Annotated in this window: 102 protein-coding genes and 1 tRNA gene (1 of these 103 running past the window's edge); 47 read left to right on the top strand and 56 right to left on the bottom strand. The window is 65.2% G+C overall.

Features of this window, described 5'->3' with window-relative positions; all coding sequences use genetic code 11:
* Positions 1 to 385 carry the 3' portion of a porin family protein gene (locus tag QUG03_RS02920; protein ID WP_227105341.1) on the top strand. Its footprint begins 206 nt before the window's first position, so the window shows 385 of its 591 coding nt (coding positions 207-591); the start codon falls outside the window, past its left edge; the stop codon is at positions 383 to 385.
* A 65-nt stretch (positions 386 to 450) separates the two neighbouring features.
* On the opposite strand, the gene QUG03_RS02915 is transcribed toward QUG03_RS02920, so the two are convergent.
* Entirely contained in the window at positions 451 to 1071 is a 621-nt protein-coding gene (locus QUG03_RS02915) for a glutathione S-transferase family protein (protein WP_500819311.1), read from the bottom strand.
* Positions 1072 to 1168: 97 nt separating this feature from the next.
* On the opposite strand from QUG03_RS02915, the gene hemF reads away from it, so the two are divergent.
* The 8 genes from hemF (at position 1169) to QUG03_RS02875 (ending at position 9479) form a co-directional block, all read left to right on the top strand.
* The gene (gene hemF / locus QUG03_RS02910) at positions 1169 to 2080 is read left to right on the top strand and encodes an oxygen-dependent coproporphyrinogen oxidase (protein WP_500819310.1); all 912 of its coding nucleotides are present in this window, start codon (positions 1169 to 1171) and stop codon (positions 2078 to 2080) included.
* Positions 2081 to 2207: 127 nt separating this feature from the next.
* Positions 2208 to 3878 carry a phospholipid carrier-dependent glycosyltransferase gene (locus QUG03_RS02905; RefSeq protein WP_500819309.1) on the top strand — a complete coding sequence of 557 codons (1671 nt, stop codon included), beginning with the start codon at positions 2208 to 2210 and terminating at the stop codon, positions 3876 to 3878.
* A gap of 28 nt (positions 3879 to 3906) precedes the next feature.
* Positions 3907 to 4278, top strand: a complete 372-nt coding sequence (locus tag QUG03_RS02900; RefSeq protein ID WP_107800792.1) for an SMR family transporter — start codon at positions 3907 to 3909, stop codon at positions 4276 to 4278.
* Between the two features lie 152 nt (positions 4279 to 4430).
* A complete protein-coding gene (locus tag QUG03_RS02895) occupies positions 4431 to 5558 on the top strand; it encodes a DegT/DnrJ/EryC1/StrS family aminotransferase (protein ID WP_227105349.1) in 1128 nt (375 codons plus the stop codon).
* A 6-nt stretch (positions 5559 to 5564) separates the two neighbouring features.
* Positions 5565 to 6512 (top strand): glycosyltransferase, encoded by a 948-nt coding sequence (locus tag QUG03_RS02890; RefSeq protein ID WP_107800794.1) that lies wholly within the window; start codon positions 5565 to 5567, stop codon positions 6510 to 6512.
* Complete coding sequence (locus QUG03_RS02885) at positions 6509 to 7411, top strand: formyltransferase (RefSeq protein ID WP_500819308.1); 903 nt, start codon at positions 6509 to 6511, stop codon at positions 7409 to 7411. The genes QUG03_RS02890 and QUG03_RS02885 overlap by 4 nt, the downstream gene beginning before the upstream one ends.
* A gap of 68 nt (positions 7412 to 7479) precedes the next feature.
* Complete coding sequence (locus tag QUG03_RS02880) at positions 7480 to 8523, top strand: bifunctional UDP-4-keto-pentose/UDP-xylose synthase (protein ID WP_107800796.1); 1044 nt, start codon at positions 7480 to 7482, stop codon at positions 8521 to 8523.
* Between the two features lie 56 nt (positions 8524 to 8579).
* The gene (locus QUG03_RS02875) at positions 8580 to 9479 is read left to right on the top strand and encodes a 4-deoxy-4-formamido-L-arabinose-phosphoundecaprenol deformylase (protein ID WP_500819307.1); all 900 of its coding nucleotides are present in this window, start codon (positions 8580 to 8582) and stop codon (positions 9477 to 9479) included.
* A 58-nt stretch (positions 9480 to 9537) separates the two neighbouring features.
* Here the strand turns inward: QUG03_RS02875 and QUG03_RS02870 are convergent, their stop codons facing one another.
* From QUG03_RS02870 to QUG03_RS02850, 5 genes are all read right to left on the bottom strand, one after another.
* On the bottom strand, positions 9538 to 11919 hold the full coding sequence (locus QUG03_RS02870; RefSeq protein ID WP_500819306.1) for an ATP-binding protein: 2382 nt from the start codon (positions 11917 to 11919) through the stop codon (positions 9538 to 9540).
* Positions 11920 to 11921: 2 nt separating this feature from the next.
* On the bottom strand, positions 11922 to 12578 hold the full coding sequence (locus QUG03_RS02865; protein WP_146176722.1) for a response regulator transcription factor: 657 nt from the start codon (positions 12576 to 12578) through the stop codon (positions 11922 to 11924).
* Between the two features lie 74 nt (positions 12579 to 12652).
* Positions 12653 to 13906, bottom strand: coding sequence for an EAL domain-containing response regulator (locus QUG03_RS02860; protein WP_227105357.1), 1254 nt, complete (start codon positions 13904 to 13906; stop codon positions 12653 to 12655).
* 885 nt (positions 13907 to 14791) lie between these two features.
* Entirely contained in the window at positions 14792 to 15802 is a 1011-nt protein-coding gene (locus tag QUG03_RS02855; protein WP_227105359.1) for a nucleoid-associated protein, read from the bottom strand.
* 77 nt (positions 15803 to 15879) lie between these two features.
* Positions 15880 to 16773 (bottom strand): LysR substrate-binding domain-containing protein, encoded by an 894-nt coding sequence (locus tag QUG03_RS02850; RefSeq protein WP_235086081.1) that lies wholly within the window; start codon positions 16771 to 16773, stop codon positions 15880 to 15882.
* Positions 16774 to 16901: 128 nt separating this feature from the next.
* Between QUG03_RS02850 and QUG03_RS02845 the strand changes: the two genes are divergently transcribed.
* On the top strand, positions 16902 to 18026 hold the full coding sequence (locus QUG03_RS02845) for an S-(hydroxymethyl)glutathione dehydrogenase/class III alcohol dehydrogenase (RefSeq protein WP_107800802.1): 1125 nt from the start codon (positions 16902 to 16904) through the stop codon (positions 18024 to 18026).
* A gap of 19 nt (positions 18027 to 18045) precedes the next feature.
* A complete protein-coding gene (fghA, locus tag QUG03_RS02840; protein ID WP_199226038.1) occupies positions 18046 to 18879 on the top strand; it encodes an S-formylglutathione hydrolase in 834 nt (277 codons plus the stop codon).
* A 50-nt stretch (positions 18880 to 18929) separates the two neighbouring features.
* Here fghA and QUG03_RS02835 read toward each other — a convergent pair.
* A tRNA-Tyr gene (locus QUG03_RS02835) sits at positions 18930 to 19014 on the bottom strand.
* Positions 19015 to 19209: 195 nt separating this feature from the next.
* Between QUG03_RS02835 and QUG03_RS02830 the strand changes: the two genes are divergently transcribed.
* A complete protein-coding gene (locus QUG03_RS02830) occupies positions 19210 to 21459 on the top strand; it encodes a M9 family metallopeptidase (protein ID WP_500819305.1) in 2250 nt (749 codons plus the stop codon).
* A 350-nt stretch (positions 21460 to 21809) separates the two neighbouring features.
* Positions 21810 to 22595, top strand: a complete 786-nt coding sequence (locus QUG03_RS02825; RefSeq protein ID WP_253314160.1) for an AraC family transcriptional regulator — start codon at positions 21810 to 21812, stop codon at positions 22593 to 22595.
* 183 nt (positions 22596 to 22778) lie between these two features.
* On the opposite strand, the gene QUG03_RS02820 is transcribed toward QUG03_RS02825, so the two are convergent.
* On the bottom strand, positions 22779 to 23396 hold the full coding sequence (locus QUG03_RS02820) for a TetR family transcriptional regulator (protein WP_107800805.1): 618 nt from the start codon (positions 23394 to 23396) through the stop codon (positions 22779 to 22781).
* Between the two features lie 153 nt (positions 23397 to 23549).
* On the opposite strand from QUG03_RS02820, the gene QUG03_RS02815 reads away from it, so the two are divergent.
* Both QUG03_RS02815 and QUG03_RS02810 read left to right on the top strand, forming a co-directional pair.
* Positions 23550 to 24926 (top strand): MATE family efflux transporter, encoded by a 1377-nt coding sequence (locus QUG03_RS02815; RefSeq protein WP_227105367.1) that lies wholly within the window; start codon positions 23550 to 23552, stop codon positions 24924 to 24926.
* A gap of 444 nt (positions 24927 to 25370) precedes the next feature.
* Positions 25371 to 26450, top strand: a complete 1080-nt coding sequence (locus QUG03_RS02810; RefSeq protein ID WP_107800807.1) for a calcium:cation antiporter — start codon at positions 25371 to 25373, stop codon at positions 26448 to 26450.
* A gap of 219 nt (positions 26451 to 26669) precedes the next feature.
* On the opposite strand, the gene QUG03_RS02805 is transcribed toward QUG03_RS02810, so the two are convergent.
* The 3 genes from QUG03_RS02805 to QUG03_RS02795 form a co-directional block, all read right to left on the bottom strand.
* Entirely contained in the window at positions 26670 to 27092 is a 423-nt protein-coding gene (locus tag QUG03_RS02805; protein WP_227105369.1) for a nuclear transport factor 2 family protein, read from the bottom strand.
* 39 nt (positions 27093 to 27131) lie between these two features.
* Complete coding sequence (locus QUG03_RS02800; protein WP_500819304.1) at positions 27132 to 27836, bottom strand: DsbA family protein; 705 nt, start codon at positions 27834 to 27836, stop codon at positions 27132 to 27134.
* A gap of 182 nt (positions 27837 to 28018) precedes the next feature.
* Positions 28019 to 28900 (bottom strand): MBL fold metallo-hydrolase, encoded by an 882-nt coding sequence (locus QUG03_RS02795; RefSeq protein WP_107802004.1) that lies wholly within the window; start codon positions 28898 to 28900, stop codon positions 28019 to 28021.
* A 128-nt stretch (positions 28901 to 29028) separates the two neighbouring features.
* Here QUG03_RS02795 and QUG03_RS02790 point away from each other — a divergent pair, with 128 nt between their 5' ends.
* A complete protein-coding gene (locus QUG03_RS02790; protein WP_107800809.1) occupies positions 29029 to 29943 on the top strand; it encodes a LysR family transcriptional regulator in 915 nt (304 codons plus the stop codon).
* Positions 29944 to 30909: 966 nt separating this feature from the next.
* A complete protein-coding gene (locus QUG03_RS02785) occupies positions 30910 to 31359 on the top strand; it encodes a hypothetical protein (RefSeq protein WP_500819303.1) in 450 nt (149 codons plus the stop codon).
* A gap of 383 nt (positions 31360 to 31742) precedes the next feature.
* On the opposite strand, the gene QUG03_RS02780 is transcribed toward QUG03_RS02785, so the two are convergent.
* Positions 31743 to 32648 (bottom strand): LysR family transcriptional regulator, encoded by a 906-nt coding sequence (locus QUG03_RS02780; protein WP_107801872.1) that lies wholly within the window; start codon positions 32646 to 32648, stop codon positions 31743 to 31745.
* 267 nt (positions 32649 to 32915) lie between these two features.
* On the opposite strand from QUG03_RS02780, the gene QUG03_RS02775 reads away from it, so the two are divergent.
* The 3 genes from QUG03_RS02775 to QUG03_RS02765 all read left to right on the top strand — a co-directional run bounded on the left by QUG03_RS02775 (position 32916) and on the right by QUG03_RS02765 (position 37564).
* Positions 32916 to 33929: a zinc-binding alcohol dehydrogenase family protein gene (locus tag QUG03_RS02775; protein ID WP_500819302.1), complete on the top strand. Its 1014-nt coding sequence runs from the start codon at positions 32916 to 32918 to the stop codon at positions 33927 to 33929.
* A 577-nt stretch (positions 33930 to 34506) separates the two neighbouring features.
* Positions 34507 to 35199, top strand: a complete 693-nt coding sequence (locus QUG03_RS02770; protein ID WP_227105374.1) for a response regulator — start codon at positions 34507 to 34509, stop codon at positions 35197 to 35199.
* A gap of 4 nt (positions 35200 to 35203) precedes the next feature.
* Positions 35204 to 37564 (top strand): ATP-binding protein, encoded by a 2361-nt coding sequence (locus QUG03_RS02765; protein ID WP_500819301.1) that lies wholly within the window; start codon positions 35204 to 35206, stop codon positions 37562 to 37564.
* Here the strand turns inward: QUG03_RS02765 and QUG03_RS02760 are convergent.
* From QUG03_RS02760 to invF, 19 genes are all read right to left on the bottom strand, one after another.
* Complete coding sequence (locus tag QUG03_RS02760) at positions 37516 to 37812, bottom strand: acyl carrier protein (RefSeq protein WP_227105378.1); 297 nt, start codon at positions 37810 to 37812, stop codon at positions 37516 to 37518. The genes QUG03_RS02765 and QUG03_RS02760 overlap by 49 nt on opposite strands.
* Positions 37796 to 40948, bottom strand: coding sequence for a hypothetical protein (locus QUG03_RS02755; protein WP_500819300.1), 3153 nt, complete (start codon positions 40946 to 40948; stop codon positions 37796 to 37798). Before QUG03_RS02755 ends, QUG03_RS02760 begins: the two co-directional genes overlap by 17 nt.
* Positions 40949 to 41077: 129 nt before the next feature.
* Entirely contained in the window at positions 41078 to 42265 is a 1188-nt protein-coding gene (sctA, locus tag QUG03_RS02750; RefSeq protein ID WP_500819299.1) for a type III secretion system needle tip protein SctA, read from the bottom strand.
* Between the two features lie 140 nt (positions 42266 to 42405).
* Entirely contained in the window at positions 42406 to 43665 is a 1260-nt protein-coding gene (locus QUG03_RS02745; RefSeq protein ID WP_486636019.1) for an IpaC/SipC family type III secretion system effector, read from the bottom strand.
* Between the two features lie 16 nt (positions 43666 to 43681).
* Positions 43682 to 45427 carry a type III secretion system needle tip complex protein gene (locus QUG03_RS02740; protein ID WP_500819298.1) on the bottom strand — a complete coding sequence of 582 codons (1746 nt, stop codon included), beginning with the start codon at positions 45425 to 45427 and terminating at the stop codon, positions 43682 to 43684.
* Positions 45424 to 45927, bottom strand: coding sequence for a type III secretion system translocator chaperone SicA (gene sicA / locus QUG03_RS02735; RefSeq protein ID WP_019103389.1), 504 nt, complete (start codon positions 45925 to 45927; stop codon positions 45424 to 45426). Before sicA ends, QUG03_RS02740 begins: the two co-directional genes overlap by 4 nt.
* A gap of 266 nt (positions 45928 to 46193) precedes the next feature.
* Positions 46194 to 47363: an EscU/YscU/HrcU family type III secretion system export apparatus switch protein gene (locus tag QUG03_RS02730; RefSeq protein WP_500819297.1), complete on the bottom strand. Its 1170-nt coding sequence runs from the start codon at positions 47361 to 47363 to the stop codon at positions 46194 to 46196.
* Position 47364: 1 nt separating this feature from the next.
* Positions 47365 to 48141 (bottom strand): type III secretion system export apparatus subunit SctT, encoded by a 777-nt coding sequence (sctT, locus tag QUG03_RS02725; protein ID WP_235086041.1) that lies wholly within the window; start codon positions 48139 to 48141, stop codon positions 47365 to 47367.
* Positions 48142 to 48146: 5 nt separating this feature from the next.
* The gene (locus QUG03_RS02720) at positions 48147 to 48407 is read right to left on the bottom strand and encodes an EscS/YscS/HrcS family type III secretion system export apparatus protein (protein WP_019104573.1); all 261 of its coding nucleotides are present in this window, start codon (positions 48405 to 48407) and stop codon (positions 48147 to 48149) included.
* Positions 48408 to 48545: 138 nt separating this feature from the next.
* Positions 48546 to 49205, bottom strand: a complete 660-nt coding sequence (locus QUG03_RS02715) for an EscR/YscR/HrcR family type III secretion system export apparatus protein (RefSeq protein WP_107798946.1) — start codon at positions 49203 to 49205, stop codon at positions 48546 to 48548.
* Positions 49195 to 50088, bottom strand: a complete 894-nt coding sequence (locus tag QUG03_RS02710) for a YscQ/HrcQ family type III secretion apparatus protein (protein ID WP_500819296.1) — start codon at positions 50086 to 50088, stop codon at positions 49195 to 49197. The genes QUG03_RS02715 and QUG03_RS02710 overlap by 11 nt, the downstream gene beginning before the upstream one ends.
* Positions 50088 to 51125: a SpaN/EivJ family type III secretion system needle length determinant gene (locus tag QUG03_RS02705; protein WP_500819295.1), complete on the bottom strand. Its 1038-nt coding sequence runs from the start codon at positions 51123 to 51125 to the stop codon at positions 50088 to 50090. The genes QUG03_RS02710 and QUG03_RS02705 overlap by 1 nt, the downstream gene beginning before the upstream one ends.
* Positions 51113 to 51565: a SpaM family type III secretion system protein gene (locus QUG03_RS02700; RefSeq protein WP_019103510.1), complete on the bottom strand. Its 453-nt coding sequence runs from the start codon at positions 51563 to 51565 to the stop codon at positions 51113 to 51115. The genes QUG03_RS02705 and QUG03_RS02700 overlap by 13 nt, the downstream gene beginning before the upstream one ends.
* Positions 51549 to 52838, bottom strand: a complete 1290-nt coding sequence (gene sctN / locus QUG03_RS02695; protein ID WP_227105388.1) for a type III secretion system ATPase SctN — start codon at positions 52836 to 52838, stop codon at positions 51549 to 51551. Before sctN ends, QUG03_RS02700 begins: the two co-directional genes overlap by 17 nt.
* A complete protein-coding gene (gene spaK, locus QUG03_RS02690; protein WP_107800828.1) occupies positions 52835 to 53242 on the bottom strand; it encodes an SPI-1 type III secretion system chaperone SpaK in 408 nt (135 codons plus the stop codon). The genes sctN and spaK overlap by 4 nt, the downstream gene beginning before the upstream one ends.
* Positions 53243 to 53257: 15 nt before the next feature.
* On the bottom strand, positions 53258 to 55318 hold the full coding sequence (locus QUG03_RS02685; RefSeq protein WP_107800829.1) for an EscV/YscV/HrcV family type III secretion system export apparatus protein: 2061 nt from the start codon (positions 55316 to 55318) through the stop codon (positions 53258 to 53260).
* 106 nt (positions 55319 to 55424) lie between these two features.
* Entirely contained in the window at positions 55425 to 56558 is a 1134-nt protein-coding gene (locus QUG03_RS02680; protein WP_304502826.1) for a YopN/LcrE/InvE/MxiC type III secretion system gatekeeper, read from the bottom strand.
* A complete protein-coding gene (gene sctC / locus QUG03_RS02675; protein WP_305883571.1) occupies positions 56548 to 58284 on the bottom strand; it encodes a type III secretion system outer membrane ring subunit SctC in 1737 nt (578 codons plus the stop codon). The genes QUG03_RS02680 and sctC overlap by 11 nt, the downstream gene beginning before the upstream one ends.
* Positions 58281 to 59060, bottom strand: a complete 780-nt coding sequence (gene invF / locus QUG03_RS02670; RefSeq protein WP_500819294.1) for an AraC family transcriptional regulator InvF — start codon at positions 59058 to 59060, stop codon at positions 58281 to 58283. Before invF ends, sctC begins: the two co-directional genes overlap by 4 nt.
* Positions 59061 to 59467: 407 nt before the next feature.
* Here invF and QUG03_RS02665 point away from each other — a divergent pair, with 407 nt between their 5' ends.
* The 3 genes from QUG03_RS02665 to QUG03_RS02655 all read left to right on the top strand — a co-directional run bounded on the left by QUG03_RS02665 (position 59468) and on the right by QUG03_RS02655 (position 66581).
* Positions 59468 to 61918 carry a hypothetical protein gene (locus QUG03_RS02665; protein ID WP_500819293.1) on the top strand — a complete coding sequence of 817 codons (2451 nt, stop codon included), beginning with the start codon at positions 59468 to 59470 and terminating at the stop codon, positions 61916 to 61918.
* A gap of 9 nt (positions 61919 to 61927) precedes the next feature.
* Entirely contained in the window at positions 61928 to 63805 is a 1878-nt protein-coding gene (locus QUG03_RS02660; RefSeq protein ID WP_500819292.1) for a GMC family oxidoreductase, read from the top strand.
* A gap of 139 nt (positions 63806 to 63944) precedes the next feature.
* A complete protein-coding gene (locus QUG03_RS02655; protein WP_500819291.1) occupies positions 63945 to 66581 on the top strand; it encodes a hypothetical protein in 2637 nt (878 codons plus the stop codon).
* Between the two features lie 324 nt (positions 66582 to 66905).
* Here QUG03_RS02655 and QUG03_RS02650 read toward each other — a convergent pair whose 3' ends face one another.
* From QUG03_RS02650 to QUG03_RS02615, 8 genes are all read right to left on the bottom strand, one after another.
* Positions 66906 to 68108 (bottom strand): hypothetical protein, encoded by a 1203-nt coding sequence (locus QUG03_RS02650; RefSeq protein ID WP_500819290.1) that lies wholly within the window; start codon positions 68106 to 68108, stop codon positions 66906 to 66908.
* A 108-nt stretch (positions 68109 to 68216) separates the two neighbouring features.
* Positions 68217 to 69350 (bottom strand): hypothetical protein, encoded by a 1134-nt coding sequence (locus tag QUG03_RS02645; RefSeq protein WP_500819289.1) that lies wholly within the window; start codon positions 69348 to 69350, stop codon positions 68217 to 68219.
* A 60-nt stretch (positions 69351 to 69410) separates the two neighbouring features.
* Positions 69411 to 70235 carry an IQM protein middle domain-containing protein gene (locus QUG03_RS02640; RefSeq protein ID WP_500819288.1) on the bottom strand — a complete coding sequence of 275 codons (825 nt, stop codon included), beginning with the start codon at positions 70233 to 70235 and terminating at the stop codon, positions 69411 to 69413.
* 13 nt (positions 70236 to 70248) lie between these two features.
* Positions 70249 to 70728 (bottom strand): InvB/SpaK family type III secretion system chaperone, encoded by a 480-nt coding sequence (locus QUG03_RS02635; protein WP_500819287.1) that lies wholly within the window; start codon positions 70726 to 70728, stop codon positions 70249 to 70251.
* Positions 70725 to 71147, bottom strand: coding sequence for a TcdA/TcdB catalytic glycosyltransferase domain-containing protein (locus QUG03_RS02630; protein WP_500819286.1), 423 nt, complete (start codon positions 71145 to 71147; stop codon positions 70725 to 70727). Before QUG03_RS02630 ends, QUG03_RS02635 begins: the two co-directional genes overlap by 4 nt.
* 168 nt (positions 71148 to 71315) lie before the next feature.
* Complete coding sequence (locus QUG03_RS02625) at positions 71316 to 72158, bottom strand: IQM protein middle domain-containing protein (RefSeq protein ID WP_500819285.1); 843 nt, start codon at positions 72156 to 72158, stop codon at positions 71316 to 71318.
* Positions 72159 to 72209: 51 nt separating this feature from the next.
* Positions 72210 to 74813: a hypothetical protein gene (locus QUG03_RS02620; RefSeq protein ID WP_500819284.1), complete on the bottom strand. Its 2604-nt coding sequence runs from the start codon at positions 74811 to 74813 to the stop codon at positions 72210 to 72212.
* Between the two features lie 58 nt (positions 74814 to 74871).
* Entirely contained in the window at positions 74872 to 75273 is a 402-nt protein-coding gene (locus QUG03_RS02615; protein ID WP_500819283.1) for a hypothetical protein, read from the bottom strand.
* Positions 75274 to 75886: 613 nt separating this feature from the next.
* Here QUG03_RS02615 and QUG03_RS02610 point away from each other — a divergent pair.
* The 10 genes from QUG03_RS02610 to QUG03_RS02565 all read left to right on the top strand — a co-directional run bounded on the left by QUG03_RS02610 (position 75887) and on the right by QUG03_RS02565 (position 83314).
* Positions 75887 to 77581, top strand: coding sequence for a HilA/EilA family virulence transcriptional regulator (locus QUG03_RS02610; protein ID WP_227105410.1), 1695 nt, complete (start codon positions 75887 to 75889; stop codon positions 77579 to 77581).
* Entirely contained in the window at positions 77578 to 78042 is a 465-nt protein-coding gene (gene iagB, locus QUG03_RS02605) for a type III secretion system invasion protein IagB (RefSeq protein WP_304502823.1), read from the top strand. The genes QUG03_RS02610 and iagB overlap by 4 nt, the downstream gene beginning before the upstream one ends.
* Positions 78039 to 78821 carry a hypothetical protein gene (locus QUG03_RS02600; protein ID WP_500819282.1) on the top strand — a complete coding sequence of 261 codons (783 nt, stop codon included), beginning with the start codon at positions 78039 to 78041 and terminating at the stop codon, positions 78819 to 78821. Before iagB ends, QUG03_RS02600 begins: the two co-directional genes overlap by 4 nt.
* A 192-nt stretch (positions 78822 to 79013) precedes the next feature.
* Entirely contained in the window at positions 79014 to 80195 is a 1182-nt protein-coding gene (locus QUG03_RS02595; RefSeq protein ID WP_107800843.1) for a PrgH/EprH family type III secretion inner membrane ring protein, read from the top strand.
* A 17-nt stretch (positions 80196 to 80212) separates the two neighbouring features.
* On the top strand, positions 80213 to 80464 hold the full coding sequence (locus tag QUG03_RS02590) for a type III secretion system needle complex protein (RefSeq protein WP_500819281.1): 252 nt from the start codon (positions 80213 to 80215) through the stop codon (positions 80462 to 80464).
* A gap of 42 nt (positions 80465 to 80506) precedes the next feature.
* Positions 80507 to 80812 carry a type III secretion system inner rod subunit SctI gene (gene sctI / locus QUG03_RS02585; RefSeq protein WP_500819280.1) on the top strand — a complete coding sequence of 102 codons (306 nt, stop codon included), beginning with the start codon at positions 80507 to 80509 and terminating at the stop codon, positions 80810 to 80812.
* Positions 80809 to 81564 carry an EscJ/YscJ/HrcJ family type III secretion inner membrane ring protein gene (locus QUG03_RS02580; protein ID WP_500819279.1) on the top strand — a complete coding sequence of 252 codons (756 nt, stop codon included), beginning with the start codon at positions 80809 to 80811 and terminating at the stop codon, positions 81562 to 81564. The genes sctI and QUG03_RS02580 overlap by 4 nt, the downstream gene beginning before the upstream one ends.
* Entirely contained in the window at positions 81557 to 82144 is a 588-nt protein-coding gene (locus QUG03_RS02575) for a type III secretion apparatus protein OrgA/MxiK (protein ID WP_500819278.1), read from the top strand. The genes QUG03_RS02580 and QUG03_RS02575 overlap by 8 nt, the downstream gene beginning before the upstream one ends.
* Positions 82101 to 82796, top strand: coding sequence for an oxygen-regulated invasion protein OrgB (locus QUG03_RS02570; RefSeq protein ID WP_146176733.1), 696 nt, complete (start codon positions 82101 to 82103; stop codon positions 82794 to 82796). Before QUG03_RS02575 ends, QUG03_RS02570 begins: the two co-directional genes overlap by 44 nt.
* On the top strand, positions 82793 to 83314 hold the full coding sequence (locus QUG03_RS02565; protein WP_107800848.1) for a hypothetical protein: 522 nt from the start codon (positions 82793 to 82795) through the stop codon (positions 83312 to 83314). The genes QUG03_RS02570 and QUG03_RS02565 overlap by 4 nt, the downstream gene beginning before the upstream one ends.
* A gap of 1 nt (position 83315) precedes the next feature.
* Here QUG03_RS02565 and QUG03_RS02560 read toward each other — a convergent pair whose 3' ends face one another.
* On the bottom strand, positions 83316 to 84326 hold the full coding sequence (locus QUG03_RS02560) for a questin oxidase family protein (protein ID WP_253315162.1): 1011 nt from the start codon (positions 84324 to 84326) through the stop codon (positions 83316 to 83318).
* Positions 84327 to 84398: 72 nt separating this feature from the next.
* On the opposite strand from QUG03_RS02560, the gene soxR reads away from it, so the two are divergent.
* The 3 genes from soxR to QUG03_RS02545 all read left to right on the top strand — a co-directional run bounded on the left by soxR (position 84399) and on the right by QUG03_RS02545 (position 86500).
* Positions 84399 to 84893 carry a redox-sensitive transcriptional activator SoxR gene (soxR, locus tag QUG03_RS02555; protein ID WP_227105420.1) on the top strand — a complete coding sequence of 165 codons (495 nt, stop codon included), beginning with the start codon at positions 84399 to 84401 and terminating at the stop codon, positions 84891 to 84893.
* Positions 84894 to 85108: 215 nt separating this feature from the next.
* A complete protein-coding gene (locus QUG03_RS02550; RefSeq protein ID WP_500819277.1) occupies positions 85109 to 86002 on the top strand; it encodes a hypothetical protein in 894 nt (297 codons plus the stop codon).
* Between the two features lie 63 nt (positions 86003 to 86065).
* Entirely contained in the window at positions 86066 to 86500 is a 435-nt protein-coding gene (locus QUG03_RS02545; RefSeq protein ID WP_227105424.1) for a CesT family type III secretion system chaperone, read from the top strand.
* Positions 86501 to 86595: 95 nt separating this feature from the next.
* Here QUG03_RS02545 and QUG03_RS02540 read toward each other — a convergent pair whose 3' ends face one another.
* Positions 86596 to 87129: a carboxymuconolactone decarboxylase family protein gene (locus QUG03_RS02540; RefSeq protein WP_500819276.1), complete on the bottom strand. Its 534-nt coding sequence runs from the start codon at positions 87127 to 87129 to the stop codon at positions 86596 to 86598.
* A 107-nt stretch (positions 87130 to 87236) separates the two neighbouring features.
* On the opposite strand from QUG03_RS02540, the gene QUG03_RS02535 reads away from it, so the two are divergent.
* Together QUG03_RS02535 and blaOXA are read left to right on the top strand one after the other, a co-directional pair.
* Positions 87237 to 88064 (top strand): helix-turn-helix domain-containing protein, encoded by an 828-nt coding sequence (locus tag QUG03_RS02535; protein ID WP_500819275.1) that lies wholly within the window; start codon positions 87237 to 87239, stop codon positions 88062 to 88064.
* Positions 88065 to 88160: 96 nt separating this feature from the next.
* Positions 88161 to 88994: a class D beta-lactamase gene (blaOXA, locus tag QUG03_RS02530; protein ID WP_500819274.1), complete on the top strand. Its 834-nt coding sequence runs from the start codon at positions 88161 to 88163 to the stop codon at positions 88992 to 88994.
* Here the strand turns inward: blaOXA and QUG03_RS02525 are convergent.
* Positions 88976 to 91015, bottom strand: a complete 2040-nt coding sequence (locus QUG03_RS02525) for a prolyl oligopeptidase family serine peptidase (RefSeq protein WP_500819273.1) — start codon at positions 91013 to 91015, stop codon at positions 88976 to 88978. The two genes, blaOXA and QUG03_RS02525, sit on opposite strands and share 19 nt — an antisense overlap.
* Positions 91016 to 91104: 89 nt before the next feature.
* Positions 91105 to 92169, bottom strand: a complete 1065-nt coding sequence (locus QUG03_RS02520) for a saccharopine dehydrogenase NADP-binding domain-containing protein (RefSeq protein WP_500819272.1) — start codon at positions 92167 to 92169, stop codon at positions 91105 to 91107.
* Positions 92170 to 92276: 107 nt separating this feature from the next.
* Between QUG03_RS02520 and QUG03_RS02515 the strand changes: the two genes are divergently transcribed.
* Positions 92277 to 92858: a TetR/AcrR family transcriptional regulator gene (locus tag QUG03_RS02515; RefSeq protein WP_474454834.1), complete on the top strand. Its 582-nt coding sequence runs from the start codon at positions 92277 to 92279 to the stop codon at positions 92856 to 92858.
* Here QUG03_RS02515 and QUG03_RS02510 read toward each other — a convergent pair.
* The 3 genes from QUG03_RS02510 to QUG03_RS02500 are packed head-to-tail and all read right to left on the bottom strand — an operon-like array spanning position 92855 to position 95272.
* Positions 92855 to 93559, bottom strand: coding sequence for a substrate-binding periplasmic protein (locus QUG03_RS02510; RefSeq protein WP_227105436.1), 705 nt, complete (start codon positions 93557 to 93559; stop codon positions 92855 to 92857). The genes QUG03_RS02515 and QUG03_RS02510 overlap by 4 nt on opposite strands.
* A gap of 54 nt (positions 93560 to 93613) precedes the next feature.
* Positions 93614 to 94642 carry a low-specificity L-threonine aldolase gene (gene ltaE / locus QUG03_RS02505; RefSeq protein WP_500819271.1) on the bottom strand — a complete coding sequence of 343 codons (1029 nt, stop codon included), beginning with the start codon at positions 94640 to 94642 and terminating at the stop codon, positions 93614 to 93616.
* A gap of 15 nt (positions 94643 to 94657) precedes the next feature.
* Complete coding sequence (locus tag QUG03_RS02500; protein WP_253315169.1) at positions 94658 to 95272, bottom strand: TetR/AcrR family transcriptional regulator; 615 nt, start codon at positions 95270 to 95272, stop codon at positions 94658 to 94660.
* A gap of 150 nt (positions 95273 to 95422) precedes the next feature.
* On the opposite strand from QUG03_RS02500, the gene QUG03_RS02495 reads away from it, so the two are divergent.
* Positions 95423 to 95767: a darcynin family protein gene (locus QUG03_RS02495; protein WP_253315170.1), complete on the top strand. Its 345-nt coding sequence runs from the start codon at positions 95423 to 95425 to the stop codon at positions 95765 to 95767.
* 133 nt (positions 95768 to 95900) lie between these two features.
* On the opposite strand, the gene QUG03_RS02490 is transcribed toward QUG03_RS02495, so the two are convergent.
* Positions 95901 to 96125 (bottom strand): hypothetical protein, encoded by a 225-nt coding sequence (locus QUG03_RS02490; protein ID WP_107800862.1) that lies wholly within the window; start codon positions 96123 to 96125, stop codon positions 95901 to 95903.
* A gap of 230 nt (positions 96126 to 96355) precedes the next feature.
* Between QUG03_RS02490 and tcdA the strand changes: the two genes are divergently transcribed.
* The gene (tcdA, locus tag QUG03_RS02485; RefSeq protein WP_500819270.1) at positions 96356 to 97156 is read left to right on the top strand and encodes a tRNA cyclic N6-threonylcarbamoyladenosine(37) synthase TcdA; all 801 of its coding nucleotides are present in this window, start codon (positions 96356 to 96358) and stop codon (positions 97154 to 97156) included.
* A 66-nt stretch (positions 97157 to 97222) separates the two neighbouring features.
* Here tcdA and QUG03_RS02480 read toward each other — a convergent pair whose 3' ends face one another.
* The 7 genes from QUG03_RS02480 to QUG03_RS02450 all read right to left on the bottom strand — a co-directional run bounded on the left by QUG03_RS02480 (position 97223) and on the right by QUG03_RS02450 (position 104810).
* Positions 97223 to 97966: a M48 family metallopeptidase gene (locus QUG03_RS02480; protein WP_107800865.1), complete on the bottom strand. Its 744-nt coding sequence runs from the start codon at positions 97964 to 97966 to the stop codon at positions 97223 to 97225.
* Positions 97967 to 98142: 176 nt separating this feature from the next.
* Positions 98143 to 98988, bottom strand: a complete 846-nt coding sequence (locus tag QUG03_RS02475) for a CDP-diacylglycerol diphosphatase (protein WP_488876596.1) — start codon at positions 98986 to 98988, stop codon at positions 98143 to 98145.
* Between the two features lie 103 nt (positions 98989 to 99091).
* A complete protein-coding gene (gene oppF, locus QUG03_RS02470) occupies positions 99092 to 100084 on the bottom strand; it encodes a murein tripeptide/oligopeptide ABC transporter ATP binding protein OppF (protein WP_107800867.1) in 993 nt (330 codons plus the stop codon).
* Positions 100077 to 101078, bottom strand: coding sequence for an ABC transporter ATP-binding protein (locus QUG03_RS02465; protein ID WP_107800868.1), 1002 nt, complete (start codon positions 101076 to 101078; stop codon positions 100077 to 100079). Before QUG03_RS02465 ends, oppF begins: the two co-directional genes overlap by 8 nt.
* A gap of 18 nt (positions 101079 to 101096) precedes the next feature.
* A complete protein-coding gene (locus QUG03_RS02460; protein ID WP_081575942.1) occupies positions 101097 to 102011 on the bottom strand; it encodes an ABC transporter permease subunit in 915 nt (304 codons plus the stop codon).
* 25 nt (positions 102012 to 102036) lie between these two features.
* Positions 102037 to 102957, bottom strand: coding sequence for an oligopeptide ABC transporter permease OppB (gene oppB / locus QUG03_RS02455; RefSeq protein ID WP_227105445.1), 921 nt, complete (start codon positions 102955 to 102957; stop codon positions 102037 to 102039).
* Between the two features lie 236 nt (positions 102958 to 103193).
* A complete protein-coding gene (locus tag QUG03_RS02450) occupies positions 103194 to 104810 on the bottom strand; it encodes a peptide ABC transporter substrate-binding protein (protein ID WP_107800870.1) in 1617 nt (538 codons plus the stop codon).
* A gap of 720 nt (positions 104811 to 105530) precedes the next feature.
* Between QUG03_RS02450 and QUG03_RS02445 the strand changes: the two genes are divergently transcribed.
* The 4 genes from QUG03_RS02445 to QUG03_RS02430 all read left to right on the top strand — a co-directional run bounded on the left by QUG03_RS02445 (position 105531) and on the right by QUG03_RS02430 (position 110536).
* Positions 105531 to 106664, top strand: coding sequence for an efflux RND transporter periplasmic adaptor subunit (locus QUG03_RS02445; RefSeq protein ID WP_253315175.1), 1134 nt, complete (start codon positions 105531 to 105533; stop codon positions 106662 to 106664).
* A complete protein-coding gene (locus QUG03_RS02440) occupies positions 106664 to 109750 on the top strand; it encodes an efflux RND transporter permease subunit (protein ID WP_235085976.1) in 3087 nt (1028 codons plus the stop codon). The genes QUG03_RS02445 and QUG03_RS02440 overlap by 1 nt, the downstream gene beginning before the upstream one ends.
* A 153-nt stretch (positions 109751 to 109903) precedes the next feature.
* On the top strand, positions 109904 to 110116 hold the full coding sequence (locus QUG03_RS02435; protein WP_019103136.1) for a FitA-like ribbon-helix-helix domain-containing protein: 213 nt from the start codon (positions 109904 to 109906) through the stop codon (positions 110114 to 110116).
* 3 nt (positions 110117 to 110119) lie between these two features.
* The gene (locus QUG03_RS02430; RefSeq protein ID WP_500819269.1) at positions 110120 to 110536 is read left to right on the top strand and encodes a type II toxin-antitoxin system VapC family toxin; all 417 of its coding nucleotides are present in this window, start codon (positions 110120 to 110122) and stop codon (positions 110534 to 110536) included.
* A gap of 5 nt (positions 110537 to 110541) precedes the next feature.
* On the opposite strand, the gene QUG03_RS02425 is transcribed toward QUG03_RS02430, so the two are convergent.
* The gene (locus QUG03_RS02425) at positions 110542 to 111039 is read right to left on the bottom strand and encodes a CNP1-like family protein (protein WP_227105452.1); all 498 of its coding nucleotides are present in this window, start codon (positions 111037 to 111039) and stop codon (positions 110542 to 110544) included.
* Positions 111040 to 111053: 14 nt separating this feature from the next.
* Complete coding sequence (locus QUG03_RS02420) at positions 111054 to 111833, bottom strand: NRDE family protein (RefSeq protein ID WP_107800874.1); 780 nt, start codon at positions 111831 to 111833, stop codon at positions 111054 to 111056.
* Between the two features lie 189 nt (positions 111834 to 112022).
* Here QUG03_RS02420 and QUG03_RS02415 point away from each other — a divergent pair, with 189 nt between their 5' ends.
* Complete coding sequence (locus QUG03_RS02415; protein WP_043589636.1) at positions 112023 to 112253, top strand: sulfurtransferase TusA family protein; 231 nt, start codon at positions 112023 to 112025, stop codon at positions 112251 to 112253.
* Between the two features lie 196 nt (positions 112254 to 112449).
* Positions 112450 to 113487 carry a dihydroorotase gene (gene pyrC / locus QUG03_RS02410; protein ID WP_500819268.1) on the top strand — a complete coding sequence of 346 codons (1038 nt, stop codon included), beginning with the start codon at positions 112450 to 112452 and terminating at the stop codon, positions 113485 to 113487.
* Positions 113488 to 113539 lie beyond the last annotated feature (52 nt).

The following is a 113539-nucleotide window of genomic DNA, read 5'->3' as shown; positions in this document are numbered from 1 at the left end:
CACCGAGCTGTCCTACGCTGACTTCGGCAAATCCACGGCCAACGGCTCCTTCAGCGGCCGCACCGGCAACGGCTCCGTCGCCACCAAGGCCGAGCGCATCGCCGTGCTGGGCATCCTGCCGGTGACCCAGGATTTGGAAGTTTTCGGCAAGGCCAGCCTGAACAACGTGCACACCAAGCTCAAGATCGACCGAGTTGCCAACAAAACTTTCAACGACACCCGATTGGGTCTTGGTTTCGGCGCGCAGTATCAGCTGCACAAAAACCTGTCCTTGCGTGGCGAATACGAATACATCGCCGGCACTGACTTCCAGATGGCGGGCCAAAGCGTGGTCAAGACGTCCGGCACCAGCGTGCTGAAGGCCGGCATCAGCTACCACTTCTAATCTCAGCCTTGCCACGCCCTTCCATCGCCAGCCGCGGCCCCTGTGTCCGCGGCTGGTTTTGCGTTTCAGGCCGCCGGCACCGCCATGCCGCGCCGCACCGCCGGCCGCTCGCCGACGCGTTGGAACCAATCGCTTACCCGCGGAAACGTCGCCAGATCCACCTGATGCCAATCATGACGCGCCGCCCATGGGTAGAGCGCGATATCGGCGACGCCGTACTCGCCGGCGACGTAATCCCGCCCGGCCAACTGCCGGTCCAGCACGCCGTACAGGCGCAAGGCCTCGTCGTGGTAGCGCTTCTGCGCATAGGGAAGGCTTTCCGGCGCATAGCGCAGGAAATGGTGAGCCTGCCCCAGCATGGGCCCGAAGCCGCCCATCTGGAACATCAGCCATTGCAGCGCCTCGTAGCGCGCCGCGCCCGCCGCCGGCAGCAGGCGGCCGTGCTTTTCCGCCAGGTATTGCAGAATGGCGCCGGACTCGAACATCGCCAGCGGCCGACCATCTGGCCCCTCGCTGTCGACGATGGCCGGAATCTTGTTATTGGGACTGATGGCCAGAAAGGACTCGGCGAACTGCTCGCCCTTGCCGATATCCACGGTGTGCACGGCGTATGGCAGCTCCAGTTCTTCCAGCATGATGGAAATCTTGCGCCCATTGGGCGTGCCCCAGGTATACAGATCAATCACGATGCGCGTCTCCCATGTTCAAAGCCCGGGCGGCGCGCCTGCGCGCGCCGCCCCGTCTGCTACAATGCAGCCCATTTCAAGCCTTCAGGATACTGCGATGAGCCAGCCGCGCGTCAATGATGTCAAAGCCTTTCTCTTGGACCTGCAAGACCGCATTTGCGCGGCGCTGGAGCAGGCCGACGGCGGCGCTCAATTCGTCGAGGACGCCTGGCAGCGTCCGGGCGGCGGCGGCGGACGCAGCCGGGTCCTGACCAAGGGCGCGCTGTTCGAGCAGGCCGGCGTCAACTTCTCCCATGTCCACGGCGACGCGCTGCCCGCCTCCGCCACCGCCCACCGGCCGGAGCTGGCCGGCCGCGGCTTCCAGGCCATGGGCGTGTCGCTGGTGATCCATCCGGAAAACCCGCACATTCCCACCAGCCACGCCAATGTCCGCTTCTTCATCGCGGAAAAAGAAGGGGAAACGCCGGTATGGTGGTTCGGCGGCGGTTTCGACCTGACCCCGTTCTACCCGGTGGAGGCCGACGTGGTGCACTGGCACCGCGTGGCCCGCGACTTGTGCCTGCCTTTCGGCGAACAGGTCTACCCGGACTACAAGCGCTGGTGCGACGAGTACTTTTTCCTGAAACACCGCAACGAGGCGCGCGGCGTCGGCGGCCTGTTCTTCGACGATCTGAACGCCTGGGGCTTCGACTCCTGTTTCCGCTTCATGCAGGCGGTGGGCAAGGGCTTCACCGACGCCTACCTGCCCATCGTCGAGCGCCGCAAAGGCGATAGCTGGGGCCACCGCGAACGTCAGTTCCAGCTTTATCGCCGCGGCCGCTATGTTGAATTCAATCTGGTTTGGGACCGCGGCACCCTGTTCGGCCTGCAGTCCGGGGGACGCACCGAATCCATCCTGATGTCGATGCCGCCGCTGGCGCGCTGGGAGTACGATTATCAGCCGGAGCCGGGCAGCCCGGAAGCGGCGCTGACCGAGCGCTTTCTGGCCCCGCGCGACTGGCTGGCCTAAGCGCCGCGGCCAAGCCGGATGCCGCCGCTTTCTCCAGCCCGCACATGAGTTTAGCCAATCACAAGGACGGCGAAATCGGGTATCCTTGCGCAGCTGTCCATAATAATCCAATGACTATCCGTTCCGCATGAATCAACCCCATTTTTCGGCCGGCCTCTCCGGCCCCGCCGCCCGTCCCTGGCTGGAGCCGGCGCTGTGGCTGCTGTTCGCCGTCGTCTGGTTCGGCTCCCTCGGCTACCGCGGGCTGATTCACGCCGACGAGGGCCGCTACGCCACGCTGTCGCTGTTCATGTTGCACAGCGGCGACTGGATCACGCCGCGGCTGAACGGCCTGCTGTATTTCGAAAAACCGGCGCTGCAGTATTGGATGGGCGCGCTGAGTTTCGCCGCCTTCGGCGTCAACGAGTTCGCCGCCCGCTTCTGGCCCGGCCTGACCGGCTTTCTGACGGTGGCGATGTGCGGCTACACCGCGCGCCGGCTATGGGGCGTCGACGCCGGACGCTACGCGGCGCTGGCCGCCGGCAGCTGCGCCTGGATCGTGGCCAACAGCCATTTCCTGGCGCTGGACATGGGCGTCAGCTTTTTCCTGACCGTGGCGCTGTGCGGCTTCCTGCTGGCCCAGCGCGACGACGCCGGCCCGCGCGAAACGCGCCACTGGATGTGGCTGACCTGGGCGGCGATGGCCGCCGCCACGCTGAGCAAGGGCTTGATCGGCCTGCTGATCCCCGGCGCCACCCTGGTCTTGTACAGCCTGCTCAACTGGCAATGGGGCTTCTGGAAACGCATGCACTGGCTGAGCGGCCTGGCGCTGTTCCTGCTCCTGACCGCGCCCTGGTTCATCCTGGTGTCCCAGCGCAATCCCGACTTCGCGCATTTCTTCTTCATCCGCGAGCACCTGGAGCGCTTCCTCACCACCGAACACAAGCGCACCGGCGCGCCGTGGTATTTCGTGCCCTATCTGCTGCTGGGCCTGCTGCCCTGGAGCAGCCTGCTGCCGGCGCTGTGCCGCGACGGCTGGCGCGAGCCGGGTGCGCGGCTGCGCGCCGGCCGCCTGCTGCTGATCTGGTCGGTCTTCATCTTCGCCTTCTTCAGCAAGTCCAGCTCCAAGCTGCCGTCCTACATCCTGCCGATGTTCCCGGCGCTGGCGCTGCTGCTGGCGCCCACGCTGCTGCGCATGCCGGCCGCCGCGCTGAAGAAGCACCTGCTGCCGGCGCTGCTGCTGTGGCTGGCCGCGCTTGGTCTTTACCCCTTCGTCGACCGCTTCGCCTCGGTGGACACCCCGCTGGAGGTGCTGCATGGCTTCGCTCATTTCGTCGCCATCGCCGCGCTGCTGTTCCTGGCCTGCGCCGTCGTCGCCTGGCGTTTGCTGGGCCGCGAGCGCAAACTGGCCGCGCTGTGCTGGCTGGCCTTCGGCAGCCTGCTCGCCGTCAGCGTCGCCGCCGCCGGCCACGACAGCTACGGCCGGCTGAAGGGCAGCAAGGAAATCGTGCGCCAGATTCAGCCCTATCTGGGGCAGGACACCCCGGTGTTCTCGGTGCGCTATTACGATCAGACCTTCCCCTTCTACCTGGGCCGCCCGGTTACCCTGGTGCAGTTCGTCGACGAGTTCGAGTTCGGCGAGGGTCAGGAGCCGCAGCGCTGGATGCCGCGGCTGGAACAATTCGTCGCCGCCTGGAAGGCCGCGCCGCGCGCGCTGGCGATGACCGACCCCGCCACCTATCAGGAACTGCAAGCCCAGAGCCTGCCGATGCGGGTGGTCTACCAAGATCCGCGCCGCCTCGTCGTGGCCAAGCCGTGAAACCGCCAACCTTTGGACCCCTTCTAATATGAAGTTGATCGAATTCGGCCTGATTCTGCTCGGCGTGCTGCTCAACGCCGCCGCCCAGCTATGCTTGAAGGCCGGCGTGCGCCAAATCGGCCACTTTGACTTTTCCGCCGCCAACGTGTTGCCGATAGGCTGGTCGCTGGCCACCAATCTGCCCATCGTCGGCGGCCTGTCCTGCTACGTGGTCAGCGTGGTGGTCTGGATCATGGCGCTGTCGCGAGTGGAGGTCAGCATCGCTTATCCCATGCTGTCCATCGGCTACGTGGTCAACGCGCTGCTGGCCTATTGGCTGTTCGGCGAGGCCTTGAGCGCGCAGAAACTGATCGGCATCGGCGTCATCATCATCGGCGTGGTGCTGGTGGCACGTAGTTAAGGCTTATTTTTGCCACGGAAACACACGGAATGACACGGAAAATAAAACGCCCGCTCAGCAGCCGACAAGATTCAATGGCGCAAAACGAATTTGAATGACTGTTTTTGTCCGTGCCTCCGTGTGCTTCCGTGGCTAATTTTCAGGGTTTGAATATGGATTTTCTACCGTTTACCCGCCCGGACATCGACGAAGCCACCATCGCCGCCGTCGGCGAGGTGCTGCGCTCCGGCTGGATCACCACCGGTCCCAAGTCCCGCCAGCTGGAAGCCGAGTTGTCCGCCCATGTCGGCGGCCGCCCGGTGCGGGTGGTGGCCTCCGCCACCGCCGCGCTGGAAATGGCCTTGCAGGTGGCCGGCGTCGGCCCCGGCGACGAGGTGATCACCTGCCCGCTGAGCTGGGTGGCCACCGCCAACGTCATTCTCAAGGTGGGCGCCAAGCCGGTGTTCGTCGACGCCGACCGCGCCAGCCGCAATATCGATCTGGACCTGGCGGAACGGGCGATCACGCCGCGCACCCGCGCCATCATCCCGGTGGACTTGGCCGGCCTGCCGGTGGATCGCGACCGCCTGTACGACATCGCCAAGCGCCACCGTCTGCGAGTGGTGGAGGACGCCGCCCAGTCCATGGGCGCCAACTGGCGCGGCCGCCGCATCGGCAGCGACGGCGATCTGGTGTCCTTCAGCTTCCACGCCAACAAGAACATGACCAGCGGCGAAGGCGGCTGCCTGGTGCTGAACGACGAGAACGAGGCGCGCCTGTTCGAGAAGCTGCGCCTGCAGGGCGTGACCCGCCACGCCGACGGCGGCATGGACGTGGACGTGCTGGGCGGCAAGTCCAATATGACCGACATCGCCGCCGCCATCGGCCTGGGCCAACTGCCGCGGCTGGAAGGCTTCAACGCCCGCCGCCGCGAACTGGCCGCGCTGTATTTCCGCCATTTCGACCGCGAGCTGGGCTGCGAGCTGCCGCTGGAGGACATGGCCCAGAGCAACTGGCATATGTTCCAGCCGCTGCTGCCGCTGGATCGGATGAGCATGGACCGCGGCGAATTCATCGCCCGGATGAAAGACCTGGGCATAGGCGTGGGCGTGCACTACCCCGCCATGCATTTGTTCACCCTGTTCCGCGAGATGGGCTTCCAGCCGGGCGACTTCCCGGTGGCGGAAGACATCGGCCGCCGCACCGTCACCCTGCCGCTGTTCCCGGCCATGGCCGACGAGGACGTGGAACGCGTGTGCGCCGCCGTGAGCGGCGTGCTGAAGCCCGTGCTGAGCGTATAAAACATTATGAAAAGCGTAATCGATCTTTCCGTCGTCATCCCGGTATACAACGAGCAGGACGTGCTGCCGGCGCTGTTCGACCGCCTCTACCCGGCGCTGGACGCGCTGGGCGTGCGTTATGAAGTCGTCTTCGTCAACGACGGCAGCCGCGACAAGAGCCCGGCCATGCTCGCCGCGCAGTTCGACCTGCGCCCGGACGTGACCCGGGTAGTGCTGTTCAACGGCAATTTCGGCCAGCATCGCGCCATCCTGGCCGGCTTCGAATACAGCCGCGGCGAGCGGGTGGTGACGCTGGACGCCGACTTGCAGAACCCGCCGGAGGACATCAAGCTGCTGCTGGCGGAAATGGACAAGGGACACGACTACGTCGGCTCCATCCGCCGCCAGCGCAACGACAGTCTGTGGCGCCATCTGGCCAGCCGCGCGATGAACCGCCTGCGCGAGAAGCTGACCCGCATCAAGATGACCGACCAGGGCTGCATGATGCGCGCCTACAGCCGCCGCATCATCGACACCATCAATCAGTGCAACGAACTGCACACCTTCATCCCGGCGCTGGCCTATCAGTTCGCGCAGAACCCGACCGAAGTCACCGTCGGCCATGAAGAGCGCTTCGCCGGCGAATCCAAGTATTCGCTGTACAGCCTGATCCGCCTGAACTTCGATCTGATGACCGGCTTCTCCATCGTGCCGCTGCAGCTGTTCTCGCTGCTGGGCATGCTGGTTTCCGCCGGCTCCGGCGTGCTGGTGGTCTATCTGGTGCTGCGCCGCCTCATCGTCGGACCGGAAGTGGGCGGCCTGTTCACCCTGTTCGCCATCGCCTTCTTGCTGATCGGCATCGCGCTGTTCGGCATCGGCCTGCTTGGCGAATACATCGGCCGCATCTACCAAGAAGTGCGGGACAGACCGCGCTATGTGATCGGCGCGGTGCTGGAGCAAAAGGACAAGCCATGAAAGCCGTGGTCTTCGCTTATCACAATGTCGGCGTGCGCTGCCTGAAGGCGCTGATCGGCGGCGGCGTGGAAGTGGCGCTGGTGGTCACCCACCGCGACAATCCCAAGGAAAACATCTGGTTCGCCAGCGTGGAGCAAGTCGCCCGCGACTACGGCATTCCGGTGATCACCCCGGACGACCCGAACACGCCGGAAACGCTGGCCCAAGTGCAAGCCGCGCGGCCGGACTTCCTGTTCTCTTTTTATTACCGCCACATGCTGAAGGCCCCGCTGCTGGAATCCGCGGCGCGCGGCGCCTTCAATATGCACGGCTCGCTGCTGCCCAAATACCGCGGCCGGGTGCCGATCAACTGGGCCATCATCCACGGCGAAACCGAAACCGGCGCCAGCTTGCACGTGATGAACGTCAAACCGGACAACGGCCCCGTCGTCGACCAGATGGCGGTGCCCATTCTGCCGGACGACAACGCCGACGAAGTGTTCGCCAAGGTCACCGTGGCCGCGGAAATGGTGCTGGCCCGCAGCCTGCCGACCCTGCTCGCCGGTCAGACCGAGTTCCGCCGGCAGGACTTGAGCCAGGGCGGCTATTTCGGTGGCCGCAAGCCGGAAGACGGCCGCATCGACCCCCGGGCCGGCGCCGCCCAGCTGCACAACTTCGTGCGCGCGCTGACCCACCCGTTCCCGGGCGCCTTCGCCGACACCGAAGGCGGACGGCTGGTGATCTGGAAAACCCTGCGCGCCGGCGGCCACGGCCAGCAATTGCAAGCGGCCCGGCTACACTCAGAACACGGCGCGCTGTGGCTGGACGCCGTGGACGGCGGCCGCCTGAAGGTTCTGTCCGCCACGCTGGACGGCGCGGCGCTGGAGCCGGCGACGGCGGTGGCGCTGACGCTGGCCTGAGGCGGCGGACTCACGGAATACACATGCAAATCACAGCTCCCTTCCGGGGGGCGATGAAGGAAATCTCAATGAAAAAAGTACTGATCCTCGGCGTCAACGGCTTCATCGGCCACCACCTGACCAAGCGCATCATCGAAACCACCGACTGGCACATCTACGGCATGGACATGCACGATGACCGCGTGGCCGAGTGGAAAGACCATCCGCGCTTCCACTTCTTCGAAGGCGACATCACCATCAACAAGGAGTGGATCGAGTACCACGTGAAGAAGTGCGACGTGGTGCTGCCGCTGGTGGCCATCGCCACCCCGTCCACCTATGTGAACAATCCGCTGCGCGTGTTCGAGCTGGACTTCGAAGCCAACCTGCCCATCGTGCGCCAGTGCGTGCAGTACAAGAAACATCTGGTGTTCCCGTCCACCTCGGAAGTCTACGGCATGTGCCATGACGAAGAGTTCGACCCGGAAAACTCCGAGCTGATCTGCGGCCCGATCAACAAGCCGCGCTGGATCTACTCCTGCTCCAAACAGCTGATGGACCGCGTGATCCACGCCTACGGCATGCAGGAAGGCCTGAACTACACCCTGTTCCGCCCGTTCAACTGGATCGGCGGCGGCCTGGACAACATCAACACGCCGAAGGAAGGCTCCAGCCGCGTGATCACCCAGTTCCTGGGCCACATCGTGCGCGGCGAGACCATCAAGCTGGTGGACGGCGGCCATCAAAAGCGCGCCTTCACCTATGTGGACGACGGCATCAGCGCGCTGATGAAGATCATCGAAAACCAGGACGGCAAGGCTTCCGGTCAGATCTACAATATCGGCAACCCGGCCAACAACTACTCCATCCGCGAACTGTCCGCGATGATGCTGGACCTGGCCCGCGTCTACCCGGAATACCAGCTGAACGCCGACAAGGTGAAGATCGAGGAAACCACCTCCGGCGCTTACTACGGCAAAGGCTATCAGGACGTGCAGAACCGCGTGCCCAAGATCGCCAACACCATGGCGGACCTGGACTGGAAACCGAGCGTGACCATGGCCGACGCGCTGCGCGGCATCTACGACTACTACCGCGACCAAGTAGCCGCCAGCCGCGACCTGTCCGAGTAAGCGGCTCCCGGCGCCAGGCGAGATAGAATGCCCGGCGCCGGTTTCAGAGATACCCCATGAAAAAACTCGCCCTTAAAATCGACGTCGACACCTGGCGCGGCACCCGCAACGGCGTGCCGCGGCTGATGCACATGCTGCAGCAGCATCACGCCAAGGCCACGTTTTTGTTCAGCCTGGGCCCGGACCATACCGGCCGCGCGATCAAGCGGGTGTTCCGTCCCGGCTTCCTGTCCAAGGTGTCCCGCACCTCGGTGGTGGAGCACTACGGCATCCGCACCCTGCTCTACGGCACCGTGCTGCCCGGCCCGGACATCGGCAAGCGCGAGGCGGAACTGATGCGCGAAGTGCGCGCGCAGGGCTTCGAGGTCGGCATTCACACCTGGGACCACATCAAGTGGCAGGATTACGTCGCCGGCAAGGACGCCGCCTGGACCCGCGCCGAAATGCGCAAGGCGGCCGAGCGCTTCGAACAGATCTTCGGCGAGCCGGCGCGCACCCACGGCGCGGCCGGCTGGCAGATCAACGACGCGGCGCTGGCCTATGAGCGCGAACTGGGCATGCTTTACGCGTCCGACGGCCGCGGCAGCCACCCCTTCCAGCCGGTGGACGCCGCCGGCCAGCCCCTGGGCGTGCCGCAGCTGCCCACCACGCTGCCGACGCTGGACGAATTGATAGGCCTGGACGGCCTCACCGCCGACAACGTCCATCATCATATCCTGGCGCTGACCGAAGAAGCGCCGGCCACCGGCCATGTGTACACCCTGCACGCCGAGCTGGAAGGCCTGCGTCTGGGCTATACCTTCGAGCATCTGCTGGTGGGCTGGCAAGCCCAGGGCTATCAGCTGTGCAGCTGCATCGAGCTGTTCAGCAGCCTGGACGCGGCCGCGCTGCCCGCCGGCCGCGTGGTGATGGGAGAGATTCCCGGCCGCAGCGACACGCTGGCGCTGCAAGCCTAAGAACCAGTACTCTATCTTTTAGGGCTGAAACGATAGCCCACCCAGCCGCCGCCCGGTTTCATTTCCCGGCCGGCGGCGTCTGCGCGGCCAGTTGGTCCAGCATCGCGCGCAGAGCGTCCATGCGTTCGTCCAAGCCTTCCGCGCCGCCCTGCAACAGCATGCCCTCCAGTTCCCGCGCCAATTCCGCCAGCTCGCGCTGCTCCATTGTCAAGGCCGCGCCTGAGATCCGGTGCAGATGCTGGCTGGCCGTGGACCAGTGAGCATGCTGGACCGCCCGCACCGCCTGGCGGTAATCGCGCTCGTTATGCTCGATGAACATCTGCCATAGACCGCTGACCTGGGGCGGAGATTCGACGGCCTCGGAGACCGGCGCCGCGTCCGGCAGCCACATGAGCAAGATATGCTGCAAATCCCTGAGCCGCAGGGGCTTGACCAGCACGCCGTTCATGCCGCTGTCCATGCACCTTTCCCGGTGCAGATCGTCATTGGCCGCGGAAATCGCCACGATGGGCAGCAAGGCGCCGCCCTCCTCGCGCTCCCATGCGCGGATGCGCCGCGTCGCCTCGTAACCGCTGATGTCCGGCAGGCTGCAGTCCATCAGGATCAAGCGCACCTCCGGGTGTTCCTTCAGGATGGACAAGCTGCTCATGCCGGTGCTGGCCACCGTGGCGCGGCAGCCCAATTGGCGCAGCTGCTCGCAAATCATCAGCTGATTGGCCGGATGGTCTTCCACCACCAGCACCAGCTGCCCCTGCCCCACCGCCTGCGGCGGGCCGGAGGCTTCTTCCTCCGCCGCCTCCTTGACCAGCGCCGGCCCCAAACGCACCGGCAGCTTGATGGTGAGAATGGTCCCGGACGCGCCGTCGCTGTCCAGCGTGATGCGCCCCTGCATCAACTCTACCAAACGCTTGCAGATGCTCAGCCCCAGCCCCGAACCGCCGAACTTGCGGGTGGCGACGGAATCCGCCTGCACGAAAGCATCGAAAATATTCTTCTGCGCCGCCAGCGGCACGCCTATGCCGGTGTCTATCACCTGGCATACCAGCACGCCGCACTTGCGGCTTGATTTTCCGCGGCGCAAGTCCGCCTTCAGCGTGACCGTGCCCTTGTCGGTGAACTTGATCGCGTTGGACATCAGATTGTGCAGCACCCGCTGCAAATGCGAAGCGTCCAGCCAGAAGGCGCGCTCCGGCAGTGCATGGACGTAGCGCAGCTCCAGCCCCTTCATCTTGGCCGCCAAGGCGTACAGCCGGACCTGGTCTTCCAGAATGGAGCCGACGTTGACGAAGGACGGGTCCAGGCTTTCCTGGCCCGCGTCCAGCCGCGAGGCGTTGAGAATATTGTTGAGCAGTTGCAGCAGGCTGCTGGCCGCCAGATTGGATTGCAGCACCAGCTCCCGCTGTTTCTCGCCCAAGGACATGGTCTGCAGCAGTTCGCCGGCGGCGATGATGGCGTTCATCGGCGTGCGGATTTCATGACTGACCACCGCCAGAAACTCGCTCTTGGCCGCTTCGCCCGTCCTCGCCTTGCGCAGCAGCAAGGTGGTGGTGCGTATCACCAGCAGCAGGACGAAGAACAGCAGCACCAGCAGGGTGCCTTCGCCGGCGTAACTCCTGAACACGCTGGAGACGGACGGCCGCGGCGCCACTTGCTCTTCCCAGGCGGAGCGGGCGGCGTCGACGTCGTCGGCCGACATCGTGTCCAGGCTGCGCCGCAGGATGGCGTAGAGCAAGGGCTGGTGCTTGCTGACCCCCATCCGGTAAATGGCGTAATAGCCGGGCAACGCGCCGGAGCTGCTCAGATCGGGGAAACGATAATTCAGCAGGAAGCGCGCATAGCTTTCCGGCACCAGGCCGATGTCCGCCCTCCGGTCCTGGATCGCCAGCAAGGCCTGAGTGGGCGTCTCCGCCGCCACCAGGTCCGGGTTGGCGTGATCGCCCAGCAACCAGGAGCGCGAGTTGTCGTTGAAAATGAAGGCGAGCTTGCGCCCGTGCAGATTGTCGTGGTCGAACACCACCGGGTAGTCGCGGCGCGTGATCGCCATCAAGGGCTGCGAGGAATACGGCTGGGTGAAGTAGTAATTCTTGTTCAGGTTCAGTTCGCCGATCGCGTCCTGATTGATGCTGGCCAGCATCATCGCCCGCCCATTGCCGCTGGCCTCGATCAGGGCTTGCGCCGAATGCACTTGCACGATATTGAAGCGCAAACCGCTTTTCTCGCTGACGTATTGCAGGAAAAAAGCCTCGACCCCCTTGTAATGGACGTTGCTGTTCTTGCGCTTGGCCGCCGGTTTGGACCTGAGCACGTACACGTCCACCACCGGATTCCGGCTGACCCAGGCCTCTTCCTCCCGGCTCAGCGGGATCTTGCTACCCTGGTCGGCGCAAGCGGACAAAACGCCGCACAGGACGAGCAGACCGCTCAAATGTTGAAATCGCACCGCTACTCCAATTTGGAGTTCAATAAAAACAACTCCCTGTCCGTATTGATGCCCAGTTTCTGGAAAGCCGCTTTTTTCTGAGTGCTGACCGTCTTGATGCTGCGCGAGAACTTCTCCGCGATCTGGCTGGTGCTCATGCCGTCCAGACAGCAGCGCACCACCTCGCGCTCCCGCGGCGACAAACGCGCATACGGGTCCAGCGTCCGCCCCTCCTCCAGCTTGATGTCGCCCGACAGCAAGAGATTCATCTCGCTCATCATCTTGACGGTCAGATACACCCGCCCGGCATAAACGCTGTGGATGGCGCCCGCCAGCGCGTCCACCGGCTGCGACTTGCTGAAAAAACCCCTGGCACCCGCGCGCAGCATCAGATTGACCGTTCCCACCAGGTCCACCGACGACAGCACCAGGACTTTGCACTCCGGATAACGGACATTGATGGACTGAATCAGGTTCAGCCCGTCCACCTCGTTGCTGCCCAGGGAGAAATCCATCAACAAGACATCCGGCAGCCGCTTGCGGAAAACCGCCAGCAACTGGGTGCTCTGCGCGAAACTGCCGACAATCTCGAACTCCGGGTATTGCTTGAGCTTGGCCTCCAGCCCCACCCTGACCACGTCATGGTCATCCAGAATCATCAGCGATATTCTTTTTCTCATGCCGTTCTCGTTAAAGTTGACCAATTCGCTTCCCGCCGCATCCCCTGTCCCGGCGGAACGCCTTGGGGCCGCGCCTAATCGCCCGCGCCGCGCGCGCTCCACTCCTCCGGCGCCTGCCGCGCCAGCTCTATATAGCGCGACGGCGCCATCGGGCGGTACAGGCCGAAGCCCTGGCCGGTCTCGCAGCCCATCTCCCGCAAGGCCTTGACGTGGCGCGTGCTCTCCACGCCCTCGGCCACCACCTGCAGATTCAACTCCTTGCCCAGCAGGATGGAGGAGCGGACGATTTCATAATGCCGCGAGCTCTCCAGCATCGAGGCGACGAATAATTGATCAAGCTTCAAGGATGAAAACGGCATGGCGGACAACATCTTCAGCGAGGAGATGCCTATGCCGTAATCGTCGCAGGCAATGTCGAAACCATTGGCGCGCAGCTGGTTCAGCGCCACCATCAAATCGAGTCCGATTTCCGGCTCCAGGTTTTCCGTCAGCTCGATCACCAGCAGCGAGCGTTCCAGCTTGGTCTTGTCCCAGCGCATGGTGATCTCGCGCACGAGATTGGGTGACGCCAGGGTGGCCGCCGACGCGTTGATGGAAATCGGCAAGCGCACGCCCTTCGCGTTCAGCGCCTGCTGGGTGGAGATCACCCCGCTGAGCACATGGAAGAACAGCAGCAGGTCCAGGCCCAGCTTGCTCACCACCGGCAGAAACACCGATGGCCGGATATTGCCCCGCGTCGGGTGCATGCAGCGCGCCAGCGCCTCGGCGCCGACCACCACCCCGTCGCTCAAGCGCACCTGCGGTTGCAGGTCTATCGAGATATTGCCTTTGGAGCACAAGGCCTCGATCACCTCCTGCTCGCTGAAAGGCCGGGTTCCCAAGCGCCCCGGCACGCCGTTGACTCTGGCCGCCTCGGCCATGGCCGCGCGCGCCAGTTCAACCTGGCGCAAAAACTGCGCGCATTCGCCGTCGTCCATGGTCGGATGCGCCGCCCAGACGTAGTTGAAGCCGGCCTCGCGCGCCAGCCTGACGTGCGACTCCTGCAACAGCTTGCCCGCGGCGCTGTGCCACAACAGCATGGGCGCGTCGGCCAGTTCGCCGCGACGCACGCCGGCATGCACCTTGGCGATCAATTCGGCGCCGCCGCCGTCCGGCATCTGAATATCGCACACCAGCAAATCCACCGGCTCGCGCAGCAATTGCTGTTCCGCCTCGCGAATATGGCCGCAATGGCGAATATTGCGAATGCCGGCCTGCGACAGCATGCGCTGAAGGCGCTCATTGTCCCGCGATGATCCGGACACCACCATGACATTAAGATTTTCCATGGATTCCCTACCATTTGGAATACCGACAGCTGAATATCCGCCACGCCCGCGTTGGCGCGCTGTCACGTTTCAACATCCCAAAAAGCATACGATTGATCAGCTTAATTTCCGGACTTGCTTTAGCTAATTCGATAATGACAATGTGGCGGCACATTGCCGGAAGGACGCGGCCAAGGTCAATGAATCTAAAAAAATCATTCAAGGCCGAAAATCCGGTCCGGCAAGCTTCTCCGCCCTCGCCCGGCAGCGGCGGGAAACCGCGCTGCCGCTGCCCGCTTAATTGACATCGCCAAGCAAGAGCCGTCATTCAATGAGCCGGCCATATCGGTTCAATTCACAGCGCGCAGCACACCCGCGCGTCCTATGGTCATCGTTCCGGAGACGCCTGCTCGGGTGTGGAATCAAACTGAATCACGCCGTTCTATTTAGGGCTTGTAGACGCCATGATAAGAAAATCCGCTGAAATCAAATATAGGATTTATCTTAAAAACAAATTCAATTGTCATTTTTGTTTTTTTAAATATATTTACAATATAAAAATAGAAATCAATTAAACATTAAAAACCGGCATCATTACGAATGGAAAGCGTCAAGCACGCACGCGGACTCCAAGCGGCATGGACAAACGCGGCCGGCAATGGATTGGGAAAGGGAAACAATAAGCACCGGCGAGCAAGCGCAAGACCAGGCCTTATGGCGCAGCAAGCGGAATCACAAAGAGGGAATGGGCATGGCTAAGCTGAACTCGCCGTGCAAGGCTTTAATCCCCGCAGCGGGCTTTGAACAGCTTAGCGCAGGACCAGGCGGCAACGCCCCCTGGCCTGAAATCTGGCGGACGGTTTCGCGCCGGGCTTCTAACCCGGCGCGGCAAGACTCCGCGGGCGGTCAGCCGCGCTTGTTCAGGCGCAGGGTCAGGGTCAACTCGCCCTCGCCGTCGTTCTGCGACTGGATATTCTTCAACGTGATGCCCGTGGGCAGCAGCACGCTGATGCCGTGGCCGACGCCGTACTTGGACAGGGTTTTTTCCAGCTGCCGCGCCATGCCCTTGGCCGGCAGCTTCGCCTCCTCGTCCAGCGCGAAGCCGTAGGATTCGGCGGCGGAGCCCATGGCCTGGTCCACCTGCTCGCGCGGCACGAACTTCTCGGCGGCACTGGCCAGTTGGCGGGCCGACACGTCTTCCTCGCTGCTCACCAGATTGAGGAATTCATCCTTGAAGCGCGCCTGTTGCAGCGGGTCCTCTATCTCCTCCGACAGCTGCTCCACCACGCTGGCCATCATCTTGCTGCTGGACGCCTTGTCCGGCACCCGCATCGCTTTCAGGAAATCGTCCAGCCAGAACTTGGCCTCGCGGCTGAGCCGGTCCACCGCGTAGACCGTGGGGCCGTGCTCCAGGATCAGCGCGCCCTTGTCGATCAAGCGCGGATTGATGCCCGAGGCGTGGCTGATGTCGAACACGTCGCCGGACTCCACCACGGTGAGGAAGTCGTCGCGGATCTCGGACTTGAACACCCCCAGCGCGCGCAGCTCGCGATCGCCGTCGTTGAGACCGGAAAACAAGATGACCAGCAGATCGCCGGCGTTGATGTTGGGATGCTGCGAACGCGCGTACAAATGCTTGGCTATGCGCTGGGACACCGCCAGGAAATCCAGCTCGCCGCGGAAGAACTGCCGGGTGTAGTGGTAGATTTCGTTCAGATTCAGGTCGGACTCATGGAAAAACTGATGCTGGCGCTTGTCCGACACAATGTTCTTCAGATAACCACCCAGCAACAGCGAGGACACTTCCTCGTCCACGGAGCTGGCCCGCTCGGACAGGCGCGCGCCCTCGCCGCGCGCGGCATTGCCCACCCGGTGCACCACCAGCCGCTCCACCCTGCATTCGCCAATCGCCAACATTTCCGCGCTCCCGCCTAAAAATCGAATGCGCGATTATTGCTACTGCGCCCGGGCTTGGCAACCGCGAAAGCGGCCGGCTATTCCGGCAAGGCCAGCGGATCGTCGGTCAGGGAGTCCGCCAGAAAGTCCATCAGCAGCCGAACCTTGGGCGACAGCTGGCGGTTATGCGGCGTCAAAGCCCAGATGCCCTCTTCCGGCTCGCGGTAATCGGCCAGCACCTCGATCAGCTCGCCGCTGCTCAAATAGGCGGCGACGTAGTAATCCGGCAATTGCGCCAGCCCCAGGCCCAGCCGCGCCGCGTGCGCCAGCGCGTGGCCGCTGTTGCAGCGCAAGCTGCCCTTGATCCGCACCTGCCGCCTGCGGCCGCCGTCCAGCAGATGCCAGTGCTCGCCGCTCAAAGACAGGCAGTTGTGGCGCTCCAGGTCCGCCGGTTCCAAGGGCGCGCCGCAGCGCTCCAGATAGGCCGGCGCGGCGCAGACATGGTGCCGGCGCGAGGCCAGCCGCCGCGCCATCAGCGTGGAGTCGCTCAGATGGCCGATGCGGATCGCCAGATCGTAACCGTCCTGCACCAGGTCCAGCACCTCGTTGGACAGGTTCAAGCTCGCCTCCAGCTGCGGATGGCGTTGCAGGAAACGGGTCAACAGCGGCGCGATATGGCTTTGGCCGTAAGCCAGCGGCGCGGTCAGCTTGAGCTTGCCCTGCGGCTGCGCCTGATGGCGCGAGATCGCCTGTTCCGCCTCCTCCAGCGAATCCAGCAGCTGCCGGCAGTGGCGCAGATACAACGCGCCGATCTCGGTCAGCGCCTGATGGCGGGTGGTCCGGTACAGCAATTTGGCGCCCAAGCGCTGCTCCAACTGCGTGACCTGGCGGCTGACCTGGGCGACGGAAATGCCCAGCGCCAGGGCCGCCTTGGTGAAACTGCCCTGTTCCGCCACGCTGACGAATTCGCAGATGCCTTCCCAACCCAGCATTATTCCACCTTGGAAAAAATCATTTACCAATTGCCACGATTATCTATTCAAACACGAGAAATACAATCAAAGTTTTGCCGTCGCCCGGCCTATGGCCCGCGGCGGCTATCCAACACCAAGGAGGGCTCATGAGCCAGGACATCATCAAGTGCAAGGCCGCCGTGGCCTGGGCCGCCGGCCAGCCGCTGAGCATAGAAGAAGTGGAAGTGCAGCCGCCGCGCGCCGGCGAGGTGCGGGTGAAAATGGTGGCCACCGGCGTCTGCCACACCGACGCCTTCACCCTGTCCGGCGAAGACCCGGAAGGCGTGTTCCCCTGCATCCTGGGCCATGAAGGCGGCGGCATCGTCGAATCCGTCGGCCCCGGCGTCAGCAGCGTGGCGGTGGGCGATCACGTGATCCCGCTGTACACCCCGGAATGCCGCGAGTGTAAATTCTGTCTGTCCGGCAAGACCAATCTGTGCCAGAAGATCCGCGCCACCCAGGGCAAGGGCCTGATGCCGGACGGCAGCACCCGCTTCTCCAAGGACGGCAAGCCCATCTACCACTATATGGGCACCTCCACCTTCGCCGAATACACGGTACTACCGGAAATCTCGCTGGCCAAGGTTAATCCGGCCGCGCCGCTGGAAGAGGTCTGCCTGCTGGGCTGCGGCGTCACCACCGGCATGGGCGCGGTGATCAACACCGCCAAGGTCAAGGCCGGCGACAGCGTGGCCATCTTCGGCCTGGGCGGCATCGGCCTGTCCGCCATCATCGGCGCGCGCATGGCCGGCGCCGGCCGCATCATCGGCATCGACATCAACGAGAGCAAGTTCGAACTGGCCAGAAAGCTGGGCGCCAGCGATTGCGTCAACCCCAACGATTTCGACAAGCCCATCCAGGACGTGATCGTGGACATGACCGACGGCGGCGTCGACTTCTCCTTCGAATGCATAGGCAACGTCAAGGTGATGCGCGCGGCGCTGGAGTGCTGCCACAAGGGCTGGGGCGAATCGGTGATCATAGGCGTGGCCGGCGCCGGGCAGGAAATCTCCACCCGCCCGTTCCAGCTGGTCACCGGCCGGGTATGGCGCGGCTCCGCCTTTGGCGGCGTGCGCGGCCGCAGCGAGCTGCCGGACTACGTGGAGCGTTATCTGAAGGGCGAATTCCGCCTGGACGACTTCATCACCCACACCATGCCGCTGGAGCGCGTCAACGAAGCCTTCGATCTGATGCACGAGGGCAAGAGCATCCGTTCCGTGATCCATTACTGAGCCGGAGAGCCGCGTGAACCTGGAAAACATCAGCGCCAACAAATCGTTTGGCGGCTGGCATCGGCAGTATCTGCATGATTCGACGACGCTGGGCTGCCGGATGCGCTTCGCCGTCTACTTGCCGCCGCAGGCCGGCGCCAACCGGCGCGTGCCGGTGCTGTACTGGCTGTCCGGCCTGACCTGCACCGACGAGAACTTCATGCAAAAGGCCGGCGCGCAGCGCGTGGCCGCGGAACTGGGAATGGCCATCGTCGCGCCGGACACCAGCCCGCGCGGCGCGGAGGCGGCGGACGACGAAGCTTTCGATCTGGGCCAGGGCGCCGGCTTCTACCTGAACGCCACCCAGGCGCCGTGGGACCGTCACTACCGGATGTACGACTACGTCAGCCGGGAACTGCCGGCGCTGATCGAGGCCAATTTCCCCGTCACCGGGCTGCGCGCGGTGGCCGGCCACTCCATGGGCGGCCACGGCGCGCTGATCTGCGCGCTGAAGCGGCCGCAGGACTATGTCTCGGCATCGGCGTTCAGCCCCATCTGCCACCCGGTCAACGCGCCCTGGGGGCAGAAGGCTTTCGCCGCCTATCTGGGCGAAGACCGCGCCGCCTGGGAAGCCTGGGACGCCAGCCTGCTGCTCAAGCACGCGCCGCGGCAACTGCCCCTGCGCGTGGACATTGGTCTGGCCGACAGCTTTCTGGACGTGCAATTGCAACCTGAGGCGCTGGAGAAGGCGGCGCGGGACTGCGGCTACCCGCTGGAACTTCACCGCCACGCCGAGTACGACCACAGCTATTACTTCGTCGCCAGCCTGATCGAGGAGCAGTTGCGCTTCCACGCGCGCCACCTCGGCTTGTGATACGGCGGAACGCAAAAAAGCCAGGCAGAGCCTGGCTTTTTTGTTGAATCTGGTGGAGGGAGAAGGATTCGAACCTTCGAAGGCAGAGCCGTCAGATTTACAGTCTGATCCCTTTGACCGCTCGGGAACCCCTCCAGAGAGAGGCGGATAATATAGCTCCGCGGCGACGGCGTCAATCACCTGCGCGCAATCCCCTCCGCCGACGCGCCGTCTCCAGCCACGGATTTGGCAAATCTGTGCGCGCGGACGCTCAAGCGCGCCAAGAAAGCGCGCCGTGCCATTGGCATGATCTCGCCATCGGGGACACGCCCCGACATACGGAGACAAGCCATGCAGACCCTTTCTCTCGCCGCCCTGTGCCTGAGCCTGGCCGCCGCCTTGCTGGCGCAGCCGGCGCTGGCCGCGCCCAAGCTGCAAAAAGCACCGCACCAGGCGCAAGCCCGGCCGAAACAAGCGCCGCCGCCGCGGCAATGGCAACAGCGTCCGCCAAGCGACGCGCAATCCCGCTACCAGTTGCCGGACGACCGCACGGTGATCGGCAAGCCCAAAAGCAAGCTGATCCGACGCGCCACCGTCGCGCAATGCCCGGATGTCGGCGCCATGGCCGGCTACAGCGGCGCGGCCTTGGCCAACTACCTGGCCGGCCTGCCCGACTACACCTGCACCTACGGCCTGTTCTCGCTGGACAGCAAGCTGGCCGCCACGCTTTACAGCGCGGCCAATCTCAACGCCGTCGCCGGCCGCTTCGCTCAGGAGGCCGCCGCCTACAACGCCGGCTCCATGGCCCTGGTCAACCTCACCCTCTATCTGCGCGCCGGCTACTACCTGGCCAGCGGCGGCGCCTTGCCGGCGCTGGACCCCAACCTGCTCGCCGTGCTGCGTCCCGGCATCAAGCAACTGGCCGACGGCAACGCGCTGTTCTCCGCCAACGCCCAGGCCTCCACCACCGCCGGCGAGGTGATGAAGCTGATCACCAATATGGCGGACGAGGCCTATTACCTGCCCAGCATGCGCGCCATCGTGCAGCGCTACACCAATAGCGCCAGCCAGCCCAACGCCGCCCAGTCCCTGCGAGAAACCACCGCCAACCAGGGCTTCACCGGCGCGCTGACCGTGTTCTTCTACGCCCACGGCCGCGCCAACGCCGCGCCGCTGCTGCAGAACGACGGCAGCTATTCGGCGGCGCTGACCCGCTTCGCCCTGGCCAACAAGAGCAGCCTGCTCGGCACCGAAAGCGCCTTCCAGCTGGGCGACGCCACCCGCGAAGGGCTCCGCTTCATGCAATACCCGGCGCTGAAGCCGGCGATCAAGCCGCAAGCCCAGGCCATACTGTCCGGCAGCAGCATGAGCGGCAACGACAATGAGCTGTGGCTGGCCGCCGCCGAAGCGGTCAAGTATTACGACGCCGCCAACTGCGCCGACTACGGCACCTGCAATTTCGAAACCCGGCTCGCCGACGCCATCCTGGTCAACCGCTACACCTGCAGCGCCAGCATCCGCATCCGCGCCCAGGAAATGAGCGCCGAGCAACTGCAGTCCTCCTGCGCGCTGCTGCAAAAAGAAGAGTCCTATTTCCATCAGATGCTGCAGACCCGCAAGCAGCCGGTGGCCAACGACAACAACAGCTCGCTGGAAGTGGTGGTGTTCGACGACTACAACAACTACGCCAAATACGCCTCCATCATCTACGGCATCAGCACCGACAACGGCGGCATGTATCTGGAAGGCGACCCGGCCGCGGCCGGCAACCAGGCGCGCTTCATCGCCCACGAAGCCTCCTGGCTGCGCCCGGCCTTCAAAGTCTGGAACCTGGAACACGAATACATCCACTACCTGGACGGCCGCTTCGACATGTACGGCGACTTCGGCGCCAGCACCCGTCTGCCCACGGTCTGGTGGATTGAAGGGCTGGCCGAATACCTGTCGCTGGGCAACGGCAACCAGCCGGCCATCGACGCCGCCCGCAGCGGCAACTACACCTTGAGCCAGATCTTCGGCAACACCTACGACATGGCGGACTACGTGACCCGCGCCTATCGCTGGGGTTATATGGCCACCCGCTTCATGATGGAGCGCCACCGCGGCGACGTGGACGGCTTCCTCGCCCGCTTCCGCAGCGGCGATTACAACGGCTACCGCAGCCAGATCCAGCTGATAGGCAGCCGCTACGACGCCGAGTTCGCCAGCTGGGCGCAAAGCGCCACCACCGCCGGCCAGCCGCCCTTGCCGTCCGACCCCGGCCTGCCGCCGTGCAAGGAGGCTTCGCCCAGCTATCTGGGCAAGAACTGCTCCATCGGCGGCCTTTCCGCCTCCGCGTCCGGCGCGGCTTACGCCACCATCCTGCTGCCGGCCGGCGCGCGCAACCTCAAGCTGTGGACCAGCGGCGGCAGCGGCGACGTCGATCTCTACGTGGCGCTGGACCGCTACCCGACGCCCGGCAATTACGACTACGCGTCCGCCGTCGCCGGCAACGAGGAAAGCGTGGCCATCGCCGCGCCGCAAACCGGCCGCTGGTACTACCTGACGCTGCAGGCGCGTCAGCCCTTCGCCAACGTCACGGTCAGCGCCAGCTACGACTAAGAGTCCGTTTACGATCTGCGGCGCGGGGCCTTACGCGGCGAGTACGGCTTTGAAACGCTCATGTGCCGTTTGCACATCCCGCTTTCTCGGCGGTTCTCGCCTTGCCCCGCCCTCGCTCGCGAGACCGTGAGCAGGCTCCCAGGCCGGTTCAAAGCCCGGCGCCCGCCTCGCCAAACCAAGCCGCCGCGGCCCGTCCGCGGCGGACTTGCAAAATGGGTTGAATTAATGCATTTTGTTTTCAAACAATGCTTAATGAATGACATCAAGATTGGATAGCCCGGTCCGCCTCAGGCGGCCGGCTGTTTCCTTGGAGCGCAACACACCGTAAACCGCTTAAAAGGCCGCCCGCCATGTCCATGCCGCCGCAACGCCCCTACATCGTCAGCGATCTGAACGCCATGCAGGCGATGGCGGCCTTGTTCGATCAGTTGCCCGACGTGGTGTTCGCGGTCAAGGACCTGGACAGCCGCTACCTGGCCTTGAGCGAGGGTTGCGTCGGCCGTTGCGCGCTGCGCAACAAATGGCAGGCGGAAGGCAAGACCGCGCACGAACTGTTTCCCAGCGCCATGGCCAACCGTTACCGCAGCCAGGATTTGCAGGTGTTCTCTGAACGGCGGCCGGTGCGCAACCGGCTGGACCTCACCGTCTACCACGACCGCGCGCCCGGCTGGTGCCTGACCAACAAGCAATCGCTGCACGACCCGGACGGCCGCCTGCTCGGACTCGTCTGCATCTCCAAAGACCTGACCGAACTGACCCGCGAAAAACTGCTGGACGAGCGCTTCGCCGCCTGCGTCGATCACATCCAGACCCATTTCGACCGCCCCTTGCACCTGGAGGAGCTGTGCGATCTGTCCGGCCTCAGCGTCGGCCAGATGGACCGCCGCATGAAGCGGGTGTTCCAGGCCAGCGTCGGCGAATTCATCCGCCGCACCCGGATGGAAGCCGCCTGCCACGCCATCCAGCACAGCGGCCGGCCGCTGGCCGACATCGCCGCCAGCTGCGGCTTTTCCGATCAAAGCGCGCTGACCCGGCTGTGCCGGCAAATGTTCGGCCTCAGTCCGCGCCAATTGCGGCTGCGGACGCCGCCCGCCGCGGCGACCATGGGCGCGGCCGCCTGGGCCGCCAGCCCCTGACCAGGCCGTCGCGCGACGGACTTCGCACGGGTTCCCGGAACGTGTTCACGCGAGCTAAGGCGGGACAAGGCGAAAACCGCTGAAGGAGCGAAGTGCGCATACGGCGCGTAAGTGTTTCGTAGCCGGTTCCAACGCCCTTTATCTATCCATTCCGCCGACGCGCAGCAGACATCGAACGGCTTCTCAGGCCCCGCCCCGCCAGGCCGCCACCGTCGCCACGCTCTGCCAGGCCGCGCGCAGAATGCGCTCGCAGGCCGCAAACGGCGCCTTGCCGCCGTCCAGCATCCCATACATGCCCTCGAACAAGCGCACCAGGAACTCCGCGGCGATGCCCACCTCGATATCCCGCGGCAGCTCGCCCTGGGCGATGGCGCGCCGCAGCTGGCGGCGCACATAGTGCATGGTGGCGCGGTCCATCAGTTCGCGGCGGCGCAGGATGCCGCGGTTCTCCCGGTTGCGCTCGCACTTGTGGTACAGAAACTCCGTCACCCGCTGCGCCGGCCCCGGTTCGTGGAACTGGCGCAGGTAATACATGCCCACCGCCACCAAAGTCTCGCCCGCCGACGCCCGCTCCGCCGGGAAACGCAGCGCGTCCAGTTCGAACACGCGGTCCACCATGGCCCGGCACACTTCCATCTTGTTGTCGTAATGCCCGTAGACCGCGCCGCGCGACACCCCCGCCTCGTCGGCGATTTGCGCCATGGTGGCGTTGGCCACGCCCTGCCGCAGAAACACCCGCTCCGCGCCGTCCAGGATTGCGTCCCGGGTTTTTTGCGATTCTTCCTTGGTTTTCCTGGCCATATCCGCCTCTGAACTTTTCCCCGAATGCTACCTCAAAGGATTAATTAATCAAGCGTGATTGATTAATTAAACGGACGACACTCGACGCGCTCAAGGCAAGGCGCGCCGGCCTGGCGTCCCTCGATCTTTTGAAACTCTTCTTAGGCACTACCCATGTCACACACAACGACAAACCACCGCGATCTGGACACGTTGCCGGTGTCCAAACTGTTCTGGCAATACACCATTCCCTCCCTCGCCGGCATGCTGGCCACCGGCCTTTACGTGGTCATAGACGGCATCTTCGTCGGCCACTTCGTCGGCAGCCACGGCCTGGCGGCCATCTCGCTGGCCTACCCGCTGGTGATGATGCAAGTGGGCCTGGGCGCCATGCTGAGCATGGGCGCGGCCACCCGCATCGCCATTTTGCAAGGCGGCGGCGACTATGATCGCGCGCGCTCCACCCTGCTGGCGGCACTGGCGCTGCTGGCCCTGATCAGCCTGGCCATCCCGCTGCTGGGCCTCACTTATCTGGACACCCTGCTGCAATGGCTGCAAGCCGACAAGCAGCCTATCGTGATGGCGGAAGCGCGCAACTACCTGCAATGGATGCTGGGCGGCGCGCTGTTCACCATGGGCCAGATGGTGGCCACTTATCTGCTGCGCAACGACGGCCGCCCGCGGCTGGCCACGCTGCTGATGGTGATAGGCTCGCTGTTGAACGTGGTGTTCAATTACCTGTTCGTCGGCGTGTTCAAGCTGGGTCTGGCCGGCTCGGCCCAGGCCACCTTGCTGTCCGAATCGGTGGTGATGCTGGGCGGCCTCGGCTATTTCTTCACCCGCCACGCGCGGCTGCGCCTGCGCTTGACGCACCTGCGGCTGGACTGGCGCTGCTGCGGCCCCGTCCTGGCGCTGGGCCTGTCCAGCCTGCTGATGGAGTTCAATCTGGCCTTGCTGATGTTCGCCCACAACTTCCAGCTGCTGCGCTGGGGCACGGACCTGAGCGTGGCCGCCTACGCCACCGCCGGCTACAGCGAGGCCTTGTTCACCCTGGTGGTGCACGGGCTGGCGGTGGGCCTGCAGCCGCTGCTCAGCCACTCCACCGGCGCCGGCCGGCCGGAACGCACCCGCGAAGCGCTGCGCTACGGCCTGCGCGTCACCCTGCTGCTGGGGTTCACCGCGCTGGCGGCGGTGCAGCTCTTCCCCACCCTGATCGTGCGCATGTACAACAGCGAAGACCTGGCGCTGATCGCCGCCGGCAGCCACGCGCTGCGCCTGCACTTGCTGGCCATGCCCTTCGACGGCCTGGTGATCATCGGCATTCTCGCGCTGCAGGCGATGGCGATGACGCGGGCGGCGCTGCTGCTGACCATAGGCAAGACCCTGTTGCTGCTGCCGGCCTTGTGGCTGTTGCCGCTGTGGCTGGCACTGGACGGCGTCTGGCTGGCGATGCCGCTGGTCAATCTGCTGCTGGGCACGGCCGCCGCGCTGGCCTTGTGGAGCGCCTTGCGCCGGCTGAAACGCGAAGAGAAGCCGGCGACCGCAGCCTGATCGCTTCCGTTCTCAACCAATGGCCGGATTTCCGGCCATTTTTTTTTGACATTGGCGAACCGGTTCCAATTGCCATTGTCTATATCCTTCGCGCGCACGTCGCGCCTCCTTGCTCTTGCCCCCCGCTTCGGCCCCCGGCCGCGCCCCGCCGCGCTTAAAGCCTGCTCCACGTCTCAGACAAGGCGTTGAACAGCTTCTTAAGGCGTGTTTACGATCTCGCGAGCTAAGGCGAGACCAGACCTTGCGGCTGAGAAAGCGGAATGTACAGGGGATACACGAGCATTTCGAAGGCGCACTCGCCGTGTGACGTCTCACGACGCTCAGCAGAGCGTAAACAGGTTCTTAGGGGTCGCGGGATCCCGGGCCGATTCGTATAGTGATAGCACCCGTCTGTCGGCGCCCGCGCCGCGGCTTGACTCCAACCCGTCAATAACAAGGAAAACAATGTCTCTGACCACCATTCCCCGCTGGACCGTCGCCGCCCCGCTTGTCGCCTGGGCCGCAATCGTGGCAGCGCCCACCTTTGCCGCCTCCGCGCTGTTCACCGCCTTGCTGGCCGTCTTGCTGGCCGGCACCGTCTTCGCCGCCGTCCATCACGCAGAAGTGGTGGCACACAAGGTGGGCGAACCGTTCGGCACGCTGATCCTGGCGCTGGCGGTGACGGTGATCGAAGTGGCGCTGATCGTCTCCTTCATGCTGGCCGGCGGCGAAAGCAAGCTGGCGCTGGCGCGCGACACCATTTTTTCCGCCATCATGATCACCTGCAACGGCATCGTCGGCATCTGCCTGCTGCTGGGCGGCCTGCGCCATCGCGAACAGAACTTCCAGCTCAGCGGCGCCAAGGTGGCGCTGACCGTGCTGGCCGCCATCTCCGTGCTGGCGCTGGTCTTGCCCAATTACGGCACCAGCGAGCCCGGCCCGCTGCTGTCCTCCTCGCAACTGGCCTTCACCGGCGTGGTGTCGCTGGTGCTGTACGGCGCCTTCGTCTTTGTGCAGACCATACGCCACCGCGACTACTTCCTGCTGGAAGGCAGCCGCAGCGAGGACGAGCACGCGCCGCCGCCGTCCGTCAAAGTCACGCTGACCAGCCTGGCGCTGCTGCTGGTCTGCCTGGTGGGCGTAGTCAGCCTGGCCAAGCTGCTGTCGCCGTCGATCGAAGGCTTCGTGGCCGCCGCCGGCGCGCCGGCCGCCGTGGTGGGCATCATCATCGCCGCCCTGGTGCTGCTGCCGGAAGGCCTGGCCGCCGCCAACGCCGCGCGCGCGGACCGGGTGCAGACCAGCCTCAACCTGGCGCTGGGCTCGGCGCTGGCCTCCATCGGCCTGACCATTCCCACCGTAGCGATGATCTTCGTGGCGATGGGCGAGCCGCTGATCCTGGGCCTGGAAAACAAGGAAACCATCTTCCTGGTGCTGACCCTGCTGGTCAGCTCGATGTCGCTGGCGGTGGGCCGCACCACCATTTTGCAGGGCATCGTCCACCTGGTGATCTTCGCGTCCTTCGTGTTCTTCGCCATCAGCCCCTGAGCGCCTGCTGTACGCAAAACAAAACCGCCAACCGTTGCCGGCTGGCGGTTTTTTCATTGGCGGACCTGGTTCTCAGAACCGGTTCATGATCTCGCGAGCTAAGGCGAGACAAGGCGAAAACGGCTGAGAAAGCGGAGTGTACACACGGTACATGAGCATTTCGAAGCCGGTACTCACCGTGTGACGCCTCACGACGCGCAGCAGATCGTGAACCGGTTCTCAGACCGACATCGCTTCCAGCACCTTGGCGCTGTCCACAATCTGCACGAACTTGACGATCTTGCCGTCCCGCAGCGTGTAAATGTGGGCGAAAGAGGCGACGAAGCCCTTGCCGGTGGCGCGGTAAACGCCGTGGTAGAAGCCCTGGGCGATCACATGCTCGCCGGCGTCGTAGAAGCTGTCCACCGCCGCGCGGTAACCTTCCCACTCGCGGCCCAGCCGCTCGTGCACGTTCTTGACGATGGACTCCGCGCCGACATAGGTGCCGGCGTAAGGGAAGCCGGCGGCTTCGGTCCATTCAGCGTCCGGTGCCAGCGCGGCCAAGAGATTGCGGCCGTTGGCCTCGGAATCGCCTTCATAGGTGGCGCGGACGATGTCCACATTGCTCAGGTGGCCCTGGCCCGGGGTTTGATTAGCGTTCATGGTGTTCCATCCAAAAATCGGTTTGCTCATGCCCTTCCTTCATTGCGGCAACACACAGCTGTCCGGCCCGCAAGCCAGCGTCTCCGCCGCGGCCCGCGCCGCGCTGGACGCGGCCTGGCTTAGGCGGGCGCGCCAAGCGTCCGGCCGGCCCAGATAAGCGCCCAGGTCCAGCACCGTCAGCCGGCCGTTTTCCTCCAGCGCCAGCGTGGGGAAGCCCTGGCCGCCCACTTGGGCCAACAGCCGGCGGCTTTCCTCGAAGTGGGCGTCGGTGGCCGAGCCTTCCAGGCGATGGTAAGCCGCGGCGAAAGCCTCCGCGTCCAGGCCGATATCGGCGGCCAGTTCGGCCAGCACCGGGAATTCCGCGATACGGCGGCCTTCCACGAAGTGGGCGCGCTGGATGCGATGCAGCAGTTCCAGCCCGCCGCCGGCCGCCTCCTCCGCCGCCAGCACGGCGGTGGTGGGCGGCGCGGAATCCATCACCGCGCCGTGGTCCTTGAGCAGGCCGTCGAAATACGCTTCGCCGAAAGGCTGGCCGGAGACTTCCGCGATGCGGCGGTCGTGCGGCAGCACGAATTGGCGCCACTCAGGGCTGACCCGGCGGCGATTGGCGCCCACCATCATGCCGCCGCCGTGCAGCGCCACCGTCAGGCCCGGCACGCCGCGCGCGGCTTCCAGCAAGGGCGCGGCGCCGTAGCACCAGCCGCAGAGCGGATCGAAAATAGTGTGCAAAATAATGCCGGACATGGCGGTTTCCTTTCTTGCGCCGCCCGCGACGCGGGCGGCCATACATTCAAATCATCAGACGTAGAAAGCATCAAGGGCGGCAAACGAATCCTGAGGCAAGGCGCGCCGACGCCGGCAGTACATGGAGTACGGCAAGTCGGCGCCGCGCAGCATCAGGACTTTCGCTGGCTGCCCTCAGAGCCTTATTGCGGCCACTTCATCTCGCCCTTGAGCACCTTGGCGCTCAGTTCCAGATCCGCCACGCCGTCCAGCTTCGGATAACGCTGCTTCATCGCCGTCACCAGCTCGGCCGAGTTCTTGGCCTTGGGCAGTTCCGCTTCCAGCGTTTTCAGGTAGTCGCTGGTGAACTTCACCGAAGCCAGGGTATGCGGCGCGTTGTTCAGGAAATGACCGGGCACCACGACCTTGGGCTTCAGCGCCTGCAGGTTTTTCAGCGACTTCTGCCAGTCGGCGCGGTCTTTCGGGGTTTGGGTGTCCGCGGTCCAGACATGCATATTGCCGTAGGTCAGCACGCCGCCCATCGCGGTTTTGATCGACGGCGCCCAGATATAGGTGCGGTCCGGAGTCGGGCCTTTCAGACCCATGACCTGCAGTTTCTGGCCGTCCACTTTCAGGGTGTCGCCCTGGATGGGTTCCGGCACGATCACGGTCTTGGGCGCGTTGTCCTTCAGGATCGGGCCCCAGTAGGCCATCTTGCCGTCCTTGGAAGCCTTGATCGCTTCAATGGTGGCGGCGGTGGCCAGCACCTTGGCGTCCGGGAAAGCGGCCTTGATCACATCCAGGCCAAAGTAGAAGTCCGGGTCCGGATGGGAGATGAACACCGTGGTCAGCTTCTTGCCGCTGGCCTTGACCTTGGCCACCAGGGCCTCGGCGTCGTTGCGCTGGAACTGGGCGTCGATCAGCACGGCTTCGCTCTTGCCGGTGACCAATTCCGAGGACACCGGGAACAGGCTCTTGGCGCCGGGATTGTAGACATCGACTTTCAAAGCGTCGGCCTGGGCGAAGGCGGCGGACATCAACAGGGCGCCTGCTACAAAGCTGCCGGAAATGCGGTGTTGGATCATGATGGTTTCCATTTGGTGAATTTGAGATCGGTCGGCTTGGTAGCAAGCCTGATGTGAATCATAGATTGCTATTTTCGAATCAAAAACCGGATAATAAGCAATGGTTAGTTGCATGAATCGAGCGAATCATGGATAGGATCACCGCGGCGCAAGTGTTTGTGACCATTACCGAACGCGGCAGCCTGGTGGCCGCGGCGGATACGCTGGACATGTCGCGGGCGATGATCACCCGCTATCTGGCGGAAATGGAGGAATGGGCCGGCACCCGGCTCCTGCATCGCACCACGCGGCGGCTGAGCCTGACTCCGGCCGGTGAGGAGACGCTGGCGCGTTGCCGGCAGATGTTGGAAATCGCCGGGCAGATGCCGGCGGCCAACAGCGCGGACCCCGGTCAGCCGCAGGGCCTGCTGCGCATCAGCTGCGCGCAGTCTCTGGCTCAGGACGCGCTGGCGGCGGCGGTGACCGAGTTTCTGCGCCGCTATCCGCAAACCGCCATCGATCTGCAGATCAGCAACCGCGCGGTCAATCTGGTGGAAGAAAGAATCGACCTGGCCATCCGCATCACCAATGCGCTGGACCCCAGTCTGATCGCGCGGCCGCTGGCCAGTTGCGCGTCGGTGATCTGCGCCTCTCCCGCCTATCTGGCCGCCCACGGCGCGCCCAAGCGGCTGGAGGATTTGTCTCTACACAACTGTCTGACCTATTCCTATTTCGGCAAGAGCTTGTGGCGTTTCCAGCGTCACGGCGAGCAGTTGGCGGTGCCGGTCAGCGGCAATCTGAGCGCCAATGAATCCATGGTCTTGTTGTCCGCCACCGCGGCCGGCGCGGGCATCGCCTTGCAGCCCTTGTATTCCGCCGCGCCGCTGATCGCCAGCGGTCAGTTGGTGGCTTTGTTGCCGGAGTACCAGCCGCAGGAGTTGGGCATTTACGGTATTTACGCTTCGCGCCGGCAGATGCCGGCCACCTTGCGGGCGATGCTGGATTTTCTGGTGGAGCGGTTCGCCAGCGATCCGGCCTGGCAGGCGCGTACCGCTGGCGGCTGAGTGGGGGACTGTGAACGCTTCGCTGAGCCGAATATGGCAGGTGCAGCGTTTTTTAATGATTAATCTGTTGAATCCGCTACGCGGATATTGATTTAGGTGCCGCTTTCCGCGCTGACCGAGCGAAGCAAGCGCAGCGTCGCGAGGGAATAAGACGGGGAGGGGGCGGGCCGCCGCCCCCTTCCAGCCCCCCTCGTCCCCCAGGACGCGAAACCCGGAGCGCGCCCCGAGGGGACACTTGGGCGCTACACAAGGTGGTCTTTTTTGAATATAGAGAGGTGGTTTAGCGAAGTGGGTCATTTCTGTGAATAACTTGACCTCATTGCTCTTGTCTGTGGATAAGCCTAGCTCCCTAAAAGAAAGCATGTATCCGACGCGCCCCTGGTCCCTTCAAGCCTGCCGCCGGGTGGCAGGCCCGAGGTCTTAAGCGGCTGCCCTGTTTGAGCGATTTGACGTTAGCAAATCGCGGGTTCAGCCGCGCCTCGGGCCTGACGGGAACCGGCGGGAAGCCGTAGGCCAGGCTTGCAGGGCGGCCTTTGGGGTGTCTACGTGCGAATCTTTGATTCGCTCAGTGATAGGGAATTTGGCCGAGTTGTTCCCCTTCCTGCCCGCCGGGCAGCCCCGGTAATGAAAATCATCATCCGCGCAGCGGATTCAAAACCCACCCACCTAGCCAAAGCAACCGCCCCACCTTGACCCCACCCGCCCCCTCGGCAACAATCCCCACGTTGCCGCCCACACGCGGCACACGGGATTGGCGTCCCGTCGCTAGCATTACCCCCAGGCCTACGCAGCGTGCTGCGTGGGCTGCTTTGCCATGGCAGAGCCATTCGGCAGGTGCGTGGGAGGAGAGTGCCATGCACTCGCCGGTTTAATGCTAGCCCGGTACGCCAATCCGCTCACGCGCCTGCCAATACCTCAGCCTCACCCGGCAGGTGGTTTATCTTGTGTCACAGCAGGAGAAACACCATGCAACACGCTCAAACCTTTCCCCCACGCCGCCGCTACAAATTGAACGCCCTGGAACAACAGAGCGCACGGCTCCCCTTCGTCCGCTTCTGCCCCGGCCGCACCTACCCGCATTACTGGCAAATGCCCACGCCCAGCAAGGATCTCCTCGCCGACCACGCCTATGGCCGCGAATGCGCGGCTCACCTGTTGCAATGGCTGAAGGACAACCGGGAATACGTCGGCAAAGGCCTGCTCAGCCGCGTGGCGCGCGACATCGATTTTGACGACCGCGACGGACGCGGCCAGTGGATGGGTTTCTTCAACTATCTGGAAATCATGATGCTGCTGGGCGCCGACCGGGTCCGGGTTTACCGCCATGTCGATAGCCAACACCAGATCTACCTGGCGCTGGGACAGCGCTTCAGCCTGGAAGCGCGCTTCCGCCGCATCCGCCTGCGAAACCGCTAAGCGTCTTGCGGTGGGTATCGCTGCGCTTCACCCACCCTACGGCGGATGGTTTGGTCGGGGGTATTTGTAGGGTGGGTGGAGCCGAAAGGCGATACCCACCAAAACCCGCCGCCAAGACCCAAGCATCAATCCCATCACGTTTCCGCGTGGGTATCGCTGCGCTCCACCCACCCTACGGCAGGAGGTTTGGTCGGGGGTATTTGTAGGGTGGGAGGAGCCGATAGGCGATACCCACCAAAGCCCGCCGCCAAGACCCAAGCATCAATCCCATCGCGTTTCCGCGTGGGTATCGCTACGCTCCACCCACCCTACGGTGGACGGTCTTGTAGGGTGGGTGGAGCCGTAGGCGATACCCACCACACTCCTCCACCGAAAACCAACGCTCAAGGCGCGGCCAGGTAATCCTGCAGGCATGCCTGCAAATGCTCGCGCAGCGCCGCCACCGCCGGCGACAGCATCAGACGATGCGGGATCACCAGACACAGCGGCGTGGCCTCGGTCTGCCAATCTTCCAACAGCGGCAGCAAACGGCCGGCGCGCAGATCGTCCAGCGCGTCCAAACGCGACTTATAGGCGATGCCCAAACCCTCCAGCGCCCAGCGCCGCACCACCTCGCCGTCGTCGCTCTGGCGGCGGCCGTCCACCGTCACCTGCTCCCGCAGCGGACCCTGGCTGAAACTCCAACGCTCGTGCAAGGCCGCGCCCAACACCAGCCGCAGGCATTGATGGCGGCGCAGTTCCTGCGGCGATTGCGGCCGGCCGTGGCGCGCCAGATAGTCCGGCGACGCGCACAGCACCCGCCGGTTGTCCGGCGCCAGCGGCAGGGCCACCAGGCTGGAGTCTTCCGGCACGCCGTAGCGCAGAGCCACGTCCACCGGCTGCCGGTACAGATCCGCCACCCGGTCGCTGATCCGCAATTGCAGGCGCAGGCCGGCGTGCCGCTCCAGAAAGGCGTCCAGCCAGCCGCGCAGCCGGCTGCGCCCCAGGTCCGACGGCATGGACAGCGACAGCTCCCCGCTCAAAGCCTGCCGCTGCAAGGCCAGCGCCTGGCCGCCGGCCTCCACCGCCTCCAGCGCGGCGCGCGCATGGGCCAGGTAGCGCTCTCCGGCCAGGGTCAGCCGCAGGCTGCGGGTGGAGCGCGCCAGCAATTGCGCGCCCACGGTTTTTTCCAGCCGCTTCAGCGCCGCGCTGGCCACCGCCGGGCTCAGATCCAGCTGGCGCGCGGCGGCGGACAGGCTACCGTTGTCGGCGGCGCGGACGAATACCTGCAAATCTTCGAAACGGACCATGATCGTCAAAATTTTTTTGAAACTGAATCGAATTTTAGCCGGCTTTTCGTTGGGTCGAATAGGAATAGCATAAGCACCATCAAGACCGGGCCTTAGAACCTGTTCAAAGTCTGCTGCGCTTCGGCGATACGGCGTTGAAAACAAGCTCAAAATGCTCATGTACCACGTGTACATTCCGCTTTTTCGCTCGTTTTCGCCTTGTCTCGCTCTTGCTCGCGAGACTTTGAACAGACTCTTATCGGCCCACACGCTATGGAGCATACCAAGATGAAAGCCGTCGCCTATTACCAGAATCTGCCGATCGAGCACCCGGAATCGCTGCAGGACGTGCAGCTGCCCGAGCCCGCCATCGGCGAGCACGACCTGTTGGTGGAGGTCAAAGCCGTTTCAGTGAACCCGGTGGACACCAAGGTGCGCGCCGGCGCGGCGCCGGAAGCCGGCCAGCCCAAGGTGCTGGGCTGGGACGCCGCCGGCGTGGTGCGCGCGGTGGGCGACAAGGTCAGCCTGTTCCAACCCGGCGACAAGGTGTGGTACGCCGGCGCGCTGCACCGCCCCGGCGCCAATAGCGAATTGCACGCGGTGGACGAGCGCATCGTCGGCCGCATGCCGCGCAGCCTGGACTTCGAACAGGCCGCCGCCCTGCCGCTGACCGCCATCACCGCCTGGGAACTGTTGTTCGACCGGCTGCAAGTGCTGGACAACCGCGCGCCCAGCGGCCGGAGCCTGCTGGTGGTGGGCGCGGCCGGCGGCGTCGGCTCCATCCTGGTGCAGCTAGCGCGCCAGCTGACCGGCCTGACCGTGATCGCCACCGCCTCGCGGCCGGAAACCCAGGCCTGGGTCAAGGAGCTGGGCGCTCACCATGTGATCGACCACCGCCTCCCGCTGAGCGAGGAGCTCAAGCGCATCGGCTACCCCAGCGTCGATTACGTGGCCAGCCTGAACCAGACCGACGCCCACTTCAAGGAGATCGCCGCCGCCATCGCGCCGCAGGGCAAGCTGGCGCTGATCGACGATCCGGCGGCCCTGGACGTGCGCGAGCTGAAGCGCAAGAGCGTGTCGCTGCACTGGGAGTTCATGTACACCCGTTCGCTGTTCGGCACCGATGATCAGATTGAGCAGCACCGCCTGCTGAACCGGCTGGCCGAGCTGGTGGACGCCGGCCTGATCCGCAGCACGGTGGCCGAGCGCTTCGGCCGCGTCGACGCCGCCAATCTGAAACGCGCCCACGCCTTGCTGGAGAGCAACCGGGCCAAGGGCAAGATCGTGCTCTCGGGTTTCTAAGAACCGGTTTGCGATCCGCTGCGCGTCGTGAAGCGTTGCACGGTGAGGACGAGCTCAAAATGCCCATGTACCACAAGTACATTCCGCTTTTTCGCTCGTTTTCGCCTTGCCTCGCTCTCGCTCGCGAGAGCGTAAACGCCCTCTAAGAACCGATACACGCCATCGCGCCGGCGGCGGCGCCTCGCCGCCGGCCTCATGCCAGCGCGCTAAGCGTCGCCGTCCGTCGCCGAAATCGCTTCACAAGGCGCAGCCGGCGCGGAATAATGGCCTGCTGGCTGTCTTTAACAATCCGGGGAACGAGATCACGAATGCGCACGCTTTCGCCTCCGGCCCCGCCGCAGGCGACGCCGGCCGCGCAGCAGCGCCTGGCCCGTCCCGCCATTCCACCCTCCGTTCCCTCAGCCGGCCAGACCGGCGGCGCAAGCGCTCCCTGCCGCCAAACCTTTGCGTAATGGCCTATACCAAGCCTGAGGCCGAAGCGAAACCGGAGCCGCCGCCCGCGCAACAGAATACACAGGTTCAGAGACATAACCATGGCGCAAGGCGCAGCCGCGCCGCCATCTGTTGGGATACTCATATGCCTGATGCCAAATCATTGCGGAGCCAGCCGATACAGATCACCTTGCTGGACGATCACCTGATGGTGCTGAACAGCCTGGCCGGCCTCCTGGCCGATGAAACCGACTTGAACGTAACCGGACAGTTCACCAGCAGCGCGCCGCTGATTCAGCATCTGAAGCAGCACGACGGCGTCGACGTCGTGGTCACCGACTACGCGCTCAGCCCCGGCGACATCGACGGTTTCAGCCTGATCCGCGGCCTGCGCCGGCGCTTCGCCCGCGTGCGCATCCTGGTGATGTCGGCCTATTACACCCCGGCCACGGTGGCGCTGGCGCTGCGCTGCGGCGCTCACGGCTTCATCGGCAAGGAGCAGAGCCTGGACGAACTGGTGGCCGCCATCCGCCTGCTGGCCGACGGCCACAGCTATCTGAGCCCGGACATGAGCGCCGCGCTGAACGAAAGCTGCGCCAACCTACCGGCGCCGCAAAAAGCCATGTTGCGCAGCTTGCTGGACCATCCGGAACTGTCCCCGCGCGAACGCGAGGTGCTGCGCTGCTGCCTGGACGGCATGACGGTCAGCGACATCGCCGTCAAGTTCTCGCGCAGCATCAAGACCATCAGCAATCAGAAGCAATCCGCGCTGAAAAAGCTGGGCCTGCGCAGCGACAACGAGCTGTTCCAGCTGCAAAGCCGGCTGGCCAGCCACTGAAGCCATGCGCGCGCGCTCCTTTCTGCTCTCCTGTCTGCTGCCGGTCTTCTGCCTGTCCGGTCTGAGCCACGCCGGCTTCAAGCCGGCGGAACGCGCCTGGCTGGCCAAACACCCGGTGGTGCGCTACGCGATAGACCCCCACGGCTGGCCTATCGAATACATGGAGGACGGCGAGCACCGCGGCCTGACCCAGGCTTATCTGAACCGCATTTCCGAGATCAGCGGCCTGCGCTTCGAGCTGGTGCCGGTGGCCAACCGCCAACAGGCGGTGGACATGATGCTGAGCGGCCGCATCGATCTGCTCACCGCGCTGTCCTCCGGCCTGATTCCGCCGGAGGTGGGCCGGCGCATCCGCTTCAGCGACCCCTATTTTTCCGGCAGCACCGTGCTGGTCACCCAGCCGGACAAGCCCATCGTGTTCAACACCTCCAAGCTGGCCAACAAGACCATCGCGGTGGAAAGCGGCGACCCTTACGAATACTTCCTGCGCGAAAACTTTCCCGCGGTGGACATCGTGGCCACGCCCACGCCGCTGGCGGCGCTGGACGCGGTGGCGGACGGCAAGGCCTACGCCGCGGTGGGGCTGGACGCGGTGATGCAGTCCGTGATCCGCCGCCGTTATTACGGCTCGCTGCGCATCGCCGGCAGCGTCAGCGAAATGCCCAGACTGGTGTCGATGGCGGTGAACAAGGACCAGCCGCAACTGCTGTCCATCATCAACGGCTCGCTGGCGCGGCTGACCGCGGACGACACCCAGCACATGCTGGAAGACTGGTTGCAGACCACCGACTACGGCGCGCCGTCCTGGCGCTCCATCGCCCGTTATTACGCGCTGGAGCTGTCCGGCGTCGGCCTGGTCCTGCTCTTGCTGCTGCTGTTCGCCCAGCGCGCCCACGCCGCGCGCCGCGCCGCCCAGCGCAGCGAGGCGGAGAAATCCACCTTTCTGGCGGTGATGAGCCATGAAATCCGCACGCCGATGAACGCGGTGCTGGCCTCGGTGGAGCTGCTGCGCCAGGCCGAGCTGCCGCCGCGCGAACGCGAGCTGGCGGCGCTGGCCAACGCCTCGGCGGTGAATTTGCTGGAGCTGCTGGACAATGTGCTGGACGTGTCCAAGCTCAACGCCAGGCGGCTGCGGCTGGAGCCGCTGGCCACCGACGCGGCGGCGCTGTCCAGCGGCGTGGCGGCGATCTACCGCGCCTGCGCGGAAAAGAAAGGGCTGGAACTGCGGCTGGAGCTGCTTGGCCTGTGCGGCCGCCTGCTGGTGCTGGACCCGGTGCGCCTGCGCCAGATCCTGAGCAATCTGCTCAGCAACGCGGTCAAGTTCACCCGCCAGGGCGAGGTGTGCCTGCGATTGGAACTACAGGAAATAGAGGAAGAGCGGGCGCTGCTCTGCATCCAGGTCAGCGACACCGGCATCGGCATCGCGCCGGAACAGCAGGCCCGCTTGTTTCACGAATACGCGCAGGCGGACCATACCCAGCAACGCTACGGCGGCACCGGGCTGGGCTTGTTGATCTGCCGGCAACTGGTGGAGCTGATGTCCGGCCGCATCGCGCTGGACAGCCAGCCGGAACAGGGCACCACGGTGACCTTGTGGCTGCCGGTGCGCCATGCGCCGGCCGAGCCGGCAGCGGCCGCCGAGCCGGACGTCGCCAGCCCGCCGGCCGCCCTCAAGGAAGCCTGCGATCCCATCCTGGTGGTGGAGGACCAGCCGGCCAATCGCTTCATCATCGCCCAGCAGCTGCTGCAACTGGGCTACCGCGCGGTGACGGCGGACAACGGCGCCGCCGCGCTGGGCTTGCTGGATCAGGGCCAGCGCTTCGCCATGGCGCTGCTGGACTGCAATCTGCCCGGCATCAGCGGCTATCAACTGGCGCTGCGGCTGCGCCGCCACCCGGCCTTGCAGTGGCAGCCCTATCTGCCCATCATCGCCATCTCGGCCACCACCGGCATAGAACACCAGCAGCGTTGCCTGGACAGCGGCATAGACAGCTGCCTGACCAAGCCCTTGCGGCTGGCCCAGCTGGAACAGATCATGACGCTGTGGCTGGATCACCGCCCCGGCCCGGCGCCGGCCGCGCCGATCCCGCCCGACGGCGAGCTGACGCAGTTGCTAAGCCACAGCTGCGACGCCGACGCCGCCGCCTTGCGCCAGGCCTTGCTGGCGCGGGACTGGCCGCAGGCGGAACACTACGCGCACCGCCTGCACGGCGTGGCGCTCAGCGCCGGCCTGCCGCGCCTGCCGGCGCTGGCGGCGGACATGCAGACCGCGCTGCGCCAGCCGCAGCCGGACGCCGCCCGGCTGCAAGACCTGCTTCAGGCGCTGGAGGCGGCGCTGCCGCAAGCGGAGCCGAGCGGCGACTGAGCGAGGCGACCCGCCAGCTGCCGCTCCACCACCTGGCAGACATGGGCCACGGTCTTGATGTCGACGATGTCGTCGACGCCGATCTCGATGCCGAACTCATCGTTCAGCAAGAGCACCATGTCCAGCAGCTCCATCGAGTCCGCGTACAACTCGTCCACCAGCCGCGCCTGCGGCTGCAGCTTGGACTCCTCCACCGATAAACAGCAAGCCATCACCGCCACCACTTGTTGCTCAAGACTGATTGCCACGGTTGCGCTCCCGGATGCGGTTGGGATCGAGATGCAGGCCGTCGGTGGTCAGGGTGACGCCCGAAGACGAGCTCAAGGCTTCGCCGCGCCGCGCCTCCGCGGCCGCGTCTATGCTCAGCCCGCTGAGCAACGCCGTCACCAGCGGGTTGGCCGGCTTGCCGCGCGGCAATAGATTGGCCTCGCGGATCAAGGTGCGCGCGAAGCTGCTCAGCGCCTGGCGCTGTCGCTCCAAACCCGGATGCTCGGCCAGCACTTGCCGCAACTGCGCGGCATCGTCGCCCAGCGTGCCCGCCTTGCCGTCGGCGAAGTCCTTCAGCACGCCGCTCTGCTGGGTGCTGTTGCCCGGCAACACGCGGTTGCGCAGCGCTTCGAACTCGCGCCGTTGCGCGAAGGGCTGCGTCGCGTCGGGCTCCAAGGCGCCGCGCACCGCGCGGATCAGCTCGCTGCCGGCGTCGAGCGCGAAAGCGCGGCTACGCAGATAGGCCTGGGTCGGCAGCGTGTACAGATTGCCGTCGCGGAACTTGAGCCCGCCGAAGCCGCCTCCGGCCCCTTCAGCCGCCTGAGCCGCGTCCGCCGTCGGCGCGCGGCCAAGCTGAGACGGTCCATTGGCCTCCGGTTCGCCGGCCGCGCTCTGGCCGGCGGCGGCGTTCAAGACTTGGGATAAGCCATCCTCCACCTGTCGCGCGGCCTGATGCAGACTCGAGCCGGCATCGGCGGCCGGCGCGTCTCCGGCCGACAAGCGAACCGCCTGGTCCAGCGGCGTGCTGGCCGCTTGCTGGATATCGACGCGTTCGGCCCGCAACTCGCCTTCCACGCGCCGGCCGGCCGCGGTGTCCAGCACCTGGGACAAGCCGTCGGCTACCTCGCGCGCGGCCTGATGCAGGCGAGAGCCGGCATCCGCCGTCGGCGTGTTGCGCGCCTGAAGACCCAAGCCGCTCAGAAACTCGCCCAACAAGGGATTGGCGCGTCCGCCCGGCGGCAGCAAATTGGTTTCCCGGATCAGGGTTTGCGCAAAACCGCCCAGCGCCTGACGCTGCCGCTCCAGGCCGGGATGTTCGGCCAACACGCCGCCCAGCCGGCGCGCGTCGGCGGCCAGCGCTTCCGGCGCGCCGTCGGCGAATTGCCGCAGCAAATCGTCCTGCTGCGCGCGGCCGCTGGGCAACATCCGGTTGCGCAAGGCTTCGAACTCGCGCCGTTGCGCGAAGGGCTGCGCCGCGTCGGGCTCCAGCGCGTCGCGCAGCGCCTTGATCAGCTCCCGGCCGGCGGCATGGCCGTCCAAGGTCGAATGGAAGATCTGGCTGCGCAGATAGGCCTGGCTGGGCAGATTGCGCAGCGGGCCGCCGCGGAAGGACAGCCCGGCGAACTCCCCGCCTAGGCTGGCGGTTTGCGGCTGGGCTGCCGCGTCGAGCCGCGCCTGACGCGCCGTCGCGTCCAACTTGCCCGCTTGCGCCGCGCCGGGAATGGGGGTCGCCAGCGTTTCCTCGTCCAGCGCCGTGTTCATCAGCTCGGACATGGCCGTCGACACCTGGCTGGCCGCGTCGCGCAAAGCTTGGCCGGCATCGGTCTGCGTGCCCTGTTCCACGCCGGACGGCACGCCGCCGAGAGTCGCGGACTGCGGCATGGCCGGCTGGCTGAGCCGCGCCTGACGCGCCGTCGCCTCCAGCTTGCCCGCCTGCGCCGCGCCGGGCGTGGGCGCCGTCAGCGTTTCCTCGCCCAGCGCCGTGCCCATCAGCTCGGACATCGCCTCCATCACCTGGCTGGCCGCGTGATGCAAAGTCTGGCCGCCATCGGTCTGCGTGCCCTGCTCCACGCCGGACGGCGCGCCTCCCAGGATTGCGGATTGCGATGCGGCCGGCTGGCTGATCCGCGCCTGACGCGCGGTCGCTTCCAGCTTGCCGGCTTGCGCCGCGCCGGGCGTGGGCGCCGTCAGCGTTTCCTCGCCCAGCGCCGTGTTCATCAGCTCGGACAAGGCGCCCGTTACCTGGCTGGCCGCGTCCAGCAAGGGATGACGCGTTTCCGACAAGGTAGCCTGCTGCGGCTTGGGCAAGTCCTGGCTGCGGGCGACTTGCGGCGCCGGCATGCGCAAGGACGTCACCAGGCGCGAGGGCGCTCCGCCATGATGGCGGTTGCCCTTGTTCACATCGCCCAGATACATGTCGCCGCGCTTGTCCCAACGCCGGTTGTCCTGACGGTTGTCCTGACGATTATCGTTATTGGTGGTGTAGTAGTTATTCACCACCATCGGCTGCTGCGCGCCCCCCGGCTCGGTCGGGCCTGGTTGAGGGCCCGGGCCGGGGTCGGGCTGACCATCGCGGGCGGGGTCCGGTTGTTGCGGGCCTTTCGGGTCTTGCCCCAGCCCCTCCAGCACACTGCGCAGCAATTGCGGCAGGATGGCGACGGTGTCGAGGTCGCGCGCCTGCCGGCCCAGGCTCGGGCCGCTCAGCCCCAGCATCTCGCCGCGGCTCTGGCGCAGCGCGTCGAAGGCCAGCTTCGCCGCGCTGTCCACCAGTTCCATCACCTTCTCGCCGGTGGCGGTGTCCAATGAGCGCCCCAGCTGGGTCTCGACATAGGACAGGATGAAGGTGCTGACCTCGCGCTGCATGAAGTCGTTGCCCAGCTTCATGGTGTCGCCGCCGCAATGCTGGTGCGCCAACAAGGCCAGCTTGTGCTCCAGCTGATTGCGCAGCTGGTATTGCTTATTGGTGCTCTGGGTCCACGGACCGAAGGCGGATTTGGCGCCCAGGCCGTCTTTCAGGACCCGAGCGGTGTAGTGCTGCGCCAGATCGTCCAGAGATTTGGCGTCCTGCGGGCTCAGGTCCGGCTGCTGCTTCAACTGCGCGTAAACCTTGGCGAACTCCGCAATTTCCAATTGGGCGTAGACATTGGGCGAAGCCAGGTAGAGCTTGTCCAGCGCCTTGGCGTCCGTCGAGGCGGCGAACAAGGCCGCCACGCTGTCCCGGGTGTGCTGGGCCTTGAAGCTGGCCGGATCCATCAGCGAGTGGCGGCGCGCCGGCGTGGCGGCGCTGCTGCGCCCGCCGCTGAAACGCTCGGAGAGCGGGGTGGCCGGCCGCCGCGACGCGTCCGCCGGCATGGACAGGGAGCGCGTCAGAAGGGGAGATGCTCCGCTAATGGGCATGGTGTGGTTCTCCTTAGCCTTATAGAGCGGCTAATAGAAGTCGGTTTTACGGCTGAGGCAAGGCGCGCCGACGGTAGCCGTCATACGGCAAATCGGCGCGCAGCGCCGCGGGAGTTTTGTCCGCCGCGCTTAGCCTTGCAGGAAGGACTTGGCGGTTTCCGTGCAGCTGCTGATGGTGCTGCTGAGCACCTTGACCAGATTGTCGAACAGCGAGTTGGCGTTGCTGTATTTCTGGGTCAGCGTCTGCAAGGTGTTCTTCAGGTTTTCCTCCTGCGCCTTGAAGCCGGACTGCCAGGACTGGAATTTGGCATTGTCCATTTCCACCTTCTGCCCTTGCGACGGCACCTTGTTGCCCGCCAGCCCTTCCAGCGCCTTCATCATTTTATCCACTGGACCGGTGTCGATGACCACCACATACCTGCCTGAACCCTTGGGTTGTTCCTTCACACATTCCTTGGGCAAGCCCAATTCCGCGGCCCATTTTTCCGCTTCTTCCTTAGCCTTCTCTGGCGTATCGGCGGTACTGGCAAACAACTCCGTGTTCTCGTATTTCTCCTTCAATGTCTTCAGCTCGGCATACAGATCGCCCACATTCAAAGTGACTTTGTCGCCCTTGTCGTTGGATGAAATCCAACCGGCCATCTTGGCCAAGATGTCGCTGAACTCCTGGTAGAACTCGATGTATTTGCCCACCACGTTCTCATACACGCCCAGATAGCCGTTCTTGATGTTGCCGATGGAGTCGCTGATCAATTTCCACAGCTCGCGGTCGGAGATCACACCGCCGGAGGCGTCCCGGGCCGCGTTCAGCATCGGCGCGGCAAACTCCCGCGCCGTCGGCGAAATGTCGGCGACTTCCTTCTCGATACCGTCGAGCAGCTGCTGCTTTTGCTGCGGCGTCATCACATAGCCGCTTTCTCCCACGCTCTTCAGCGCGCCAACGAACTGTTGGGTTGCCAGGGTCTGCATGTCGCGGGCCTCGTCCAAGGCCCGCGTCAGCGCGCCGCGCTGGAATGCCACGCGCTCGGCCGGCGGCTGCTCGCCGCCGGAGATCGCCGCCTGCCAGCGCTGGTCCGCCAGCTTGTTTTCATAGGTGGTCTGTCCTTCGATGACGCGACGGACGGTTTCGTTGACCTGACGCAGCGCGTCAGCCTTGTTCTGAGCGGTATTGAGCGCGGACAGCTCCGGTCCTTGCGGCGCGGCGGAGCGGATTTCGGCAGCGACGCCGCCGACATCGGCGCGCGGCGCGGCGGCCGGGGTTTCCGTCATTTGCGGCCGCGTCAGCGGCAAGGAGGATGTGGTTTGAATGCCGTTCATGGGAATTCCCCTGCATGGCCAGCGCCGAAGCAGGCGCCAAGGCGCTGGCGGGATGAATGGTGTGGAAGGCCGGCCCGGCCGGGATGGCCGGGCCGGCGGACGGCGCCTGGGATGGCTCCGCCCGGTTCCGGGCTAGCGGATCAGGCGCGAATGTTGCCGGCTACCGCGCCCATGGCCGCGTTCTTGGATTGGCTGATGCTGTCCAAGGTGCGCAGCAGCTCCTGGATGAAGCTGTCGGACTTGCGGCTGCTCTCGCGGGTTTCCTCGGAGGCGGTATTGGCCACGCGGCTGGAAGCCTGGCTGATCTGCTGCTCGGACTGCTCCAGCGTGGCCGCGTAGCGGCCAGAGCCGCCGGCGATATTGCTGGCCGCGGACGAGCTGTCCATGATGGCCCGGCCGGTGGTTTTCTTGGCCTCGGCCTTGAGCTTGGTGTCGTCCATGGCCAGTTGTTCCGCCTGTCCCTTCACCGACAAGTTCTCGCCGGCGCCGCCCAGCGCGGTTTCATGCTCCTTGGACAAACGCTGCTTGCTGGACTGCAGGTCGATCTTGTCGCCGGCCATGCCGTCGGCCACGCTGCCGGCGGCGTTGGACTGCGCGTTCAAGTCGCCCGCGCCCGGCTTGGCCGCGCCCGGCTGCTGCGGCTTCAGGCCCACCTGCTTCAGGCTGTCGGCGTCGGTGCCCAGCTTGACGGTGTTCTGGCGGCCCAGCGCGGACTGGATATTGCGGCCCTCATCGCCCAGCTTGGCCAGCTTGGGCGCGTTGTTCTTCAGCGCGCCGCGCTCGGCGCTCAAGCCGCTCAGGTTCTTCTTGGCGCCGACGCCGGTGATGGCCATCTGGCCCACGCCCTGGGCGATGCTGCTGGACAGGTTGGCCACGCCCTCGCGCACCATGGAGGCGGCGGTGGCTTTGGTGGCGTCGAAGCCTACCAGCGACAGCTTGCTGCTCAGCGTGTTGTCGGCGGTGCGCAGCGCCGACATCAAGACAATGGCGGCCACCATCAGCGCCGCGCCGTTGGGCGCCATGCCGCTGATGTCGAAGGGCTTGCCTTGCTCGGCCTGCTCCTTGACCTTGTCGTCCACCAGCTTGCTGACGCCGGACTCGACCTTCTGATACACCGCGCCCAGATCCTGGACGAAAGCCGGGTCCTGGGCTTTTTCGCTCAGGTAGCTCTTCAGCGCGTCGGTCACCTGCTTGCTCACCTCGGCGGACGGCGGACGCAGTTGCGGCCCGCTCATCGCCTCGGCCAGCGCCTTGCCGTCGCGGCCGGCGCTGTTCAGGATGGGCAGGATGTCCTTGATGTCCACCAAGGACTTGGCGACAGGGGATTTTTCAGCCGCGCCGGATTCAAGCGCCGCCGGAAACGGATTGTGGGTGGAAACACTGCCGATAATAGTTGCCATAATATTCTCTCCTAACTCAAGCGTGACTCTGACGCAGCACGAAACGGCCGGCTTCGGCGTTCTGCTGCAACGCGGAAGACATCATCGTGGTCAGGTCTTGGGTAACTTTCTGGGTGCTGGCGAAGACTTCCACCGCCTGCTTCAGCCATTGTTCGATCTGCTCCATCGCGGCGCGCGCCAGGGTGAAGTCGGCCAGCATATCGCTGGCGTTCTTCATGAACACGCCCTGCGCCACATTGCCGCCGGCCTGAGAGGTGGCTTGCGCCACTTCCCCGCCCACCACCACGCGGTTGAGGGTGTTGGCCATCAGTTGCTTGGAGGCGGCGTCGGTGCGCAGGCCCAGGCTGTTGGCCAGGCGCTGGAAGCCCTGGGTCAACATCTTGCTGCCGTTCTTGGCCAGTTCCTTCAGCACATTGGGCACCATCTTCTTGATGGCGTCGCCCATCAGCTTGCTGAGCGCGCCGCCCAGCTTGCTGGCGGCGCCCTTGCCCACCACGGCCACCACCACCATCACCGCGACCATGGCCACCGCGGCCAGCACCGCGCCGATGATGGAGCCGGCCAGCTCGGCGGTCTTCTTGTCCACCCCCATGCTTTCCAGCGCCTTGGTAATGGCTTTGCCTATCAGGTCCATCAAGGGTTTGAGCACCTTGTCCATCAAGGGCTTCAACGCCTCTTCCATGAAAGACACCCCGGTGGTGGCCTTGACCACCTCGTCCGCCACCATCAGCGCGACGCCCACCGCGGCCAGCGCCAGGCTGGCGCCGCCGGTGAATGCTGCGGCCACGACGCTGATCACCGTCAGCACCGCGCCTAGAATCTTGCCAATGCACCCCATGGTGCGATTGAGTTCTTCCGCCTTGCGCACTTCTTCCTGGTACTCGGCGGATTTTTTGTCCATTTCCTTCTGGCGGCCTTCCTGCATGGCCTGGAACAATGCCAGATCGCTTTTCAGGCTTTCTTCGCTGTTTTTGCCCACCATCTCGACGAACATCGCCATCAGCATGGTCAGCTTGGCCACATTGGACAGGTTGTCCTCGCCGGTTTTGCGCGCGACATCGCCGCCCACATTGGCGCCTTGCACCTTGCCGGCCAGATCATCGGCGATCTTGCCCTTTTCCACCGCCACCACGCGGGCCTTTTCCACCGCCTCGGACGCCTTGTCGGCTTTCTGCTTGGCTTGCGCGGCTTCGCCGGAGGCTTGCTGGCTGGCGGCCTGGGCGTCGGCGTAGCCCGGATCGTCCGGCGACATGCCGTTCAGCTTGGCCAGGGCCGCGTCGGCTTTCTTCTGGGCGGCGTCCGCGGCCTGTTTGGCGCTGTCGTAATTGCCCACCGCGTCTTTCAACGCCTCGGTGGCTTCGCTCGCCGCCTTGAACGCGTCCTGGAACTCTTTGGACAGTTTCTCGCCCATCGCCACCTGCGCTTCCATCATCGCGCGCCAGGTGGCGATGCGGCTTTCCAGCTGCGACAGCGAGACATTGCCCAGCAAGGACATCAACTGTCCCAGCAGCAGCGTCAGCTTGCCCGCGCCGTCCAGCTCTTCCTTGGCCTTGGCCGTGGGCTGGGTCAGCGGCGGCGTGTTCAAGTCGCTGCGCGGCTTGGCGGCGCCGGCGTCGTCGCTGACGCGCATCGTGAACAGCGCTTGCGCCGACTTCTGCGCGGCGTCGACGAATTTCTCGCTCGCCTGGGTGTTACCCGATAGCGCTTTCGCCAGCTTGGCACTGTCAAGATTGAAGCTTTGACCGATAGTGTTACCGCTCATGCTTGCTCCTTTTCCTGCTGACGGGATTGCTCGGCCTCCGTCTCCTGCAAACTGTCCAGATACACTTGGGCCTTGGCGCGCAGCGACTCGTCGTCGCTTTGTTCGCACACCAGCTCGAAACACTGCCTGGCCTTGGCCGCCTTGCGCATGAACAGCTGGCACTGCCCGGTGAAGAACACCGGCCGGTAGTCGTTCTTGCTCAGGGCGAAGGCCACCGCGTACAGATCAGCAGCCTTCTGGAACTGTTTCTTGAGCTGGCACACGGCAGCAAGCCCCATGATGTAGTCGGGGTTGTAGAAGTCGTAGATGCACAGAAAGCGGAAGAAGGTTTCCGCCTCGTCGAGCCTTCCCTTGTTGTAAAAATCGTAAGCGTGGGCGTACAGGCCTTCCATCATGTCCGGCGGAATGCCGTGCACGTCTTTCAGGGTGGCGCCCGCGCTTACCGCTTCCCAGACCATCTCTGCCAGGCGGTCGTCGCTGACACTGTCTTCAGGGTTCATCAAACTTCTCCTAGTCGCTGTCACCAACCCGGCAGAGCTGGCTAGAGACGACGGTTGTCTTGGGTGTGAAATGACCGTCGTCGCTGTCATTTAACAGCGGTCGGCGGGGGGAAACATTCAGGAATCGCTCATGGCGACGGCGCATCGGCTATCCGGGCGTGTTCAATATGGCCTTACGGGTTTTGAGGCCCCCGCCGCGCGGGGGAAGATTGGCGTTGCCAGACCTTCCCGGCGGGCGGGAAGGCTCTTGGGCCGCGTCTATGCGCTCAGCCTTCCTGGTCGTTTTGTTTATCCACAGAGGCAGGCTTGGCGGCGGATTTATCCACAACCGGCCCGGCGGCGTTCGCGTCCTTCCCCTGTTGCTCCGCCGGTAGCCTCGATGGCTCCGGCTCCGGCTCCGACGCCTGCGCTCCGGCGTTTTCCACCTGCTCCAGCCACATCAGCAAGCGCAGCACTTCCTCCACCTCGTCCAGGCTGACCAGGGAATAACGGCGGTGGCTGGCGAAAATGCGCCGCGCCAGCGGGATGTCGCGCACCACCGGCACGCCCACTTTTTCCGCATAGGCCCGCACCGCCAGCGCGCGCTGATTAGTCTCCATCACCGAGATGAAGGGGATGGGCAGCAGCTCGGGCTTGAAATAGATGCCGACGGCGATATGGGTGGGGTTGGCCACGATCAGGCGCGAGTTTTCGATGTCGGACTTCACCTGCTCGGACAGGATTTCCATATGCGCCTCGCGGCGGCGAGACTTGATCTCCGGATTGCCCTCCTGCTCCTTCATCTCGCGTTTGACCTCCTGCTTGTCCATCTTCATATCTTTCATGAACAGGAAGTACTCGGCGATGGCGTCCAGCACCAGCACCGCCACGATGCAGCCCAGGCAGGTCAACACCAGCGCCAGCAGCAGTTCGCGCCAGATCGCCGCCATGCCTATGGGGTCGCCGTTGAGCTGGGCGAACAGCAGGGCCTTGTGCTTGTGCCACAGCACCAGCACCGCCACCACGAAACTGGCCAGGTAAAGCAAGGCCTTCACCGCCTCCTTCACCGTGCGCAGGCTGAACAGCTTCTTGAAGCCGTTGACCGGGTTCAAGGCCTCCAGATTGAGCTTCAAGGCCTCGCTGGCCAGCACAAAGCCGCTTTGCAGCAGGGAGGGCAAGGCGGAGGCGACGATGCACAGCAGAAAGATGGGCAGCAAGAGCTTGATGCCCAGCCAGGCCACCGCCTGGGCGTAGCCCTGCATGTCCTGCTGGAAGCCGCCGGCGATCACCTGGCGGAAAGCGCCCATCAGTTCCACCAGCGAGCCGAAGGACACCAGATAGGCGACGCCGCACAGGGTCAGGCAGGCCACCACCAGATCGCGGCTCTTGAAGGACTGGCCTTTCTTGGCCGCGTCCTGCAAGCGCTTGCGCGTGGGTTGTTCGGTCTTGTTCGACATCTCAGCGCACCGGCGCGCTCAGCCAGCCGGGCAGCGCCGTCGGCGGGAAGGCCAGCCGCATCACCGTGTCGGGCAACACCGGGCCGAAATACATCAACATGATCAGCAAGGCCGCCGCGCTCTTCACCGTCAGCGACACCGCGAAGGCGTTCATCTGCGGCGCGAAACGCGACAGCAGGCCCAGCACCACCTCGGACAGCAGCAAGGCCGCCACCACCGGGCTGGCCAGCACCACCGCCTTGCTGATCACCTGATTGAGCAGGCTCAGCGTCGGCTGCAAGGCCGGCGCGCACACGCCCAGCGGGTCGCACAGCTGATAGCTCTGACGGAACAGGTCCAGCATCAGGCTCATGCCGCCACCTTGCAGATAGACCGCGGCGGCGAACAGATTGAACATATTGGCCAATTCCGAAGTGTCCACGCCGTTGGCCGGGTCTATGCTGCTGCTCAGCGTCGCGCCGCGCTGGTTGTCTATGATGCTGCCCAGCGCGTGAAACACCCAGAACGGCCAGGCCAGCAGGCAGCCCAACAACAGGCCCACCGCAGCCTCGCGCGCGATCAGCGCGATAAAGGGCAGCGCCTGAAAGGCCGGCAGCGCCTCCACCGGATGCGGCCACAGCCCCAGCGCCACCAGCATGGTGGCCGAGGTGCGCACCACGCCGCTGAGCACATTGCTGTTCAGGAAGGGCAGGATGAAGAACACCGGCGCCACGCGGGCGAAGCCGAGCGCGGCCGAGGCCACCCAGCCGTGGATTTCGAAGAACAGGCCGAACTGCATCCGCCTCAGCCCCGGGCCAGCGCCATGCGCATCACCTCCCGGCCAAAGCCGAGCAGGGTTTCGCCGTACCAGCCGGACAACAGGAACAGGCACAGGCTGACGCCGAACAGCTTGATGCCGAAGGGCAGCGTCTGTTCCTGCAACTGGGTCACGGTCTGGAACAGGCCCACCAGCAGGCCGATGGCGGTGGCGACGATGATGGGCCAGGCCGACATCAGCAGCACCAGGTACAAGGCCTTGTTGCCGGCGAACACCAGATCATTCATAGCAAAACTCCAAAGTTGAGGCGGGCGGCATGGACAGCGCGGTACTCCGCCCGCTCCATGAAAGCCATTCGCTCCGAGACGCGGAAAGCAAAACCAAACGCAGCGCCATGCCGTGGCGGGACGGTTTGCTCCGCCCGGCTAGGTCGCCAAATCCAGGTACTGCAACACCAAGCCCTTGGACAACAAAGTCCAGCCGTCCAGCGCCACGAACAGCACCAGCTTGATCGGCACCGAAATCGTCACCGGGCTCATCATCATCATCCCCAGCGCCAGCAAGATGCTGGAGATCACCAAATCCACCACCACGAAGGGCAGGTAGAGATAAAAGCCGATCTTGAACGCGCTCTTGATCTCGCTGAGCGCATAGGCCGGCAGCAAGGCGAAGAGGGACGGCTGTTCGTCCTCGGCCGCGTTGCCGGTTTCGCGCTCGGTGCGCTGCGCCTGGGCTTTTTCAAAGAAACTCACCAGTTCCGGATCGGAATACTTCTGCAAATAGCCGCGATAACCGTCCAGGCCGTTTTCGACGAAGTTGCTCACCGATTCCACGCTGTTGAAGCTGACCTGTTCTTCCTGGTAGTGGCTGTAGGCCTGCTGCGCGATCGGCAGCATCACGAACATCGACAGCATCAGCGCGATGCCGTTGAGCGTCATATTGGACGGCACCTGCTGCAGGCCCAGCGCGTTGCGCACCATCACGAACACGATGGAGAACTTGATGAAGCAAGTGCCGGAAGCGATCAGGAAAGGCAGCAGCGTGGCGAAGGCCAGCAGCGCGATCAGCGAAATATCATTCGACATCGGCGGCTCCGCCCAGCCACTCCGTCACTTCCACCCCCAGATGGCCGGCCAGCTGCACCAGTTCGCCGCGTCCCAGCAGCGCGCCGTTGGCGCGCACTTCCACCCGCCGCTCCACGTCCGCCGGCAGGTTCAACAACTGGCCCCGGCACAAGTCCTGCAGCTCCGCCAGCGTCACCCGCCCGCGGTGCAGCACGAACTCCAGCTCCACCGGCAGCTGTCCCATGTCGCGCGCCGACGCTTCCTGCTCCGCCGCCTGTTGCGATTCATCCCATTCCATGACGATTCCTTCCTCATACGTTTGATAAGTGCCCAGCGCGCGGTCGTGGCAGCGCACCGCCGCCGCCGGCTCGCGGATCAGCAGCACGTCGCCGCGCGTCACGCCGCGCAGCAAGCCCAGGCTGATGCGGCTGTCGCCGATGACGAAGCGCAGCGGCCAGCTCAACAAGGGCGCCGGGTCCGGCGCGTCTCCGGCCTCGAACGCCGGCGCGCGCTCCAGCCACAGCGGCCCCTCGGCGCACATCACCCGCAGCAGCGGCTGGCGCGGCAAGGCGTCGCCCGGCCCCGCCTCGCCCAGGCTCAAGCGCTGGTAGGCCAGCTCCGGCATCGGCGGCGTCAGCGGCCGTTCCGCCGCCGCCAGCCATTGCGCCGCCTGCGCCTCCACCCCGGCGGACAAGGCCAACCGCGCCAGTTCCGGCGCGGCGTTCTCCAGCCAGGCGCGCGCTTGCAGCCAGCCCTGCCAACGCTGGTCCGCGTCGGCCACAGGCAGCCACAAGCCGCCGCGCGGCGGCGTTTCCAGCGTCGCGTCCCAGCCCTGGCGCCGCCAGGCGGCGGCGGCAAGGCTCAAGGCGCGTTCACGCGCGTCGATTTGTCTGAGCGCCAGCATCAGGCGTCCTCCTCCTCATCCCGCTGCGGCTGCTGCCGGCCCTGCTCGCGGCCGTCGTCGCGGGCCATCTGCCATTGCTGCGGGTTGCCGGACTGCCATTGCTCGCCCAAACGCTGTTGCACCAGGCTGTCCGAGGGCTGCAGGCTGAGCACGCCGCCGGGCTGGCTCTGCACGTTCACCGCGTGTTCGCCGCCCCAGCGCTGAAAGCGGTAGGTCAGGCCCGGCTGGGCCGGCTCCGGCGCGCTGGGCGCGGACGGCGTCGTCTGGCTCAAGGCAGGGTCCTGCCGCGGCCGCGCCTGCGGAGCGGCTTCGCGCGGCGGCGGCGTCGCGGACGGTTGGGCCGGCGGAGGCGTCAGCGCCGCGGCCGCCGGAGCGGATTCGGTCTTGCGCGTCTCTCCGCCTTCGCGCGCGGCGGCCGGCGTCGGGACCGGCGCGGCGGCTTCGGCTTTCGACACGGTCCGTCCGGGCGGCGTCGGCGCGGCGGCTGCCGTCTGCGGCGCGGCGGCGGGAAGCGAGGCTTCGCCCTTGGCCGAGGCGTGCTCGGCTTTGCGCAGCGCCGGCTCAGCCTTGGACTGCGCCCCCAGCGTCTGCGCCACGACTTTGACCGGCGCGTCGGCCGTCGGCGCCAGGCTGGCCGCATGCTGGGCCGCCAGCGCCGCGGCGGCGGCCTGCGCGCCTTGCGGCCGGGCCGCGGTCTTGCCGCGCGCGCCGGCGTCCGGTCCTTCGCCCTCGCCCAGCGGCGTCCGGCCGCGCTTGCCCGGCGCGGACAGCGCGGCTTCCGCCGCATGGCGGCCGCCGGCGCTCAGCCGCGCCGCGTTCCAGTGCGGCGGCAGCGGCGGCTGCCACAGCGCCCCGGCCGGCAGGCGGGAGCGGTCCCGCTCGCGTTCGCCGGCCTCGTCCTCGCCGTCGCGTTCCGGATCGGCGGCGTCTTGCCGCTGCCTTTGGGCTTCGCGGGCAAAGGCTTCAGCGGCGCCGTCGGCTTCGGCCGCCGGCCGGGCGTCCATGCTCGGCGCGGGAATAGGCGTCATCGCTTCCATATCGTCCTCTCTTCCTGCTCGGCCTCGTCCAGCCGCAAACGCCGCATGCGTTCCTGGCGGCGCTGCAGCTTGGCCCAGCGTTGATACTTGTCTTCCTTGCGCAGCCATTGCCGACGCAAGACCTGTTGTTCCTCGCGCCGGCCGGCCAGGCCCTGGCGCTGTTCTTCCAGCTGTCCGCTTTGCAGGTCCAGGTTCTGCAACTGACGTCGCAGCACCGCCTGCTTGCGCTGCAAGGCGAACAGCTGGCCGCGGCTCATCGCCCCGGCCGGCCGTTGCGCCAGCAGCAATTGGCGCAGGCCCTGGCCCTGCGAGGCCAGCGCTTCTTGCTCCGCCGCCAGCGCGCCATCCTGGCGCGCCAGCTGAGCCAGCTCGGCCTCGCAACGCGATTGCGCCGCCTGACAACGGCGCAGCAGCGCGCCCAGCTTAGGCAACAAGCTCATGCAGGCTGCGCAGGGTGTCGGCGAAACCCGCGCCTTCGTCCACCGGCTGGCGCAGCCAGCGCCGCAGCGCCTCGCGCGCATTCATCGCCCGGTCGTTGTCGGGGTTCTCGCCGGGGCGGTATTCGCCCAGGTCGATGAAGACTTGCAACTCTTCCAGCCGCGCCATCAAGGCGCGCAGCGCCGAGGCCGCCTGCAGATGGCCGCCGTCGCAGACCTGCCCCGCCACGCGGCTGGCGCTCTTGAGCACGTCGATGGCCGGATAATGGCCCTGACCGGCCAGCTTGCGGCTCAGATAGATGTGGCCGTCCAGGATGGAGCGGATCTCGTCCGCCATCGGGTCCGGCTCGTCGTCGCTCTCCAGCAGCACGGTGTAGAAGGCGGTAATGCTGCCGCCGCGGGTGGCGCCGGGGCGCTCCAGCAGCCGCGGCAGGCTGTCGAACACCGAGGCCGGGTAGCCGCGCCGCGCCGGCGGTTCGCCGGCGGCCAGCGCCACGTCGCGCAGCGCGCGGGCGTAGCGGGTCATGGAGTCGACGAAGAGCACCACTTTCTTGCCCTGGTCGCGGAAGTACTCGGCCACCGTGGTGGCCAGCAGCGCCGCGTTGCAGCGGTCCACCGAGGAGAAGTCCGAGGTGGCGAACACCAGCGCGCAGCGCTCGCGCTTGGGCGAGGCGCGCAGCGATTCGGCGAATTCGGTCACTTCGCGGCCGCGCTCGCCGATCAGGCCGATAACGAAGACGTCGGCGTCGCTCTGCTCGATCAGCATGTGCATCAGCACGGTCTTGCCGCAGCCGGCGGAGGCGAAGATGCCGACGCGCTGACCGACGCCGCAGGTCAGCAGGCCGTCGATGGCGCGCACGCCGGTGGCCAGCGGCTCGCGTATGCCCACGCGCCGCGAGTACGGCGGCGGATCGGCGTCGATGCCGCGCTCCTCGCCGCCGACGCCGGCCTCGGGCGCGAAGCGCTCGACGATGCGGCCGGTGGGGTCCAGCACCGCGCCCAGCGCCGACTCGCCTATCCAGGCCGCCAAGGCTCGGCCGGTGGGCTGCAGCACCGCCTCGCGCGACAGGCCGCGCGCGTTGCCGATCAGGCTGAGCACGGCGCGCGGGCCTTGAAAGCCCACCACCTGGGCGCGGGCCACCACCTCGCGGTCCTGCCAGCTGCGGCGGATGTCGCACAGCTCGCCTATCGCCACCTCGGGCAGCGCGGCTTCCAGAATGGGGCCGGACAGGCGTTGCGGATACGCCAGCCGGCGCAGCAGGCGCGGCGCTTTCATCGCAGCAGCGACTCGCTGAAGCGTTCCAGCGCGTCGAAGAAGCCGTTCAGCGCCTCGGAGAAGCGCTTGCCGTCGGCCAGATAATCCGGGTGGGCCATCGCCTTCAGCTCCAGATAGCCGTCGTTGGCGGCCAGTTGCAGCTGGCCGCCGCGGGCGAAGTGGCAGCCCTGCATCAGGTCCTGCAGCAATTGGCCGGCGCGCTGGGCCAGCACCGCCTCGTTGTGCTCGCCCAGCCGCGACCACAGCCACACCTCGCCGTCCTGGGCGCTGACGTGGATGCTGGGCAGATCGTGCAGATCCAGCGCGATGGTGGAATGGCTGTCCAGCTCGCCCAGCAGGGCGGGATCGCAGCCGCTCTCTTCCAAGGCGGAGCGGACCAGTTGGGCGATATCCATGGCGAACATAGGCGGAATCCTTTTTTAAATGGTTTTGATCACGTTCACCGACACGCTGTCGGCGATTTCGCCGAAGGACACCACTTCCAGGTCGCGGAAGCGGGTTTCGACCAGTTTCTTGATGAAGCGCCGCACGTCCACCGAGGCCAGCAGCACCAGGTCCTTGTGCGCGATGCCCATGCCGTCCAGACCGAGCGCGAACAGGTCCATCAGCTCGTCCGAAGCCGCCGGCTCCAGGTTGAGGAAGGCGCCGGCCGAGGTCTGGCGTATGCCCTTGCGCACCATGTCCTCCACCTCGGCGGACATCATCACCGCGCGCAGTTCGCCGCCGCTGGCGAACTTGTGGCAGATGTAGCGCGCCAGCGCGCCGCGCACATGCTCGACCAGATTGATCACGTCTTTCTCGCGCGGCGCCCACAGCGCCAGCGCCTCCATGATCAGCTTCATATTGCGCACCGAGATGCGCTCGGCCAGCAGCCGTTGCAGCACTTCGGCGATGCGCTGCACCGTGGCGTGGCGCAGCACTTCCTTGAGCAGGTCCGGGTATTTGGCCTCCAGCTGATCCAGCATGTGCTTGGTTTCCTGGACGCCGAAGTATTCGTTGACGTGGCGCGCCAGCAGCGCGGCCAGGCAGTGATAGAGCTCGTCCAGCGCCGGGCGCAGCTGGTAGCCCAGTTTGGCCAGCTTGTCGCCGTCGGCCGGGCGCACCCAGGCGCACTGGCTGGCGCCCTGGGCGCTGAACACCGGCTGCACCAGCGCGGCGGCCTCGTCCGAATAATTGATCACCCGCAGCAGATCGAAATGCAGTTCGAACTCGTCGGCGCGGATTTCGTTGATCAGCACCGCCACCCGGTTGTCCGGCAGGCCTTCGCCGTCGCGCAGCAGCATGTCCGGCAGCCTCACCCCGTAATCAATGAAGAACTGGCTGCGCAGGCGCTCGGCCAGCTGCGCCTGCTCCAGCGCGGCGCGGCGCGCCTTGGGCACCAGCAGGATCAGCGGCACGGTTTCCGCCGCCACCTTGTCCAGATTGCCGATCAGGCCCAGGGAGCTGTCCTTGCCGCTCGCCGGCGCCCCGCCGGCCGCGGCCGCCGCCGGAGACTGGGCCGCGCCCGGCGCGCCTTTGCCGGCCATGCGGCGCTTGTAATAGAACAGGCCGCCCAACGCCGCGGCCAGGATCAGGAACACGATCAGCGGGAAGCCGGGCAGCATGCCCACCGCCAAAGCCAGCACCGCGGTCACCACCAGCACGAACGGGTTGCCCAGCAACTGGCTCATGATGTTGCGGCCCATATTGTCGCTGTCGCCGTTGACGCGGGTGACGATGAAGCCGGCGCTGATGGCGATCAGCAGCGCGGGGATCTGCGCCACCAGGCCGTCGCCGATGGTGAGCATGGTGTAGGTGGACAGCGCGGTGGACAGGTCCATGCCGTGCTGAGTCATGCCCACGGCGATGCCGCCGATGAAGTTGACGAAGATGATGATGATGCCGGCGATGGCGTCGCCCTTGATGAACTTCATCGCGCCGTCGAAGGAGCCGTAAAGCTGGCTTTCGCGCTCCAGCACGCTGCGGCGTTCGCGCGCGCCGTCGGCGTCCACGATGCCGGCCTTGAGGTCGGCGTCGATGCTCATCTGCTTGCCGGGCATGCCGTCCAGCGAGAAGCGCGCCGCCACCTCGGCTACCCGCTCCGAGCCCTTGGTGATGACGATGAACTGCACCACGGTGACGATGGAGAACACCACGAAGCCCACCGCCAGGCTGTCGCCGATCACGAACTGGCCGAAGGTGTTGATGATCTCGCCCGCGTCCGCCTCGATAAGGATCAGGCGGCTGGTGCTGATGGACAGCGCCAGCCGGAACAGGGTGGTGATCAGCAGCACCGAGGGAAAGGTGGAAAAGCTGAGGATGCGGTCGATGTAGAAGGAGCCCATGAACACCAGCACGGCGATCACGATGTTGAGGCCGATCAGGAAGTCCACCAGATAGGTGGGCAGCGGGATGATCAGCATCGCGATGATCATCACCATCAACAGCAGGATCAGCAATTCCGGCCGCGAGCGCGCGCCGTTGAGCAGGGAATTAAACACCGTTAGTCATCCAAAGCGATTCGATATTGGCGACGGGCCGCGGCCCGCCGGGAAAAACAGCCAGGCAAGACGGGACGTGTCCCCCGCCTTGCCTGGCGGCTCTCGTTTACTCCGCGCCTCCGCCCTCGGCCTCGCGCCGGCGCTCGGCCAGCTCGTGGCGATAAGCGATGGCGGCCAGGCGGCGGAATTCCTCCTGCAAGGCGTCCAGCCAGCGTTCGTCGACGAACAACTGCGGCGGCAGCGCCTTGCAGGCCTGGTACAGCGCCTGCAGCAAGGTGGAATGCTCGCTGTGGCGGCTGAGCAAGGCGGTGTCGCCCACCGTCTCCGCCAGCAGGCCGTCCAGCTGCTGCGGCTGTTGCAACAGCGACAGCAGGAACAACAGCCAGTCCGCCTCGCTGGGGTTGAAGGCGCATACCTGCGGGTTGGCCAGCATGCGGCCGACGAAGAGCGCGTCGGCCGAACGCAGCAGCTTGAGCTGGCTCAGCCGGCCCAGCAGGTTGCCGAACTCCAGCCGCGAACAGCTGGCGTCCAGCGAATCGATGTCGGCCAGCAGCGCGCCTTCGATGAAATCCAGCACCACCGCCCGGCGCTGGTAGCCGTAGCTGCCCACCCAGTCGGCGTAAATCTCCACTTCCGCCGCCTCGCTCTCCAGAAACTGGCGGTAGCTGGCGCGCAGCAGGCCGGGGCTCAGGGACAAAGCCTTGCCGAACAGCCTCGCCTTCAGCGCGCAATTGATGCCGGCCTTCAAAGGCTTGGCCTCGGCTTGCTCCTCCACCTGCTTGAGCAGGGCCTGCAGGCGTTTGCGCACCACCTCGTCCAGCTGACGGCGGCGCAGCAGTTCGCGCAGCACCAGCACCAGATCGCTGTCGTCCGGGAACAAGGAACGCGCCTGGCGCAGCAAGTCCTCGGCGCTGATCCCGTGGGACTTGGCCACGTTCACGATCTGCTGCGCCTTGGGCTGGGCTTCCTCGTCCAGCACCCGTTCGAAACTGTCGGCCAGATGGCCCAGCTTCTTGTCGTAATCGCGGCGGTTGCGGAACTGGGTCAGCGCCGCCGACATTTCATCGGTGGACTGGACGAAGCGCTGCACCTCGGCCGCCGGGCTGGCGTCCTCCACCTGCTGCGCGTCCGCCTGCCGGGCCTCGCCCTGGCGCTGGGCGTCGCGCTGGGCGTCCAGCTTGCCCTGGTGCTTGGGCGAGCGGACGCCGAAGACCGGCGGCGGACGGCCGCTAATGTCCACGCGTCGCGCCCTTGGCCGCGCCCTCGGCGCGCTGTTCGCGGTCCAGATAATCCCGCACCCATTGCTGCAGCGGATCGCTGGAGATGCCGCCCTCTTTGGCCACCGCCGCCGACAGATCGCTGGCGTCCGGCGTCAGCGGGTCGTCGATCTCGCGCGGCTGAATCAGGAACACGCGCACGGTATTGCTCTGGTTCTGGCTGCGGTAGCGGAACAGGCCGCCCACCAGCGGCAAGCTGCCCAAGAACGGCACCTTGTTGTTCTGCTCGATATTGGCGTCGCGGGTGTAACCGCCTATCAACAGGCTCTTGCCCTGCGGCACCCGGGCCACGGTGCTGATGCGGGTGCGGCCCACCTCGGGCAAGGCGTCCTGCGGGTCCTTGTCGTAATCCGGGCTCTTGGCCTCGCGGCCGTCCTCGATATTCAGCGACATCTCGATCTGGCCGTCGGCGGAGAAGCGCGGCAGCACGCTGACCAGGGTGCCGTAGGTCACGTGCTGCAGGCTGGCATTGCGCTCGCCCACCAGCTTGGCGTAGAAGGTGCGGTTATTGTCGAAGATGGCCGGCACGTTTTCCTGGGTCAGCACCACCGGGCGCGACACCACATTGGCCTTGTTCTTCTGCGACAGCGCCATCACCGAGGCGATGAAGCGGGTGCCGTCCAGCGTGCTGATCGAATTGCTGGGGTTCAGCGCCACGCCCAGCTTATTGCCCACGGTGACGCTGCCGCTCCAGTTGACTCCCAGCTGATCCAGATCGCCCTTGTCCAGATCGATGATCCACAGCGACAGCTCCACATGGCGCTTGGCCACGTCCAGCGCCAGCGCCAGGTTTTCGATGAAGCGCACCTGTTCGGTGGTGCCCTTGATCAGCAGGCTGTTGGTGTCCGGATAGGCGATCACCTTGATGTCGCCGGCCGCCGTGTCCTGCTTCAGCGCGTCGGGCAGGCTGAGGCCGGCCTGGTAGGCCGGCGCCTTGAGCTCCCCGCCGGCGGGAAAGTCCGGCATCGCCGGAATGTCGCTGCCCCGCGCCGGCGGCCGCGCCGGATTGGCGGCGGTCTGCAAGGGCTTGTCTTCGCCCTGCAACAGCTTCTCTATCACCGTGGCCATGCCGGGGATGACGATTTTCTGGTCGCGCAACTCATAGCTGCGGTCGCTGACGAAGGTGTTGTTGAGCCGCACCACGCCTATCTTCTGCCGACCCAGCTCGATGCCGTCGCTCTGCTTGTCCATGAAGCCGGCGGCGTTGACCACCAGATCCACGAAGACCGGCGGCCCGGACACGTAGAAAGTGCCGCTGCGGTTGTCTCCGCGCAGCGGATAGCGCTTGTCGTAGAGGCCGGACTTGCGCAGGAAGTCGTTGAAGGCGGAGAGCGAGACATTGCGCAGCGACACCACCGCGTTGCGGGTTTCGCTGGCGTCGTAGACGTAGATGGCCTGGCCGTCGTGATACCAGATCAGGCCCAGCTGCTGGGTCATCTTGTCCAGCAGCGCCTGCGGATTGGCCAGGTCGAAATCGCCGCTGATCTGCTTGCGCGCCGCCTGCTTGCTGACGATCACCGGCTTTTTCAGCCGCGAGGAAATCGCGTCGAAGAAAGAACGCAGGCCCTCCTTCTTGGCGACGTAGCCGGCGGAGTCGGCGGCGCGCGCCGGTTCCGGCGCGGCGGCGGCCGGCAGGGCCGCGAGCAGCGTCGCGGCCAGCAGCGCGGCGGATAAAAAGCTTCGATTCATTTGGTGGCCAGTTGAATGATATTGGACAGACCGCGCGGCGACACGCCGATCAGTCCCTTGATTTCGTTGGAAAAATGCGACGACGAGGCGTAGCCGTGCTTGAGCGCCACCTGGGTCAGGTTTTCCCGTCCCTCCGCCACGTCCAGCAGCGAGCGGGCCATGCGCCAGTCGCGCAGCTCGGTCTTGGCCGCGTTGCCCAAGGCGTGGCGGCACAAGCGGCGGAAGTGGGAGTAGGACACGCCGTAGCGTTCGCCCAGCGCCTGCAGCTTGTCGCCGCAGGTGGACTGGGCCAGCAGGAAGCGCACCAGCCAATAGCTCTCGCTGCGGCGCAATAGCGACAGCAGCGCGGCGAAGGCCGGCGACGGCGTCAACACCTGCAGCAAGAACCAGTATTCGCAGCGCTTGCGGTCCTGCCAGGCGCTCAGATCGGCCAGCGGCAATTGCGCGCAACGCGCCTCGCCTGCCGGCGCGTCCGCGTCGCGGGCCTCGTCGGTCTTGGCTTCGTCGACAAAAGCCAGCAGCTTGCTCAAGGGCTCCAGCCGGACCGGCTGGAAGGCCAGCTCGCCGGCGGCCACGCTCACATCCACGCGGTCCAGCAGCAGCAGGCCCTGCCAATCCGCCGCCAGGGTCAGCGTTTCCGCGCCCTCTTCCCAGCTCAATTCCAGCCGCGCCTCTTCCCGGCGCGGCGGCAGCAGCCAGACGTCCTGGGCCGGCGCGCAGCGCTTGGCGGCGGCCTCCAAAGTCTCCAGCGGGAGCAACACATCGTTATCGGTCATCGGTCAAACGCCCTGCGGGGCTCGTGCTTGGACCGGGAAAGTGTCCCCCAGCGCCGCGGGCGAATCCTGATGCAAATCTGATGGGATCCCGAGTTTTCGCTCCAGCGCCCGCCAGATAGAAAGAACAGGCCCGCCGCGACGGCCCTCGCGCGGTGCAGGCCGCAGCGAGCGCGCAGGCGCGCCCCGCTTGAGCCGGGATCAGCGCCGCGATTATCCCTTTCCCCGCCGCGGGCAACTTTCAACTATCGACCATGGCGCCGGCTTTTCGCCATCCGTAAGAACGCTCAGCAAAACTACGCGGGCGCGGCCGCGCCGCCGCCGTGCTATAGGCAGAGATAGGCCCGACATGCCAAATAAATGATCGAACCAAAATCAAAAACCGCCGTGCTGCCGATGGAGAGAATGCGATGGCCCAGTTGACCCCTACCCTGCGCCGGGGAGCGGCGTTGCTCTTGCTGTTGAGCCTGGCCGGCTGCCGGGACGGCGAGCCCAAGCCCGGCACCGTGCTGGACGAAGCCAAGCAGGCCCAACGCACGGTGGAATCCTTCCCCGCCGCCGACGAGGACTACTTCAAGGACATGGACAGCGCGGTGGCGCTGGACGCCGCCGAAGTCAAAGGCCGCAACACCTGGCTGGTGTGGACCGGCGGCAACGACAGGCTGTGGGATAAGCTCGCCACCGTCAGCGTGGGCAATCTGGACCTGCTCAAGACCCTGTCTTCCCACCCCGGCCTCAAGTTCAGCCGCGACAACCGCTGGAACTATCTGGGCCTGGTCAACGAGCCCTGTTTCGACAAGGCGGGCGGCCCGGACGACAAGCGCTTCGGCCTGTGGCTGGACCAACGCCGCGCCGATTGCCCGAAAGACCCGTTCGAGAACGAGCAGAAATATCCGGGAGTGGCCATAGGCGCGCGCGGCAAGAACCTGCCCGCCGGCTCCTTCTACGGCTACGCCACCGGCGTGGTGGGCCTGCGCCTGTTCCCCAACCCGGCCTTCGACGAGGCCGCGGCCAAGAAATGGGACGCCAAGCGCTATTACGAAGACCCGACGTATTACAACGACAAGGACCTGATCCGCCCCTACCGCGTGGGCATGTCCTGTGCGTTCTGCCACGTCGGCCCCAATCCGGTGAAACCGCCGGCGGACCCGGAACATCCGAAGTGGGAAAACCTGAGCTCCAACGTCGGCGCCCAGTATTTCTGGGTGGACCGCATCTTCTCCTGGCAGGCGGACCCCAGCAGCTTCCCCTTCCAGCTGTTCCACACCTCGCGCCCCGGCGCGCTGGACACCTCGCTGATCTCCACCGACTCCATCAACAACCCGCGCACCATGAACGCGGTGTACGGCCTGGGGCCGCGGCTGGACATCGCCAAGCGCTGGGGCAAGGAAACCCTGGCCGGCGGCGGGCTCAACAATAAGCAGTTCAACGACTTCGTCAAAGACGGCCCGCTGACCCAGTTCTTCCAGCCGCCCAAGACCGTATGGACGCCGCGGGTGCTGAAAGACGGCTCGGACTCGGTGGGCGCGCTAGGCGCGCTGAACCGCGTGTATCTGAACATCGGCCTGTTCAGCGAGGAATGGCTGCTGCATTTCAACCCGCTGGTGGGCGGCAAGACCATCACCCCGATCCAGATCGCCGACGCGCGCAAGAACTCGGTGTACTGGCAATCCACCGAGCAGCAGACCGTGAACATGGCGCTGTTCTTCCTGAAGAGCACCGACCCGCACAAGCTGAAGGACGCCCCCGGCGGCGAGCAATACCTGAGCCGCGACGCCGCCCAACTCAGCCGCGGCAAGGTGGTGTTCGCGGAAAACTGCGCGCGCTGCCACTCCAGCAAGCTGCCGCCCAAAGTGCCGCCGCTGGACCCCACCGCCGGCTGCGCCGGCCCGGACTACCTGGGCTGCTTCAACAAATACTGGGACTGGACCAAGACCGAGGACTTCAAATCGCAAATGCGCCAGATCGTCCAGGCCGACGACTTCCTGAAGGACAACTACCTGTCCACCGAACTGCGGGTGCCGGTGACCTTGCTGCAGACCAATGCCTGCAGCCCGCTGGCCACCAATGCGCTCAAGGGCAATATCTGGGACAACTTCTCGTCCAAAACCTATAAAGACCTGCCCTCGGTCGGCGAGATCACCGTGCACAACCCCTTCACCGGCGCGCCCTCGCAATACAAGATGCCGGCCGGCGGCCGCGGCTACACCCGTCCCGCCTCCTTGATCAGCGTCTGGTCCACCGCGCCCTTCCTGCTCAACAACAGCCTGGGCAAATTCAACCCCAGCCCGTCGGTGGCCGCGCGCATGGAGTCCTTCAACGACTCCATCCAGCAACTGCTGTGGCCGGAAAAACGCGAGAAGGACACGATGCTGGGCGCCAAAATCCCCGGCCTGATAGACCGCACCACCGCCCGCAGCTATCTGCGCGTGCCCACCGGCTACCTGCCGGACGCGCTGCAAGAACTGCAAGGCCCGCTGCAACGCTATCTGCCCTGGCTGTTCGGCAAGGACGGCGTGGAACTGGGCCCGATTCCGGCCGGCACCCCGGTCAATCTGATCTCCAACCTGCAGGTGACGCTGGACAACCCCTCGCTGGGCGAACGGCTCAAGCACGACAAGAAGCTGCTGGACCTGCTGCTCAAGATCAAGCACGACCTCAAGGCGCTGCCGCCGGGCGCCAGCGACGAAGAGGCGCGCAAGGTGTTCGCCAACCTGGCGCAGCCGATGCTTGAGCTGAGCACCTGCCCGGACTTCGAGGTCAACCGCGGCCATTACTTCGGCACCGGCTACCAAAGCAAGGAACCCGGCCTCAGCGACAGCGACAAGTACGCGCTGATCGAATTCCTGAAAACCTTCTAAAGGCGCTCCATGGACGAATACGAATACATCGTGGTGGGTTCCGGCGCCGGCGGCGGCACGCTGGCGGCGCGGCTGGCCGAGGCCGGGCACTGGGTCATGCTGCTGGAGGCCGGCGGCGACCCGCGCGCGCTCAAGGGCGGCGACGCCTGGCAGCCCCAGGCGGAACGGCTGCCCGACGATTACGATGTGCCGGTGTTCCACGCGCTGGCCTCGGAAAACGAGGCGATGAAACTGGACTACTTCGTCCGCCACTACGCCGACGACGCCCAGCAAAAGCGCGACCCCAAATACCGCGCGCAATGGAACGGCCAGAACGTGGACGGCGTGCTCTATCCGCGCGCCGGCACGCTGGGCGGCTGCACCGCCCACAACGCCATGATCACCGTCTACCCGCACAACGCGGACTGGGACGGCATCGCCCAGCTCACCGGCGACCCCAGCTGGCGCGCGGACCACATGCGCGGCTATTTCGAACGGCTGGAGAACTGCCACCACCGCCCGCTCTACCGCTGGCTGGGCCTGCTCGGCGTCAACCCCACCCGCCACGGCTGGCGCGGCTGGCTGCAAACCGAGAAGGCGATCCCGGAATCCGCGCTGGGCGACGCCGGCCTGGTGGACACCCTGCTGGTATCGGTGGACAAGGTCTTCCAGGAGGTGGACGTGCCGCACCGCAGCTGGCGCTGGCTGCTGCAAGGCCAGGCCGATCCCAACGACTGGCGGCTGGTGCACGACAACGCCGTCGGCGTCTGCTACCCGCCGCTGGCCACCCGCAACCATCAACGCAACGGCAGCCGCGAACGGGTGCTGGACGCGGCGGCCCGCCACCCGGACCGGCTGCGCGTCGAGCTGGACGCGCTGGCCACCCGGGTGCTGTTCGACGAAGGGCAGCGCGCGGTCGGCGTGGAATACCTGAAGGGCGCCGGCCTTTACCGCGCCAGCGGCCGGGTCAGCGACGCCGCCGGCGAGCGCCGCGAAGTCCGCTGCAGCCGCGAAGTCATCCTGGCCGGCGGCGCCTTCAACAGCCCTCAGCTGCTGATGCTGTCCGGCATCGGTCCGGCCGCCCATTTGCAAGAGCACGGCATCGCGCCGCGGGTGGACCTGCCCGGCGTCGGCCAGAACCTGCAGGACCGCTACGAAGTGGGCGTGGTCAACCGGATGAACTTCAAGCACTGGGAAGTGCTGAAAGACGCGGAATTCGCGCCCGGCGACCCGCAATACAAGCAATGGGCGGAAGGCCGCAAGGGCGTTTACACCACCAATGGCGCGGTGCTGGCGGTGATCCGCCGCTCGGCGCAGGAACGGCCGCTGCCGGACCTGTTCTGCTTCGCGCTGCTGGGCCTGTTCAAAGGCTATTTCCCCGGCTACTCGCGCCTGTTCCCCGAACACCTGAACTACCTGACCTGGGCCATTCTCAAGGCGCACACCAATAACCGCGCCGGCACGGTGAAGCTGCGCTCCGCCGACCCGCGCGACCCGCCGGACATCAACTTCCACTACTTCGAGGAAGGCAGCGCCGGCGGCGATCAGGATCTGGACTCGGTGGTGGAAGGCATCAAGTTCGTGCGCAGCCTGACCGCCGATCTGAAAAAGCAGAACCTGATCGCGGAGGAGGAACTGCCCGGCGAGGCGCTGCAAAGCGATGACGAACTGCGTCAGTTCGTCCGCGACAACGCCTGGGGCCACCATGCCTCCTGCAGCTGCGCGATCGGCGCGCGCGAAACCGGCGGCGTGCTGGACAGCCGTTTCCGCGTCCACGGCGTCAGCGGCCTGCGCGTGGTGGACGCCTCGGTGTTTCCGCGCATTCCCGGCTTCTTCATCGTCTCCGCGGTCTACATGATCGCGGAGAAGGCGGCGGAGGCGATTTTGGAAGACGCCAAGCGCTCATAAGCGCTGCGGGATGGCGTCCAGGCGCGAACCGGCCTTGCCGAGTGGCCTTTAGGCGTGGAGAGGATAGGGAAGCAAACCCATATCATCTCCCCGCCCCACCCGCGCCGCCACCTCGACCCATTCCGTCGGAAAGGACCCGATGAGCACCCCGACCCAGCCCTTCTCCCAAGTCCACGCCGACGAACGCGCCGGCCTCGCCGCCGCGCGGGCGGAAGAAGGCGTGGAACGTCCAGGCGGCGGCGAAGCGCCGCAAGCCGGCCTCGCCTTCTCCGGCGGCGGCATCCGCAGCGCCACCTTCAACCTGGGCGTGCTGCAAGCGCTGGCCAGCAGCCGCTGGCTGCGCGAGTTCGACTACCTGTCCACCGTGTCCGGCGGCGGCTACCTCGGCGGCTGGCTGTCCGCGCTCAAGCGCCGCGCCGGCAACGCCGGCATGGAACAGACGCTGCGCGACCATCAGGGCCGCCAGCCGGCCATCCAGTTCCTGCGCGACTACAGCAACTACCTGACGCCCAAGACCGGCCTGTTCAGCCTGGACACCCTATCCGCCGTCATCACCTACTGGCGCAACTTCATCCTCAACCAGATCGTGCTGCAAAGCCTGCTGCTGGCGCTGCTGCTGGGCCCCCATTTCCTGGTGGGCCTGGCGCGCAGCCTCGCCGCCTGGCCCTACGCGGGCACCGCCGCGCTGGCCGTGGCCGCCGCCTCCGCCGTGCTGTCCGCCCTGCTGGCGCGCGCCACCACCCGCGACGGCAAAACCGCCGCCTCGCCCAATGCCCCGGCCTGCAGCATAGGGCTATTGCTGCTCTTCTGTTACGCGATGGCGGTGTTCACCCTCCAGCAACTGGAAAACCGCGCCGACTTCTGGCACCAGCTGCCGCTGTGGCGAGTGGCCCTGGTCTCCAGCCTGGCCTACGCCGGCTACTGGGCCTTGCTCGCGCGCGGCTTCAGCCAGCTGCGCGGCAACGGCTATCTGCGCAGCGTGCTGTGGGCGCTGCTGGCCGGCCTGGCCGGCGGCGGCAAGCTGTGGCTCTTGCTGCAGGCGCTGGATTACGGCCTGGGCATCCGCGCGCCGCTGGCCCAGGCCTGGTATGTGGTGGCCGGCGCCTTCGCCGTGCTGCCGCCGGTGTTCGCCCTCAGCGCCGCGCTGCACATCGGCCTGGTCAAACGCAGCTTCTCCGATCTGCAGCGCGAATGGTGGTCGCGCCTGGGCGGCCTGCTGCTGGCGTTGGATCTGGCGCTGGTGCTGCTGTTCCTCGTGGTGGCGCTGTCGCTGCCGCTGCTGGCGGTGACCGCCGACTGGCTGCGCGCGCTGACCCTGCCGGCCTGGCTGCTGACCACCTTGGCCGCGGTCTGGCAAGGCCAGTCCGCCAAAACCGGCTGCGGCCAGTCCGCCGGCTGGCGCGACCTGGTCGCCCGCATCGGGCCTTACGTCTTCGTCGCCGGCTTGCTGATCCTGCTCAGCGCCGGCCTCAGCTGGCTGCTGGCGGCGCTGGAGATCCACGCCGACGGCTGGCAGCTGCGCCAACAGTTGTGCGGCTTTCAGCGCTGCGGCCTCAGCGATTGGACCGCGCTGCATTTCGCCGCCTCGGAACAACAGGGCATGGGCGGCGGGCTGTACGCGGCGCTGATCCTGGCCTTCGTCGGACTGGCCGTGTTCGCCTCCTCCCGCTTCGACATCAATCTGTTCTCGCTGCACAACTTCTACCGCAACCGGCTGACGCGCGGCTATCTGGGCGCCAGCGCGCCGCAACGGGCGGACACGGTCAACCGCTTCACCGGCTTCAACGCCGGCGACGACCTGCCGCTGGCCGAGCTGGCCGGCTCGCCTTCCGGCCCGCCGCAGCGGCCCTACCACCTGATCAACACCGCCCTCAATCTGGTGGCCGGCGACGACCTGGCCTGGCAGCAGCGCAAGGCCGCCTCCTTCACCTTCACCCCGCTGTACTGCGGCTACAAATTTCCCGACAGCGCGCCGGAAGTCATCGACGCCTTCGTGCCCACCCGCGCCTATATGCACGACGACGCCACCGGGGCCGAGCAGGGACCGATGCTAGGCTCGCTGATGGCGGTGTCCGGCGCCGCGGTCAGCCCCAACCAGGGTTACCACAGCTCTCCGGCGGTAACTTTTCTGCTGACGGTGTTCAATGTGCGGCTGGGACGCTGGTGCCCCAATCCGGGCAAGCCCGGCGCCGCGCTGCAGGCGATGTCCCCGCCGCAGGGCTGGGTCTATCTATTGAATGAATTGCTGGGCCGGACCAACGCCCGTTCGGACTTCGTCTATCTCAGCGACGGCGGCCACTTCGAAAACCTGGGCCTGTATGAATTGCTGCGGCGGGAATGCCGGCTGATCGTGATCAGCGACGCCGGTCAGGACGAACAAATGACTTTCGAGGACCTGGGCAACGCCATCCGCAAATGCCGGATAGACCTGGGCGCGGAAATCCACATCGACGTGGACGCCATCCGCCGCGATCCGGCCACCGGCCTCAGCCGGTCCGCCTTCGCCGTCGGCTACATCCGCTACGCCTCCGGCGCCAACGGCCACCTGCTCTACCTGAAGCCCTGCCTGCAAGGCCAGGGCATGGAGCCGGTGGACGTGCTGCAATACCGGGCCGAGCATCCGGCCTTCCCGCACCAGTCCACGCTCAATCAGTGGTTCGACGAATCCCAGTTCGAGAGCTACCGCAAACTGGGGCTGTGCATAGGCGAACAGGCGGTGCGGGAACTGGACCGCAACGGCGCGGGCTGGCTGGCGGCGGACGGCGGCGGCGCCTGAGCGGGAACAGGCTGAACGTTTCCGGTCCGCCGTCCGGCGTCTTGCTATGCGCATTGGATCATGAACAGGCGCTTAGAGCCGCTAACAAAAGCTCGCAGAGAAGCTGAGCCAAGGCGCGCCGACGCAGGCAGTACCAGTCGTACGACAAGGAGGCGCAACGCAGGATCAGGGGTTTTGTTAGCGGGTCTTAGAGCCGCTAACAAAAGCTCGCAGAGAAGCTGAGCCAAGGCGCGCCGACGCAGAAAACGAAGTTTCTGCGAAGCTACAGTACCAGTCGTACGACAAGGAGGCGCAACGCAGGATCAGGGGTGTTGTTAGCGGGGCTTAGGCCATATCCTTTTGACGCGCCACATCGATAGGAAGCCTAAGTTCGCTATAGTCGGCAGGCATTGGTGCTTTACTTTCAGGCATGCCTTTAATCTTATGTAACATATCTTTGCTCGGCAATATAAATTGCCCATCGTTTCGGGACAATATCAATTCATTGATATTTCCACCACTCTTTAAATGCTGAATGACCTCATCAATACCAAATGCGCGCGACTCATTTAAGGGATGATCCCCTTTGTTCACCCAAATATGCATATGCAAAGTAGCGGTTGAAGGCGCCACCGGAAAATGGAAAAACAATTTAACCTTATCTTTTTCAGCAGACACCCCATAGGTATCAACTAAACACTGAAGGCTATCCCGCTTTAGTTTTTCCAGCATTCCAACATCGCTTTGTTCCAAATCCAATATAGAAGTCAATGACTTCACGCCTGATTTTAACTCGGCGTTATATTGATTTAATTCCTCCCTCTGCTTAACCGCTACTTTTTCTATTGAAGGATCACCCCTCATTTCCTGAATCAAGTCATGTGGCAAAGCAGGATGAACGGCCCAGGCCGTCAGCTGGATGCCTTCTGGCCTAGCGGCCAAATCCGTGACTTGTCCAGCGGTGTAGGTTTGCGACATGTAGGGAATATTCGGATAAATCAGAAACCCATTGCCCGTCCCCAACGGGGCAGAGTAATGGAAGATATCTGGATTTTTTTTATACACCTCATTGTATACCTTATCGCCAGGTTCCCGGCTGTTACCGCGTAGCAGCTCAACCAGGAACTGGGTAGTATTTTCATTTTTGTACGTTTCCTGGAGCTGCGCCAGGTTTGTTGTTGTCAACCTTACCTGAGCTAGGTCCTTAGTTTGATACTTTTGCAAACCTCTTGGGTTTAGCCATCTGAAACTACCATAGTCGTCTTCAGATTGTTTGGATATATAGACACCATGGGTTAAATCGGCGGCGCCGGAGTTGTCTTGCTTAATCAACACCTGATACCTGTCTTGATTTAGCTGGCTCAGGATTTTCCGGTTGTCATCAATGCCGTAAGCATCCAGTGTTCTGCGGATCGCAGAGCTTTCGTGTTGTGTCAGGCTGGCCTGAGAGTTACGTACTGCCTGTACATCTAGGGTCTCATGGCATAAGCGACTCGAGTCAGCGGGCAAAGTCGCAGCAGAAGGCCGCAACGCTTGAATTGAAATCATGAGTTATCTCCTGTAATTGTCATATTGCACGTTGCAGGTGCGTTGGCTGCACTTAGTCACTCAGGCTTACTGATCGCACTCCAACGAACAAAAGGCCAAGTATAAATATTACAAAGGCAGATTTAGAACATTGTCGTGCACGCCTTTAAATGGAATACCGCTAATATCCTTAATGGAATCTGAGGTCGGCAAAAAATAACTCCCCCCGTTTCGGTCAAGAACAATATCGCTAATCTCTTTCCCGGACTTAAGATGCGCAATAATCGCGTCGAGATCGAAAGACCTTGGTTCATTCAGCGGGTGATCGCCTTTGTTTACCCAGGTGTGCAAGTGAAGCGTGGCGGTTTTCTCTGCAACGGGAAAATGGAAAAACATTCTGGTATTGTCATGTTCATTTACAGCATATACATTTCGAAGATGTTGCACTGTCTCTTGTCGCAATTTTTCGAGCTGCGGAAGATGCTCTTGTTTTAAACTCAGAATGCTGGTCAAGGAGTCAATCTGTGTTTTTTCATCAATCATCTTTTGTGGCGTCTTCTGGCTTGCCTCAAGCCTCTCAGGGCCTGATTGATGATTTCTCGATTCCAGAAATGAGGACTGTATACCCGGATGAATCGCGTAGGTGCACAAGATGATGCCATGTTTGCTATTTTTGAGTGTTTCGGGAGCGTTGACATAGGCATCCAACACTTTTGCATCGCAGTACGGTGTATTGGGACTAATGAGATATCCATGTTGCGTGCTGTCAATTGGCGAAACAAACTGTGCCAGACGCTCATTCCGGCGATAAAGATCAGTATCTAGGCAGGCCTCTGCATTAAGTACCTTGGTGAGAAAATCCGGCAAGGGAGTCTTCGAGTAGGTCTCGCTAAGCTGTGTTAACTGATCTTTATTCGTAAAGCTGATAACAGCGACATCTGGGGTTTGATATTTCATCAGCCCCTTTGGATTTAACCAGTTAAAGTTGCCATAGCCATCCTCACCCTGTTTGGACACATAGGCACCGTGGGTTAAATCAGAATTACCTGAGTGGTCTTTTTTAATCAACACATGGTATTTATCCTGATTTAGCTGACTTAACGCTTTCCGATTATCATCTATACCGTAGATGTCCAGCGTTCTGTGCATCGGCGAGTTTTGAGTATTGTGCACTGCCCGCACATTTAGGGACTGATTGCGCTGATGACTTTGCTCAGTCGGCGTAATAGAGGTAGAACGATGCAATGTTTGAACTTGGATCATTATCTATATCCTAATAGAATGTGTTTGTATTATTAAACTCCCACCTGGCAAACAACACCATCAACCAGAATACTTCCTCACCAGCGCTTTTATATCACCCTGCGCGATAGACTTGGCGTGGATATCGAGCTCGTCAATATTGACGCCTTGCGCCGCCAATCGAGCTAAAAGATGTTCTAGCTGAGGCCGCTGCGGCATATAGTGGCCGGAATCCAGATGAAATGATTTCGCTTTTCCCTGTGCAATGAGTATCATGCCCGCTGATAAAACCGGCTTACCTTCTGTCGTCGAAGTATGTTGCCATTTGCCTTTTTCATATGGATGGACAAAGATATTTCCATCGCGATGGACAACAATGGCAGCGTGGCCCTCCATCCCGGCCTTGCCTGGCAGATGTGTCGTATCTAATAATTTACCCCCTACTTTCCATTCACCCTGTGAAAGCGTTACCCGATAATTAGCGGCTTGATCTGAGGATAGATAATTGATATAGCCGACATCCTGCGACAGAGGATGCTTAGGTTTATTCTTGAGCGTATTGATTTCAACATCGGGATGCTGATCAATCCACGGGAATAGCCCAACCTTGCTATTAGCGTCTTCCTGCCATGCGCTTAATGCACCGGACTGGGCATCAAGACCATTCAACGAAACCCTATCGCGATGCTTCGGATCTTTAATTTCCAGCCAGTATTTTGGATTAGCACCTGCTTCCCCACAGCTTTTTCTTGGCATCATTTCCATAATGAATTGTGCGGCTTCTTTGAAACGCACCATGCCTGGGGAGTTTTTTATTGTTTTAACCGGCAGTAACTGAGGCTCACCCTGCTGTTCTGCTTGGCATCTGCCGACCTGGGCGATGTGATTGACTTTAATTTCCAGCATTAAACATCCTTCCTCATCGGTGGCTAGACACAATCTTTAGCGCGCCATAAAAACCATAAATAACTTCACTGAATTTATTTTCAAGCAATGCACTCGGGTTAATCAATGCTTTTAATTCGAAACCATCATTGCACTTACCCAATGTTAAGTGGCCCGTTTCAACATATTCCATTACAGTTGTGAGAACAGGCATGATGTGCCTGGCATTGTCTATCAACAGCTCCTCACCAATCGGGATAAATGACCAAATGAAGAGGCGATCGTCAACCAGCGAAATATTAATAGACAGCCCTTCATTTAGATCAATGGCTATGGTTGAGTGTGAGTCAAAACCATGCAACAATTGATCTGAAACGCCCAGCTCGGTCAGTGCATCGCGAACCAACGAACTAAGTTCATGATGAATATTCTGAGAGAATGATAATGAACTGTAGGTCACAGAATTCAACGACCTGCCCAAGGAGTGGGTTTGATCATTCATTTTTTCGCTCATGGCATTTCCTTTTTCTGCACCGCACGGCCCAGTGGTTTGTCCTCAGACTGCAAGCTGGCCTTCAATTGACTGAACAAGCCGCGTAGTTGTTTTTCCTGCTGATATTGCTTGGCATCCGGAAATAGCGTATTCACTTGTTCGCGGACTTCCTTATTCACCGCGTAAGCGCCGAATCGTTTCGAATCCACCCACAAATTCACCGTGCTGTTCGGGTTTTTCTCCAACCCTCCGCGCAGATATTTCTGCTGGCTGTCGCCAGGCTTGGAGCCAAGCCAAACCATATGGATTTCCGACGACACCGCCTTGAAATCGCTCTTATCGTAAACCTGAGCAAAACGCTTGCTGGCCTGCACCGATTCCACGCCGGCATTGGAGGATGAGGTTTGAAGCAGACGAACTCCGACTGAATTCAGCATCATGTCTGCGACTCCTGAAAATTAAGAAAATAAAACAGTCGGAAGTATTTAAATCCAAGCCAAGATCAAGCACTTCCAAAAAGCGCTCACCTAAGCCGCGGGCGCCGAGCTGACATAAAAAAAACGGCGCGCCAAATTGGCGCGCCGCTTGCGTCTGAAACCGTCCCGGCTTCAGTGCCGGGCCTGGCGATAGGGCGCCAGCACCTCGGCCAGTTCCGCCCGGTCCTCATGCGGAGCCAGCACCGCCAGTTTCGACAGATCCATCTTGCCGTTCAGAAAATCCAGCAGCCGCTCCAGATCGTCCAGATCGCTCATATAGTGGCCGGAGGACAACACCAGCGACCTGGCCTTGCCCTCGCGCAGCTCTATCATCGCCGCTGCCCGCACCGGCTTGCCGGCGCTGGCGCTGGTATGGTGCAGCCGCCCCAGCACCGCGTCGTGGACAAACAGCCTGTCGTCCCGGTCCAGCACCAGGATGGCGTAGCCGGGCATGCCCAGCTTGCCCTTGGAGCCGGCGGTGTCGATAGCCGTGCCGTCCGGCCGCCGCCATACGCCGTCGGCCACCTCCGCCAGATAGGGCTGGAGCGCGGCGGCCTCACTCAGATAGCTGACTTGCGGCGCGTCGCCCAAGCGCGCCATCCGCGGCAGCTGGCCCGGCTTGGCCAGGTTGATTTCCAGCTGCGGGCGGGCGTCCATCCAGGCGAAGAAGTTTTCCCTGGCGCTGTCCCCGCTGGCCACCCATTGCCGGTGCGCCGGCTGTGCGTACTCCCGGTAGCGATGGCGAGGGTCGCGCGCCTCGCGCAACTCTTCGTCCACCAGTCCGGTTTCGCCTTCTTTGGGCATCAGCGCGGCGACGAAACGGGCGATGTCGCGGAAGCGCTCCAAGGGCCGCGGCGCGGGCTCGCCCACGCTGTCGACGCCCTTGAAGGCCTGCGCCAGCCGGCTGGGCGCCGCCGTCGGCGTCGCTTCCGGTCGCGGCGGCGGCATGGCCGCGCCACTAGCCGAGATTCTCATGCGCTTTGATCCTCTTCATCTTTAATCCACCGCCGCTAGAATCCACCGCCGCTAGCGCGCCAGCGGCAGTTCTTCCCAACCGGCGAAACTCTGCTTGTCCGCCTGCCATAAGGGAAGCTGGCGCTCCATCATCGCGTCCAGTTCCTTCAGCGCTGCGTCCCCGGCGGGCCTGGAGCCGCCGACAGCGTAAGCTTCCATCGCGGCGAAGAAATCCGCGCCGTCCGCGCCCTGGCGCCGCAGGTAGTAATCGGCCTCCCGCCGCACCGCCGAGCCCGGCTCGGCCAGCTTGCGGCACAAGGCTTCCAGCGCCGGGCGCTGCGCCTCTCTCATCGCGGGCCAACGCTCGCTCTCGTCCACCGCCTTCAGGTGCAGATAATGCATCAGCGGCGCGCTCAGGCTGTTGTCGCCCCAGCGCTCGCCCAGCACCGCGGTGGCGGAAGCGCCGGCGTTAAGGCCCAGCTCCAGGGACACGCCCGGCTGCAGCGGCACGCCGCCGGAGGCGGACAGGCCAAGGTTGCCGCTGGCGCTGACCCGGCTCAGTTGCAGCCGGAAGCCGGCGGCTTCGGCCGGGAAATCGGCCTGGGTCTGGTATTGCGGCCGGTAAAAGCGCAGCAGCAGGGTCAGCGCGCCGCCGCCTTGCAGCCCCGCAGAACTTTGCAGGCCGGCCAGCGCCGCCGGCACTTCGGCGGCCAGGCCATGCGGCGCCAGCTGCGCGCTCAGCGCGTCGCGCAAGGTGTCCAGCGGCCAAGAGCCGCTCAGATTGCCGGACAGGCTGATCCTCACGTCCTTGTAATCCCCGGCTCGCACCGGATTGTGATGCACCCGGGTGCGTTCGGTCAGCGAGGCTTCCGCTTTCAGGCCCAGCGGTCCCAGCGCGCCGCCCAGATCCAGCGCGACGCTGCGGTCGCGGATCTGCAGGCGCAGCACATCGTGGAAGCTGGTGCGCTTGGCCAGCGCCGCCGCGTCGTGACGGACGGGCGGCGCGTACAGCCGAGGCGCCAGCTCGTCCAGGCTCTGCAACAAGGCCTCGTCGCCCTTGCCCGCCGCGCTCAGGGTCAGCGCGGCGTGGGCCAGCGCCATATTGGCCAGCGTTTCCTCGCGGCTTCCCGCGCGCCAGGCGGCCTGGATGGAGCGTTCCACCGCCGCGCCGCCCTGACGCTTGCCGATGCCGGCGTCCAATTGCTGGGCGACGGCGCAGAAATGTTCGAATTCGGCGCGCAGGCCGTCCGAGGCGTCGCGCAGCCGCTCCGGCGTCTGTTCGCGCAGCGCCGCCATGCTCTGCGCGCCGCTGAGCCAGCTCAGCGGATGATTGCGCGCGTCCGCGCCCATCAGCGCGGCGGCTTTTTGTTCGATGCCGGCCAGCCGCTGTTGCGCAATCGTCGCGTTGCGCGCCGCGCCCTGCTCCTGGCGCAGGCCTTGCCAGATCGGGGTCAGCGCGTCGGCCTGGATGTCGATGCGCTCCACCGCCGCGCCAACGCCGACGCCGACGCCCGCGGCTTCGGCGCGCGCCGAGGCGCTGCCCTTGACGCTGTCCACCGTGCTGGGCGGCAGATAGGGCGTCTGCGCGCCGGGCAGGGACGCGGCGCTGTCGCGCTGCCCCAGCCAGCCCAGCAATACGCCCAGCCGCTGCTGCTGATCCGCCGCCTGCTGTTGCAATTGCTGATACTGACGCAATTCATTGCCGTGGCCGGGACGGAACAAGCGGATCAAGGCGCCCACCGCGGTGCGGGCGCTGACGCCCAGGGTGTCTCGGCGCGAGCCGTGAGCTAGTTGGTCCGCCTTGAGTTTGACGAAGGCGCGGGAGCTGGCGTACTCCACCGCCCGCGTGCGTTGACGACGCCCCTCCACCGCGCCGGACAAGGAGGCGACGCCGACGCCGCCCTGAATCCCGGCGCGCGCGGACACCGCCTTGCCCTGGTTCTGGAACACGAAGCCTTCGTCGTCGTTGTCCATGCCGCGGCTCCAGGCCAGGCCCACGCTGAAGGTGGCCTTGGCGCCGGCGCCGGCCTCGCCCAATCCCAGGCCGACCCCGACCGAAGCGCCGACATTGCGCTCCTGGCTGGCGCCCGGCTGATCAAAGCGCTGGAATTGCGGCAGCAGCTGCGCTTCCGCCTCCGTCCGCGCCAACTGCGCCCAGGCCGCCTGGCCCAACAGGGCCAGCCGCTGGCCCAGTTCCGCCAGCGGGCTGCCCGGCGTCGCCGCGCGTGCCAGCGCTTCCATGTCCAGCGACAGCCGCGCGCATTCTTTAATGTCCAGCGGCGTCTGCGCGTCGCCGGCCGCCAATTTCTGCCGCAAGCTTTCCACGATGGCCACCGTCTTGGGCGCCACCGCGTGGCTGCGCGGCAGGATGTTCAGCGCCTGCACCCAGCGCGGCCAGCGCGAGCGTTCCGGCTCCGCCTGGCGATACGCTTCGCGTTTCATCGCCAGCAGGGTCTGGCCCAAGTCTTCGCGCCGCAAGCGCAGCTTGTCGTCGCTGAGGACCACCTGGCTGCCGCGCGCCGGCGGCGCGTCTTCCACGCGGCGTTCCGCCGCGCCGCGCGCGCCGCTCAAGGCGGCGGCCAGGCCCTGCGCCGGCCGCGGCGCCGAAGATTCCGATAAGCGGCGGAAGCCCTGCAACCGCACCGTACCCGCCCCGCTTGCAACTGTGTCCAACATGGATGCCTCCTCGCGCCGCATCGCGGCTCAAACGCCGGGCCGGGCCCGGAGCGACTGCCTAGTTTTCGCCGTTGCCGGCTTTCAAGTTCGCGGCCAACGCCAAGGGCGACGGCCTTTCCGCTTGCAATTCCCGCCCCATCTCCGCCCAGCCCAGCAGCAGCCCCTGCAATTGCCCGCGCGCCTCGGGACTGACTGTCCCGTCTTTCACGCCCTGGGCCGCCAAATCGCAATATTTAGCGCAGTCCCGAGCCAGCTCGGCTATCACGGCCTGCCAGGCGTCGGCCTGCTTGGACGCCGGCTTCTGTTCGACAGCCGGCGCCTGCGCCGTCATGCCGCCGCCGCGCAGCGCGGCCGCGAACGGGCTCTGCGCCGGCGCGGACGGCGCGCCTGGCTGCGGCTCGGACAGCGTCGCCAAACGGGGGGAATTGGCGGTCGGCTTCGACGAAACATTAAAAGACATTTCAAACGCTCCTGATTTGGCGGCGAGGCCAGAACAACGGTGATGAGGGGCCGCCGGCGCATGCTCGGCGACAGCGTCAAACTACCCCAACGCCGGTAACCGAACTTGCATAAATCGGCCGCGGCCTCGTCCGAGCCGCCCCCTCGTTTTTGAGAGTTTTCCCATTTGTAGCAAGCACTCCCTCACGTAGTATTCCTACATACATCAATTTATGCGAAGGAAATCAAAAACCTCCCTAACAACCCGATGACATAACAACAGGACAAACAAGACCATGTCATTCGCTGAACATTTTTTGCAAGCTGGCCCTCGGCGGCAAAAGTACCATCCACTCTCTCTGTTTTTATGACCGGATAAAGGCTTTGAGCGCCAGTTGACGACACTGGCAATTCCAGGCGACAGCGGGCGGGAAGCGGCGGACACACGCCGCGCGATGCGAATCCGCAGCCGGCCCCAAGAACCAGCGCAAATCACCCAACAGATCCACCGAACAAAAAACACGCCGACATGCCGCGATGCTACGGGGAATAGCACACAAGTCGCAGCATTGGTCGACTCGATCCGCATGGTCCGCCATGCGCTATTGCGCCGTGCGCGCAAGAGGAACTAGAAGATGGCGTTACATAAAGATGGCTTCATGAACAGGCAATTTGTTTTTGGCGACTTCGTCCTTCACTTCGACGGCATGCTGCTGCACCGCGAGCAGCAGATCAGCATTCCGCCCAAGGAACTGGCTGTGCTGACCACCCTGCTGGAAGCGGCGGGAGAGCTGGTCAGCAAGGACGCGCTGCTGGACCGCGTCTGGCCGGACGGCGAAGTCAACGAAGAGTCGCTGACCCGCTGTATCTACGCGCTGCGGCGCATCCTGCTGGAAACCAAGGATTGCCGTTATATCGACACGGTGTACGGCAAGGGCTATCGCTTCAGCCGCCCGGTGGCCATGGTGTCCAAACCCACGCCGCTGGCGGCGCAATGCTCGGTGGCCGTGCTGCCCTTCCGCACCCATCCGCAGCTGGACGCGGTCAGCCTGCACAACGCTCTGGTGCAATGCCTGTCGCGCTACTCGCCGTTCGGCCTGATCGTGCTGCCGGCCACCATCACCCAGAACTGCCGCGACGTCACCGACATCGTGGCGATGATCGATCAGCTGCGCCCGGACTACTACCTGGCCGGCCAGACCCTGCAGCAAGGCGGCGTCTGGAAGCTGCGGGTGGAATTGGTGCGCGCCGCCGGCCATCAGCTGATCCACCATGAAAGCATAGAGCTGAGCCCGGAACAGCCGATCACCGCGCTGCAAACCCGGCTGGCCAGCCTGTTGCCGCAACGCATTCCTGGCCTGCGCTGGAACCAGGGCCAGAACAACGAGCTGGGCTCGCTGGACATGGCCATCACCTATCTGAACGGCCGCCACGAACTGCAGCAGCACACCCCGTCCAGCCTGCGTCGCGCGCTGATGCTGCTGCGCCAGTGCGTCAACGCCGGCCCCAGCCACGCGCTGCCTTACTGCAGCCTGGCCGAGTGCTATCTGACCCTGGCCCAGCTGGGCCTGTTCGACCAGGCCCAGGCGCTGATCCAGGCGCAACAGGCGGTGAACAAGGCGGTGGAACTGGACGCGGCCAACCCGCAGGCGCTGGGACTGCTGGCCTTGCTCAGCAGCATGCGCTCGGAGCAAGCGGTGGCCGAGGCGCTGTTCGAGCAAGCGCGGCTGCTGGCGCCGGATGCCGTCGACATCCATTACTACCACGCCTGGCATTTATTCCTGTCCGGCAAGCTGGCCCAGGCGCAGCAGGCGCTGGACGCCTGCCTGGAACGCGACCCCTCGCGCATCTCCGCCAGCATTCTGAAGCTGTGGCTGACCTATTACGAACACCGCATCGACGACGCGGTGTCGCTGGGCAAGCGCCAGCTCTGCCAATACGGCCAGAACCACCCGGTGCTGCAAAGCGTGCTGGCGCTGCTGCTGGGGCTGCAAGGCCAGCACGCGCAAGCCGACGAGCTGGTGCAGGCGGTGCGCGACTCCGGCGAGGAAGCCGGCCTGCTCGCCCTCAATCACAGCTACGTGGACTACTGCCGTCGCGGCGACGCGGCGCTGCCGGCGTTGCGCGCCTTCCTCGCCAAGGTAGACAGCCGCCAGGTGCGCTCCAGCCTGCTGCCGCTGATCCTGGCCGCGCAGGGCCCGGAGGCCGCGGTCCAGCATTGGCGCCAATTGCAGGCCGAAGGCTATCTGTGGATCAAAGCCTGGCGCCACGATCCGCGACTGAGCGAGCTGGCGGAACACGCTCAGCCCTGCCAGCCGGAGGCGGCGTGATCCGCGTCTGTCTGTTGTCCGCCCTCTTCTTGTGCGCCGGCGCGGCGCGGGCGGACTGCTGGGATCGCGCCGGCCGCATGTTCAATATCGCGCCGGACTTGCTCTACGCCATCGCCCAGCAGGAGTCCGGGCTCAAGCCGGACGCGGTGGGCCGCAACCGCGACGGCAGCCGGGACCTGGGCCTGATGCAGATCAACAGCACCCATCTGCCGCGGCTGCGCCAGCTGGGCGTCACCGAACCGCAGCTGATGGGCGACGCCTGTCTGTCCGTGGTCGTCGGCGCCTCCATCCTGGCCGAGATGATGAAACGTTACGGTTATTCCTGGGAGGCGGTGGGCGCTTACAACGCCGGCACCGCGCCCAGCCGCCGCGCCTTGCGCATGCGTTACGCCGAGCAAGTGTGGCGGCGCTACCAGAAGCTGCGCCAAGCCGCCCCACCCCCAAGCAAGGAGCTCTCATGATTCGCTCGCTTTCTCCCGCCCCGCGCGCGCTGTCCGCGACGCCGCCGCCCACCGCCCCCAAGCCCAGTCCCTCCTCGGCCTGGACCGCCCAGTTGCGCGGCGTCAGCCAGGGCGCTGCGCCCCAGCCCGCGCCGCGCACGGCGCAGCCCGGCCGCTCGGTAGGCCTGCTGCGGCAAGCTTTCCAGCAAGCCGCGCCCCAGGCCCGCGCGGAAACGTCGGCTCGGCCCATGGCCAAACTGCAGCAGCCCGCGCCCCTGGCGGACGTCGGCCCGGCCCGCGCCGACGCCGCGCCGACGCCCAAACGCGACCCGATGGCATTGCTGCGCCAACGCATGACGCCCGAGGCGCTCAAGGGTTTCGAGCAGAAACTGGCGGACACCGCCGGCAAGCGCGCCCCGGCCAAGGCGCCTCAAGCGCCGGCCGCCGTCGTACAAGCCGCGCCGGCCGCGGCAGCCCCGCCAGCAGCCCCGGTCCTGGCCGCCGCGCCGCAGCCGACGCAGCCCGGTCAGATTCCACCGCCGCCTCCGCCTCCCCCACCGCCGCCGCCGCCCGTCAACGCGGCGGCCCCGGCGGCCGGCCCGGCGCGCGTCTGGAACAAGATCGCGGCGGCCAGCGCGGCCGATATCCAGCAACTGCGCGACGAACAAAGCCAAAAACTGCGCAAGGAGCCGGGTTCCAAGCCCTCCGCCGCCTCGCCGGCGGGAGCGGAGCTCATCAACGAATTGAAAGAGCGACAGCAAAAAATGGCGGCGCGGGCCGCCAGCGCTCAGCTGCGGTAATTCCGCAGCTCTCCCGATCCCCCTTTACATGGCGGCCGCCGCTTCCGCGGCACGCCGCCATGCTTTTTCCCTCCTCCCCGAATCTGATTCCCCTCCCGAGATTTCATCGGTTTTCCATCAGGAATCCGTCTCCGCATGTCCGTAAAGTGGATGCCAACATCGCAGAACCTTGCGCACTCACCGACAGACACCATGGCAGCTGAAGACATCACTCTCTCCGCGCCGGCGCCCATCGTGGTCCGCCTGCTCAACAGCCCGCTGCGCGGCTGCGAATTCCTGCTGCAGCCGGGCAAGACCCTGTTCCTGGTCGGCCCCGCCGCCGCCCTGACCGAGGCCGGCCAGTTGCCGGAATTGCCGGCAGACGCCCTGTTCATTCCTCTGGAGCAAGGCGGGGTCAATTTCGAAGTGTTGATCGACCGCGCCGAACCCGACCGGGTGACGCTGCGCGAACTGCGCGACGCCGGCGTGGACGAGCGTCCGGCCGAATTCAACCGCCCGCTGCGCATCGGCGCGCTGGAACTGGCCTTGCGGCCGGAGCACCTGTCCTGGTCGCCGGAAGTGCTGGGCCACGGCCAGGACGCGCCGCCGCCGGAACAAAAACCGGCGCGCCGCCACGCCGCCGCCGCGGTGGCGCTGGCGGTGATCGCCGCGCTATTGCTGGCCGGCGGCGGCTACTGGCTGTGGAACACCCCGCAACGCCAGGCCTCGGAATTGAACGCGCTGCTGGGACGCGACAGCCAGCGCTTCCAGGTGCTGCCCGGCCGCGACGGCGTGTTCTACGTCTCCGCCGCCAATGAGCGCGACAGCGCCTGGGCGCGGCAAGTGCTGGCGCGCGGCGACTACAACCGCCCGGCGCAGGTGCTCAGCCCTCAGCAGGAAAACGAACGCATGGGCCGCTGGCTGGCGGATAACTACCCCCACCTGCCCTATTACCGCTTGCAGCTGGACAACCCTCGCCGGCCGCAGCTGTGGGTCAGCCAACAGCGCGCCGCGCTGGGCGGGCCGGCCAGCCAGGCGCTGTCGCAGCGGCTGGCCGAGCAGATGCCCTACGCCGACGCGGTGGACATCGTGCCGGTGGACGACGCCGCCGCCGCGAGCCAGGCCGAAACCGGCCTGTCGCGCCAGGCGCTGCCCTTCACCCGGAGCGAGCAGCCCAATGGCGTCACCTTCGTGATCCAGGGCGCGCTGGACGATGGCGAGCTGCTACGCGCGCGCCGCTTCGTCGACGACTACTACCGCCAGTGGGGCGGCCGCTACGTGCAATTCGCCATTGAATTGAAGGACGACTGGCTCAAGGGCAAGTCCTTCAAGTACGGCAACCAGGGTTACGTCAAGATGGCGACCGGCCACTGGTACTTCCCCAAACCCCTGTAAATAAAAGGCAAACCACCATGGCAATCGACCTCCCTTCCAAAGACTGGACGCTCAGCGATATGTCCGGCGAATTCGACAAAGGCGTCACGCAACTACAAGCCGACTTGAAAACGGCTCTGGACGACCTGAACAAGAACCCGTCCAACCCCAAGATCCTGGCCGACTACCAGAGCAAATTGTCCGAGTACAACCTGTACCGCAACGCGCAGTCCAACACCGTCAAAGTGTTCAAGGACATCGACGCGGCCATCATCCAGAACTTCCGCTAAACCCCGGCGCCGGCCACGCGCCGGCGCTCCTGGAACCTGCCCATGACCCCCATCGCCGCCCGCTCGCTGGATGCGCTGACCTCCCAGGTCAGCGACATCACCCGCTCCGAGCACAATCTCGTGTCGCTGGACGACCGCCTGATCCAGGCCTTCTCGCAAAACGCCGTCGATATAGGCATGGAGAAGGACGCCATCCTGCAACGGCTGGAACAGCCGGGCCTGTTGAGCAACCCCGCCATGCTGATGGAGCTGCAGCAGCGCACCTCCAATTACAATCTGGAGGTGTCCATGATCAGCACCCTCACCCGCAAGACCGTGGGCGCGGTAGAAAGCCTGCTGCGCTCATGATCCGCCATGGTTTCAAAGCCGTATTGCTGGCCTTGCTGCTGACCGGCTGCCAGCAGAAGGACTTGCTCAAGGGCCTGGATCAGCAGCAGGCCAATGAAGTGATCGCCGTCTTGCAGCGCCACAATATCGAGGCCGACAAGACCGACCGCGGCAAGACCGGCTTCAGCATCGCCGTGGCGCAGCCGGACTTCGCCGCCGCCGTGGATTGGCTGAAGGCCTACAACCTGCCGTCGCGGCCGCGGGTGGAAGTGGCGCAGATGTTCCCGGCGGATTCGCTGGTGTCCTCGCCGCGCGCGGAAAAGGCGCGGCTGTACTCCGCCATCGAGCAGCGGCTGGAGCAGTCGCTGCAAACCATGGACGGCGTGCTGTCCGCGCGCGTGCACGTCAGCTACGACCTGGATTCCGGCGAAGGCGGCCGCGCCGCCAAACCCATCCACCTGTCCGCGCTGGCGGTGTACGACCGCGACGTGGACCCAGAGCAAATGGTCAACGACATCAAGCGTTTCCTGAAGAACAGCTTCACCGACATCGATTACGACAATATCTCGGTGGTGCTGTCGCGGCGCAGCGAGGCGCAGCAGCAGGCGCCCACCGCGCCGGCGGAAGAGCGCGGCTCCGGCCTGAGCTGGCTGATGGCCGGCGTGGCGCTGATCGCCCTCCTGGGCGCGGCGGCGGCCTGGCTGTGGCAGCGCCGCGCGCCCAAACCCGTTGCGCAGCCGCCGGCCGCCGAGCCGCAGGCCGGACATGAGTAGCCGGCACGCGGCCCGCTCGCCGGCGCTGCAAGCGCTGCTGTACGACCCGCTGGCCTATCTGCACCCGCGGCGCTTGGTTCTGCCGCCGGCGCTGACCGCCTCCGCCGCCGCGCGCGCGGCGGCCAATGAGCTGCTGATCTCCGCCTACCGGCTGGACAGCGACTGCGCCGACGCCCAGTTGGACCCGCTGGCGCGGCAATGGCTGCGCCACTGGCGGCGTTTGCCGCAAACCGCCTATTTGCTGGGTTGCCACGCGCTGCGCGCCGGCCTGGGCTGGCAGGCGGGCCTGCTGCGGCTGCCGGACTGGGCGCAGGACTTCGCCGCGGTGGCGCTGCCGCCGGACGCCGCCGCCGCGCAGCGGCCGGCGCTCAGCCACGGCGCGCTGCTGCTGACCGGCTACGGCCGCCTGCAGGCCTGGCGCGAGCGTCTGCCGCGCCCCTTGGCGCAACGCTTGCCGCTGCAGTTCCCGCCGGAGGCCGACGCCGCGCCGCCGCAGCCGCCCGCCGACGCCCTGATTCTGACCTTGGCCCTACAACATGCCCAGAGACATCCCCACATCCCGCCCTCCGACCGCCGCTGAAGGCGTGCTGGTGCGCCGCGGCCAGCTGCGCCGAGCCGAACGCGCCGATCAGCTGGAACGCGAGGCGCGGCAACAGGCGCAGCGCGTGCTGCGCGACGCCGAGCGCCAGGCCGAAGCCCTGCGCCGGCAAGCCTGCCAGGACGGCTATCAGCAAGGCATGCTCGCCGCGCTGGAACACGCGGCCGCCCATCTGGCCGCCGGCCAGGCCATGGCCTGGAACTGGCGCGAGCGGCTGGAGCAAGAGGCCCGCGCCATGCTGAGCGCCGCCGTGGACCATCCGGACACCCTGCTGCTGCTGCTGGACGAATGGCTGCGCGGCCTGGATCAGCCGGACGCCACCCTCTATCTGCAGCTGCCCAAGCGCGCCCGCGCGCTGCAGCCGCAGTTGATGACGCTGCTGACGGAAAACTGGCCCGGCGCCATCCAGATCGACTATCACGCCGACACGCGCTTCATGATGCGCTGCGCGGACCAGGCAGCGGAATTCTCGCCGGAACAATACGTGGAGCCGGCCAGCCGCCAGTTGCTGCAATGCCTGGAGCCCTTGCCTCAGGACTGCCGCCGTTTGTCGGAGCAGGCGCTGCGCGGCTTGATCGCGCAACTGGAACAAGACCTGGCGGCCTTGACCGCCGTAGACAGGAGCCCAGAATGATCCCCTCGCTGACCCCTTCCGCCATCGGCCGCGCCGCCGCTGCCGGCGACGACATCGTCCCGCTGCAGCAACGGCTGCTGGCCGCGGCGCCAAACGCCGACGACGCCGCGCCGCCGACGGACACGCCAAAGACCGACGACGCCAAGCCGGTGGAGCCGCCGCACAAATGGCCGGACTTCCAGTCCGACCCGGTAGCGGTGGCCTTCCTCGCGGCGCTGCACGGGCTGCCGCCGCCGGCGTCCGACTCGCAAGAAGACAAACAGCGCTACGCCGACGCCGTCGGCAAGCTGCTGCGCGACTTCAAAGACCCGGCCACCGGCGAACTGGCCTTCACCACCTTGAAGCAGAAGAACGACATGATCCAGCGCACGCTGGAACAGATCGACGAGAACTCGCCGCTGCACACCGCATTACTGACATCGCTGGTGAGCAATATGGGTATCGGAAGCATGATGACCCAATGGATGCAGGACGCCATCATGTCAGGCGGCGTGCCCAAGGAGATGGAAGACTGGTGATTCACACCGCGTCCCACAAGGCCCGCGCCGCCGCCGCGTGGTAGAAGGCGTCGCCGCTGCGCTGGAACTCGCGATGGCAGGCGTACACCAGCTTGATCACATGCTCGTTGCGCACGTTCAGCACGCGTTGCAGCAATAAGGGCCAGGCCGGCTGCGCGTCCGGCAGTTCCTCCGCCTCCAGCGCCGGCGCGCCGATGGACACATAGGCGACGCAGAAGGTCTGCCACAAAGCCGGGTACCAATCCTCCGCCGGCAAGCCGGGCAGATGCTCCAGCACGTCGCGCAGCGCCAGCGTCGCCGTCACCATGTGCAGCGCGGTGAAGTTGTCGGTCTGCCAGTACACCCGCAGCGCCGCCCGCGCCAGCGCGTCCAGCCAGTCCGGCGTTTGCGGCGCACTGGGCAAGGCGGCGGCGAAGCGCGGATCGGCCAGCACCGCGTCGAAGCGATCGTGTATCCAGTAATCCGGGCTGTTCCAGCCGGCCAGCGCCCGCGACAGCCGCGCCAGCCCGTCCTCCGCCGAATCCGCCGGCGCTTGCGCGTCCAGGCCGGCGGGCAGGCGCAGATAGCCGCTCAGATAATAGGCCAGCCCCGCCGCCGCTTCGCCGGCGTGGCCGGCGCGCAGGGCGAAAGCCAGGCGGATCAGCGGGTGGAAGGCGCCGCCGCCCGGCGAGAACGGCAGGCTGGCCAACACTTGCCGCGCGGTGTCCTCCACCCCGCGCGCCGCCACCCGCTCCTCCATCACCCGGAGCAGCGCCGGGAAGGCGTCCAGCCGCCCCAAGGCCGCGTCCCAGCGGCCCCAGCCGATATCGTATTCCACCGGCTCCGCCGGCTCGGCGCGCTCGCTCTCCCAGAAGTCGAAGAATGCCCGCAGCTGATGCGGCTCCGCTCCCATTTCCGCCAGCGCGGTCAGCGCCATCGGACAATGGTTGGTGGTGTCGCTGTGCATCAGCGAAAACTCATGGTTGGCGTCCAACAAGGCATGCAGTTCAGTGTGACGGCTTGGCGCGTTCATGGCGTCCTCCTTGAAAAATCCATGCGCTTACGATAAAAGTTAAAGTCAACTTTAAGTCAAGCGAGTCCGCGCATGCCCGTCGCCCCCATGGCCAAACCCTCTCCCTGGCTCAGCATAGGCGAGCTGGCGAGCCGTTCCGGCGTCGCCGCCAGCGCCCTGCGCTACTACGAAACCCAGGGCCTGCTGCACAGCGCCCGCTCCGCCGGCGGCCAACGCCGCTACCCGCGCGACGCGCTGCGCCGCGTCGCCTTTATCCGCGCCGCCCAGATCGTCGGCATCAGCCTGGACGACATCCGCGGTTCGCTGGCCGCGCTGCCCAGCCAGCGCACGCCGACCCCGCGCGACTGGGAGGCCTTGTCCGCGGACTGGCTGCCGCGTTTGCAGCAGCGCATAGACGAACTGACCCGGCTGCGCGACCGGCTGGGCAACTGCATAGGCTGCGGCTGCCTGTCTCTGAGCCAGTGCGCGCTGTACAACCCCGGCGACTGCGCGGCCAGCCTGGGCGACGGACCGCGTTACCTGATAGGCGAACCGCCGGCGGAAGCGCCGGGCCAACAACCGGGCTGAACGCCTGTTCTAAAGTCTCGCGTGCAAGAGCGAGACAAGGCGTTGCGACTGAGAACACGTGGTACATGAGCATTTTGAGCTTGGTTTCAACGCCCATTTCTATCCATCCCGCCGACGCGCAGCAGATCGTAAACAGGTTCTGAGCGCTTCCTGAAAGCCGCTGTCACAACGGCGCGGTGTAATAGCGCCCATTTCAACGCCACTGGAGCGCCACCATGCTATTGCCTCTCGGCTTTCCCTCCGTCCGGCCCAACGCCAGCCCCTCGCACGCCCCTGCCCAGGCCCCGGAGACCCCCGTCGCCCAGACCGGCAGCCTCAAGGGCAAGCCGGTGCGCATAGACGACAGCGCCGAAAGCCGCGGCAAAGCCCATGCGGTCTTGAGCGAATGCCTGTCCGACGTGCGTCGTTTCTTCCAGCCGCTGAGCGGCCGGGTCGCCCGCTTCTTCGGCGCGATCCCGGACTGGGTGCGCAAGCTGACAGGCCAGGCCAAGCCGGCTGCGGCCAGCGCGCAGCAAGCGCCCGTGTCTCCTCTCACCGCGTCGTTCGCCGCCAATTTCTGCCGCCTGTGCGACACGTTCCAGGCCAGCCTGGCGGATAAGCGCAATATGGACGGCGCCTTCCGCGTGCCGGCATCGCACGAGAAATTGCAGAACGTGAAACAACAGATGGCGAATGGAGAGATGGCGCCGGACTCGCTCAGCCACATCGAGATTGCCGCGCTCATCAAGGACACCCTGAAACAATTGCCGCTGCCCAGCGATCAAGACCTGCACGCGCTGCACGCCAGCGGCGCAGACGTCACCCGCCTGCACCGCGAGATGTTGTCGCAATTGCCGGAAGGGCCGCTCAAGCAGTGCGGAAGCGCGGCGATGCGCACCCTGGCCTTGAGCCATCGCCATGCCGACGCCGGCACCGGCAGCGCGTTCAGCAAAACCTCCATCGAGGTTTCCGCGCCGCTGTGGCAGATGACCGAGCTCCAACTGGCCAAGACCATGCCCGCGATTGGCGGAGCGCTGCTGCAAGGCTGGCTGGATGAGCCATCCGCCCCGGCGGGCCCGCAAGCCGCGCTGATGCAGGAGTTGCGCGCCAAGCTGAACGCCGGACAGTAAGCACCATGCCGCCGGCCGCCGCGCGCGGCCGGCTTCTCTTCCCTCATCCAAAAAAGAAAAACCATGTCCACGCCTTTCCAACACGCCGTCGCCCAGCTTTGCCAGTCTCTGTCCCTGCAGCCGCCGGAACGGATGGACGACAGTCTGTTCACCTTGCAAGTGGGCGAACACGCGGTGCACCTGAGCGAACAGCCGGCGCGCCAGTTGCTGATGTTCTGCTGCCTGTCGCCGCAACAGGCGCAAACGGACGCGCCGCCGCTGCGGCAGAATCTGTTCAGCGACGATCCGCTCAAACCGGTGATCGGCCAATCCGAGCACAGCCAGGACTGGGTGCTGTGGAACCGCCAACCGCTGGCCGATTGCGACGCCGCCGCGCTGCAGCGGCAGTTGGAGCGCATCAGCGATTGCGCCGAACAGTGCTGCCGCGCGCCGGAACCGGCGGCGTCGACCTTCGCGCCGCAGGCGCTGCGTCAGCGCCACGCCCGGCTGCATTGCTGAGCAGGACAAAACCCGCACGAAAGCGGCCGAGGCCGCCGGCATACCCCAGTACGCCGGTCAAGCCTCGGCCGCGCTCAATCAACGGCAAGCGCCGCCTACAAGTCCACCACCGGGAAATCGATCTCGGTGCCGGCGATCAGATTGGCGTAATTGGTCAGCGTGTTCAGCGCCACCGCGGCGATCACCTCCACCAGCAGGCCGTCGTCGACGCCGGCGGCGCGCGCCGCGGCCAGGTCCTGATCGGACAACACGCCGCGCTGGCTGACGATTTGCGCGGTCAGCCTGGCGATCGCGGCGGTCTGCGCGTCGGCGGCCTGGCCGGCCCGCGCCGCCTGGATGTCGGCCTCGCTCAGGCCAGCGCCCTTGCTCATCAGGCTATGGGCGGACAGGCAGTACTGGCAGGCGTTGGCCTGAGCGGCGGCCAAGGCGATCACTTCGCGCTGGCGCGCGCTGAGCTTGCCCTTGGCCAGGGCTTCGGAGAAGCCCAGATAAGCGTTCAACACCGCCGGAGACTGGGCGAAGGTGGCGAACAGATTGGGCACCTTGCCCAGCTTGGCCTTGACGGCGTCCAGGGTGGCGCTCAGTTCCGGGCTGGCTTGATGGCGGTCTACGGTGGGGATGCGGGGCATGATGGGCTCCTGACTCTCGAGTTGAACGACGATGGGGACTGCACAGAAGTCATCTTGCAATACAATCAGAAGCCTATCGTCTCGAAAACTTTGCAGATCGTATCGAAATGGACCTGTTGACGCCCTTGCTGCAGCAAAGCGCCTTCTCCGCGCGCGTATTCCATCATGGCAATCTATGTCATCTGGCGGACTTCGACCCTGGCGCAATGGCCGGTCATCTGCATCTGCTCAAGGGCGGCCGCCTGCGCTGCACCTTGCGCGACGTCCTGGTGCTGGACACCGACCGCCCCTGCGCCTTGCTGTTTCCCCGCCCCAGCGCCCACATCCTGCTGCCGGAGGGCGAGCGCGGCGCCGACTTGGTCTGCGCCAAGCTGGACCTGGGCTTCCAGACCGGCGGGCCGCTGGCGCTGGCGCTGCCGGAATGCCTGGTGCTGTATCTGGACGATACGCCCAGCCTGCTGCCCACGCTGCGGCTGCTGTTCGACGAGGCCTTCTCCGAACGCTTCGCCCGCCAGGCGGCGCTGGACCGTTTGATGGAGTATTTCCTGATCCAGGCGATACGCGTGGTGATAGACGGCGGCCAGATCCACAGCGGCATCTTCGCCGCCATGTCCGACCCCAAATTGGCGCGCGCCGTCAACGCCATCCACGCGCGGCCGGAGCGCGGCTGGACCGTGGAACTGCTGGCGGAGCAGGCAGGCATGTCGCGCGCGCGTTTCGCCGCCCGCTTCCGGCAACAAGTCGGCCTCGCCCCGCTGGATTATCTGACCGACTGGCGGCTGGCCGTCATCCGTCATCAGCTGCGCCAGGGCCAGCCGATCAAACGCATCGCCGCGCAAGTGGGCTACGCCAGCCCCGCCGCGCTCAGCCGGGTGTTTGCCCAGAGGCTGGGGCTGCCGCCCAGCGATTGGCTGAAGCGGCAAGCGGCCTCCTGAGCGGCCCGCGCGTGGAACTTTGGAATCCGGCGCCCCATCTGACTTCAGACCGCGCGGTCCAAGGGATGCCGCGCTGAATCCATCAAGGGAAACATCATGAACACACCACGCCTCGCCGGCGCCGCTCTGCTCTGCGCCGGCCTATTCAGTCTGCCCGTCCACGCCGCCACGCTGTGCACGCTGCTGGCCGACGCCAAGAGCGGCGACATCCTGCTGCGACAAGGCAGCTGCGAACAACGCTACACCCCGGCCTCCACGTTCAAGATTCCGCTCAGCGTGATGGGCTTCGATTCCGGCTTCCTCAAGAGCGAACACCAGCCGGCCTTGCCCTACCGGGACGGCTATGTGGACTGGGGCGGCGACAACTGGAAACAGCCCACCGATCCGGTGCGCTGGCTGAAGTATTCGGTGGTGTGGTATTCGCAGCAGATCGCCCAGTCGCTGGGCGAGGAGAAGCTAGGACGCTACGCCGACGCCTTCGGCTACGGCAACGCCGACTTCAGCGGCGACCCGGGCAAGCACAATGGACTGGAACGCGCCTGGATCGCCTCCTCGCTGCAGGTGTCGCCGCTGGAGCAACTGGCCTTCCTGCGCAAGCTGGTCAATCTTGAACTGCCGGTGTCCAAACACGCGCAGGAACTGACGATGAAGATCGTGGAAACCAGCGCGGCGGCGGACGGCTGGCAGGCGCACGGCAAGACCGGCATGGCTTATCCGCGCAAGGCGGACGGCGAGTTCGACGAGGAACATCCGTACGGCTGGTACGTGGGCTGGGCCAATAAGGGCGAACGCTCGCTGGTCTTCGTGCGCCTGATTCAGGACGACAAGAAAGAGCCGGGCACCGCCGGCGTGCGCTCGCGCGCGGCCTTCCTGGAGGAATTGCCGGCGCTCGCCGCAGCGCCCGCCCCCGCTCAATCCATCAGCCGCTGATACAGATAGACCAGCACCCGCGCCAGTTCCTGCGCGGTCTGCTCCTGGCCGGCGTTGCCGCTATGGCCGCCGGCCTCGGTTTCCAGCAGCAGCGCGTCGTGGCCCAGCTCCCGCATCCGCGCCACCATCTTGCGCGCATGCGCCGGGTGCACGCGGTCGTCCTTGGCGCTGGTGGTGAACAGGGCCAGCGGATAGGCCAGATCGCCGCGCAGCCGGTGGTAGGGCGAATACGCCTCCAGCGCCGGCCGCTGCGCCGGGTCCTCCGGATCGCCGTATTCGTCTATCCAGCTGGCGCCGGCCAGCAGCTCGGTGTAGCGCAGCATGTCCAGCAGCGGCACTTCGCACACCACCGCGCCGAATAATTCCGGCCGCTGCGTCATGCAGGCGCCCACCAGCAGGCCGCCGTTGCTGCCGCCCTCTATGCCCAGCTTGGCCGGCGCGGTCAGGCCGCGCGCCACCATGTCTTCCGCCACCGCGATGAAGTCGTCGAAGCCCACTTGGCGGTTCACCCCCTGCGCCGCCTGGTGCCAGCCGGGGCCGAACTCGCCGCCGCCGCGGATGCAGGCCAGCGCGAAAGCGCCGCCGCGTTGCAGCCAGTGCGGGCCGAAGTTCTCCACGTAGTAAGGCATCATCGGCACTTCGAAGCCGCCGTAGCCGTACAGCAAGGTGGGTGTGGCGCCGTCCAGCGGCGCGTCGCGGCGGCGCACCACGAAATAGGGAATGCTTTCGCCGTCCGGCGCGCGCGCCTGCCATTGCTCGGCGACGAAGTCGGCCGGATCGAAAGCCTCCGGCTGACGACGCAGGCATTCCTGCTGGCCGCTGGCCACGTCCAGCCGGTACAGGCCGGTGGGGGTCAGAAAATCGCTGAAGCTGTAGCACAGGATGTCGCTGTCCCAGGGCTGGTCGGCGAACTCGATCACCCCGCCGCTGGGCGTGGGCAGCGCGCGCTCGCGCCAGACGCCGTCGATCTTGTCGAAGGCCAGCAGCCGGCTCTTGACCTGGTCCAGCAGATTGACCACCACGCTGGCGCGCGTGGTCTCCACCGACTCCACCGCCAGCCGCGGCTGCGGCGCCACCAGCAATTGCGCGTCTATCCGTCCCTGCCGCAGCGGCTCCAGCGCCACCGCCAGCAAGGCGCCGGCCGGATAGCGGGCCCCGGCGGCGTCCCAGTCCTCGGCCAGCTTGACGATCAGATCGCCGTGCAGATAGGCCTCCAGCTCCGCCTTGGGCGGCAAGGGCAGCGCGTGGGTTTCCAGCGCTTCGTCGATCAGATGATAGGTCTTGCTGTAGAAGCTGTCCGAGCACTCGATCAGGTCCAGCGTCGCGCCGTCGGCGTCGAGGAAACGCCAGGCGGCCACCATCATCGCGTCTTCGCCGGCGGAGAACACCTGGCTCCAGGCATGCCGCCCTTCCTCGCCGCGCTCCACCAGCCACACTTCGCGCGGATAGCCGGAACGGGTCAGCGGCGCGCCCGGCCAGCCGGGGCAGGCCCAGGCGCTGTCCGGATCGCGCCAGGCCACATGGCTCTTGCCTTCCGGAAAACTGAAACCGTCCGGCCGCCACGCGCCGGCGGCCAGATCGTATTCGCGCGCGATGCCGGCGTCGCCGCCGCCCGCGGTCAGGTGCACCATGGCTTGCAGCGGCGCCAGCGTGCAGTGGGACACCCCGTCCAGATACCAGTCCTCGCCGGCCTCATCGGCCAGCGCGTCGATGTCCAGCACGGTCTGCCAGTCCTGCTCGGCGGCGCGGTAGGCCGCCAGCGTGCTGCGGCGGTAAATGCCGCGCGGATGGGCTTCGTCCTGGTGGAAGTTGTACAGCCAGCCCTCATGCTCGGCGCAGAACGGGATCTGGCGGGTATCGCGCAGGTGGGCGAGGATTTCGTCGCGGAGGCCGGCGAAACGCGGGTCGGCGTCCAGCCGCGCCTGGGCGCGCGCGTTCTGCTCGGCCACCCATTCGGCGGCGGCGGGATCGTCCAGGTTTTCCAGCCAGGCGTGGGGATCGAGGGCGTTATAGTCGGACATCGGCGTCATCACAATTGCGGATCAATGGCCGCGAGGTTAGCACCCCGCGCCGCCAACGCCAAATGCGCCATGCCCGCTGCGCCCGAAGTTCAGACCGCGCTGATCTCCACCCCCTCCCCCCGCAGCTGGCGACAGGCGTGCTCGGGGTCCAGCAACGCTTCCCCCAGATAGACGCCGGCGGGCGGCGCGTCCGCCCCCAATAAATGCTCGATCTGCAAAACGGCGCCCAAGGCCGTCAGATGCGCTTGTCCCAAAGGGTCCGCCAGTTGCACGGTTTTTCCGCACGGCCTGCCGGCGGCGTCCTTGCCCTCGACGGCAATGCGGATGCGGTGAGCCGCGCCCGGCCCGGGGTTGTAGAGCAGCGCCTGCCGCGCGCTGTTGAACATCGGCCGCGACAGCAGCCGCCATACGCCGCTGCGCACCAGCACATGCAGCAAGGCGGTGGCTTTGCCGTCGTCGAAGCCGATGCGCGCATCCACCTGCGCGGCGCCGACGATGGCGGGCAGATTCGCTTGATCCGGGGTATCGAAACGGTAAACCCGATGGCGTCCGCCGACGCCGAAGTCCGCGACGCGGCCATCGAGAAAACCGCCGCGCTTGACCCACTTCCCCCCTTCCATGGTGTGGAACGGTTCGGACAGGCGGTCCATGTATGCGGTCGAATTCGGCCCCGCCTGATCCGCCATCGCGAACAGGATGTCGATGCCGACGCGCTCGACCTCGGCGACGGCCCTCGCCGCGTCGCGCGCCGCCAGGCTGGCCGCGCCGGCCATCCAGGCCGATGACAAGACCACCGGCGCGCGGGGAGGCCCGTAAGCGGCCGTCGTCAGCAAGGCCTGCTTCAGCCGCTCCGTCCAGCGGGTAACGTCAAGGTAGGCGTGACCTTGGGCCAGGGCCAGGCGCAACAGCCGGTCATGCGCATCGTTGACCAAGCCCACGATGAGCGCGCCCTTGAGAGCCTCCGGCAGCGCCGGCGCGTCCACGTCCATCGCCATCGCCTCGGCGCCATATCGCTGCGCCACCGCCCGAGCCGCGTCTAGACGACGGCCGGCGATGACGAGCTTGAGATCCGGCCTGCGCCGCGCCAGCAAGGACGCCACTTGCGCGCCCACCACGCCGCTGCCGCCGACAAGAACAACGCTGGAAGAAGTCATGCGCCACCTCAGTTTTGGTCAATTGACCAATATTAAAACATGAACTTGGTCGTTTGAACAATTAAACTGGCGCTTCAGCCATGCCGGACGATCACGAAGGAGGAAAGATGTCGGCCAAAGGAGAGGAAAGACGGGAAGCGATTCTGCGCGCGGCGATGCGGGTGCTGACCCGCGACGGCGGGCAGGGCTTCCGCATGCGCGCCATCGCGGCGGAAGCCGGGGTGGGCATCAGCCATGTCCAGTACTACTTCAAGAATATCGACGCGGTGATGGAAGGCGTCATGGTTCGTTACCTGGAAGACTGGGATGAACTGATGCTGGACGCGCCCGCCAGCCTGGCCGGCGCGCTGGACTTTGTGCTGGCGACCCAGCTTCAACACGGCGGCTGCGCCTTGCTCTGGGAGCTGTGGGCGCTGTCCAGCCGCAACGAGGCCGCCGATGCGGCGCTCAAGACCTTCTACGCCGGCTATACCGACCGGGTTTGCGCGCTGCTGCGCCGCGAGGCTCAGACGGACGCGCCCGACAGTGTCGTCAGGGAGCGCGCGGCGCTCATCGTCGCCTTGATCGAAGGCCTCTCCATCCTGCGCGGCAACGGCCGGGAGCAAACGCTGGCGCCGCAAGCCCAGCGCCATGCCGTAGACGCCGCGCTGGCCTTGGCGGCCTTGCCGCTGCCGCCTGCCAAGGCCTAATCCGCGCTCCGCGCGGCGGCCTTGAAACGGGCGATCACCGCCGGCGCGGTGCCGCGGTTGAAGGCGGCGTACAGCGCGCTGTCCAGCTGCGCCAGCTTCATGCCGCGTCGCACCAGCGACGCGTCCAGCCCCAGGGACTTGAGCTTGCTGCGCATGCCTATCTCGGTGGCGGGCAGCAGATCGCAGCGGCCGGACACCAGCTTTTTGACGTTGATGCTGGAGTCCGAGGTCGGGTCCAGTCTTGGAAAACCTTCTTCCTTCAAGTACTCCTGCCGGTAATCCCCCAGCACCACGCACACCGAATAGCGCTTGGCCGCCGCCAGCGTCGGCGCCTGGATGTCGCGTCGCGACGCCAGCTGATAAAAATACACGTCGGAATCCAGCAGCTTGACGGCGAAGTCCAGATGTTTGAGCCGCTCCCGGGTCTTGGCGATGGGAAAGATCGCCGCGCCCGGCCGGGTCTTGGCCTCCTCGTAGGCGCGCGCCCACGGCACCGTTTCAATCCGCGACGGCGGCAGGCCGAGCTTGCCCAGGATCGCCAGAACCGGCGCCACCGCCAGCCCGCCGCTGATCCGGCCGTCCGGCCCCAGTTCCACATAGGGCGGATCGCCGCTGCTGAACAAGCGCACTTCGTCCAGAGCCCCCGCCGGGGCCCCGCCGCAGGCCAGCGCGGCGCAGCAGGCGCCCAGCCATTGTTTCATTCCGCCTCCCTTTTCCACGCCGCAGCTGCTTATTTATAGCCGCCGGGCCTCGGTTCAGTCGGACAGCACCCGTTGCAGCGTCTCCACCAGCCGGTCCAGGTCCTCGCGTCTCACCTGCCAATGGGTGACGATGCGCATCAGGCCGCCTTCGGGCGGATTGGCCTTGACCCCGGCCTGGCGCAGCGCGGCCATCAGTTCGGCCACGTCGATGTCGGCGGTGAAACGGAACCACACCATATTGATGTGCACGTCCTCCAGCCTCACCTCGACGCAGGGCAGCGCCGCCAGCCGCTCGGCCAGGTAGCGGGCGTTGGCGTGGTCGTCCTTGAGCCGGTCCACCATCTCGTTCAGCGCCACGATGCCGGGCGCGGCGATCACCCCGGCCTGGCGCATGCCGCCGCCCAGCAGCTTGCGGTTGCGGCGCGCGCGGGCGATGAAATCGGCGCTGCCGGCCAGAATGGAGCCTACCGGCGCGGCCAGGCCCTTGGACAGACAGAACATCACCGTGTCGGCGTATTGGGCAATCTCGCTCGCTGCGCAGCCCAGGTGGGCAGCGGCGTTGAAGATGCGCGCGCCGTCCAGGTGCACCGGCACCTGGTGGCGACGCGCCACTTCCGCGCTGGCGGCCATCGCCGCCAAGGGAATCACGCGGCCGTTGCAGTGCGCGTTTTCCAGACAGATCAAGCCGGTGCGCGGCCAGTGGATGTCCTCGCCGACGCGGATGCGCTGCTCTATCGCCTCCGGCGCCATCACCCCGTCCACGCCGGCGACGGCGCGCAACTGCACGCCGCCTATCACCGCCGCGCCGCCGGTTTCGTGCCAGACGATGTGGCAGCTCTCTTCCAGAATCACCTCGTCGCCGCGCTGGCAGTGGGTGAAGATGGCCAGTTGGTTGCCGAAATTGCCGGTGGGCACGAACAGCGCCGCCTCCTTGCCCAGCTTCTCCGCGGCCAGCTGTTCCAGCGCTTGCACCGTGGGATCGTCGCCGTAGACGTCGTCGCCCACCTCGGCGTTGAACATCGCCTCGCGCATCGCCGGCGTCGGCTGGGTCACGGTATCGCTGCGCACATCAATCCATTGCATGGTCAACTCCTTCTCTTAAGGGGAAATCTCGGGGTCTTGCCGCGGCAAGGTCAGATAGGCGGCCAAGGCCGCCGCGACGCAGCGCGTCAGTTCCACCTCGTCCGGCGCGTCTTCCAACGCCAAGCCGTGAATCAGGCTGTCCGCCATCCGCAGCAGGCGCGGCGCGCGCTCGGCGGGCAGCCCGCGGGCGGCCAGCCACTCGGCCACGCAGTCCAGCAGCGCCGCGTCCAAGGGATTGTCCGCCGGCGGCGGGTCGAACTGCGGCCACTCCCATTCCAATACCCGATGCAGCCCGGGCGCGGCCAGATGCAGACGCAGGCAGGCGGACACCAGGCTCTCCAGCTGCGCCGGCCACGGCAGGCCGGCGCTCAGCCGCAAGGCCTCCCGCACCGTGGCCAGGGTTTCCTCGCCGTGGCGGCGGTGCAAGGCCGCCACCAGCGCCTGCTTGTTGGGGAAGTACTGGTACAAGGAGCCGATGCCGACGCCGGCCAGCTCCGCCGCCTTGTTGGTGCTCAGCCCGGCGTAGCCGTCGCGCTCCAGAATGCGAGCCGCCGCCTCCAGAATGGCGGCCACCACATGGCGGGAGCGGGCTTGGCTGGGCTGTTTGCGGGCTTGCGGAATCATGGGCATGCGGCGGTCCGTAAGGGAGGAAGGCTTGCGCCGCGGTCATGGGGCCGACAGCAAAAAGACGGCGGCAAACGCTTAGCAAAACACGAGTTTTACCCGCTGACAAGGGCGGATACATTGAAAGCGTCGCCCATCCTCAATGAAAGCGGAACCATGAGCCAAAGCTACGCCTTCTTCGCGCTGCTGCGCGTCCACCCCAACTGGCTGCGCCTGAGCCGGCCGGAACGCCGCCGGTTCGAAGCGGAAACCCTGAAGCCGATCTACGCGCGCTATCCGGCGGTGCGCATGCGCTGGTTCGACGCCGAGGCCTTCACCGCCCGTTGCAGCGATATCGCGCTGTTCGAAACCGAATCGATCAAGGATTTCTATTATCTGATCGACGCGCTGCGCGACAGCCCGCTCCTCACCGAGCCCTATTTCGAATTCGTCGACATCCTGCCGGCGGTGGAGGACGGTTTCCGCGACTACGACGCGCAGTTGTCCGCAGGCGGATCATAGGCCGCTTAGCCTGCCGGCCAATACAAACGGCGACCTTGCGGTCGCCGTGTCGCTGCTGCGGGAGGCCGGGTTATGCCCGGCGAGTCCGGCCCGAAACGGCCGGCGGGGATACTCTCAGATTGTCAGCAGTGGCTTAATGGATTCGATAAGATTGCTTGATCTCGCTTACGCGACGCTCGGCCTGTTGAACGGTCAGCGGGCTCATGGCCATATGGGCGCCGCAATGGCAGCGCAACACGCTGTCGGGATGCAGGGACTTGAGATGATGGCGGATTTCATGGCCGCATTCCTCGCAGGCGACCACGACGGTGGCGTTGTAATGCTTGTCCAGATCAATATCGAATCTTTGCTGCTTCATGGGAATCTCCCTTGCTGTGACAAAGGCCGGCCAGCCAGAGGAAGAGCAGGAAGCCCTTCATGACAGACCTGAAGAGAAGGATAGCTCCGCCGGCGAAAGGTTCCCAGCAATCAGCCACTTAACTGTAGTTTTTTTGACCGCGGGCAAGCCTCGCGCCCACGGCCGCCGCACTGGTCAGCAAGCGGGGCTTGCAGTATCCTTCGCCGATTTGATTGTTGACGATTGCAGCCATGGACACCCACAACGCAGATCTGGAACGCCGCTTCGGCGGCATCGCCCGTCTCTACGGGCCGGAGGCGCTGGCCCGCTTTCAGGCCGCCCACGTTTGCGTGGTCGGCGTCGGCGGCGTCGGCTCCTGGGCGGTGGAAGCGCTGGCGCGCAGCGCCGTCGGCAAGCTGACCCTGATAGACCTGGACAATGTGGCCGAGTCCAACACCAACCGCCAGTTGCCGGCGCTGGACCCCAATTACGGCATGGCCAAGGTCAGCGCGCTGGCCGAACGCGTGCGCGCGATCAATCCGGCCTGCGAGGTGATCGAGATCGAAGACTTCGTCACCGAAGACAATCTGGAACAGCTGCTGGGCCGGGACTACGACTTCATCATCGACTGCATAGACAGCCTGCGCATCAAGACCGCGATGGCGGCCTGGTGCGCGCGCCGCCGCCAGCCCTTCATCGTGTCCGGCGGCGCCGGCGGCCAGACCGATCCCACGCTGATCCGGGTGGCGGACCTGGGCGAGGTCACTTACGACCCGCTGCTGTCCAAGCTGCGCTACAACCTGCGCCGTCACCACCAGTTCAGCCGCGAAGCCGGCAAGAAGCTGCACGTTCCCTGCGTGTTCTCCACCGAACAACTGATCTATCCGGACACGGAGCAGCAGGCTTGCGACGCCACGGAGCCGCGCGGCCCGCAGGGTCTGTCCTGCGCCGGCTTCGGCGCGGCGATGACGGTGACCGCCAGCTTCGGCCTGGTGGCGGTGGCGCAGGCCTTGAAGCACTTGGCCAAGCCGCCAAAGGTCAAACGCGGCTAGCCACTGTCCCGGCAACAAAAAAGCACCGCCTAGGCGGTGCTTTTTTCATGTGCGGGCGGATGCCGCTTACATGCTCTGGATCTGTTTTTCCAGTTTCACCGCGCGGTCGCCCGGTGCCGGGTGGCTGGACAGCAGGCTGCTGTCGTTGCCGTACAGATCGGCCAGCTTGCGCAGCGCGGCCGGACCGCCTTGAACGTTGTAGTTGTGACGCTTGAGGAAGCCCACCGAGTAGCCGTCGGCGTCGCTTTCCTGAGACTGGGAGAACTGCGCGTTCACCACGGCTTCGGCGAAGCCGCCGAGCTCGGATTCGGACAAGCTGCTGGCGACGCTGTTGCCGCTGCCGGCCGCGCCCTTGCGCGCCGCGGAAGTGGCGTAGGCCAGTTGCATGGCTTTCTTGGTGTGGCCCAGTTTCACATGGCCGATTTCATGACCGATGACGAAGCGCACTTCGTCGTCGTTCATCTTGTCCATCAGGCCGCTGTACACGCGTACGGTGCCGTCGGCCATTGCGAAGGCGTTGACTTCCTTGGTCAGATAAACCTTGAAGTTCAGCTTGGTGCCGTCTTCGCTGTCCAGGCCCTTAACCATCTTGGCCAGGCGCTTGGAATAAGCGTTGGAGGCCGGAGCCACCTTGTTTTTCTTGTCCATCACAACGCTGGATTCGGCGGCCATGGCTTTGACGTCGGCGTCGCTGAGGGTGGCGGACTTCACCAGGTCGGAGCCGGCGCTGATCATGGAGCCCAGATCGAAAGCGTGCACCGGGGCGGAAAGGCAAGCAGCAGCCAGAACGGTCAGAGCGAATTTTTTCATTGTGTCAGTCTCATTTAATTTACAAATTCAATTTACAAATAAAGCAGACGGATGCTATCCGCTTTGCCTCCTCTTGAAAAGCGATTGGCATAACTCCCACCCATTGCCGATTCACGCCTCCTCAGACCTTGCCGCCGGCAAGCCCTTGCCAACGCAAAGGTTTTTCCGGAACCGCTCTAGACCGGCGGCGAAGCGGGCTGCGAATGGTTGTCGCGGCGACGCAACGCATCCGAACCATTGGCGGACGCGCCCCGCAGCGCCGGACACGCATGATCTTGCAATTCCTCGACCGAGGCGCGGTTGGCGCCGATCAGGCTGGCGCGGCTGCTCAGCAGAATGAAGCCGTCGCGGCCGTCGGCCAGCCGCGTCGCCACCAGCGCCAGGCCGTAGCGGCCCATGTCCAGGCCGGCTTCCGGCTGTCCGGCCGCCAGCGCCTTGAACGGGTCCACCTCCGGGCCGCCGTCGGCCTTGGCCGCCACCGCGCGCGCCCAGTAGGCGTGGCCCTGCAGCTCCACCGGCAACTCGCGCCACTCCTCGCTCAGGCTGTCCTTCAGGTCCTCCAGCTGCTGGCGCACGGTGGCGTCGGTGCAGGAGATGTGGATGTGCAACTGATTCTGGGTGCGTCCGTACTGGGAATTGATGGTCAGCGACAGCAGTTCGCGCGGAATCGGCCGGCCGTAGCGCTGCTCCAGAAAGCCGCGCGCGCGCCAGGCCGCCCCCCAGTAATCCGGCGCGCGCTCGCTCAGCAGCTCCGGGCTTTCGATGCCGCTGACGCGGGCGGTGGGAATCAACAGGTATTGCAGCCAACCGTTGCGGTCTTTCAGCACCGCGTAGCCGCCGGCCTCGCCGCTGCCCGGTTCCACCGCGGCGCAGGGCGCCGGCTGGCCGCTCGCCTGCTGATTGGGCAGGCATTGCCGGCTGACGATATTCCACAAGGCGTCGGAATCGGCCCACAACAGCGCCGAGTACCCCAAGGCCAGCGCGGCCAACAGGCCGGTGGCGATTTTGAGCGTGGTTTTCATGTTTGGATTTTTGCTTGATGCCACTCCGCCACTATAGCGAAGGCCGGGCCCGGACATGAAAAAACCGCCCCTAGGGGCGGTTTGGCGCGGGACAGGGTCCGGCTCAGGCCAGCAGGCAGGAAGACTGGCTCTGCTCGCTGACGCGGCGCAGCGGCGTGGCCTGCTGAGCGCAGCGCGTCTCCGCCTGCGGGCAACGGGTGCGGAACACGCAGCCGGACGGCGGATTGATCGGGCTGGGCAGGTCGCCTTGCAGGATCTGGATCACCTTGTTCTTTTCCAGCTTCGGGTCCGGGATGGGAATCGCCGACAGCAAGGCACGGGTGTACGGGTGCGAAGGCGCGTCGTACAAGGCGGACTTTTCCGCCAGCTCCATTTCGCGGCCCAGATACATCACCAGGATGCGGTCGGAGATATGCTTGACCACGGCCAGATCGTGGGCGATGAAGATCAGCGCCAGCCCCATCTCACGCTGCAACTCCTTGAGCAGGTTGATGATCTGCGCCTGGATGGACACGTCCAGCGCCGACACCGGCTCGTCGCAGATGATGAGCTTGGGCTCCAGGATCAGCGCGCGGGCAATGCCGATGCGCTGGCACTGGCCGCCGGAGAACTCGTGCGGATAGCGGTTGATCATCTGCTCGCGCAGACCCACCTTGGCCATCATCGCCTTGACCCGGCGCATCACTTCCTCCGGACCCAGCTCCGGCTTGTGCACGCGCAGCGGCTCGCCGATGATGTGGGCCACCGTCATCCGCGGATTGAGCGAGGCCAGCGGATCCTGGAAGATCATCTGGATGTCCTTGCGCACCGCCAGCCAGTCCTTGTCGCTGCCCTTGCGCAAATCCTTGCCCATCCAGACGATTTCGCCGTCGGTGGCGGGAATCAGATTCAGGATGGCGCGGCTGAGCGTGGACTTGCCGCAGCCGGATTCGCCCACCACGCCCAGGGTTTCCCCGGCGTAGAGGTCGAAACTGACGCCGTCCACCGCTTTCAGGGTTTTCTTGGGGCTCCACGGCCAACTGTCGTTGCCCTTGACCTGGAAGTGCACTTTGACGTCGCGCACCGAAAGAATGGCCTGTTTGGCTTGTTCAGACATGGGCCACCTCCTGGGCTGCTTGCGCCAGCTCGACGGCCGGCTTGTGACAGGCGCGGATCACCTGCGGATTGTGGCTGCTGGCCTGCAGCAGCGGCAGTTCGTCGGCGCAGCGCTCGGTGCTGTGCTGGCAACGTTCGGAGAACGGGCAGCCCTTGGGCATGTGCGCCATATTGGGCGGATTGCCGGGAATGCTGACCAGCTCGCTGCCGTCATGGTCCAGCCGCGGCAGCGCGCCCAGCAGGCCGATGGTGTAAGGATGGCTGGGGTGGTAGAAGATGCTGTCGGCGTCGCCGTATTCCATCACCCGGCCGCCATACATCACCATCACTTTTTCGCACAGGCCGGCCACCACGCCCAAGTCGTGGGTGATCATGATGATGGAGGTGCCGAAGTCCCGCTGCAGGTCTTTCAGCAGGGTCAGGATCTGCGCCTGCACCGTCACGTCCAGCGCGGTGGTGGGTTCGTCGGCGATCAAGACCTCCGGTTCGCACAGCAGCGCCATCGCGATCATCACGCGCTGGCGCATGCCGCCGGAGAACTCATGCGGATACATGTCCACGCGGCGCGCCGCTTCCGGAATGCGCACCGCTTCCAACAGCTCGATCGCGCGCTTCTTGGCCGCGCGCCGGCTCATGCCCTTGTGCAGCTCCAGCACCTCGGTCATCTGCCGCTCCACCGTCAGGTAGGGGTTCAGCGAGGTCATCGGATCCTGGAAGATCATGGACACGCGGTCGCCGCGGATGGCGTTCAGTTCCGGCGCGCCCATCTTCAGCAGGTCTTTGCCGTGGAACAGCACTTCGCCGCTGGTGGAACCGTTGCGGGCCAGCAGGCCCATGATAGACAGCACGGTCTGGCTCTTGCCGGAGCCGGACTCGCCGACGATGCCCAGGGTCTGCCCCTTGTCCAGTTCGAAGCTGACGCCGTTGACGGCGTTGACCATGCCGTCGTTGGTCTGGAACTGGACCCCGAGATTGCTGACTTTCAAAATGCTCATAGTGGTTCTACCTCGGGCTCATCGATCTTTCGGGTCCAGCGCGTCGCGCAGGCCGTCGCCGATATAGTTGGCGCAGTACAAGGTCAGCGACAACATGCCGGCGGGGAACAACAGCTGCCAGGGCTGGGTTTCCATGGTCTTGGTGCCGTCGCCGATCAACACGCCCCAGCTGGTCATCGGCTCTTGCACGCCCAGGCCCAGGAAGGACAACACGGATTCGGTCAGAATCACGCCCGGCACCGTTACCGTAGTGTAGATCACCACGATGCCCAGCAGATTGGGCACGATGTGGCGGGCGATGATGGTGGCGGTGGACACGCCGATGGCGCGCGCGGCCTCCACATACTCCTTGGACTTGATCGACAGCGTCTGGCCGCGCACCACGCGCGCCATGTCCATCCAGCCCAGGATGGTGATGGTCAGCACCACCAGATAGAACTCGCGGCCCAGCAGGGTCACCATCAGGATGGCGATCAGCAGATAGGGCACCGCGTACATCATGTCCACGATGCGCATCATCAGATTGTCTATCTTGCCGCCGAGGAAGCCGGCGCTGGCTCCCCAGAGCACGCCGATGATCACCGCGGCGACGGTGGCCAGCGCGCCCACCATCAGCGAGATGCGGCCGCCTATCAGGGTGCGCACCAGCAGGTCGCGGCCCAGGTCGTCGGTGCCGAACCAGTGCATGCCCTGCCAGGTGGGCGCCAGGCTGATGGCGTCCCAGTCGGTGTCGTCATAGGTATGGGGCAGGAACATCGGCCCGAAAATACAGGCCAGCACGATCAGCGACAGGATGATCAGGCTGACCACGGCCGCGCGGTTGCGGAAAAAGCGGATGCGGGCGTCGCGCCACGGGCTGCGGCCCTCTACGGCGGCGTCGTCCAGACGGGTCTCCAGCGCGATCGCCGCTTGCTTCTGTTTGCTTCTCAACATGGGAAATCCTTCGCGGTCACGCGCGTCAATAGCGAATCTTGGGATCGAGGAAGGCGTAAGCCAGATCGACCAGCAGATTGAGCAGCACGGCAATCACCGTCACCAGCACCACCAGGCCCAGCACCAGCGTGTAGTCGCGGTTGGCCGCGCCGTTGACGATGAGCTTGCCCAGGCCGGGCAGGGAGAAGATGGACTCGGTGACCACGGCGGAGGTGATGGAGGAGATGGTCAACGGCCCCAGCAGCGTCACCACCGGCATCAGCGCCGGCTTCAAAGCGTGGCGGACGATGATGGTGCGCATCGGCAAGCCCTTGGCGCGCGCGGTGCGGATGAAGTTGCTGCCCAGCACCTCGATCAGGCTGCCGCGCATCACCCGGCCTATGGTGGCCACGTTGATGAAGGTCAGCAGCGCCACCGGCAGGATCATGAAGCGCGGATCGAAATCGTTCCAGCCGCCGGACGGCAGCCATTGCAGGGTGACGGCGAAGATCAGCACCAGCACCGGGCCGATGATGAAGGACGGGAAAGCGCTGCCCATATTGCTGATCAGCATCACCAAGTAATCCACCGCGCTGTTCTGACGCAACGCGGCGACGATGCCCAGCGCCACGCCTATCACCAGCGAAATCAGGATGGCGCTGCCGCCTATCGCCGCCGACACCGGCAGCGCCTTGGCCACCAGATCGTTGACGCTCCAGTCCGAATAACGGAAGGAGGCGCCCAGATCGCCTTGCAGCAGGCTCTTCAGGTAATACAGGTATTGCTGCCACAGGGGCAGGTCGAGATGGTATTTGGCCTGCAGATTGGCCAATACCGCCTCGGAAACTTTGCGCTCCCCGTCAAAGGGGCCGCCGGGGGTCATGTGCAGCAGCAGATAACAGACGGTGATGACGGCCAACACGGTTGGGATCGTCAACAGCACGCGTCGTAAGGTGTAGGACCACATTGCAAATTACTCCGACTCGCCGCGCCCGCCGCGCCGGCGCAATGCGCGGGCTGCGGACGGACCAACGGCGATTGACACCGACAGTCACGGGCGGGCGGCGCCGTCAGCGACGGCCGCCCGCTCAACACACCGGGGTTGCCCCCGTTTCCAGATCAGGGCCGAACGCGCGTCCGCCCGCGCGCCTCCGGTCCCCTGCGGGACGGGAGGCGTTCAGGGCGTCGGCGCGAGGCCGGCGATCAATGCTGGATGATGTAGAGTTCCTTGCTGCGGTAGCGATCCACCGGGTTCTTCAGCGAGTAGCCGCCCACATACGGTTTCACCAGGCGCGGCAGCGTGTACTGCAGCACCGGGATCATCGGGTAGTCGTCCATCGCCAGCTTGGTGGCCTGAGTCAGCAATTGGGTGCGCTTGGCTTGATCGGTGCTTTCATTGCCCTGCTTGATCAACTCTTCCGCTTTCTTGTTGCAGTTGAAGTTGTCGTTCTGGGTATTGCCGCACTGGACCAGCGCCAGGAAGGTGGTGGCGTCGTTATAGTCGGCCAGCCAGCCGTTGCGCGCCACCTGGTAGTCGCCGTCGTGGCGTTTCTTCAGGAAGACCTTGAACTCCATGTTTTCCATGGAGGTGTTGAAGCCCAGCTTGCTCTTCCACTCGGAGGCCACGAAGATGGCCATCTTCTTGTGGTAGTCGCTGGTGTTGTAGGACAGCTTGAGCGTGGTGCCCGGCTTGACGCCGGCCTGGGCCAGCAGCTTCTTGGCCTCGTCCACGCGCTTGGCCATCGGCCATTGCGCCCAGTCGTAGCTGGTCGGCAGGCCGCCGTGTACGCCTTTGACCATCACGCTATAGGACGGCAGCTGGCCGTCGCCGGTGATTTTCTTGGCCATCAGGTCGCGGTCCACCACCATGGACAGCGCCTTGCGCACGCGCACGTCCTTCAGCAGCGGATCCTTGTTGTTCAGGCTGTAATAGCGCAGGCCCAGGATGGTGGAGGTTTTCAGATCCTTGGGCATGGCGCTCTTGAGCTTGTCGAAGCTGCCCGGCGGGATCTCGTAAGTCATGTCGGTCTGACCGGACTGGTACAGCTTCTGGTCGGCGTTCTGATCTTCGATGGGCAGGAAGCTGACGCGGGTCAGCTGCACGCTCTTGGCGTTCCAGTACTGCGCGTTCTTCTCGATCACCACCTTGCTGTTGACTTGCCAGTCTTTCAGCACAAAGGGGCCGTTGCTGACCATCTTGCCCGGCTTGACCCAGTCCTTGCCGAACTTGTCGATCACCGCCTTGGGCGCCGGGCCCAGCTGGGCGTTGGACATCAGCTCCGGCAGGTAGGACACCGGGAAGGCGGTGTCCACTTGCACGGTGTATTTGTCCAGCGCCTTGACGCCGATGGCGGTCACCGGCTTCTTGCCGGCCACGATGGCCTCGCCGTTCAGGAAGAAGATGCCGAAGGTGCCGGCGTAGGGAGCGGCCAGCTTGGGGTCCACCAGGCGGCGGATGCCGTAGACGAAGTCGTCGGCGGTGACGCCGCTGCCGTCGGACCATTTGGCGTTCTTGCGCAGCTTGAACACCCAGGTGGTGGGCGCGGTCTGTTTCCAGGACTCGGCCACGCCGGGCTGCAGCCTGCCTTCGTTGTCGGTGGCGGTCAGGCCTTCGAACAAGTCGTGGGTGATGATGTTGGCGGGCACGCCCTCCACCACCATGGGATCCAGCGATTCCGGTTCGGAGCCGTTGGAGCGCACCAGTTCCTGCTTGGCGGCCAGCTTGGTGCCCGGCGGCACAATGGCGGCCAGGGCCGCGCCGGAAGTCAGGGCCAGCGCCACGGCGGCCGTGATTGTCTGTAGCGATTTTTTATCAGCCATCTCGCCTACTCTCCTAAGTATTGCCGCTCCCGTCGACTATCGCGGGGCGATCAGAATCTTCACTCGATTGTATCCAGAGTGGTTGGCGGCCATTATGCGCTGAGGATTTTGAATACTTCAAGTGCTAAGCACGGCGCGACGGCGGGCGATTTAACGTTTTTGTCGCAAATTGACTATCCTTGCCCGCATTAGCTGTCACAGCTTGCTGATTTCACATTGTTTTTCCACCATTATTTCGTTTCTCATTCTAAAAATTAATGCCTCTCATACGCATTGCTCATGACATTGAAAATAAGCCTATACAATTACCCCGTTCAAATATTACAAAACGCTTATTTTTAATTTGCCGGCTTTTCCCAAAATCATTAACGCTTTTGCGCTTGGCGAAAACGGAAGGGCTTGAGTAAGCTCGATCCGACGCATGCCGCGCGCCAGCCCCGCCCCCCGGCCCCACGCTCATGAGCCCAGGCCGCGCCGCCAACGCATCTTCCTGATCCGCAAGCCTTATTCGGCCCTATCATTCCAATATGCGGACAGAATCCGGCCCGGTTTTCCGGGCCGCGCGACCAGCGGCGGAGGGACGCCCTGGAAACGCGGCCCGCCGCCGGACGGATGTCCGCGGCAAGCGGCGACGCCGGCATGCGCCAGCAGGTATCGATGGGACGACGCCTGGCATCCACACGGCGGGCTAGGCGCCCGCCCCAAGAGCGAGAAGAAAAGATGAAGAAACGAGTCGTTGCAAGCGCTGCCGCGCTTGCTCTGGCTGCGGCCGGCCTGGCCGGCTGGTATGGCTCCAGGACGAGCGCCGCCGCGTCCAAAACCGCGGCGCGCCCGCCGATTGCCGTTGGCATCGCCAAAGTGGCGGCGGAGGATCTGCCGATAGAACTGAGCGCCACCGGCAATGTCACCGCCATTGAAAAGGTGGAGGTCAAGCCGCAGGTGTCCGGCGTGGTGGCCAAGGTCCACGTCAAGGAAGGCCAGAGCGTAAGCCCGGGCCAATTGCTGTTCACGTTGGACGCGGCGGCGGAAACCGCGCAGCTGAAAAAGGCTCAGGCGCAGACGCTCAGCGACCAGGCCCAGCTGAAAAACGCCGAACGCGACCTGGCGCGCAGCCGCGACCTGCTGGCGAAAAACTTCGTCTCGCAAAGCGTGGTGGACGCCAACCAGTCCAAGGCCGACGCGCTCAGCGCCACCGTGGCCGCGGACCGCGCTCAAGTGGAGGCGGCCCGCGTGGCGCTGGACTATAAAACGCTGCGCGCCTCCATCGGCGGACGCATCGGCGTGATCGGCGTCTATCCGGGCACCCTGGTGCAGCCGGGCATGGCCGCGGCGATGCTGACCATCACCCGCATTCATCCGATCAACGCCACCTTCACCCTGCCCGAGCGCGAACTGGGCGCGGTGCGCGCCGCCGAGGCCGCCGGCAAGCTGCTGGTGCGCGCCACGCTGCCGGACAGCGGCGACAGCGTGGACGGCAAACTGGTTTTCATCGACAGCGCGGTGGACAGCGCCAACGGCACGTTGACGCTGAAAGCCGAGTTTTCCAATCCGGACGGCAAGCTGTGGCCGGGCCAATTCGTCACCGTCTCGCTTAACGCCGGCCGCTACCGGCAGGCCACCACCATTCCGGTGGCGGCGCTGCTGACCGGGCCGGAAGGCAAATTCAGCTACGCGGTGCAGGCCGACGGCAGCGTCAAGCGCGTGCCGGTGGAACTGCTGGCCATCCATAAGGAAAAAGCCGTCGTCAAAGGGCTGAGCGTAGGCGAGGCCGTGGTGTCCAACGGCGGCCTCAACCTGCGCCCAGGCGACAAAGTGCGCGCGGCCGCGGCCGGCCCGGCCGGCGGAGGCCAGTGATGCAAATCTCCGAACTCTGCATCCGCCGTCCGGTGATGACGGTGCTGCTGTGCCTGTCCCTAGTGGTGGCCGGCCTGATCGCCTATCAGAAACTGCCCATCGCCGCGCTGCCCAGCTTCGACACCCCCACCATCAACGTTTCCGCCAGCCTGCCCGGCGCCAGCCCGGACAGCATGGCCTCCTCGGTGGCCGCGCCGCTGGAAAAGCAGTTTTCCACCATTCCCGGCATCGCGGTGATCAGTTCGTCCAGCACCCTGGGCAGCACCTCGATCACGCTGGAGTTCGACAACGACCGCAATATCGATCTGGCGGCGGTGGACGTGCAGGCGGCGCTGCTGCGCGCGCAGCGCTCGCTGCCGACGGAAATGACCTCGACGCCGTCCTACCGCAAGGTCAACCCGGCGGATTCGCCGGTGCTGCTGCTGGCGCTCAATTCGCCGGCGATGTCGCTGTCCGACCTCAACGACTACGCCGAAAACTGGATATCGCCCAATATCTCCACCCTCAAGGGCGTGGCCCAGGTCAATATCTTCGGCCAGAAGCGCTACGCGGTGCGGATCAAGGCCGATCCGGGCAAGCTGGCCTCGCGCAATCTGACGCTGGACGACGTGGCCGCCAGCATCCGCGCCGCCAACGTCAACACCCCGGTGGGCACGCTGGAGGGCAAATCGCAGCTGATGACGGTGGAAGCCAACCGCCAGCTGCAAAACGCCGCCCAGTTCGCCAACCTGGTGATCGCCAGCCGCAACGGCCTGCCGGTGAGGCTGTCCGACGTGGCCGCGGTGGAAGACAGCGTGGAAAACCTCAAAAGCGGCAGCTGGGTCAACGGCGAGCGCTCCATCGTGCTGGCGGTGATGCGGCAGAGCGACGCCAACACCGTGGCGGTGGTGGACGCCATCCGCAAGGAACTGCCGCAATTGCAGGCGCAGTTGCCCGGCTCGGTGCGGCTGAACCTGCTGAACGACCGCTCGCAGTCCATCCGCGAAGCCATCCACGACGTCAAGCTGACCCTGCTGCTCACCATCGCGCTGGTGATCATGGTGATCTTCATGTTCCTGCAGCGCATGGCGGCCACGGTGATCCCGGCGCTGTCGCTGCCGATCTCGCTGATCGGCACCATCGCCCTGATGTACTGGCTGGGCTACAGCCTGGACAATATCTCGCTGCTGGGCATCACGCTGGCGGTGGGCCTGGTGGTGGACGACGCCATCGTGATGCTGGAAAACATCGTCCGCTACATCGAGGAAGGGCTGTCGCCGATGGAGGCGGCGCTGAGGGGCTCGCGCGAGATCGCCTTCACCATCGTGTCGATCTCCTTGTCGCTGGTGGCCATCTTCATTCCTATCTTCTTCATGCAGGGCGTGATCGGCCTGCTGTTCCATGAGTTCGCCGTGGTGGTGTCGCTGGCGGTGCTGGTGTCGGCGGCGGTGTCGCTGACCCTGATCCCGCTGCTGTCCTCGCGCTTTCTCAGCGCCGACTCGATCGGACACCAGGCCCGGCGCGGCCGGCTGGCCGCCGCGCTGGAAGGCGGCTTCGACGCGGTGCTGGCCGGCTATCGCCGCACGCTGGACCTGGCGCTCAAGCATCGCCGCCTGACCCTGGCCGGCGCGCTGTCCACCTTCGTCCTGACCGCGCTGATGTTCAACGGCATTCCCAAGGGCTTCTTCCCCACCGAGGACACCGGCCAGATCATGGCCAGCACCGAGGCGGCGCAGGACATCTCCTACGAGGCCATGCTCAAGCTGCAGCAACGCGCAGCGGCCATCACCCAGGCCAATCCCAACGTCGCCTTCGCCACCTCCTCGCTGTCCGGCGGCAACACCGGCCGCATGTTCATCCAGCTCAAACCGCGCGGCGAGCGCGCCAAGCTGGACCCGACCATGGAAAGCCTGCGTCGCGACCTGCGCGCAGTGCCGGGGCTCAGCGTCTATCTGAACCCGACGCAGAACCTGCGCCTGGGCGGACGCCAGAGCAAGAGCCGCTACCAGTACACCTTGCAAGGCATTCAGGCGGAAAGCCTGAACACCTGGTCCGACAAGCTCTTGCAGCAGATGCAGGCCGATCCCATCTTCCGCGACGTCACCAGCGACTCCCAGCTCAAGGGCCTGCAAGCCAAGCTGAACATAGACCGCGACAAGGCCAATCTGCTGGGAGTGGACATCCAGAGCATACGCAGCGCGCTGTACAGCGCCTTCGGCGAACGGCAGATTTCCACCATCTACACCGCCAGCGACAACTATCAGGTCATCCTGCAGGCGGACGACCCGTTCAAGGTCAACGAGTTCGACTTCTCGCGGCTGCGCGTGCGCGCCGCCGACGGCCAGCTGGTGCCGCTGTCCAGCATCGCCTCGGTGGAGCGCACCGTCGGCCCGATCTCGGTCAACCACCAGGGCCAGCTGCAGGCGGTGACGCTGTCCTTCAACCTGGCGCCCGGCATCCCGCTGAGCCAGGCCGATCAACACCTGCGCCAGCTCAAGGACCGCATCTCGCTGCCGCCCTCCATCGCCACCAGCTATAGCGGCGACGCCGCCGCCTTCGAGGAAACCCAGGGCAGCCAGATCCTGTTGCTGGGCATCGCGGTGGCGGTGATCTACGTGCTGCTGGGGGTGCTGTACGAAAGCTATATCCACCCGCTGACGATTCTGTCCGGCCTGCCCTCCGCCGCCATCGGCGCGCTGGGCACGCTGATGCTGTTCGGCCAGGAACTGACCGTGATCGCCAGCATCGGCATCCTGATGCTGATCGGCATCGTCAAAAAGAACGCCATCATGATGATCGATTTCGCGCTGGAGGCGCAGCGCAAACAGGGCATGTCGCCGGAGCAGGCCATCCACGCTGCCTGTCTGCTGCGCTTCCGGCCGATCATGATGACCACGCTGGCGGCGCTGATGGGCGCGCTGCCCATCGCGCTGGGCCTGGGCGCCGGCGCCGAGTTGCGCCAGCCCTTGGGCCTGGCGGTGGTGGGCGGCCTGGTGTTCTCCCAGGTGGTCACGCTCTACATCACCCCGGTGCTCTATCTGTATTTCGACGCGCTGGCGCAACGCCATGCGGCCTGGCGGGAAAAACGGCGCGCGCTGCGCGCCTGACGCGACAAGGCCCACGCCGGAGTCCGGCGCGGGCCTTGCTCTAAAAGTCTCACGAGCAAAAGCGAGACAAGGCGAATAAGCCGCGCCCTCCTTGCAATCCCCCTCTAGCCGGGCATAATGCAATCATTGCTATCAAGTACAGGGAGGCAGACCATGGCCAATCTGATCGTGCGCAATATCGACGATGAAGTCGCCGCGGAGCTCAAACGTCGCGCGGCGGCCCACGGCGTCAGCGCCGAAGCCGAGCATCGCCGCATTCTGCGCAGCGCCTTGCTCGCTCAACCCAAACGCCGCAGCTTTGCCGAAGTCCTGGCCAATATGCCCGACGTGGGCGAAGACGCCGACTTCGAACGCAGCCGGGAATAGGCCGTGTATCTGGTGGACACCAATATCGTCAGCGAAGCTCGCAAAGGCGGCAAAGCCAATGCAGGCGTGCTCGCCTTCTGGCGATCGGCGGACACGGACAGCCTCTATCTGTCCGCCATCAGCGTGGGGGACATTCGCCGCGGCATCGAGAATCTCAAGCACCGCGGCGACCTCAAGCAGGCCGGCCTGCTGGAACAATGGTTGGACACCATCACCCAGGAATTTTCCCAACGCATTCTGAACTTCGATGCCGATTGCGCCCAGGTATGGGGCAAGTTGATGTCCCCTCATCCCCAGAACGCCGTCGACAAGCAAATCGCCGCCATCGCGCTGATCCACGACCTGACGATCGTGACCCGCAATAGCGGCGATTTTGCCGGCATCGGCGTCAAACTATTGAACCCGTTCGCTCCGATCTAAAAAGCTCAGCCCTGACGCAAGCGCTTGATCGCCTCCTCGGCGTCGCGCGGCGCGCGCTTGTCCGGGCAGGCCAGATCGCGCAGCGAACGGCGCAGCTTGTCGTCGCGCTCTATCTTGCGCCACACCGCCTTGTTGGAACGGATCCAGTTTTTATCGATGCTGTTGCCAAAAGCGTAAGCGCGGTAGCTGCCCTCATTGCACAGCAGGCCCTCGAAACTCAGGTTCTCGCCGCCGGCCGGGCTTTTCACCCGCACGATCATCCGCACCACGCCGTCCTCGCCCGCGCTCAGGGTCTTGGCGTCGACGAAATACTGATTGACCTGCAGATTGTCGGTGCTGACCGCGATCCAGTCCGGCTGCGCCGGATACGGCGGCAACTGGTAATCGCCCTCCTGCCACGGCACCTCCGGCGCAAAATCTATATTCTTCTTGATCTTGTTGTCGGCCAGCGCCGGCTGCGCGGCGCAGAGGGCCAGCACGATGATGGCGGCAAAGGTCTTCAAATCACTACTCCTCGTCAACGCGCCGGGGCCGCGCTTGGCTGGCCCGGACGCAAGGTGAAACGGCGGCGGCCGGTTTCCCTGCCGGCCAAGCCCCAACTCAATTCCGAAAACTGCATATCGCCGCGCGCCGACACCGTCAGCAGCATGGACGCGCGGGTGCCATAGTCGCGGCCCTTGATGAAGATGGGCGACAGCACCCGCTCCAGCGCGGAACCGATGCGGGTGTTCGGCAACTGTCCCGGCGGCGCCGGCGTGCCGTCGGACAGGGCGATGAAGGCCTGATCCTCGGTGGGCACGCGCTGAAACTCGCGCAAATACTCCGCCAGCCGCTCGCTCTTGAACCACGGCGTGTCCAGCGTGGCGTTGGACAAAGTGTGAATGCCCGGCGTCACCCGGGCGATCTGGCCGCCGCGGCTGTGGAAATGAAACAGATCCGAGGTATAGCCGAACAACAGGTTAAACGGCGCATAGCGGCCTTGCTCGGCGCGCAGCCAGTCCGCGAAGGCGAACGGGTCCTCGTCGCCGGCGACGAAGCGCTCCACCAGTTCGCCGCGCGAGCGCTCCGCCTTGACCGGATGGCCGTCGCGGATATTGGTCACCGCGGCGATGCGGCCGCGGCCGTCCACCATCAGCCAGCCGCCGCCGGACTCGGCGTCGCGGCCGCCCAGCGTATTCTGATATTGCGGCCACCAATCCAGCGGTTCGGTCGGACGCGCATAGTATTCGTCCCGGTTGGCCAGCAACACCAGCTGGCCCAGTCCGGGGGTCTTGTAGGCAAAAGCGATCACGCACATGATGAAGACCGATTTGAGGATGGCTTGGCGACTCGCGTAAACTTAGGGTTTAGGGAGCAGCCGCGGACAGTTCCGACCAGGCCTGTATTCCGCTCGATGTCCGCCTCGCGTCGGCGATGCGGCCTTGAACGGGTTCCAAGCGGCCGGGCTTCCCTCCATTGTAACTGATAAGGCTGAGGAAGCCGGACCATGAATTTCGACAAGACCATAGACCTCTCCGGCCTCAACTGCCCGCTGCCCATCCTGCGCGCCAAGAAGGCGCTGGCGGAAATGGACAGCGGCGCGGTGCTGGAGGTGATCGCCACCGATCCCGGCGCGCCCAAGGACTTCGAAGCCTTCTGCCGTCAGACCGGCAATGCGCTGTTGACCTCGGACACCACGGCGGAAGGCAAATTCCGCATGGTGCTGAAACGGAAATAATTTCGATGGCTCAAAGCCTGTTTACCCGCTCGCCGGCAAAGGCGAGACCAGGCGAAAGCGGCTGAAGAAGCGGAATGCACATAGCGTACATGAGCATTCTGAAGAGACTTTCAACGCCGTATCGCCGACGCGCAGCCGCTTGTAAACAGGTTCTTTTTGGCCGCCGCCTTTTTCACCGCTACCCGCAGGCAAGACCATGACGCAAACCCTGACCCTGATCCGCCCCGATGACTGGCATCTGCACGTGCGCGACGGCGCGGCGCTGGCCGCCGTATTGCCCGACACCTGTCGCCAGATGGGCCGCGCCATCATCATGCCCAATCTCAAGCCGCCGGTGACCACCGTGGACGCCGCCGCCGCCTACCGAGAGCGCATCCTGGCCGCGCGCCCGGCCGGCAGCCGCTTCGAGCCGCTGATGACGCTCTACCTGACCGACAACACCTCGCCGGCGGAAATCCGCAAGGCCAAGGCCAGCGGTTTCGTCCACGCGGTCAAGCTCTACCCGGCCGGCGCCACCACCAATTCCGATTTCGGCGTGTCCGACGTCAACAAGGCGATGCCGGCGCTGGAGGCCATGGCCGAGGCCGGGCTGCCGCTGCTGGTGCACGGCGAAGTCACCGATCCGGCCATCGACGTGTTCGACCGCGAAGCGGTGTTCATCGAGCAAGTGTTCCAACCGCTGCTGGCCAAGCTGCCCGCGCTGCGCGTGGTGTTCGAGCACATCACCACCCGCGACGCCGCCGAATACGTGGCCGCCGCGCCGGACAACGTCGCCGCCACCATCACCGCCCACCACCTGCTGATGAACCGCAACGCGCTGTTCGTCGGCGGCATCCGCCCGCATCATTACTGCCTGCCGGTGCTCAAGCGCGAGCTGCACCGCCAGGCGCTGCTCAAGGCCGCCACCAGCGGCTCCGCCAAATTCTTCCTCGGCACCGACAGCGCGCCGCACGCGCGCCACGCCAAGGAGAGCAGCTGCGGCTGCGCCGGCATGTACACCGCCAACGCCGCCATCGAGCTGTACGCGGAGGCCTTCGAGGCCGCCGGCGCGCTGGACCAGCTGGAAGCCTTCGCCAGCCTCAACGGCCCGGCCTTCTACCGCCTGCCGGTCAACGAGGAGCGCGTGACCCTGGCCAAGCAGGCGTGGACCGTGCCGGACACGCTGCCCTACGACGGCGACGCGCTGGTGCCGCTGCGCGCCGGCGAGAGCGTGGCCTGGAAGCTGCTAGGCTGAGAGCTAAAAGACAGAGCCCCCGCGCTGAAACAGCGTGGGGGCTCAACATGAT

It is taken from the genome of Chromobacterium sp. CCUG 30098, assembly GCF_059916605.1.
Note: the sequence above shows the minus strand (reverse complement) of the source record. Positions and strands in the feature narration are given on the sequence as shown.

Bases quoted from the DNA above. Each gene is read 5' to 3' on its own strand.
- QUG03_RS02800 (WP_500819304.1), bottom strand. From the start codon at position 27,836: ATGTCCGGCATTATTTTGCACACTATTTTCGATCCGCTCTGCGGCTGG.
- QUG03_RS02830 (WP_500819305.1), top strand. From the start codon at position 19,210: ATGCAGACCCTTTCTCTCGCCGCCCTGTGCCTGAGCCTGGCCGCCGCC.
- QUG03_RS02610 (WP_227105410.1), top strand. From the start codon at position 75,887: ATGGCGTTACATAAAGATGGCTTCATGAACAGGCAATTTGTTTTTGGC.
- ltaE (WP_500819271.1), bottom strand. From the start codon at position 94,642: ATGCAATGGATTGATGTGCGCAGCGATACCGTGACCCAGCCGACGCCG.
- QUG03_RS02565 (WP_107800848.1), top strand. From the start codon at position 82,793: ATGATCCCCTCGCTGACCCCTTCCGCCATCGGCCGCGCCGCCGCTGCC.
- QUG03_RS02570 (WP_146176733.1), top strand. From the start codon at position 82,101: ATGCCCAGAGACATCCCCACATCCCGCCCTCCGACCGCCGCTGAAGGC.
- QUG03_RS02560 (WP_253315162.1), bottom strand. From the start codon at position 84,326: ATGAACGCGCCAAGCCGTCACACTGAACTGCATGCCTTGTTGGACGCC.
- QUG03_RS02525 (WP_500819273.1), bottom strand. From the start codon at position 91,015: ATGTCCGACTATAACGCCCTCGATCCCCACGCCTGGCTGGAAAACCTG.
- QUG03_RS02845 (WP_107800802.1), top strand. From the start codon at position 16,902: ATGAGCCAGGACATCATCAAGTGCAAGGCCGCCGTGGCCTGGGCCGCC.
- QUG03_RS02890 (WP_107800794.1), top strand. From the start codon at position 5,565: ATGAAAAGCGTAATCGATCTTTCCGTCGTCATCCCGGTATACAACGAG.
- pyrC (WP_500819268.1), top strand. From the start codon at position 112,450: ATGACGCAAACCCTGACCCTGATCCGCCCCGATGACTGGCATCTGCAC.
- QUG03_RS02715 (WP_107798946.1), bottom strand. From the start codon at position 49,205: ATGTCGAATGATATTTCGCTGATCGCGCTGCTGGCCTTCGCCACGCTG.
- QUG03_RS02625 (WP_500819285.1), bottom strand. From the start codon at position 72,158: ATGAGAATCTCGGCTAGTGGCGCGGCCATGCCGCCGCCGCGACCGGAA.
- QUG03_RS02705 (WP_500819295.1), bottom strand. From the start codon at position 51,125: ATGGAAGCGATGACGCCTATTCCCGCGCCGAGCATGGACGCCCGGCCG.
- oppB (WP_227105445.1), bottom strand. From the start codon at position 102,957: ATGTGGTCCTACACCTTACGACGCGTGCTGTTGACGATCCCAACCGTG.
- QUG03_RS02500 (WP_253315169.1), bottom strand. From the start codon at position 95,272: ATGCCCATGATTCCGCAAGCCCGCAAACAGCCCAGCCAAGCCCGCTCC.
- QUG03_RS02905 (WP_500819309.1), top strand. From the start codon at position 2,208: ATGAATCAACCCCATTTTTCGGCCGGCCTCTCCGGCCCCGCCGCCCGT.
- QUG03_RS02770 (WP_227105374.1), top strand. From the start codon at position 34,507: ATGCCTGATGCCAAATCATTGCGGAGCCAGCCGATACAGATCACCTTG.
- QUG03_RS02490 (WP_107800862.1), bottom strand. From the start codon at position 96,125: ATGAAGCAGCAAAGATTCGATATTGATCTGGACAAGCATTACAACGCC.
- QUG03_RS02720 (WP_019104573.1), bottom strand. From the start codon at position 48,407: ATGAATGATCTGGTGTTCGCCGGCAACAAGGCCTTGTACCTGGTGCTG.
- QUG03_RS02475 (WP_488876596.1), bottom strand. From the start codon at position 98,988: ATGAAAACCACGCTCAAAATCGCCACCGGCCTGTTGGCCGCGCTGGCC.
- QUG03_RS02590 (WP_500819281.1), top strand. From the start codon at position 80,213: ATGGCAATCGACCTCCCTTCCAAAGACTGGACGCTCAGCGATATGTCC.
- QUG03_RS02480 (WP_107800865.1), bottom strand. From the start codon at position 97,966: ATGAAAAAATTCGCTCTGACCGTTCTGGCTGCTGCTTGCCTTTCCGCC.
- QUG03_RS02435 (WP_019103136.1), top strand. From the start codon at position 109,904: ATGGCCAATCTGATCGTGCGCAATATCGACGATGAAGTCGCCGCGGAG.
- QUG03_RS02650 (WP_500819290.1), bottom strand. From the start codon at position 68,108: ATGATTTCAATTCAAGCGTTGCGGCCTTCTGCTGCGACTTTGCCCGCT.
- QUG03_RS02550 (WP_500819277.1), top strand. From the start codon at position 85,109: ATGCTATTGCCTCTCGGCTTTCCCTCCGTCCGGCCCAACGCCAGCCCC.
- QUG03_RS02755 (WP_500819300.1), bottom strand. From the start codon at position 40,948: ATGCCCATTAGCGGAGCATCTCCCCTTCTGACGCGCTCCCTGTCCATG.
- QUG03_RS02700 (WP_019103510.1), bottom strand. From the start codon at position 51,565: ATGAGCTTGTTGCCTAAGCTGGGCGCGCTGCTGCGCCGTTGTCAGGCG.
- spaK (WP_107800828.1), bottom strand. From the start codon at position 53,242: ATGTTCGCCATGGATATCGCCCAACTGGTCCGCTCCGCCTTGGAAGAG.
- QUG03_RS02710 (WP_500819296.1), bottom strand. From the start codon at position 50,088: ATGCTGGCGCTCAGACAAATCGACGCGCGTGAACGCGCCTTGAGCCTT.
- sctI (WP_500819280.1), top strand. From the start codon at position 80,507: ATGACCCCCATCGCCGCCCGCTCGCTGGATGCGCTGACCTCCCAGGTC.
- QUG03_RS02515 (WP_474454834.1), top strand. From the start codon at position 92,277: ATGTCGGCCAAAGGAGAGGAAAGACGGGAAGCGATTCTGCGCGCGGCG.
- QUG03_RS02645 (WP_500819289.1), bottom strand. From the start codon at position 69,350: ATGATCCAAGTTCAAACATTGCATCGTTCTACCTCTATTACGCCGACT.
- QUG03_RS02620 (WP_500819284.1), bottom strand. From the start codon at position 74,813: ATGTTGGACACAGTTGCAAGCGGGGCGGGTACGGTGCGGTTGCAGGGC.
- QUG03_RS02785 (WP_500819303.1), top strand. From the start codon at position 30,910: ATGCAACACGCTCAAACCTTTCCCCCACGCCGCCGCTACAAATTGAAC.
- QUG03_RS02415 (WP_043589636.1), top strand. From the start codon at position 112,023: ATGAATTTCGACAAGACCATAGACCTCTCCGGCCTCAACTGCCCGCTG.
- soxR (WP_227105420.1), top strand. From the start codon at position 84,399: ATGCCCGTCGCCCCCATGGCCAAACCCTCTCCCTGGCTCAGCATAGGC.
- sicA (WP_019103389.1), bottom strand. From the start codon at position 45,927: ATGAACCCTGAAGACAGTGTCAGCGACGACCGCCTGGCAGAGATGGTC.
- QUG03_RS02875 (WP_500819307.1), top strand. From the start codon at position 8,580: ATGAAAAAACTCGCCCTTAAAATCGACGTCGACACCTGGCGCGGCACC.
- QUG03_RS02630 (WP_500819286.1), bottom strand. From the start codon at position 71,147: ATGATGCTGAATTCAGTCGGAGTTCGTCTGCTTCAAACCTCATCCTCC.
- QUG03_RS02815 (WP_227105367.1), top strand. From the start codon at position 23,550: ATGTCACACACAACGACAAACCACCGCGATCTGGACACGTTGCCGGTG.
- blaOXA (WP_500819274.1), top strand. From the start codon at position 88,161: ATGAACACACCACGCCTCGCCGGCGCCGCTCTGCTCTGCGCCGGCCTA.
- sctA (WP_500819299.1), bottom strand. From the start codon at position 42,265: ATGAACGGCATTCAAACCACATCCTCCTTGCCGCTGACGCGGCCGCAA.
- oppF (WP_107800867.1), bottom strand. From the start codon at position 100,084: ATGTCTGAACAAGCCAAACAGGCCATTCTTTCGGTGCGCGACGTCAAA.
- QUG03_RS02465 (WP_107800868.1), bottom strand. From the start codon at position 101,078: ATGAGCATTTTGAAAGTCAGCAATCTCGGGGTCCAGTTCCAGACCAAC.
- QUG03_RS02885 (WP_500819308.1), top strand. From the start codon at position 6,509: ATGAAAGCCGTGGTCTTCGCTTATCACAATGTCGGCGTGCGCTGCCTG.
- QUG03_RS02825 (WP_253314160.1), top strand. From the start codon at position 21,810: ATGTCCATGCCGCCGCAACGCCCCTACATCGTCAGCGATCTGAACGCC.
- QUG03_RS02880 (WP_107800796.1), top strand. From the start codon at position 7,480: ATGAAAAAAGTACTGATCCTCGGCGTCAACGGCTTCATCGGCCACCAC.
- QUG03_RS02790 (WP_107800809.1), top strand. From the start codon at position 29,029: ATGGATAGGATCACCGCGGCGCAAGTGTTTGTGACCATTACCGAACGC.
- QUG03_RS02495 (WP_253315170.1), top strand. From the start codon at position 95,423: ATGAGCCAAAGCTACGCCTTCTTCGCGCTGCTGCGCGTCCACCCCAAC.
- QUG03_RS02540 (WP_500819276.1), bottom strand. From the start codon at position 87,129: ATGCCCCGCATCCCCACCGTAGACCGCCATCAAGCCAGCCCGGAACTG.
- QUG03_RS02635 (WP_500819287.1), bottom strand. From the start codon at position 70,728: ATGAGCGAAAAAATGAATGATCAAACCCACTCCTTGGGCAGGTCGTTG.
- QUG03_RS02895 (WP_227105349.1), top strand. From the start codon at position 4,431: ATGGATTTTCTACCGTTTACCCGCCCGGACATCGACGAAGCCACCATC.
- sctT (WP_235086041.1), bottom strand. From the start codon at position 48,141: ATGCAGTTCGGCCTGTTCTTCGAAATCCACGGCTGGGTGGCCTCGGCC.
- QUG03_RS02510 (WP_227105436.1), bottom strand. From the start codon at position 93,559: ATGAAACAATGGCTGGGCGCCTGCTGCGCCGCGCTGGCCTGCGGCGGG.
- QUG03_RS02615 (WP_500819283.1), bottom strand. From the start codon at position 75,273: ATGTCTTTTAATGTTTCGTCGAAGCCGACCGCCAATTCCCCCCGTTTG.
- QUG03_RS02855 (WP_227105359.1), bottom strand. From the start codon at position 15,802: ATGTTGGCGATTGGCGAATGCAGGGTGGAGCGGCTGGTGGTGCACCGG.
- QUG03_RS02660 (WP_500819292.1), top strand. From the start codon at position 61,928: ATGGACGAATACGAATACATCGTGGTGGGTTCCGGCGCCGGCGGCGGC.
- invF (WP_500819294.1), bottom strand. From the start codon at position 59,060: ATGACCGATAACGATGTGTTGCTCCCGCTGGAGACTTTGGAGGCCGCC.
- QUG03_RS02580 (WP_500819279.1), top strand. From the start codon at position 80,809: ATGATCCGCCATGGTTTCAAAGCCGTATTGCTGGCCTTGCTGCTGACC.
- QUG03_RS02440 (WP_235085976.1), top strand. From the start codon at position 106,664: ATGCAAATCTCCGAACTCTGCATCCGCCGTCCGGTGATGACGGTGCTG.
- tcdA (WP_500819270.1), top strand. From the start codon at position 96,356: ATGGACACCCACAACGCAGATCTGGAACGCCGCTTCGGCGGCATCGCC.
- QUG03_RS02745 (WP_486636019.1), bottom strand. From the start codon at position 43,665: ATGGCAACTATTATCGGCAGTGTTTCCACCCACAATCCGTTTCCGGCG.
- QUG03_RS02860 (WP_227105357.1), bottom strand. From the start codon at position 13,906: ATGGAAAATCTTAATGTCATGGTGGTGTCCGGATCATCGCGGGACAAT.
- hemF (WP_500819310.1), top strand. From the start codon at position 1,169: ATGAGCCAGCCGCGCGTCAATGATGTCAAAGCCTTTCTCTTGGACCTG.
- QUG03_RS02575 (WP_500819278.1), top strand. From the start codon at position 81,557: ATGAGTAGCCGGCACGCGGCCCGCTCGCCGGCGCTGCAAGCGCTGCTG.
- QUG03_RS02545 (WP_227105424.1), top strand. From the start codon at position 86,066: ATGTCCACGCCTTTCCAACACGCCGTCGCCCAGCTTTGCCAGTCTCTG.
- QUG03_RS02820 (WP_107800805.1), bottom strand. From the start codon at position 23,396: ATGGCCAGGAAAACCAAGGAAGAATCGCAAAAAACCCGGGACGCAATC.
- QUG03_RS02640 (WP_500819288.1), bottom strand. From the start codon at position 70,235: ATGCTGGAAATTAAAGTCAATCACATCGCCCAGGTCGGCAGATGCCAA.
- QUG03_RS02865 (WP_146176722.1), bottom strand. From the start codon at position 12,578: ATGAGAAAAAGAATATCGCTGATGATTCTGGATGACCATGACGTGGTC.
- QUG03_RS02460 (WP_081575942.1), bottom strand. From the start codon at position 102,011: ATGTTGAGAAGCAAACAGAAGCAAGCGGCGATCGCGCTGGAGACCCGT.
- QUG03_RS02665 (WP_500819293.1), top strand. From the start codon at position 59,468: ATGGCCCAGTTGACCCCTACCCTGCGCCGGGGAGCGGCGTTGCTCTTG.
- QUG03_RS02450 (WP_107800870.1), bottom strand. From the start codon at position 104,810: ATGGCTGATAAAAAATCGCTACAGACAATCACGGCCGCCGTGGCGCTG.
- sctN (WP_227105388.1), bottom strand. From the start codon at position 52,838: ATGAAAGCGCCGCGCCTGCTGCGCCGGCTGGCGTATCCGCAACGCCTG.
- sctC (WP_305883571.1), bottom strand. From the start codon at position 58,284: ATGAATCGAAGCTTTTTATCCGCCGCGCTGCTGGCCGCGACGCTGCTC.
- QUG03_RS02780 (WP_107801872.1), bottom strand. From the start codon at position 32,648: ATGGTCCGTTTCGAAGATTTGCAGGTATTCGTCCGCGCCGCCGACAAC.
- QUG03_RS02795 (WP_107802004.1), bottom strand. From the start codon at position 28,900: ATGATCCAACACCGCATTTCCGGCAGCTTTGTAGCAGGCGCCCTGTTG.
- QUG03_RS02805 (WP_227105369.1), bottom strand. From the start codon at position 27,092: ATGAACGCTAATCAAACCCCGGGCCAGGGCCACCTGAGCAATGTGGAC.
- QUG03_RS02765 (WP_500819301.1), top strand. From the start codon at position 35,204: ATGCGCGCGCGCTCCTTTCTGCTCTCCTGTCTGCTGCCGGTCTTCTGC.
- QUG03_RS02810 (WP_107800807.1), top strand. From the start codon at position 25,371: ATGTCTCTGACCACCATTCCCCGCTGGACCGTCGCCGCCCCGCTTGTC.
- QUG03_RS02600 (WP_500819282.1), top strand. From the start codon at position 78,039: ATGATTCGCTCGCTTTCTCCCGCCCCGCGCGCGCTGTCCGCGACGCCG.
- QUG03_RS02445 (WP_253315175.1), top strand. From the start codon at position 105,531: ATGAAGAAACGAGTCGTTGCAAGCGCTGCCGCGCTTGCTCTGGCTGCG.
- QUG03_RS02520 (WP_500819272.1), bottom strand. From the start codon at position 92,169: ATGACTTCTTCCAGCGTTGTTCTTGTCGGCGGCAGCGGCGTGGTGGGC.
- QUG03_RS02850 (WP_235086081.1), bottom strand. From the start codon at position 16,773: ATGCTGGGTTGGGAAGGCATCTGCGAATTCGTCAGCGTGGCGGAACAG.
- QUG03_RS02900 (WP_107800792.1), top strand. From the start codon at position 3,907: ATGAAGTTGATCGAATTCGGCCTGATTCTGCTCGGCGTGCTGCTCAAC.
- QUG03_RS02730 (WP_500819297.1), bottom strand. From the start codon at position 47,363: ATGTCGAACAAGACCGAACAACCCACGCGCAAGCGCTTGCAGGACGCG.
- QUG03_RS02535 (WP_500819275.1), top strand. From the start codon at position 87,237: ATGGACCTGTTGACGCCCTTGCTGCAGCAAAGCGCCTTCTCCGCGCGC.
- QUG03_RS02775 (WP_500819302.1), top strand. From the start codon at position 32,916: ATGAAAGCCGTCGCCTATTACCAGAATCTGCCGATCGAGCACCCGGAA.
- QUG03_RS02655 (WP_500819291.1), top strand. From the start codon at position 63,945: ATGAGCACCCCGACCCAGCCCTTCTCCCAAGTCCACGCCGACGAACGC.
- QUG03_RS02420 (WP_107800874.1), bottom strand. From the start codon at position 111,833: ATGTGCGTGATCGCTTTTGCCTACAAGACCCCCGGACTGGGCCAGCTG.
- QUG03_RS02595 (WP_107800843.1), top strand. From the start codon at position 79,014: ATGGCAGCTGAAGACATCACTCTCTCCGCGCCGGCGCCCATCGTGGTC.
- QUG03_RS02740 (WP_500819298.1), bottom strand. From the start codon at position 45,427: ATGAGCGGTAACACTATCGGTCAAAGCTTCAATCTTGACAGTGCCAAG.